This window comes from Streptomyces sp. NBC_00388 (genome assembly GCF_036061255.1).
GTDB lineage: Bacteria > Actinomycetota > Actinomycetes > Streptomycetales > Streptomycetaceae > Streptomyces.
In genome coordinates this window covers 5,610,178-5,715,000 of record NZ_CP107948.1, presented here as the reverse complement: position 1 = coordinate 5,715,000, position 104,823 = coordinate 5,610,178, and the positions used below count along the sequence as shown (strand labels likewise).

Here is a 104,823-nt window from a genome sequence, read left to right as displayed (position 1 = left end):
ATCGGGGGCCCCGCTCCGGTTCCGTGCGTACGACTGTCAGACCTCGACGACGACGGGAAGGATCATCGGGCGCCTGCGATAGCCGTCCGAGACCCACTTGCCCACCGTGCGACGGATCAGCTGCTGGAGCTGGTGCGGCTCCAGCACGCCGTCCTGCGCCGACTTGTTCAGGGCGTCCTCGATCTTCGGCACGACGGCACTGAACGCACCGTCGTCGATGCCGGAGCCCCTGGCCTGGATGTGGGGACCGCCCACGATCTTGCCGCTGGAGCTGTCGACCACGATGAAGACCGAGATGATGCCCTCGTCACCGAGGATGCGGCGGTCCTTGAGGTGGGTCTCCGTGACATCGCCGACCGAGAGGCCGTCGACGTACACATAGCCCGCCTGGACCTTGCCGACGATTCTCGCCTTGCCGTCGACCAGGTCGACCACCACGCCGTCCTCGGCGATGACGATGTGATCCTTCGGAACACCCGTCTTCGCGCCGAGCTCCGCGTTGGCGCGCAGATGGCGCCATTCGCCGTGCACCGGCATCAGGTTCTTCGGGCGGCAGATGTTGTAGAAGTACAGCAACTCGCCGGCCGAGGCGTGGCCCGAGACGTGGACCTTCGCGTTGCCCTTGTGGACGACGTCGGCTCCCCAGCGGCTGAGCCCGTTGATGACCCGGTAGACCGCGTTCTCGTTGCCCGGGATGAGCGACGAGGCCAGGATCACGGTGTCGCCCTGGACGATGCGGATCTGGTGGTCGCGGTTGGCCATCCGGGAGAGGGCGGCCATCGGCTCGCCCTGGGACCCGGTGCAGACCAGCACGACCTCGTCGTCCGGAAGGTCGTCGAGCGTCTTGACGTCCACCACCAGGCCCGCGGGGACCTTGAGGTAGCCCAGGTCACGGGCGATACCCATGTTCCGGACCATCGACCGGCCGACGAACGCCACGCGGCGCCCGTACTCGTGCGCCGCGTCGAGGATCTGCTGGATGCGGTGCACATGGCTGGCGAAGCTCGCCACGATGATGCGCTTCTGGGCGTTCGCGAAGACCGTACGCAGGACGTTGGAGATGTCGCGCTCGGGCGGCACGAAGCCGGGGACCTCGGCGTTCGTGGAGTCCGAGAGGAGAAGGTCGATGCCCTCTTCGCTCAGCCGCGCGAAAGCGTGCAGGTCGGTGAGGCGGCCGTCCAGCGGCAGCTGGTCCATCTTGAAGTCGCCGGTGGCGACGGCCATGCCCGCGGGGGTGCGGATCGCGACCGCGAGGGCGTCGGGGATGGAGTGGTTGACCGCGATGAACTCACAGTCGAAGACGCCGATGCGCTCGCGCTGGCCCTCGGTCACTTCGAGGGTGTACGGGCGGATCCGGTGTTCCTGGAGCTTCGCCTCGATGAGCGCCAGGGTCAGCTTGGAACCGATCAGCGGGATGTCCGGCTTCAGCCGGAGCAGGTAGGGCACACCGCCGATGTGGTCCTCGTGGCCGTGCGTGAGCACGATGCCCTCGACCTCGTCGAGGCGGTCCTTGATGGTGGTGAAATCGGGCAGGATCAGGTCGATGCCCGGCTGCTCCTCCTCGGGGAAGAGCACGCCGCAGTCGACGATCAGCAGCCGGCCTCCGTATTCGAAGACCGTCATGTTCCGGCCGATCTCACCGAGACCGCCCAGCGGAGTGACGCGCAGGCCGTTCTTCGGAAGCTTCGGCGGTGCGCCGAGTTCAGGATGCGGATGACTCAAAAGACTCTCCTCACCACACGCGCCACGTACCTGAGGCACGTGGCGCGCATGATTCGTGCACTTGCAGTTGTCAGAGTGATCTTGCGTATTCAGTTGTGAAGTCCGTGTTTAAAGTTCTACCCCGCCGGCACCAAGATCGATCTTGAGCTGGGCCGTTTCCTCAGGGGCAAGTTCCACCAGCGGGAGCCGGAGCGGCCCGGCGGGCAGGCCCTGCAGGCTCAGAGCGGCCTTGGTCGTGATCACTCCCTGCGTCCGGAACATGCCCGTGAAGACCGGCAGCAGCCGCTGGTGGATCTCGGTCGCCTTCTGCACGTCGCCCGCCAGGTAAGCCTCCAGCAGGGCGCGCAGCTCAGGGGTGACGAGGTGGCCGACGACGGAGACGAATCCGCACGCGCCCACCGAGAAGAGCGGCAGGTTCAGCATGTCGTCGCCCGAGTACCAGGCCAGGCCGCTGCGCGCGATGGCCCAGCTGGCGCGGCCGAGATCGCCCTTGGCGTCCTTGTTGGCCACGATGCGCGGGTGCTCGGCCAGCCGGACGATCGTCTCGGTGTTGATCGGCACACCGCTGCGGCCGGGGATGTCGTACAGCATGACGGGCAGCCCGGTGGAGTCCGCGATCGCGGTGAAGTGGCGGAGCAGGCCCTCCTGGGGCGGCTTGTTGTAGTACGGCGTCACCGCGAGCAGGCCGTGCGCGCCCGCGCTCTCGGCCGCGCGTGCCAGCTCCAGGCTGTGCCGGGTGTCGTTGGTGCCCACGCCCGCGATGACGTGAGCACGGTCTCCGACTGCCTCCCGTACCGCCCGCACGAGGTCGGTTTTCTCCGCGTCGCTGGTGGTCGGGGACTCGCCGGTGGTGCCGTTGACCACCAGGCCGTCGTTGCCTGCTTCCACCAGATGGGTGGCGAGCCGCTGCGCGCCGTCGATGTCGAGCGCGCCGTCCGCCGTGAAGGGCGTGACCATGGCGGTGAGGACCCGCCCGAAGGGGGTCTGCGGAGTGGAGATCGGAGCCATGGGTACCACGCTACTCGCTGCTCAGTACGCCCTGTCCCCTCGGGGGACGGGAGCTGCGGAGCCCGGCACTGCCTGCTCGGGGGTTCAAGCAGTGCCGGGTCCCTTTGATCAGCCTAGATGAACTTCACCAAAGGGTGCAATACGGACACCTCGGCCGGTCCGGTCGAACGTGTATGCCTTATGGGGCGACGCGGCCGTTGGCATTGAAGGCCGCGTGGGTCAGCGGCATCAGGTTCTTCCAGTGCTCTTCCATCTGCTCGCCGACCATCTCGATCTCCCGCTGCGGGAAGGACGGCGTCCTCGCCAGCTCGTGCTGGGTGCGCAGACCGAGGAAGTGCATCAGCGACCGGGCGTTGCACGTCGCGTACATCGAGGAGAAGAGGCCGACGGGCAGCACAGCCCTGGCCACCTCGCGGGCCACACCTGCCGCCAGCATCTCCTGGTAGGCCTCGTAGGCCAGACGGTAGGAGTCCTCCATGACGCGGCCTGTGAGCTCCTGCTGGGCCGCGGTGCCGTCGACGAACTCGTACTTGCCCGGCCTGCCCTGCTGCACCAGCTTGCGGGACTCGCCCGGCACGTAGAAGACCGGCTCCAGCTCCCTGTAGCGGCCGGATTCCTCGTTGTACGACCAGCCGACGCGGTGCCGCATGAACTCACGGAAGACGAAGATCGGGGCGCTGATGAAGAACGTCATCGAGTTGTGCTCGAAGGGACTGCCGTGCCGGTCCCGCATCAGGTAATTGATGAGCCCCTTGGAGCGCTCCGGGTCCTTCCGGAGCTCTTCGAGGGACTGCTCACCCGCCGTGGAGACTCGGGCCGCCCACAGCACGTCGGAGTCGCTCGCGCTGTGCTTCACCAGCTCGACGGTGACGTCGCTGCGGAAGCTCGGCTTCAGGTCTGAGGTGGGAGTGTCACTCACCGGCGGGTCCTTCCAGTTGCATCGCTCGGGCGGCGCCCACTCTACGGCGCGACACAGGTGACCCGGACCGGACGGACCGTCAGCAGAAAAGTTCTGCGGATTCCGGGAAACCGGGCACCGATCGGCAGCTTTGAACGTCTGAATGTGTGGAACCAGAGTGGAACCGGAAGAAATCGTGATCCAAGGAGAAGTGCCCCTATGTTCCGCCGGCGAGAGGCCGTCCCGTTCGCATTCGTCGCTGACGCAGACAGCTTCCGTAGCAACATCGAACCACCGCCCCGCCAACGCCCCACCGCGTCCCAGCTCGCCGGACGTGCTCTGGTCGGTCTCACCGTCGTAGCCGGCCTCGCAGGCTCGCTGCTGTTCGGGCTGCCGGCTCTGGCCGCCGATCAGACCCCCGCACAGACCCATCAGTCGGAAGCGGCGCACGACCACTGACTCGTCCGGACCCCTGGGGTGGTCGGGCGATGATCTCATCGGTAGCCTCACCGGGCACAGCCAATCGAGCGTGCTTGTGAGTGAGGATCAGTCGTGCCCCTGCCTTTCCTGACGGCCGACCGCGCGTTCGACGCAGCCGCCGAGAATGCCGACGACGTCGCGCTGCCGTTCGACGACCACGATCAGTGGCGCCGCCCCTACCGCCCGGGACCCTGGCGGGTCGGGGCGGCAGCTCTGCTTCTGCTGCTCGCGTCATTCATCCTGCTGGCGGCGATGATCATCGCTTTCGCCGGTGAGGTGTCGGGTGCCGGCGTCACCCTCGCCCTCGGCCTCGTGGCCGTGGTCTGCGCGGTGCGGCTGCTGAGGATGGGCGCCTGGGTGAGCAGGCACGGCATCCGGCGCGTGGGCTTCTTCACGACGGCCACCGTGCCCTGGAGCCGGACCGCGGCCGTACGCACGGTGCAGCAGCCGGTCCGCTGGCTCGGTCTGCCCCGCACCGTGCAGGGCGAGGCGCTCCTGCTCGTCCAGCAGGGCGGCCGGCAGCTCCCTCCGCTGCTCACCGACCACAGTGCCGACTTCCTGGCGCGCCACGAGGCGTTCGACCGCGCTGCGGACACGATCGAGGCGTGGGGCGCGGAGTACCGGCTCGGCTGAGGGAGAACGCTTCAGGGCCGGGCACAGCCCCCGGCGACCCGCAGGCCCGTCAGATACTGACGGGCCTGCCCGCGTGCAGGGCGATGGCCCGCTGCATCGCCTTGCGGGCGCGCGGGGTGTCCCTGGCGTCCTGGTAGGCGACCGCCAGGCGGAACCAGCAGCGCCAGTCGTCCGGGCTGTCCTCGGTCTCCTCCTTGCGGCGGACGAAGACGGCGTCGGCGGAGTCGCGGTCGATACGGCCGCCGGGGGTACGGACCAACTCGTCGACGGGCAGGCCGCCTTCGGCGTCCAGCTCGGCGGCAAGCCGGTTGGCCCGCTGGACGAACTGGGTGTTCTTCCAGAGGAACCAGATGCCGATCAGCGGCAGGATCAGCACGGCCACGCCGAAGGTGACGGTGAGCAGCGTGCCGTTCTGGATGAGCAGCACGCCCCGGCTGCCGACCAGGACGAAGTAGAAGACCAGGACGGCGGCCGTGACGAGGTAGGTGATCTTTGCGCGCATCGGGTCAGCTCAGATCGAGGAAGTGTTCCAGGCCGAAGGTGAGGCCGGGGGTGGTCACCACGCGGCGCGTACCGAGCAGGATGCCCGGCATGAAGCTGCTGTGGTGCAGGGAGTCGTGGCGGATGGTGAGGGTCTCGCCCTCGCCGCCGAGCAGCACTTCCTGGTGGGCCAGGAGGCCGCGCAGCCGTACGGAGTGGACCGGGACGCCGTCGACGTCGGCGCCGCGGGCACCGTCCAGTGCCGTGCTCGTGGCGTCCGGCTGCGGTGCGCGGCCTGCCTTCTCGCGGGCCGCCGCGATCAGCTGGGCGGTCCGCTGGGCGGTGCCGGAGGGGGCGTCGGCCTTGTTCGGGTGGTGCAGCTCGATGACCTCGACGGACTCGAAGAAGCGCGCTGCCGCCTGGGCGAACGTCATGGTGAGCACGGCCCCGATGGAGAAGTTCGGGGCGATGAGGACACCGGTCTGCGGGGACGCGGTGAGCCAGGAGCGGAGCTGCGCGACGCGGGCGTCGGTCCAGCCCGTGGTGCCGACGACGCCGTGGATGCCGTGGCGTACGCAGAACTCCAGATTGTCCATCACCGAGTCGGGGTGCGTCAGGTCCACTGCGACCTGGGCGCCCGACGCGGTGAGTACGTCGAGCGCGTCGCCGCGGCCGAGTGCGGCGACCAGTTCCATGTCGTCGGCGGCGTCGACGGCCCGGACGGCTTCGGAGCCGATACGGCCCCGGGCGCCGAGGACCGCGACACGCAGCTTGCTGCTCATGCTTGCTCTTCCTTCATCGCTCACGACTGACACTTCATGGCTGACGCGTCCCACGGCCGGTACGGCAGCCGGGCCGGGCGGCCCGGCTGCCGTACCGGCTCAGGACACCGCTTCGTGGAGGCGGTCGGCCTGCTTGTCCTTCAGCGGTCCGATCACCGAAAGCGAGGGCCGCTGTCCCAATATGTCGCGGGCCACCGCGCGGACCTCGTCCGGGGTGACCGCGGTGATCCGCTCCAGCATCTCGTCGACGGACATCTGGCTGCCCCAGCACAGCTCGCTCTTGCCGATGCGGTTCATCAGGGCCCCGGTGTCCTCCATGCCGAGCACCGTGGAACCGGCGAGCTGGCCGATCGCGCGGCGGATCTCCTCGTCGGTCACCCCCGCGCCCGCGGCCCGGTCGAGTTCGTCCCGGCAGATCTTCAGGACGTCGTGGACCTGGCTGGGGCGGCAGCCCGCGTAGACGCCGAAGAGCCCGCAGTCGGCGAAGCCCGAGGTGTACGAGTACACGCTGTAGGCGAGGCCGCGCTTCTCCCGTACCTCCTGGAAGAGCCGGGAGCTCATCCCGCCGCCGAGCGCCGCGTTGAGAACGCCGAGCGCCCAGCGCCGGTCGTCGGTCCTGGCCAGGCCCGGCATGCCGAGGACGATGTGCGCCTGCTCGGTCTTGCGGTTGAGCAGGTCGACGCCGCCCGCGGTACGCAGGGTGCGGGAGCCGGTGCGCGGATCCACCGGCACGGCGTCGGTGCGGGACAGGGCGCCCGCGCGCTCGAACGCCTTGCTGACCTGGCGTACCACCGTGTCGTGGTCGATGTTGCCCGCGGCGGCGACGACGAGGTGCGTCGGGTCGTAGTGCTTCTTGTAGAAGCGGGCGATCTGGCTGCGGCTGAGCCCGTTGACCGTGTCGACGGTGCCGAGCACGGGGCGGCCGAGGGGCGTGTCGCCGAACATCGTCTGGGCGAAGAGGTCGTGCACGACGTCACCGGGGTCGTCCTCGGTCATCGCGATCTCTTCGAGGATGACGCCGCGCTCGGCCTCGACGTCGTCCTCGGCGATCAGCGAGCCGGTCAGCATGTCGCAGACGACGTCTATGGCCAGCGGCAGATCGCTGTCCAGGACCCGTGCGTAGTAGCAGGTGTACTCCTTCGCCGTGAAGGCGTTCATCTCTCCGCCGACCGCGTCGATCGCGGCGGAGATGTCGAGGGCGCTGCGCTCGGCCGTGCCCTTGAAGAGGAGGTGTTCCAGGTAGTGGGTGGCACCGTTGAGGGACGGCGTCTCGTCCCGGGACCCCACGTTCGCCCAGATCCCGAAGGTCGCCGAGCGTACCGAGGGGACGGTCTCGGTGACGATGCGCAGACCGCCCGGGAGAATGGTCCTGCGGACCGCGTCGCTGGACTGTGCTCCGGCGTTGCTCACGTTTCCGTCCTTATGCACTGCTGTCGTTCTCGTCCGTGAGGTGGCTCTGGGTACGGGCGACGGCCCGCGCCTCCGGGGAGGTGCGGGCCGTCGTCACGGAACTGCGGGACGTCACTTGTCGGTGTCGTCCGTCTTCTCGTCCTCTTCGCCCTCGATGACGGGGACGAGGGAGAGCTTGCCGCGGGAGTCGATCTCACCGATCTCGACCTGGACCTTGGAGCCGACCGCGAGCACGTCCTCGACGTTCTCCACGCGCTTGCCACCGGCGAGCTTGCGGATCTGCGAGATGTGCAGCAGGCCGTCCTTGCCCGGCATGAGCGAGACGAACGCGCCGAAGGTGGTGGTCTTGACGACCGTACCCAGGTAGCGCTCGCCGACCTCCGGCATGGTCGGGTTGGCGATCGAGTTGATCGTGGCGCGCGCGGCCTCGGCCTGCGAGCCCTGCTGGGCACCGATGTAGATGGTGCCGTCGTCCTCGATCGTGATGTCGGCGCCGGTGTCCTCCTGGATCTGGTTGATCATCTTGCCCTTGGGGCCGATGACCTCACCGATCTTGTCCACCGGGATCTTGACGGTGATGATCCGCGGGGCGTTCGGGGACATCTCGTCCGGGACGTCGATGGCCTCGTTCATCACGTCGAGGATGTGGAGGCGTGCGTCACGGGCCTGCTTCAGCGCGGCGGCCAGGACCGAGGCGGGGATGCCGTCGAGCTTGGTGTCGAGCTGGAGCGCGGTCACGAACTGCTTCGTGCCGGCGACCTTGAAGTCCATGTCGCCGTACGCGTCCTCCGCACCGAGGATGTCGGTGAGGGCGACGTAGTGCGTCTTGCCGTCGATCTCCTGGGAGATGAGGCCCATGGCGATACCGGCGACGGCGGCCTTGAGGGGCACACCGGCGTTCAGCAGGGACATGGTGGAGGCGCAGACCGAGCCCATGGACGTCGAGCCGTTGGAGCCCAGCGCCTCGGAGACCTGGCGGATCGCGTAGGGGAACTCCTCGCGCGTCGGCAGCACCGGCACGATGGCACGCTCGGCGAGCGCTCCGTGGCCGATCTCGCGGCGCTTGGGCGAGCCCACGCGGCCGGTCTCACCGACGGAGTACGGCGGGAAGTTGTAGTTGTGCATGTAGCGCTTGCGGGTCACCGGGGAGAGGGTGTCCAGCTGCTGCTCCATGCGGAGCATGTTGAGGGTGGTGACGCCCAGGATCTGGGTCTCGCCACGCTCGAAGAGCGCCGAGCCGTGCACGCGCGGGATGGCCTCGACCTCGGCGGCGAGCGTACGGATGTCCGTGACGCCACGGCCGTCGATGCGGACCTTGTCCTTGATGACGCGCTCGCGCACGACGGACTTGGTCAGCGCGCGGTACGCGCCGGAGATCTCCTTCTCGCGGCCCTCGAACTTCGGGAGCAGCTTCTCGACGGCGATCTCCTTGACGCGGTCCAGCTCGGCCTCGCGCTCCTGCTTGCCGGCGATGGTGAGCGCCTTGGCGAGCTCGGGCCTGACCGCGGCGGTGAGCGCCTCCAGGACGTCGTCCTGGTAGTCGAGGAAGACCGGGAACTCGCCGGTGGGCTTGGCGGCCTTCGACGCCAGGTCCGACTGAGCCTTGCAGAGCGCCTTGATGAAGGGCTTCGCGGCTTCGAGACCGGCGGCGACGACCTCTTCGGTCGGGGCCTCCGCGCCGTCCTTGACGAGCTGGATGGTCTTCTCGGTGGCCTCGGCCTCGACCATCATGATCGCGACGTCACCGTCTTCGAGCACACGGCCCGCGACGACCATGTCGAAGACGGCGTCCTCGAGCTCGGTGTGCGTCGGGAAGGCGACCCACTGGCCCTTGATCAGGGCGACGCGGGTGGCGCCGATCGGGCCGGAGAAGGGCAGGCCCGCCAGGATCGTGGAAGCCGATGCGGCGTTGATCGCGACCACGTCGTACAGGTGGTCGGGGTTGAGCGCCATGATCGTCTCGACGATCTGGATCTCGTTGCGCAGGCCCTTCTTGAAGGAGGGGCGCAGCGGCCGGTCGATCAGGCGGCAGGTGAGGATCGCGTCCTCGGAGGGGCGGCCCTCGCGGCGGAAGAAGGAGCCGGGGATCTTGCCGGCCGCGTACTGCCGCTCCTCGACGTCCACCGTGAGGGGGAAGAAGTCGAGCTGGTCCTTGGGCTTCTTGGAAGCGGTGGTGGCCGACAGCACCATGGTGTCGTCGTCCAGGTACGCCACGGCGGAGCCGGCGGCCTGCTTGGCGAGGCGGCCCGTCTCGAAGCGGATGGTGCGGGTGCCGAAGGTTCCGTTGTCGATAACGGCCTCGGCGTAGTGGGTCTCGTTCTCCACTAGCGTTTTCTCCATACTCGTCGTCTTTCGTCCCCCAGCCCGTGTGGCGGGGAACGGGGCGGAGAAGCGCTCCATGGTTGCGGGGCCGGTCTTCGATCGAAGCACCCGGGACATGTTCCCGGGGGCCACTACCGAGGACCGGCGGCGGCTGGAGGGCGCTTCCCCTCGTTCGGTACTGCAGCGTTCGGTACTGCCGTGCACACCCAGATTACTGAGCGCGGTGCGGGTTCCGCACGTACAGCCGCCGTACGTGCGGCAGCCGCGCGTACGGCAAAGGGAGCGGTCCCCAGGAAATGGGGCCCGCTCCCTCGCGCAACGTTCTTACTTGGCGCCGCCGGCCGCACCGCGGCGGATGCCGAGGCGGTCGACCAGCGCACGGAAGCGCTGGATGTCCTTCTTGGCCAGGTACTGGAGAAGGCGGCGACGCTGGCCGACCAGGATCAGCAGACCCCGGCGGGAGTGGTGGTCGTGCTTGTGCATCTTGAGGTGCTCAGTCAGGTCCGAGATGCGGCGCGAGAGCATGGCGACCTGAACCTCGGGGGAACCGGTGTCGCCTTCCTTCTGGCCGAACTCGGACATGATCTGCTTCTTCGTAGCGGCGTCGAGCGACACGCATACTCCTCGTGAGTCTTCAGGCCACCGAGTGCCCCAGGTCGAATACGCTGGGGAGCTTCCGTAACTCGGGAGGCAGGATCCGCTGGGCGCAGCCTCCGGTCATCCGGAGACGCGTACACAGACGGTCGTCACACAGCGTATCAGCCTTTCCGAGCCCGGCGGCCCGTGCCCCGGGCCCCCGCCTGTGGACCCGAACGGCTCAAGCGGCGCGCCACGCCACACCGCATCGGATCACTCCGGCGTGAGCTGCGCCATGCTCCTGTGCTGTCCAGCCCGTCGGGGCGCGACCACAGCAGCAGGAGCACCGCAGTGACGACGAGGGCCACCGAGGATTCACCCACGTCCGATGACGAGTACGACAGCGAGGTACCGCCACGCCCCAGGCGTCCGGGAAGCGTCATCGTCAGCTGGGCGACCACGACCGATCACAAGACGATCGGCACGATGTACCTGGTCACATCGTTCGCCTTCTTCTGCATCGGCGGCGTCATGGCGCTGCTGATGCGCGCGGAGCTGGCGCGGCCGGGTACGCAGATCGTTTCGAACGAGCAGTACAACCAGGCGTTCACGATGCACGGCACGATCATGCTGCTGATGTTCGCGACGCCGCTGTTCATCGGCTTCACCAACTGGATCATGCCGTTGCAGATCGGGGCGCCCGATGTGGCCTTCCCCCGGCTCAACCTCTTCGCCTACTGGCTGTACCTGCTCGGCGCACTGATCGTGATGGGCGCCTTCCTCACGCCGGACGGGGCCGCCGACTTCGGCTGGTTCGCCTACTCACCGCTGACCAGCACGGTCCGCTCCCCCGGGCTCGGCGCGGACCTGTGGATCATGGGTCTGGCCTTCCAGGGCTTCGGCACGATCCTCGGGTCGGTCAACTTCATCACCACGATCATCTGCATGCGCGCCCCCGGCATGACGATGTTCCGGATGCCGATCTTCGTGTGGAACGCACTGCTGACCGCCGTACTCGTGCTGCTCGCCTTCCCCGTGCTGGCCGCCGCGCTGCTCGTGCTGGAGGCGGACCGGAAGTTCGGCGCCCATGTCTTCGACGCGGCCAACGGCGGAGCCCTGCTGTGGCAGCACCTGTTCTGGTTCTTCGGGCATCCGGAGGTGTACATCATCGCGCTGCCGTTCTTCGGGATCGTCACCGAGGTGATTCCGGTGTTCTCCCGCAAGCCGGTCTTCGGCTACATCGGCCTGGTGGGCGCCACGATCTCCATCGCGGGGCTCTCGGTGACGGTGTGGGCGCACCACATGTACGTCACCGGCGGTGTGCTCCTGCCGTTCTTCTCCTTCATGACCTTCCTGATCGCGGTGCCGACCGGTGTGAAGTTCTTCAACTGGATCGGCACGATGTGGCACGGCTCGCTGTCGTTCGAGACGCCGATGCTGTGGGCCGTCGGCTTCCTCGTCACGTTCCTCTTCGGTGGTCTGACCGGCGTCATCCTGGCCTCGCCCCCGATGGACTTCCACGTCTCCGACTCGTACTTCGTCGTCGCGCACTTCCACTACGTGGTGTTCGGGACCGTGGTCTTCGCGATGTTCGCCGGGTTCTACTACTGGTGGCCGAAGTTCACGGGCAAGATGCTGGACGAGCGACTCGGCAAGATCAACTTCTGGACGCTGTTCGTGGGCTTCCACGGGACGTTCCTGGTGCAGCACTGGCTGGGCGCGGAGGGCATGCCGCGGCGGTACGCGGACTACCTCGCCGTTGACGGCTTCACCGCGCTGAACACCATTTCGAGCATCAGCTCCTTCCTGCTGGGGCTGTCGCTGCTGCCGTTCTTCTACAACGTCTGGAAGACCGCCAAGTACGGCAAGAAGGTCGAGGTCGACGACCCGTGGGGCTACGGCCGCTCGCTCGAATGGGCGACGTCCTGCCCGCCGCCCCGGCACAACTTCACCACCCTCCCGAGGATCCGCTCCGAGAGCCCGGCCTTCGACCTCCACTACCCCGCGATCAACGCCCTCGACGCAGCGGGGCACGCGGCGGCGGCCTCCTCCTCCGACGGCGGCCCTGGTGCCGGCACCGGGGGCAAGTAGCACCCCGGCGGCCGTCCGGTCCGGCGGGAAGACAGCAGAGCAGCAGCGCAGCAGAAGACACCGCGAGGAGAAGGCGTGGCAACCGACGAGGACACCGCGCGCGGGCTCGTGCGGATCGAGGGGTATCTGCTGTGGAGCGCGGAGGTGGAGGAGGCCCGGCGGCAGGCGTCCCGCTTCGCCGCTCAGCTGCCCTGGCTGACTTCGGCACAGCGGGACGATGTGGAGCGCGTCTACACGGCCGACCGGGTCGCCGTCTCCCGGGCGGTGCTCGTACGGATCTCCGACCGGGCCGCCGGACTGCGCGGCGAGTACACGGCGCGCTACGAGCAGTTGAAGAGGCGCTGTGTATCGGTGACGGTGATGGCGGTCGGTGCGGTGAGCGGCACCTGTACGGCGATCACGCTCCTCAGCCGGTGACCGCGGCGGCGCGCCGTCCCCCCGGATCGCCGCCGGGTCCACGTCGTCCGGAACCCGTGAGCGGGACCGGGCCTTCCAAGTAGGGTGAGCGGGCAGCTCGTTCGTACGTGGTGAAGGGACCGGGCAGTCATGGCTGAGGCAGTCGACAAGGACCGCAAGGAACGCGAGAAGGAAGAGCTCTACGCACTCGATATCTCCGGTGTCGAGTGGCAGGGCGCACCGGGCACCTCGGAGCACGAGGAGCGGGTCGAGATCGCGCACCTGCCCGACGGAGCCGTGGCCATGCGGTCGTCCATCGACCACGGGACGGTGCTGCGGTACACGGAAGCGGAGTGGCGCGCCTTCGTACTGGGCGCGCGCGACGGGGAATTCGACCTGGAGCCGGCGCCGCACAACGGCGGGGTCACGAGCGCGGCGGAGCAGACCGGGTAACGGAGCAGGGGCGTCACGGAGCAGGGGGCCGATTTTGGGAGGCTTTTGACGTCTTCCATCCGTTATGGCTGATGCGATGTGGCGTAACTGAGCCCCCTTCGGGCATCCCTTGACGTAAAGGTCACTTCCGACGGTGCACTCCGTCATGCCGTCCCGGTACGAATGGTGATTAGGCTGGGACGGGACGCGCACCAGAACCCGCAGGCGGGCTGTTCGCGTCCTCACGGGGAGAGCCAGGCGGATCGGACGACAACGGTCGCCCCCCATCCACTACGGCACGAGGGTGCACGAGCACACCAGCGGGAGGCATTGTGAACAGCGATCGGGACGAGATTCGCGGGGGACCGAACACACCCGTCGACGATCAGTCCGACGCGGGTCCCGCCGAGACGGGTGAGTTCACCATCGACTACACCCCTCCCGCCTGGTACACGCAGAACGCGTCGGACGCCCAGGCACCGGAGACGGCAGCGCCCGCTCCGCGGCCCGCGCCCACTCCGCCGCCGGCCACGCCACCTGCGCCGCCCGCACCTCAGGCGCCTCAGGGGCAGCCGGCTGCCCCTGTCGGCGGGCCCGCCGCCGTGCCGGGTCTGCCGCTGACCGGAGGGTTCCAGCCGAATTGGAGCCCGTCGGTGCCGCCTGCCGCGGAGAAGGACGAGCCGGAGGCCGGGACGGGACACTCGTCGGTGCCGGACGCCGGTGCGGGGTCCGGGCGGGGTGCGTCGTCAGCCCACGAGTCCGCCCGCGAATCAGCCCGCGAAGAGGCACCGGAGGGGCAGGAATCCGCACCGGAGCCCGTGGCGGCGGCGGAATCCTGGTCGGCATCGTGGCTGGCGTCGCGGTCCGAAGCGATGGCTGCCGCGTCCGCCTCCGCGGCCGACCCCGGGGACGAGGAAGGGGCGGATGCGGCATCCGGCCCTGAGCCCGCCGGTGAGTCCGCGACCGGAGGCGACGAGCCCGGCCCCACGGCAGCGTCCACTTCCACTTCCACTTCCACTTCCACTTCCACTGCTGAGCCTGCCGCACCTGCCCTTCACGAGCCGGAGCCGGAGCGTGCGCAGGAGCCGGCGCGCGAGCCGGAACCGGCTGCGGAGCAGGAGCCGGCGCACGAGTCCGGGAAGGCTGCCGAGGCTTTCGGCGGGGGCGACGTGGAGAGCGGGGCGACCATGAAGTTCTCCCCCGCCGCGCTCAAGCGTGAGTTCGAGAAGCTCGAAGCCGCGGCGAAGGCCGCACGGGAGCGGACCGAGGCCCCCAGGACCGCCGCACAGGACAACGCGGCGCCCGCTCCGGACCGGCCCGCGTACGGCCCGTCGTCCGGACCGGTGACCGGGCCCGCCGGTGAGCCCTTCGACGCCGTGCCCCTGCCCGCCGACGCGGTCGCTGACGCGGTACCGCCGCAGGTCCCGGAGCCACAGGACGCGCCTCCCGCCCAACAGCCGTGGGCGCCCGCACCCCAGGCGCCGCCGCAGAGTGAACTGCCGCCGCTGCCGCCCTCGTTCCAGCCCGCCGCGCCGCCGGCGGCCCCGCAGTGGCCGGCGCGCACCCCGACCCCCGATCAGTCGCAGCCGTACCCGGGACCGCCCCAGCCTGCTCCGCAGCCTGCTCCGGCCGCGGAGAACCCGGCGGCGCCCACCGCTCAGCCCTCCTGGCCCGCGCAGTCCGGCCGGCCCGGCGGCGAGCAGGACGGTTACGGCTTCCCGCGGCCCGCCGGGCCCGCTGTCCCGCAGCCTCCGCAGCAGCAGACGCCCGGCACACCTTTCCCCGCCCAGGCTCCGCAGGGACAGGACGGTTACGGCTTCCCGCAGCCCGCCGCGCCGCAGCAGCCGCCGGCCGGTTACGGGTTCCCTCAGCAGCCGGGGCCGCCGCCGGAGGGAGCGCAGCAGCCGCTGCCGCCCCAGGCACCCCCCGGTGGTTATGGCTTCCCGCAGCAGGCGTCCCAGGGACCCGCGGGTTACGGATTCCCGCAGCCGGCCCCTCATCTGCCCGCGCAGCAGCAGCCCCAGCAGCCGCAGACCCCCCAGCCTCCGCCACAGGCCCAGCAGCAGGGCCCCCAGCCGCCCCGGCACGGAGCCGGTTACGGCTTCCCGCAGCCCGGCGCCCCGGGCACCGACCTGCCCGCACCACGGGCCCCGCAGGCTCAGGACCCCCAGCAGGCACAGCCCCAGCAGCCCCAGCCGCCGTCCCCGCCGGTCGACCCCCGGACCGGGGCCGCGTGGCCGCAGCCCGTCGCCCACGATCAGCGGGAGCGTTCCGTTCCCGGTGCGCCCCTCGGGTACACGGCCGCCGTCGAGCTGTCGTCCGACCGGCTGATCCGCAACAAGCAGAAGACGAAGAGCAGCCGCAGCGGCCCGGCCGGCGCCTCGCGCTTCAAGATCGGCGGCAAGAAGGAGGAGGCCGAGCGGCAGCGCAAGCTCGACCTCATCCGGACGCCGGTCCTCTCCTGCTACCGGATCGCCGTCATCAGCCTCAAGGGCGGCGTCGGCAAGACCACCACGACGACGGCCCTGGGCGCCACGCTCGCGACCGAACGGCAGGACAAGATCCTGGCGATCGACGCCAACCCCGACGCGGGGACGCTCGGCAGGCGGGTCCGCCGCGAGACCGGTGCCACCATCCGTGACCTGGTCCAGGCGATCCCGCACCTGAACTCGTACATGGACATCCGCCGGTTCACCTCGCAGGCGCCCTCCGGACTGGAGATCATCGCCAACGACGTGGACCCCGCGGTCTCCACCACATTCAACGACGAGGACTACCGCAGGGCGATCGACGTCCTGGGCAAGCAGTACCCGGTCATCCTGACCGACTCCGGCACGGGGCTGCTCTACAGCGCGATGCGAGGGGTGCTCGACCTCGCCGACCAGCTGATCATCGTCTCCACCCCGTCCGTCGACGGTGCGTCCAGCGCGAGCACCACGCTCGACTGGCTGTCGGCACACGGCTATTCGGAGCTGGTCGCGCGGTCCCTCACCGTGATCTCCGGGGTCCGCGAGACCGGCAAGATGATCAAGGTCGACGACATCGTGCAGCACTTCGAGACCCGCTGCCGCGGGGTCGTCGTGGTGCCGTTCGACGAGCACCTGTCGGCGGGCGCCGAGGTCGACCTGGACATGATGCGGCCGAAGACCCGTGAGGCGTACTTCAACCTCTCAGCCCTGGTCGCCGAGGACTTCCAACGCGCCCAGCAGGCACAGGGGTTGTGGACCGGCAGCGGCCAGGCCGCGCCTCCCCGCGTCGCGCCGCCGATGCCCGGCCACCAGCTGCCGTACCCGCCTCAGGGGCCGCAGGCGCCCCAGGGAGCCCAGCCGCCGCAGCAGCCTTACGGCGGCCAACAGCCCCCGCAGCAGCCCCCGTACCCGCAGCAGCCCTACCCGCCGCAGCAACAGGGCTGGCAGCAGCAGCCGGTTCAGCCCGGACAACCGGTTCAGCCCGGACAACCGGTTCAGCCGGGGCAGCCGGTTCAGCCCGTCCCGCAGGGGCAGTACTGGCAGCAGCAGGAACAGCCCGCGCAGCCGGGGCAGCCACAGCCGCAGCAGGAGGGGCACCCCGGTCGGCCCCACCAGCCCGGTCACCCCGGTCAGCCCGAGTCGCCCGGCCCCGTTCCGCCCGCCGGCTGGCCGCAGCAGCAGCCCCCGCAGGCGCCGCCGGCCCCTCAGCAGTAAGGCAATACAGGTATAGACCACTGAAGGCCCGCACCGTGCGAACGGTGCGGGCCTTCAGACATTTGTGCAGACCAGGCACGGTCTTGACGACCGTTGACATGTCTAAACCACCGCTGATAAACCTTCGCTTCACCAGCTGGCGACTCCATGATTCACCCTGACGCGAGGTCAACGCCCATGGACAGAAGAGTTCCGACCGGCCCAATCCGCCACCGATCACGTTCCCGTCTGCTCCTGGCCACCGGCGCGACCGCCTTCGCCCTGATGGCCGCGGCCGCGACCCCGCTGAACCCGGCCCCCCAGCAGGCTCACGCCGCCGAGGCCAAGACCACGCCGGGCTCCGGCGGCAAGAAGGTCCTCACTGTCGCCATCAACCAGAGCGTCGACTCGATGAGTCCGTTCCTCGCCCAGCGCCTGGTCTCCACCACAGCACTGCGGTTGATGTATGACTATCTGACGAACTATGACGTCAAGGACGGCCACACGATCCCCGGTCTCGCCACCGCGTGGAAGCCGTCGGCCGACAAACTGACGTGGACGTTCACCATCCGGAAGAACTCCACGTGGTCGGACGGGCAGCAGGCCACCGCCGACGACGCGGCCTGGACGTTCAACAAGATGATGACGGACCCTGCCGCGGCCACCTCCAACGGCAGCTTCACCGCGAACTTCAAGAAAGTGACCGCGCCCGACCCGCAGACCCTCGTCGTGCAGCTGAAGAAGCCTCAGGCGACGATGACGGCGCTCGACGTGCCCATCGTGCCCAAGCATGTCTGGGAGAGCGTCAAGGACTTCTCGAAGTTCAACAACGACAAGACCTTCCCGGTCGTGGGGAACGGGCCGTTCATCCTCACCGACTACAAGGTCGACCAGTATCTGAAGTTCAAGCCGAACAAGACGTTCTGGCGGGGCGCTCCCAAGTTCGACGAGCTGGACCTCAAGTACTACAAGGACAATGACGCGGCCGTCGCGGCACTGGAGAAGGGTGAGGTGTCCTTCGTCCAGGGCCTCACCCCGGCCCAGGCGGCAGCCCTGAAGTCCGAGAAGAACATCAAGGTCAACGACGCACCCGGCCGGCGCTTCTACTCACTCGCCGTCAATCCGGGCGCCCAGGCGAAGAACGGGAAGAAGTTCGGCGACGGCAATCCGGCGCTCCAGGACAAGCGGGTACGCCAGGCGCTGTTCGCCGCCACCGACACCACGACCATCGTCGACAAGGTCTTCCAGGGACATGCCGTCCAGGGCGCCGGGTACATCCCACCGCGCTTCACGGACTACACCTGGCAGCCCTCGGCGAGCCAGAAGGTCTCCTACGACCCGGCCAGGGCCGCGAAGCTCCTCGACGAAGCGGGCTACAAGAAGAACGGCGCCGGCAAGCGGGTCGGCAAGAACGGCAAGCCGCTGAACCTCCGTCTCCTCTGCCACGCCACCGCCCCGGAGGACAAGGCCGTCGGCCAGTACATGAAGGAGTGGTACGGGAAGCTGGGCATCGGTCTCACGATGTCGTGCGTCGACAACGTCACCGACCCCGAGCTCGCCGGCCAGTACGACCTCGCCTTCGACGGCTACTCGGTCAACCCGGACCCGGACTACGTGCTGTCCATCCACACCTGCGCCGCGCGGCCCAGCACCCCGAAGGACACCGGTTCCACCGACACCTTCATCTGCGACAAGAAGTACGACGCGCTGTACTCCCAGCAGGCCCAGGAGTACAACGCCGCCAAGCGCGCCGATCTGGTGAAGCAGATGGAGTCGCGGCTGTACGACACGGGGTACATGAATGTCATGGCGTATCCGAACGCCGTCGAGGCGTACCGTACCGACCAGATCAAGTCCATCGAGACGATGCCCCAGGCGGCGGGCAACATCTGGGGCCAGGACGGCTACTGGAGCTGGTGGTCGGCAGTCCCGGCCGGCCACAGCGCCTCGAAGTCGTCGGGTTCCCCGACGGGGCTCGTCATCGGCATCGTCGCAGCTGTCATCGTGATCGGGCTCGGAGGCTTTGTCGCCCTGCGCCGCCGTTCCACAGCGGAAGACCGTGAATAACTCATGAGCGCTGCTAGCACCACTCCGCTCGCGGAGGGTGCGGCGGACGGCCCGGTCGAGGTCAAGACCGGGCCGTCCGGCCCTCGCACCCGCAACGCGACCGCGTATCTGCTGTATGTGGCGGGCAAGCTGGGCGGCGCGGCCGTCTCACTGCTCGCCGTTCTGGTCACCAGTTTCTTCCTCTTCCGGATCATTCCGGGCGACCCGGTCCGCACGATGACGCACGGACGCGCGGTCAGCCACGCCCAGCTGCTCGAACTCCGCAAGCAGCTGGGGCTCGACCTGCCGACGTGGCAGCAGTTCACCCAGTACTGCTCCAAGGCGCTCACGGGGGACCTGGGCACCTCCTACCAGTTCCACGCGCCCGTCACCGATCTGATCGCCCAGAAGCTTCCCGCGACGCTGCTGCTCACCGGCGTCGCGGTGGTCATCCACTGCGCGCTCGGCCTCTGGCTGGGCACACGCTCCGCCTGGCGGCACGGCCGCCTCGGCGACAAGGTCTCGACCGGCATCGCGCTGACTCTCTGGTCGGTGCCGTCCTTCTGGCTCGGGCTGCTGCTGATCATCGTCTTCTCGGTCGGCATCGGGCCGATCCCGGGAATGTTCCCGACCGGCGGCATGGAGTCGGGCGGCCTGTCCGGCTTCGCGTACATCACCGACGTCGCGCACCACATGGTCCTGCCCGTCATCACCCTCGTCGCGGTCGGCTACGCGCAGACGCTGCTGGTCATGCGCTCCTCGCTGCTGGACGAGATGGGCAGTGACTATCTGACGACGGCGCGTGCCAAGGGGCTGCGCGACGATCTCGTCCGCCGCCGTCACGCGGTGCCCAACGCGCTGCTGCCCACCGTCACCATGATCTTCATCAACTTCGGTCAGGTGGCCGCCGGTTCGATCCTGGTCGAGACGGTCTTCTCCTGGCCCGGGGTCGGCGGGCTCTTCTACTCGGCACTGAGCGTCCCCGATCTCCCGCTGGTACAGGGCCTGTTCGTCGTCTTCGCGGGCGCGATGATCGTGATGAACGTCCTCGCCGATCTGCTCTATCCGCTGCTCGATCCCAGGGTGGGCCGATGACAACCGCGACCGCAGAACAGACAGCGGGTTCACTCGCACGTGCCAGGCGGCGCGAGTCCGTGGCCCGGTTCTGGAAGCAGTACCGCACCCAGCGGTCGGGGGTCTACGGCCTCGCCGGTCTGCTCCTCATCGCGGTGATCGCGCTGGCGGCGCCCCTGCTCGTCGGCGGTGACGTGCAGAGCGTGACGAAGGCGCCCGGCACGGCCCTGGAGGATCCGAGCGGGAGGTTCCCCCTCGGCACCGACCAGTTCGGGCGGTCCGTGCTCGCCCTGCTGATCTGGGGCGCGCGGATCTCGCTCACCGTCGGGCTGCTGGCCGCAGCGCTCTCGGTGGCCATCGGCACCCTGGTCGGGATCATCGCCGGACACTTCGGCGGCTGGTTCGCGACCGTGCTGATGCGGGTCACCGACTGGTTCCTGGTGATGCCGACCCTGGTGCTGGCCATCGTGCTGGCGACGGTGCTCGACCACTCGGTCTGGACGGTGATCCTGGCGATCGGTGTGACCGCCTGGCCGACCACGGCGCGGCTGGTGCGGGCGCAGACCATCGCCGTGGAGTCCCGCCCGTACATCGAACGCGCCAGGGCACTCGGCGGCGGTCACGGCCATGTGATGACCCGGCACGTGCTGCCCAACGTGGTGCCCCTGGTGCTCGCCCAGACGACGCTGGGCATCTCCAACGCCATCCTCACCGAGGCGACCCTGGCCTTCCTCGGCCTCGGTGACCCCACGGTGATCTCCTGGGGCGGCATGCTCCAGGACGCGCGGGAGGCGGGTGCGGTCTCCTCGGGGCACTTCTGGTACCTGGCACCGCCCGGTATCGCCATCGCGCTCGTCGCGCTCTCCTTCACCCTCTGCGGGCGTGCCGTGGAGGCCGTGCTCAACCCGAAGCTGGGGGTGGGACGTTGAGCCTCCTCGAAATCAAGGACCTGCACGTGACCTACGGGTCGGGGGCGTCCGCGGTCCCCGCCGTACGCGGGGTGGACCTGACCGTCCGGCCCGGGCAGAAGCTCGGGATCGCCGGTGAGTCGGGGTGCGGGAAGTCGACGCTGGCTCTTGCGCTGCTGCGGCTGCTGCCCGCTTCGGCCAAGCTGAGCGGGGAGATCCTGCTCGACGGCGAGGACGTCCTCACCATGAAGTGGGGGCGGCTGCGCGCGGTCCGCTGGGCAGGCGCCTCGATCGTCTTCCAGGGGGCGATGCACTCCCTGAACGCGGTGCACCGGATCGGCGACCAGATCGCTGAGCCGCTGCTCGTGCACCACCAGGCGACCCCGGCCGCGGCGCGCGGGCGGGCCCGCGAGCTGCTGGAGCAGGTCGGTCTGCCCGCGGCACGGGCGGACGCCTATCCGCACGAGCTCTCCGGGGGGCAGCGGCAGCGCGTGATGATCGCGATGGCGCTGGCCTGCGGCCCGCAGGTGATCGTCGCCGACGAGCCGACCACCGCGCTCGACGTGATGATCCAGGCCCAGATCCTCCGGCTGATCGAGCAGCTGGTCGCGGACCAGGGCATCAGCCTGCTGATGATCAGCCATGACCTGGCGGTGCTCGCCGACACCTGCGACCGGCTGGCCGTGATGTACGCGGGGCGGGTGGTCGAGGAGGGCCCCGCGCAGCAGGTCTTCGACGCGGCGGTGCACCCGTACAGCAGCGCGCTGTCCGGGGCCTTCCCCCGCATCGGCGACCCCGCGTCCCGGCGCGCCCCGCGCGGGCTGCCCGGCGACCCGCCGGACCCGTCCGCCCTGCCGTCGGGCTGTACGTTCCATCCGCGCTGTCCGGTGGCCCTGGACGAGTGCGCGACCACCGGCCAGGAGCTGCGGGACGCGGGGCCGGGGCAGCGGGCGGCCTGTCTGCTCGTGCGGCCCGGTGCGTCCGGGACCGCGGAGCAGGGCGCCGGCGCGATCGCCGAACCCGGCGCCGAGGAAGCAAGGAGCACCTCATGACCACCCCTCCCCTGCTCAGCACCACCGCCCTGGAGGTCACCTTCCCCGGCCGGCGCGGAGCGTCCCCGGCGCGCGCCGTGGACGGAGTCGACCTCGACATCGGACCCGGCGAGATCGTCGCCCTGGTCGGCGAGTCGGGGTGCGGCAAGACGACCCTCGCCCGGTCGCTGCTCGGTCTCGTACGGCCGACGTCCGGCGCGGTCACCTTCGGGGGCGAGCCGCTGGACCTCTCCGCCCGCGCGCTCAAGGCATACCGCAAGCGTGTCCAGCTGGTGCTCCAGGACCCGAGCGGTTCGCTCAACCCCCGGCACACCGTGTACGAGGCGGTGGCCGAGGGCCTGCGGATCCACGGCTTCACCGGCGACGAGCGGGCCACGGTGTCGCTGGCGCTCTCCCGGGCGGGGCTGCGGCCCCCCGAGCGGTTCTTCCAGCGGTATCCGCACGAGCTGTCGGGCGGCCAGCGCCAGCGGGTGGTGATCGCGGGAGCCCTGGTACTCGATCCCGAACTGATCGTGGCGGACGAACCGGTGGCGTCGCTGGACGCCTCGGTGCGCGGTGAGATCCTCGCCCTGCTGCTGCGGCTGCGGGACGAGCTGGGGCTCTCGGCCCTGGTCGTCACCCACGATCTGGGCCTCGCGTGGAACATCGCCGACCGGGTCGCCGTGATGTATCTCGGCAGGATCGTGGAGACCGGCGACGTGGACCGGATCCTGACGGCGCCCCAGCACCCGTACACCCAGGCGCTGCTGTCGGTGACGCCGGACGCCACGACCGACCCGGTGGTACTCGCCGGTGAGCCGCCGGACCCGTCCCGGATCCCGCCCGGCTGCCGTTTCCACGCCCGCTGCCACATCCTCGCGTCGGGCGAGGCGGAGCGCGCGGGGGTAGCCGACGCCTGTCGTACGAAGGATCTGCCGGTGCTGTCCGGCAGCGGGGAGGACGCGGTGGCCTGCCACTGGGCCACGGCATCGAAGACCGCGGGCACGGTCCCGGCCTCCTGAGACCGGCCTCCCGGAACCGGCATTCCTGGTGCGGGGTGCCGGTGAGGTGCGGGGTGCCGGTGGTCACCGGGCTGCTGCCTCGGGACCCGGGGTGGGCCCGGGGCGGGCACCGCCGGTCGTGCGTGGCGCGGCCCGCCGGCGGAGGCCCGCGCGGGCACGGTCAGGGTGGTGTGCGCGCCCGTGCGGGACGGGGGCGGTTCGCAGCCCCCGCTGGAGGGACGGTGCCGGCGCCGAGCGCCCCGGATCGCCGGACGGTCCCCGCGTCAGTGCGACTCGTACGCCTCGGTCAGCGTCCGGCAGCGCTTGACGTCGTCCGCCATCGCCACCAGCAGTGCGTCGATCGATTCGAACTTCTCCATACCGCGTACATAGGCGAGGAAGTCGACGGCGACGTGCATGCCGTACAGGTCGAGGCCCACCCGGTCGATGGCGTACGCCTCGACGGTGCGCTCGCGGCCGTCGAACTGGGGGTTGCTGCCCACCGAGATGGCCGCGGGCATCAGCTCGCCGTCCGCCGTCAGCCACCCCGCGTACACCCCGTCCACCGGGATCGCGGTGTGCGGCAGCGTCTCGACGTTCGCCGTGGGGAAGCCCAGCTCACGGCCGCGCTGCGCGCCCCGGACCACCACGCCCTCGACGCGGTGCGGGCGGCCCAGGATCTCGGCCGCGCCCGTCATGTCGCCCTCGGCCACGAGCCGGCGGGTCAGGGTGGAGGAGAACGGTTCGCCGCCGCCCGCCTCCCCGCTCACCGAGAGGTCGACGATGTCGACCTCGTAGTCGTACGTCGGGCCCAGCTCGGCGAGGAAGCCGACGTTCCCGGCCGCCTTGTGGCCGAAGCGGAAGTTGGGGCCCTCGATGACCGCCCGGGCGTGCAACTTGTCGACCAGGACCTTCACGATGAAGTCGGCGGGCGACAGCTTCGAGAACTCACTCGTGAAGGGAAGGATCAGCTGCGCGTCCACGCCCAGCTCCGCCATCAGCTCGGCGCGCCTGTGGTGCGGCGCGAGCAGCGGCGGGTGGCTGCCCGGACGCACGACCTCGCTGGGGTGCGGGTCGAAGGTGACGACGACCGAGGGAAGACCCAGCTCACGCGCGCGCCGCACGGCCCTGCCGATGATCAGCTGATGGCCGCGGTGCACCCCGTCGTAGGAGCCGATGGTGACGACGCTGCGTCCCCAGTCCTGGGGAATGTCCTCCAAGCCACGCCAGCGCTGCACTGAGACCGCTCCTCGCCCGAACCGTGTACATGATCAATGCCCTGCAGTTATGCAGGCCTAAGACTGCCATGTCCGGCGCTCGCGGCGTGCATCGGCATCGGCGCTCCCAGCTTCTCGACCGTCAGCCGGGCGTCCGGGCCGACGACGGCACCCCACTCCTGCGGTGCTCCGGCCAGCCAGCCGGCGAGCTGTCCCGCGAAGAGGGGCGACTCCGTGGCCAGTTCGACCAGCAGCCGGTCGAGCGAGGCCGCGCCTTCGGGCGTACGGGCCAGCAGCAGCCCGGCCCGGTGGACGAGATCGCGGGTACGGGGCTCGGCGCGGCGGGCGGCGCCGAGCGCGGCGGCCCGCACCAGGACCGCCGGCACGGCCAGGCCGTCCCTGGCCTCGTACCGCTCGTACTCCAGGAGGACGTCGAGCAGCTCCGCCCGCATGGCGCGCGAGCCCGGACCGCCGGGCGCGGCGAGTACCGGTGCGAGCGCCTCCCGCACCGGGCTCGGGCGCCCCCGCAGCAGACTGCTGACCAGCGGGAAGAGGATGGCACGGGCGGCAGGGCCGTCCTCCAGACGGCGGTCGACGAACGCGGCGGCGTGCCGGGCGCCCGCCGGGTGGCGGTCGATGTACTCGTGGACGAGGGCAGCGGCCCGGCGGGCCGGTGCGGGCGTGGTGATCCCGGCCAGCGCGTCCAGGACCGGCCCCGCGGTGTCAGGACGCGCGCGCAGGGCGGCGTCGAAGGCAGCGAACACCGGCTCCGGGTGCGTGGACAGGGCGACGGTGAGCGCGGCGGGCGGCAGCTGCGAACCGCCGGACGCGAACAGGGCCAGCGCGCGCGGCAGATGCCGGGCGCGGGAGTGCGGGTCGCCGACGAGCAGCGCCAGCGCGGGGCCGTGCAGCCCGCTGTCGCCCGGCCGGGCGAGCAGGGCCAGCGCGGCGTACCGCAGCAGCTCACGGTCGGGGCAGGTCCTGGCGTGCAGGGCGGCCCGCGTGGCCTGTCGGGCGGCGGACTCCCGGCGCTCGGGTCTGTCGTCGTGCGCCCAGCGGTCCACGGCGCGGCAGACCGCGGACGTCTCGTCCTCGGCGAGCGCGGCGAGCAGCTCGTCCGCGCGGGGGTGGTCGGTGGCGACGAGCGCGTCGGCGAGGTCGTCCACGGCGAGCCCCCGCCGGCTGTAGAGCAACGCCTGCGCGGCTCCCGCGACGGTGGGCCGCAGCGCGGCCCGGGCGTCGGACGGCAGCAGCCGCTCATCCCCGAACCAGCGGCAGAGCAGCGGCTGCACGGTCCGCGGATCGGCCGCGAGCCGCCGGGCGGTGGCGTCCAGGTAGCGGTCGGCGGTCCGCGCGGCCGGTGCGCCGTCGGCGGGCACCAGCCTGCGCAGCAGATCCAGCCGGTGGCTCTCGCCGAGCCGCAGCAGCTCCCAGAACGCGCTGTCGAAGACCCGGAACCCGCCGAGCCCGCGCGGGCCGCCGGCGCGGACCGACAGGAGGGTGATCCGGTCGGCGAGGAGCCTCAGGACACCGATGTACGGGCGGGCGTCGGGGACGCGCAGCAGCACATCGGCGAGCAGTCGCGCGGCCCACCACTCGGCGTCGGCGAGCGGCGCGGGCTCCGCCCCGGTACCCGGCTCCCGGCTCGGCCGCGGCACCCTCGGCTCCGCGGGCAGCCCCTGCATCCGGTCCAGGGCCTCGATCAACTCGCGCAGTCTGCGGCCGAGTTCGTGGTGGCCGTGGCGGCGGCCGAGCAGGAGGAGCGCCTGGACCACCGGCCCCGCCCGGTGCCGGGGGACGGCGGGCGGGGGCCCGGGGGCGCCGTCCGCCCGCTCCGGAGGCGGGCCGGCGCCCGCCCCGGCCGGATCCGCGGCGTGCCGGTGCACCAGCGCGTACAGCGCGCCGTCCACATCGAGGTGCTCACCCTGCACCCAGTCGGCCAGCTCACCGTGGGCGAAGCGGTATCCGGCGCCCGCCGGGATCAGCAGCCCCTCGGTCAGCACGGCCGACGCCCAGCCGGTACGCCACGGGAAGAGCTCCTCGAACGAGGCACGGTCCAGCTCCCCCTGGCCCGGCCCCAGACACCGCCGCGCGGCCTCGTGCACCCGGCCCGAGACCCCGGCGGCGAGACGCCGCACCACCGCGCCCCGTGGTGCCGGACGTCCTGCGGCCGCGATCCGTACGGCGGTCCGCAGGCAGAGCAGGTCCAGGTACGCGGTGAACACGTCCTCGCGGGACGGGCGGCCCTCCACCCCTTCGGGGATCGCGGCCCGCACCTCGGCGAGCATCCGCAGGGCGAGCGGGTGGCCCGCGTCCCCGGGGGCCAGCGTCCCCTCAGGAATGCCGTAGCGCTGCCGGGCCCGCTCGGCCTCGTGCGGCGGCAGGTCCCCGATCCGCACGCACTCCGCGCCCCTGGGGCCGAAGAGCCCCGCGGCCTGCTCCCAGTACTCGGGACGGCAGCCGACCACCATCCGTACGCCGTGCTCGCGCAGCCAGCGCGCGGTGGCCCCGGCCCACTCCGGCAGCGCGCCGGCCGGCAGCGGGGCCATCTCCTCCGGGCTGTCCAGCAGGACGAGCAGGGGCTGGCCCGCCGCGGCGGCCAGGTCGGCGATCCGCTCCGGAGTGGCACGTTCCAGACCGTCCGCGCCCACGATCCGGCCGGCCTGCCGGACGGTGCGTGCCACCGCGTCGGCGACCGAGATGTCCGCGGTACGCAGATCGGCGCCGCGCAGCCAGAGGGTCGGGGCGGGCTGCGCGCCGCGGGCGCGGCGGGCTGCGAAGGCGGTGAGCTCCGTCGTCCGGCCGGTACCGGGGCCGCCGACCAGCCCGAGCACGGGTTCGCTGCCCGCGGCGAAGGCGTCCAGCGCCGCGGCCGTACCGGGGCGCTCGACCGGGTCGCGCCAGAGCCCGGCGCCGCCGGACGCGCCGACCGAGGTGGCGGTCAGCTCAAGGACGCCCGCGAGGTTGAGGTCGCGGCCGTACCCCGGGACCGTCGCCGCGTTCCGCCGGAGCAGCGGGGCGAGCGCGGCGCCGCGCAGCGGGACGGCGAGACCGGCCACCGGGTGGTCGCCCCGGAGAGCGGTGCCGAGCACCGCGAGGACCGTGCCGGTCGACGCGTCCACGACGGGCCCGCCGGCCGCCGCACTGCCCGGCCTGAGGGCGTCACTGCCCTGGGTGCCGAGCGCCAGCTCCAGGGCGGTGAGCCGGTGGCGGTGGCCGGATGCGTCGTACGACACGGCGGTCTCGCCCAGAATCCGGGCGGCGCGCCACCCCAGCGCGGCGACCCGGACGTAGGTGCCGGTCTCCACGGTGTCGCGGACGGCGAGGGGCAGCGGCGGCAGGCCGAGGCCGTCGCTGCGGAGCAGGGCGAGGCCCAGTGCGGGCAGGGCGGTGATCGCGTCGGCGCCCGCGGCGCAGGTGCGGCCGCCGGCCGCGTGCAGCACGGCTCCGGTGAGGCCGGCGACCACCTCATGGCCGGTCACCACCGTGCCCTGGTCATCGGCGACGAAGCCGGTGCCTCTCGGGCGCCCCGCCGGATCGCAGATGCTGACCAGCGTCTCCAGGTCCCCGCTTCCCATGGTCCGACCGTAGCCACACGGTGATCGCCCGGAGAAGGACAACGGCCGAAAGCGCCCCTTGCGCCCCCGGCATTCACTCCGGGCGCCTGACCGAACGAGTGAATCCCGGAGGCGGGACGGAGAGGCCGGGCAGCCCCCGAGGGGATCATGGGGCGGGCGGCAGCCCGCCCCATGGCGGGTCAGCCGAAGACGGCCAGGCTCTTCGCCTTGCCGTTCTCCTCCTCGACCAGGGCGAGGAGACGTTCACCGGGGCCGAAAGCGGCCACGGCCCCGGCGGGGTACCCGGGCATGTCGAGCCGGACGCCGTTGAGCAGCAGCCTGGCGCGCCTCTCGTCCACGTCCCAGCGGGGGAACGCGGCAGCTGCGGCGTCCGCGGCCGGCATCACCGTCAGCTCTTCCTGGAGCTGGTCCAGCGTCCTGGCCGTGTCGAGCCCGTACGGCCCGACGCGGGTACGGCGCAGCGCCGTCAGATGGCCGCCGACCCCGGTGGCGGCGCCGAGGTCGCGGGCGATGGCGCGGATGTACGTGCCGGAGGAGCAGACCACGGAGACAACCAGGTCGACGACGGGGGTCCCGTCCTCCGCGACGGCCGGCCGTACGTCGTACACCCGGAACGACGAGACGGTCACCGGCCGGGCCGGGATCTCGAACTCCTCGCCCCCGCGCACCCGTGCGTACGAACGCTTGCCGTCGATCTTGATGGCACTGACCTTGGACGGCACCTGCATGATGGCGCCGGTCTGCTGGGCCACTCCGGCGTCGATGGCCTCACGCGTCACTGCCGACGCGTCGGCGGACGAGGTGATCTCACCCTCGGCGTCGTCGGTGACGGTGTTCTGGCCGAGCCGGATCGTGCCGAGGTACTCCTTCTCGGTCAGCGCGAGATGGCCGAGCATCTTGGTGGCCTTCTCGACCCCGAGGACGAGCACGCCCGTGGCCATCGGGTCGAGGGTGCCCGCGTGGCCGACCCGGCGGGTCTTCGCGATCCCGCGCATCTTGGCCACGACGTCGTGCGAAGTGAAGCCGGACGGCTTGTCGACGATGACAAGGCCGTCCGGCACGGTGTTCTGCTGAGTCATGCGGAGGTGGTGTCCCCGTCGTCGTCGCCGGACGCCGCGGCCTCGTCGGCCTCGTCCTCCGGCTTGCGGTACGGGTCGGCGCCACCGGCGTACGTGGCGCCGGACGACGCCTCGCGCACCTTGGCGTCCGACGCCCTGGCCCGGTCGAGGAGCTCCTCGATCGCCTTGGCGTTCTCCGGCAGGGCGTCCGCCACGAAGGCGAGGGTCGGGGTGAACTTCGTCCCCGCCGCAGCGCCGACCGCCGAGCGCAGGATGCCCCTGGCACTCTCCAGACCGGCTGCCGCGCTCGCGCGGTCCTCGTCGTCGCCGTAGACCGTGTAGAAGACCGTGGCCTCCCGCAGGTCACCGGTGACGCGGGTGTCCGTGATGGTCACATGCGTGCCCAGACGGGGGTCCTTGATGCCGCGCTGCAGTTTCTCGGCGACCACCTCCTGGATGAGGTCCGCCAGCTTTTTCGCCCGCGCGTTGTCGGCCACTGGTCCTTCTCCTTCTTCGAGCCTTGCTCAATCGTCTTCGTCGCCGTGCAGCCGCCGTCGTACGGACAGCAGCTCCACCTCGGGCCGGGCGGCGACAAGCCGCTCGCACCGGTCGAGTACCTCAGTGACGTGCTCCGTCCCGCCGGACACCACCGCGATGCCGATCCTGGCCCTGCGGTGCAGATCCTGATCGCCGACCTCGGCCGCGCACACCGCGAACCTGCGCTGGAGTTCGGCCACGATGGGCCGGACGACGGAGCGTTTCTCCTTCAGCGACCGTACGTCGCCGAGAAGGAGATCGAAGGACAGTGTCCCTACATACATGCATGTCCGGATGTCCCGCCGGTTCGGGGTCGTGCCCCGCCAACCGCTTGGCAGGGACACCCGAACCGTACACGCAACGGCCGGGGCCGCTCGACGGAAATAACTCCCGCCGAGCGGCCCCGACCACTGCACCGTCCAGGGGCTGTGCCCCCGGATACGGATCGTCCGCGATTCGGATCAGCCGCGGGGCTTCTCGCGCATCTCGTACGTCGCGATGACGTCGTCGATCTTGATGTCGTTGAAGTTGCCGAGGTTGATACCGCCCTCGAACCCTTCGCGGATCTCGGTGACGTCGTCCTTGAAGCGGCGCAGACCGGAGATGTTGAGGCTCTCCGCGACGACCTTGCCGTCACGCAGCAGGCGCGCCTTGGTGTTGCGCTTGACCTCGCCGGAGCGGACCAGCACACCGGCGATGTTGCCCAGCTTGGACGAGCGGAAGATCTCGCGGATCTCCGCCGTGCCGAGCTCGACCTCTTCGTACTCCGGCTTGAGCATGCCCTTGAGGGCCGCTTCGATCTCTTCGATCGCCTGGTAGATGACCGAGTAGTACCGGACGTCCACACCTTCGCGCTCGGCCATCTGCTCGGCACGCCCCGCGGCGCGCACGTTGAAGCCGATGACGATGGCGTCGGAGCCGGTCGCCAGGTTGATGTCCGACTCGGTGACCGCACCCACACCGCGGTGCAGGATCCGGATGTCGACCTCTTCGCCGACGTCGAGCTGGAGCAGCGAGGACTCGAGAGCCTCCACCGAACCGGACGCGTCGCCCTTGATGATGAGGTTGAGCTCCTGGACCAGACCGGCCTTGAGCGCCTCGTCCAGGTTCTCCAGGGAGAACCGGACACCCTTGCGGGCGAAGTTGGCGTTGCGCTCACGGGCGGCACGCTTCTCGGCGATCTGACGGGCCGTACGGTCCTCGTCGACCACCAGGAAGTTGTCGCCTGCACCCGGGACGTTGGTGAGTCCCAGGACCAGGACGGGGGTCGAGGGACCCGCTTCCTGGACGTTGTTGCCGTTGTCGTCGAGCATCGCCCGGACCCGGCCGTACGCGTCGCCGACGACCATCGTGTCGCCGATGCGCAGCGTGCCGCGCTGGACCAGGACGGTCGAGACAGCACCGCGGCCCTTGTCCAGGTGGGACTCGATCGCAATACCCTGCGCGTCCTGCTCCGGGTTGGCCCGCAGGTCGAGCGAGGCGTCGGCGGTGAGGACGACGGCCTCCAGGAGGGACTCGATGTTGAGGCCCTGCTTGGCGGAGATGTCGACGAACATCGTGTCGCCGCCGTACTCCTCGGCCACCAGACCGAACTCGGTGAGCTGACCGCGCACCTTGGTCGGGTCCGCGCCCTCGACGTCGATCTTGTTGACCGCGACCACGATCGGCACGTCGGCCGCCTTGGCGTGGTTCAGCGCCTCGATCGTCTGCGGCATCACACCGTCGTTGGCCGCCACCACGAGGATCGCGATGTCGGTCGACTTGGCACCACGGGCACGCATGGCGGTGAACGCCTCGTGACCCGGGGTGTCGATGAAGGTGATCCTGCGCTCTTCACCGTTGACCTCGGAGGAGACCTGGTACGCACCGATGTGCTGGGTGATACCGCCGGCCTCGCCCGCAACGACGTTCGTCTTGCGGATCGCGTCGAGCAGCCGGGTCTTACCGTGGTCGACGTGACCCATGACGGTCACGACCGGCGGACGCGCGACGAGAGCTTCCTCGCCACCCTCGTCCTCGCCGAACTCGATGTCGAAGGACCCGAGCAGCTCGCGGTCCTCCTCCTCGGGGCTGACGATCTCCAGGACGAAGTTCATCTCGTCCGCGAGGAGCTTCAGCGTCTCGTCGGGGACGGACTGCGTCGCAGTGACCATCTCGCCGAGGTTCAGCATCACGCCGACGAGCGACGCCGGGTTGGCGTTGATCTTCTCGGCGAAGTCGGTGAGCGAAGCACCGCGCGACAGCCGGACAGCCTGTCCGTTGCCACGGGGCAGCATGACGCCGCCCACCGACGGAGCCTGCATCGACTCGTACTCCTGGCGCCTCTGCCGCTTCGACTTGCGACCACGGCGGGCGGGCCCGCCGGGACGGCCGAAGGCGCCCTGTGTGCCACCGCGGCCACCGGGGCCGCCGGGACGGCCCGCGAAACCGGGACGACCGCCGAAGCCACCGCCGGGAGCGCCGCCACCGGGACGACCGCCGAAGCCGCCGCCACCACCGGGACGACCGCCGCCACCGGGACCTGCCGGACGACCGGCGAAGCCGCCGCCGCCCGGACGGGCACCGCCGCCGCCACCGGGACGGCCTGCGCCGCCGCCGGGACCACGACCGCCACCGCCGGGACCGCCACCGGGGCGGGGGCTGGCTGCGGGACGCTGCGGCATCATGCCGGGGTTCGGGCGGTTACCACCGGGGGCGCCGCCGGGACCGCCGGCGGGACGTGCGCCGCCCTGCGGACGGGGCATGCCACCGGGGCTGGGGCGGGCGCCGCCCTGACCCTGGCCCTGGGGACGCGGAGCGCCACCGGGACCACCCTGCGGGCGCGGGCCGCCGGGGCGGTCCTGGCCGCCGCCGGGACGCGGGGCGCCACCGGGACGGGGTGCCTGCGGGCGGGCCATACCGGTGGAACCACCGGAGGTGAACGGGTTGTTGCCCGGACGGGGACCGGACGGGCGGTTGCCGCCGGGGCGCGGGGCGCCCTGGCCGGCCGGCCGTGCCGGACGCTCGCCGCCGCGGCCACCGTCACGCTGACCGCCGGCCGGGGCCGGACGGGCGTTGGCGGGACGCGGGCCGGGTGTGGCACCCGGGGAACGCGGGGCCTGCGGCTCCGCGGGCTGGGCCGGTGCGGGCGCCGAGAACTCGGCGGCGGGCACCGGAGCTGCCGGGGCGGGCTTGGCCGCGGGCTTCGGACCCGGACGCGGGCCCGAGGCTGCCGGGGACGGCGCCGACGGCGTGGTGGGGGCGCTGCTCTGCGGGGCCTCGGCGGCGGCCGGCTTGGGGGCCGGGACACCGGGCTTGGGGGCAGCGGGACGGGCCGCGGCGGCCGGAGACGGCGCCGACGGTGTGGAAGAACCCGCACGGGGTGCGGGCGAGGGCGCGGCCTTGCGGGGCGCGCCGGGCTTGGCAGCGGACTTGCCGGCGTTGCCGCCGGGCCCCTGCAAAGCGTCAGTCAACTTGCGTACAACCGGCGCCTCGATCGTCGAGGACGCCGAACGTACGAATTCACCGAGTTCCTGGAGCTTGGCCATGACGACCTTGCTCTCAACTCCGAACTCCTTGGCGAGTTCGTATACCCGGACCTTAGCCACTTCGCTCCTTTTAGGTCCGGGTTACCGCCGGACCGTCGCTACTTCATGGGCGTACTCATCGCGTACTCATCGAGTGCTCATCGCAATCTCGACCTACTTCCAACTCGCGAGGTACCTGACCGCACGGGGACCCGTGCCGTTCACTTGTTACGGTGCTGCCTGCCCGACGTACTGGTTCAGCTCCGCGCTGTCGAGCGCTCCCCTGACCTTGAAGGCCCTGGAGAACGCCCGGCGGCGGACCGCCAGGTCGAGGCAGACCGAGGCGGGGTGCAGATACGCACCCCGGCCGGGCAGCGTACCGCGCGGATCAGGGGCGCATTTGCCCCCGTCCACGACGATGCGCAGCAGTTCGCTCTTGGCCGTCCGCTCCCGGCATCCCACGCAGGTTCGCTCAGGGCGTGCTCGGTCGACTGTCCGGCCAGACACGTTTAAGTCTACCTCCCCGTAACGACCCCACCCGATTGGGGCAGGAATCGAACGGATGTTGTCTCGAAGTTTTCTGCAATCGTGCAGATGTGATCCCGGCCACCCGGCCGGGACGCGGGGGCTCAGTCCTGGTCACCCCGGCCGTCGGACGGCTCGGTGTCCGGGCGGATGTCGATGCGCCAGCCGGTCAGCCGGGCGGCGAGACGGGCGTTCTGCCCCTCCTTGCCGATGGCCAGCGAGAGCTGGTAGTCGGGCACCGTGACCCGCGCCGAACGCGCGGCCAGATCGACGATCTCGACCTTGCTGACCCGGGCCGGCGAGAGCGCGCTGGCCACCATCTCGGCCGGGTCGTCCGACCAGTCCACGATGTCGATCTTCTCGCCGAGCAGCTCGGCCATGACATTGCGGACCCGGCTGCCCATCGGGCCGATGCAGGCACCCTTCGGGTTGAGCCCGGACCTCGTCGACCGCACGGCGATCTTGCTGCGGTGACCGGCCTCGCGCGCGATGGCCTCGATGACGACCGAGCCGTCCGCGATCTCCGGGACCTCCAGCGCGAAGAGCTTCTTCACCAGGTTGGGGTGGGTGCGGGAGAGCGTCACGGACGGGCCGCGCACCCCCTTGGCCACCCGGACCACGTACGTCCGCAGCCGGAGCCCGTGGCTGTAGGTCTCGCCGGGCACCTGCTCCTGCACCGGCAGGATCGCTTCCAGCTTGCCGATGTCGACCAGCACGTTCCGCGGGTCCTTGCCCTGCTGCACGACCCCGGCGACCACATCGCCCTCGCGCCCGGCGTACTCGCCGAAGGTCAGGTCGTCCTCCGCGTCCCGCAGCCGCTGCAGGATGACCTGCTTGGCCGTGGTCGCGGCGATCCGGCCGAAGTCGGACGGGGTGTCGTCGAACTCCCGGGACTCCTGGCCCTCTTCGAGGTCGGCCGGGTCCTCCTTCGCCCAGACCGTCACATGACCGTTGTCGTGGTCGAGGCGCACGCGGGCGAGGCGGCGGCTTCCCTCGGTGCGGTGGTAGGCGATGAGGAGGGCCGACTCGATCGCCTCGACCAGCAGGTCGAAGGAAATCTCCTTCTCCTTCGCCAAGCCCTTCAGAAGCTTTACGTCGATGTCCATGGCTACGCCTCCTCTTCCTTCTTGTCCTTGCGGTTGAATTCGAGCTCCACACGCGCCTTGTCGATCTCCGTGAAGGCGATCCGGCGGGCGGTCGGCTTGCGCCCCTTCACGCCCGGTACCTCCAGGTCGAGCCCTTCGGCGTCCACCGCGAGGATGCGCGCGATCACTTCGTCGCCCCCGGCCAGCGTCAGCTTGGCCAGGCGGCCGGTGGCCCGCACATAGTGGCGGTGCTCCGACAGCGGGCGGTCGGCTCCCGGCGAGCTGACTTCGAGCACGTACTCGCCGTCGCCCATCACGTCGCTCTCGTCGAGCTTCTCGGAGATGGCCCGGCTCAGCTCGGCGCAGGTGTCCAGCTCCACGCCCTCGTCGGAGTCCACGGTGATCCTCAGTACGCCACGCCGGCCGGCCCGGGAGACTTCGATCTCTTCCAGATCCAGGTCCTTGGCGGCGACGAGCGGTTCCAGCAGCCCGCGCAGCCTCTCGCTCTGGGTGGTGCTCATCCGGGTGACTCCTCGGCCGCGTGTGCTGTTGTGGGATCGGCGTGTTTTCTCGATCGCCGCGTGTCTGATCGTCGCGTGTCAGATCAAAGGGTATCCGGTCGCCAGGGGTGTTGCCGTCCTCGCTGTGTTGACCCGCAGGTACGCTCGCCTGCGGTGATCACTTCGGGCCGAGGGAGAGACACGTGCTGGGCACGGGGACCACACGCAGGAGTGTGCTGGGCGCGACGGCGGCTGCCGGTGCCGCGCTCCTGACCGGCTGTTCGGAGCGGTCCGCCGCCCACCGTACACAGGGTTCGGCCGCCGCCGGAGCCGCGGACGCGCTCCGCCGGCGTTCCGCGCGGACCAGCGGCGCCCTGCTCGCGCTGTACGACGCGGTGCTCGCCAGGCACGGGGACCCGGCCACGGAGAAGCTGGCAGGCCCACTGCGCGCCGCCGTGGCCCTGCACGTCGAGGCGTTGACGCCGCCCGCGCAGGACCCGGGTTCCGGGGCGCCCGGCGGCCCGCCGGGCGCGAAGCGATCCCCGGCGCCCGCACCTCCCGGGGTGCCCGCGGACCGGAAGGCCGCTCTCAGGGCACTCGCGGCGGCCGAGCGGCGCACCGCCGACGCCCACACCGCCGCGCTCGCCGGCGCTCCGCCCGAACTGGCGCGGCTGCTGGCGTCGGTCGCTGCCGCTTCCGCCGTCCACGCGTATCTGCTGACCCCGGGGGACCACTGATGAGCGCACTCGCAGCGGCACAGGCCGCCCTGGCCGCCGAGCACGCCGCCGTGTACGGATACGGCGTCGTGGGCGGCCGGATCGCCCCGGAGCGCAGGGACGAGGCACACCAGGCGTACGACGCCCACCGCGCCCGGCGTGATGCGCTGGCGCGCACCGTGCGCGACCTGGGCGGCAGGCCCGTCGCGGCGTCGGCCGCCTACGCGCTGCCCTTCGACGTGGCGGGGAAGGACGACGCGGTCCGGCTCGCGGCGCTTCTTGAGGACCGGGTCGCCGACGTCTGCTCCGACCTGGTGCGGGCCGCCCGGGGGCCGCTGCGGCACGAGGCGGCGCTGGCCCTTCGGGAGGCCGCAGTGCGGGCTGCACGGTGGCGCGGCGACGGCAGCGTAGCCTTTCCGGGGCTCGCCGAGCGGGCCTCCGCAAGCGCCGGAAAGGGAACCACGCACGCATGACTTTCGAACCGCCGCAGCGGCTTGTCCGGGCGCTCGGCGAGACGTACGGGGACGCCGCCGCCGCCGACTGGCTGAGCCGGATTCAGACTGATATGCAAGGGGCCCTCGCCGTACGGGAGTTGACCGCTGAGCGGGTACAGGCACCCGGGGGTCGCAGCGCTCTGATCGTGCTGGTGCGCGGCACCGCGGGGACGCACGCGGTACTGAAGCTGGCCCCGCCCTTCGCCCGGCCGGACCTGGAGCGGGCCGCACTGGCGCACTGGAACGGCTGGGGCGCGGCCGAGCTGCTCGACGACGGCTCCCCCGGCGACTCCGCGCTCCTGCTGGAGCGTCTGCACCCCGAGGTCTCGCTGCACTCGCTCCCGGAGGCCAAGGCCCTCCTGGAGGCCGCGGGCACGGTGCGCAAGCTCTGGGTGGCCCCGCCGGACGGGCACGGTTTCGAGACGGTGGCCGAGCGCACCGCGCGGCAGGCGGTGGCGATGCGCGCGACGGCCGAGCCACTGGTGGCCCCCCTGGTCGACGCGGCGCTCGCGGCGCGCGACGAGCTGCTCGCTTCGCCTTCCGAGAGCGTGCTGCTGCACGGCAACTTCCGCCAGAGCAAGGTGCTCGCGGGCGAACGCACCCCGTGGCTGGCGGTGGGCCCGGACCCGGTGGTGGGCGAGCGCGCCTACGACCTGGCCCGGCTGGTGCGCGACCGGGTGGACGACCTGGTCGCAGCCGCTGTCGGCCCCTCCACGGTGCGGCGCCGGGTGAACCGGCTGGCGGACTCGCTGGAGGTCGAGCACGCGCGGCTGCACGGCTGGACGCTGTTCCGCGCGGTGGAGTCCGGGGTGCGGGCGGTCGCGGCGGGGCGGCGCCAGGACGGCGAGCTGCTGCTGGAGTTCGCGGGCTGGCTCTGACTTCGCTGCGCGGCTCCGGCACAGGGCGGGCCGGGGTCCGCCCCCGGCCCGCCCGTGCATGTGCGGCTGCGCTCAGCCGGCCAGCCTGGCGAGCGCCTCGGCGACCGTGAGCTCCTCGCGCTCGCCCGTGCGGCGGTCCTTGAGTTCGAGGATGCCGTCCGCCGCCCTGCGGCCTGCGACCAGGATCTGCGGGACACCGATCAGCTCGGAGTCGGTGAACTTCACGCCGGGAGAGACCCCGGCACGGTCGTCGACCAGCACCCGCACACCGGCCGCGCCCAGTTGCCCGGCGACGTCCAGGGCCAGTTCGGTCTGGAGCGCCTTCCCGGCGGCGACGACGTGCACGTCGGCCGGGGCGACCTCCTTGGACCAGCAGAGACCCTTGTCGTCGGCGGACTGCTCGGCCAGCGCCGCCACGGCGCGGGAGACGCCGATGCCGTACGAGCCCATGGTGACCCGGACGGGCTTGCCCTGCTGTCCCAGCACGTCGAGCTGGAAGGTGTCCGCGTACTTGCGGCCCAGCTGGAAGATGTGACCGATCTCGATCGCACGGTCCAGGTTGAGGCCGGTGCCGCAGGCGGGGCAGGGGTCGCCGGCCTCGACGACCACCACGTCGAGGTAGTCGTCGACCGTGAAGTCGCGTCCGGCGACGACGTTGCGCGCGTGCTTGCCGGGCTTGTTGGCACCGGTGATCCAGGCGGTGCCGGCCGCGATCCGCGGGTCGGCGATGAAGCGCACCTTTTCGAGCCCCTGCGGGCCGACGTAGCCGCGGACCAGGTCGGGGCGGTCCTCGAAGTCCTCGGCGGTGACGAGCTCGACCACGGCCGGTGCCAGGTGCTCGCCCAGTTTGCCGAGGTCCACCTCGCGGTGGCCGGGCACGCCGACCGCGACGATCTCACCGTCGACCTTCACGAGCAGGTTCTTCAGAGTGGCGGACGCGGGGACGCCCAGGTGCGCCGCCAGCGTCTCGATCGTCGGGGTGTCCGGGGTGTCCAGCTCCTCGACGGCGCCGTGCTCCGCGCTCCCGGCGGCCGGGGCGGTGAAGGTGACCGCCTCGGTGTTGGCCGCGTAGTCGCACTGCGGGCAGTCGGCGAAGGTGTCCTCGCCCGCGGCGGCCGGGGCCAGGAACTCCTCGGAGGCCGAGCCGCCCATGGCGCCGGAGACGGCGGAGACGATGCGGTGGTCGAGACCGAGGCGCTGGAAGATCCTGATGTACGCCTCGCGGTGCAGCCGGTAGGACTCGGCCAGGCCCTCGTCCGTGGTGTCGAAGGAGTACGAGTCCTTCATCTGGAACTCTCGGCCGCGCAGCACGCCGGAGCGCGGACGCGCCTCGTCGCGGTACTTCGTCTGGATCTGGTAGAGCATCACCGGCAGGTCCTTGTAGGACGTGCACTGGTCCTTGACGGTCTGGGTGAAGATCTCCTCGTGCGTCGGGCCGAGGAGATAGTCGGCGCCCTTGCGGTCCTTGAGGCGGAAGAGCAGGTCGCCGTACTCGTCCCAGCGGCCGGACGCCTCGTAGGCCTCCTTGGGCAGCAGCGCGGGCAGCAGGACCTCCTGCGCGCCGATGCCGTCCATCTCCTCGCGCACGACGCGCGAGACGTTGTCCAGGACCTTCTTGCCCAGCGGCAGCCAGGTCCAGATCCCGGCGGCGTTGCGGCGTACGTATCCGGCGCGGACCAGGAGCTTGTGGCTGAGCGTCTCCGCGTCCGCCGGGTAGTCGCGCAAGGTCTTGACCATCAACCGGGACATGCGCTGGACCTGGGCCATGGTGACTCTCCTGCTTGGCTGTGTTTTCCGGGGGACGTCCCCCGGACCCCCGTCGGTGATGTCAGGAGGTTAACCGGGCCCGGCGGGCGGGCGGAAATCGGTTACGCGGGCGGAGCGGGCCTGAGCAGCGGGAGCGGGGCGCCCATCACCGCGTACGGCGTTCCTGCGCTGGGGAAGTGGACCTGCCGCGCGAGGTCCGTGTACCCCAGGGAACGGTAGAGGCCGCGGGCCGGGGACTCCCGATCGATCGCGGAGAGGATGGAGCGCGGTTCGGCCGCGCCGTCGGTGATCGCGGTGATCAGCGCGCGGCCGGTGCCCTGGCCCTGGAAGCCGGGGTGGACGTGCAGTTCGGTGATGACGAAGGAGTCGTCGAGCCAGAAGTCGGTACGGGTGGCGCGCAGATACGGTTCGACGACCGTGGACCACCAGTGGCCACGGCTGTTGGGCATCCCGTACACGAAGCCGACCAGGCGGCCGTCGGGCGCCGTCGCACCGAGGGCGCGGGCGCCGGGGTTCTGCAGGTGGCGCAGCACGATGTGGCGGCGTACGGCGACCTCTGCCTCGCCGAGGCCGAACGCGACGGCCTGCACGGCCAGCGCCTCGTCCACTCGTCCGGCGAGATCGACCGGTCCGACCACTGCGTCATCCATGGTCGGCACCCTAACCGCAGAACTCCGGCGTCAGAACAGGACGCTCATGAAGGCTCCGACCTCGCGGAAGCCGACCCGGCGGTAGGAGGCGCGCGCCGCGGAGTTGAAGTCGTTGACGTAGAGGCTCACCACGGGGGCGACATCGGCGAGCGCGTAGCGCAGGACGGCCGCCATGCCCGTCTCGGAGAGCCCGCGGCCGCGGTGCTCGGGGGCGACCCAGACGCCCTGGATCTGGCAGGCCAGGGTGGTGGCGGCGCCGATCTCGGCCTTGAAGACGACCCGGCCGTTCTCCGTCCGGGCGAAGGAGCGTCCCGCGCCGACCAGTTCGGCGACGCGTGCCTGGTAGAGCAGTCCGCCGTCCCCGGCCATCGGGGAGACGCCGACCTCCTCGGTGAACATGGCCACGCAGGCGGGCATCACCACGTCCAGCTCGTCCTTGCGGACGCGGCGGACGAGCGGGTCGGGCTCGATGTCCCGTGAGGGCTCCTCGGTGATCATCAGCGGCTGGTGGGGGCGGACGTCTCGGGCGGGGCCCCAGCTGGGTTCCAGGAGCTTCCACAGCAGCGCGGTGGCCTCGGCGGGGCCCACGATGGAGGAGCAGCGCCGGCCGGCCCTGCGGGCGCGTTCGGCGAAGGCGCGTACGGCGTCGGGGCCGGCGCAGATCGGGACGAGGTTGGCGCCGGAGTAGCAGAGCGAGCGGAGCCGTCCCCCGGTGTACCAGCCCCACATCTCACCGCCGAGCCGCCACGGGTCGAGCCCCGCGACCTGGACACGGGAGGTCACGAAGGCGTTGACGACGGGGTCGCTGTGCAGGATCGCGAGCGCCGCGTCGAGTTCGCCGGGGTCCAGGACCCGGGTGGTGGTCTGCGTCAACACAAGGGTCGCTCCAACGCTCCTTCGGGGCAGTGTCACGGCAGCGCGCCCATTGCCGGCGTTGCGGCGCGCATGTCCGGCGTCGGTCACGGCTTGGCCGACGCGTCACCGCGAGAAGCCCCTCGGGGCGGAGTCACACGGTCTGCTGGTCTCCGAACTGTACCCGGAGATGTGTCACAGCACCGCTCGCGCGGGAGAGGCCCTGCCGTGAGGGAGGGTCCTGTCCCGCGCCCCGCAGGAGCGGGTCAGCTGACGGAGACGGCGGGCTCACCGGAGGCGATGCCGTCGCGCTCCATCTGCTCGGCGATCTTCATGGCCTCTTCGATGAGAGTCTCGACGATCTTCGACTCGGGGACGGTCTTGATGACCTCGCCCTTCACGAAGATCTGTCCCTTGCCGTTGCCCGACGCCACGCCGAGGTCGGCTTCGCGCGCCTCGCCGGGACCGTTGACGACGCAGCCCATCACGGCGACGCGCAGCGGGACCTCCATGCCTTCGAGTCCGGCGGACACCTGGTCGGCCAGCTTGTAGACATCGACCTGGGCACGGCCGCAGGAGGGGCAGGAGACGATCTCCAGACGACGCTGCCTGAGGTTGAGCGACTCCAGGATCTGGATGCCGACCTTGACCTCCTCGGCGGGCGGGGCGGAGAGCGAGACCCGGATCGTGTCGCCGATGCCCTCGCTGAGCAGCGCGCCGAAGGCGACAGCGGACTTGATCGTTCCCTGGAAGGCGGGGCCGGCCTCGGTCACCCCCAGGTGCAGCGGGTAGTCGGACTGCGCGGCCAGCTGCCGGTAGGCGTTGACCATGACGACCGGGTCGTTGTGCTTCACCGAGATCTTGATGTCGCGGAAGCCGTGCTCCTCGAAGAGCGAGGCCTCCCACAGCGCCGACTCGACGAGCGCCTCCGGGGTCGCCTTGCCGTACTTCTTCAGCAGCCGTGCGTCCAGCGAGCCGGCGTTCACGCCGATCCGGATCGGCGTCCCGGCGGCGGAGGCCGCGAGCGCGATCTCCTTCACCTTGTCGTCGAACTGCTTGATGTTGCCCGGGTTGACCCGCACCGCCGCGCATCCGGCGTCGATCGCCGCGAAGACGTACTTCGGCTGGAAGTGGATGTCTGCGATGACAGGAATCTGCGACTTCTTCGCGATCGTCGCCAGCGCGTCCGCGTCGTCCTGCGTCGGGCAGGCCACCCGTACGATCTGGCAGCCCGAGGCCGTCAGCTCGGCGATCTGCTGGAGCGTGGCCCCGATGTCCGAGGTCCGCGTCGTGGTCATCGACTGCACGGAGACGGGTGCGTCGCCTCCGACGGCCACCGAACCGACCTGGATCTTGCGGCTGATCCTCCGGTCGGCGAGCTTGGTCGGAACGTCCGGCATTCCGAGAGAAATCGCAGTCATGCGCAGTGCATCCCCAAGGGTGTGGATCGAGGTCCCGGAATCAACGGGCTTCGGCCACCGAGATTACGTCACGCGGGGCCGCACACGAACATCCGCGCCCGTAAACCACCCAAAGGTGAGCGGCCGCACACCAAGGGTGCGCGGCCGCCGTTTTCCGGTTGATCTCAGGTGATTTTGACGGGGTTGACGATGTCGGCGACCAGGACGAGCAGGGTGAAGCAGACGAAGACCCCGGCGACGACGTAGGCGACGGGCATCAGCTTCGCGACGTCGAACGGGCCCGGGTCGGGCCGCTTGAAGACCTTGGCCAGATTGCGCCGCAGCGCCTCCCACAGGGCTCCCGCGATATGCCCGCCGTCCAGGGGCAGCAGCGGCAGCATGTTGAAGAGGAAGAGCGAGAGGTTGAACCCGGCCAGCAGGAACAGCATCATCGCCAGCTGGTTCTGCGCCGGCACGTGCAGTGTCATCACCTCGCCGCCGATCCGGGCGGCGCCGACCACACCGACCGGCGAGTCGGCCTTGCGCTGTCCGCCGTCGAAGGCGGCGTTCCAGAGGTCCGGGATCTTGGACGGCATCGCGATGATCGAGTCGACGCCGTTCCCCACCATGTCGCCCATCCGGCCCACCGAGGCACCGAAGGAGAGCGGTTTGATCTCCGTCTGCGCGGCGAACCCGAGGTAGCCGGCCGGGACGTACTTGTCGGGGACGACGTCCCCATTGGAGTCCTTGCGGGCCACCATGTTCCTGGCGAGCTTGGCATGCAGGGTCTGCTGCTTGCCGTCGCGCACGACGGTGAGGGTGGCCGGGCCGATGGTGTCGCGGATGTGGTTGGACAGGTCGGACCAGGTGGAGACCTTCGCGCCGTTGAAGGCGACGATCTTGTCGCCCTCCTTCAGGCCCGCGGCCCTGGCAGGCGAGACCGGGTCGCCCTTCTCACAGCTCTGGCGCTTCTCGCTCTGCGAGATCACGCACTTCTGCACACCCGCGACCTGGGTCGTCTGCGTCTCGAAACCGAAGGACATCGCGACCCCGACGAAGATCACCACGGCGAGGACCAGGTTCATGAAGGGGCCCGCGAACATCACGATCATGCGTTTCCACGGCTTGCGGGTGTAGAAGAGCCGCTCCTCGTCCCCCTCCTCCAGCTCCTCGAAGGCCGCGGACCGCGCGTCCTCGACCATGGAGCGCCAGGGCGAGGTGGACCGGGACTCGATCCTGCCGTCCGCGCCGGGCGGGAACATGCCGATCATGCGGATGTACCCGCCGGCCGGGATCGCCTTGAATCCGTACTCCGTGTCGCCCTTCTTCCGCGACCACAGGGTCGGGCCGAACCCGACCATGTACTGCGGGACGCGGATGCCGAAGAGCTTCGCCGTCGAGAGGTGGCCCAGCTCGTGCCAGGCGATCGAGAAGAGCAGCCCGAAGACAAAGATGACGATGCCGATGACCGTCAACACGATCGTGGTCATGCGCGAGCCTCCGCTGTGGCCTTCTGGGCGAGTTCACGGGCCCGGGCACGTGCCCAGGTCTCCGCTTGCAGGACGTCCGCGACCGTCAGGGAAGTTCCCGTACGGGGCTCACCGTGTTCGGCCACGACTGCGGTGACCGTATCCATGATTCCGTTGAAGGGCAGCTTTCCGGCCAGAAAGGCGTCGACACACTCCTCGTTCGCCGCGTTGAAGACGGCGGGGGCCGTGCCGCCCAGGGCTCCGACGTGCCGGGCCAGGCCGACGGACGGGAAGGCGTCGGTGTCCAGCGGGAAGAATTCCCAGCTGGACGCCTTCGTCCAGTCGAAGGCGGGGGCGGCGTCCGGGATCCGCTGCGGCCAGCCGAGCCCCACGGCGATCGGCCCGCTCATGTCGGGCGGCGTGGCCTGCGCGATCGTCGAGCCGTCGGTGAACTCGACCATGGAGTGGACGTACGACTGGGGGTGCACGACGACCTCGATGCGGTCGAACGGGACGTCGTAGAGCAGATGCGCCTCGATGACCTCCAGCCCCTTGTTGACCAGGGTCGCCGAGTTGACCGTGATGACCGGGCCCATCGCCCACGTCGGGTGCGCCAGCGCGGCGTCGGGGGTGACGTCCGCCAGCTCGGCCCTGGTCCGCCCGCGGAACGGCCCTCCGGACGCGGTGACGATGAGCTTGCGCACATCGGCGCGGGTGCCGGACGCCAGTGCCTGGAAGAGGGCGGCGTGCTCGGAGTCGACCGGGATGATCTGGCCGGGCCTCGCCAGCGCCTTCACCAGCGGGCCGCCGACGATCAGCGACTCCTTGTTGGCGAGGGCGAGCGTACGGCCGGCGGAGAGCGCCGCCAGGGTGGGGGCGAGGCCGATCGAGCCGGTGATGCCGTTGAGCACGGTGTGGCAGTCGGAGGCGGCGAGTTCGGTCGCGGCCTCCGGCCCCGCCAGGATCTCCGGGAGCGGCTCGGATCCGTACTGCGCTGCCAGCGCCTCGCGCAGCGCGGGCACGGTGTCCTCGCGGGCGACGGCGACGGTACGGACACCGAGCCGGCGCGCCTGCTCGGCGAGCAGGGAGACCCGCCCGCCGGCGGCGGAGAGCGCCGTCACCCGGAAGCGGTCGGGGTTGCGCAGCACCAGGTCGATGGCCTGGGTGCCGATGGACCCGGTCGAGCCGAGGACGACGATGTCCCGGCGTCCTTCGACAGGGTCGAAGACGATGTGCGGGTCGGCGAGGATGGCAGGGCTGTCGCTCATGCCCCCCATTGTTGCCGCATCGGCCGGCCGCCAGGACAGTGAGGCCCGGTTCCGGTGTGCGCGGCGGGTCACGGCGGGGTGCACCGGTCAGGCCGTACGGGTCGCGGCCAGGAACTTCTTCCACTGCCCGTCGATCACCCCGGGCGGCACCGCGCCGACGTCCTGCGGCGAGCTGATCCCGGACCGGAAGGAGAGGGTGGTGGATCCCGACCGTACGACGGTCAGGTACTCGCGGTGGCACGCCTTCCCCCTGAGGTCGCGGACGGTGAGCCTGAAGGCCTTCGCCTCGTCACCGATCCGCGGCGGCCGGAGGGTCTCGGTCTTCAGGTACCGGGCCCTGACGACGGACCGGTCCTCGGTGAAACCGTCTCCGCACAGGGCGCCCGCGCGGGTGAGCGCCGTCATGACCCGGGCGGCGCCGCCGTCCGCGTACGAGCGCAGCTGGACCGCGGTGTTCTCGCCCAGCAGACTGTCGGGGCGGTAGACCTCGCGGTTGACCTCGGCGCGCGGTGCGCCGTACCGGGTCCCGCCCGTCCTGAGGCTCACGAGGGGCAGGCAGGCGGCGGGGTCGGCGGTGTACTCGTCGGAGAAGGGGGCACCCAGGCCGTACTCGCTCGCGGTGAACTCCCCCACCGCCTCACCCTGGGTGAAGGACGCCGCGGTGAGCCGGGCCGCGCTGAGCGGTCGCGGCTCACGCGCCCCGGCGGCGGGCCGGGCGGGCTTGTCGTCCCGGCCCTGGCCGCCGCAGGCGACCGCCGCCGCGCAGACGACGGTGATCAGTGCCGCCCCCGCCGCACGGCACCACTGCCGTGTCTCCGTCTGGTACATCGCCACTCCCGGCCCGCCGCCCCTCGGTGTTGATCAAGGCTGTCGGTCAACGGCCGATTGTCCGCCATCCCGAGGCTCCCGGTCCGGCCGATCGCGGAATCGCCACCCGTTCGCCGCAGCCCGGTCGCCTCACCACGCGCGCTGTAGCTCCGCGAAGGCCTGGTGGAAGCCGGGGAAGGTCTTCCGCACACAGCCCGGGTCGTCGAAGGTGATGCCCGGTGTACGCAGGCCGGTGACCGCGAAGGACATCACGATGCGGTGGTCGCCGTGCGTGCGGATCAGGGCGGGGCCGGGGGTGCCCGGCGTGATCTCGATCCAGTCGGGGCCTGTGCTGACGGCGATGCCGAGCGCGCGGAGGTTCTGCGCACAGGCCTCCAGCCGGTCGCATTCCTTCACCCGGGTGTTGCCGACGTCCTCGATCCGGACCGCCCCCGACGCGTAGGGGGCGATGGCGGCCAGGGTCGGCATGGTGTCGGAGATGTCCCGCATGTTGACCGTGAGCCCGCCGAGTGACCGCGGGCCGGTGACGGTGGTGCCGTCCGCGGTCGTCCGCACCTCGGCGCCCATCCTGGCGAGCACCTCGACGAAACGCAGATCGCCCTGGAGCGCGCCCGCTCCGAGGCCGGGCACGGTGACGGTGCGTCCGGTGAGGGCGGCCGCGGCGAAGAAGTAGCTCGCCGTGGACGCGTCGGGCTCGATGGCGTAATCGGTGGCGCGGTAGCCGCCGGGCGGCACCGTGAACACGTTGCCCTCGCGGGTCGCCCCGACGCCGAAACTGCGCATCATCGCGAGGGTGATCTCGATGTACGGGGCGGAGACCAGGTCCGTGACGGTGATGCGCAGCCCGGTGCGGGTGAGCGGGCCGAGCATCAGCAGCGCGGTGAGGTACTGCGACGACTGGCCCGCGTCGAGGGTCAGTTCACCGCCCTCGATGCCGCGCGCCACGATCCGCAGCGGGTGGTGGCCCTCGGTTCCCTCGTGGCGGAGGTCGACGCCGAGCTCCTGGAGCGCGCGGGTGAGCGGGGCCAGCGGGCGGCGGCGCATCTGGGCCGAGGCGTCGAACCGGTAGGTGCCTCCCCCGGTGCCCGCGGGGCCTGCGAGGTGGCCACCGCCCGCGGCGGCGAGTGCGGGCAGGAAGCGGGCCGTGGTGGCGCCGTCCCGGCAGTAGACGTCGGCCTCGGCCACGCCGGGCCCGGCCGGCCGTCCCTCGACGCGCCAGGCGTCCGGGCCGCGCTCCACCGCGTAGCCGAGCCGGGTCAGGCCCTCGGCGAACCCCTCGGTGTCGTCGGAGACGAGGGGGCGCTGGAGCGTGGTGGTGCCGTCGGCCGCCGCGGCCAGGAAGAGGGCGCGGGCGGTCACGGACTTGGAGCCGGGGATTTCGGTCACGGTCACGGGCCGACATTCTGCCGGGTGCGCGTGACCGGGGCCGGGGCGGGTGCACGGTGAGGGCCGTGGACCCGCCCCGGCGCCGGGATCAGCGGATGCGCCGGTGGACGTTGTCCGCAGTGGAGGGCCCCGGGGTGGCGTCGGCGATCCAGGGGCCTTCGCCCGAGGCATCGACGATGCCCTCTTCCAGCCAGCTGTACGTGCCGGAGAGAACGCCGGACACGACCTTGCCGTCCAGTTCGTCGGTGTTCGCCCAGAGCCGGCCGAAGAGCTCGTCGACGCGGAGCCTGGACTGCCGGCAGAAGGCGTCGGCCAGCTGGTACGCCTCCCGGCCGTGATCTCCCGACGCGCGCAGCAGTTCGGCCCGTACGCACGCCGCGCTCATCGCGAAGAGCTCGGCGCCGATGTCGACGATGCGGCCCAGGAAGCCCTGCTTCGTCTCCATCTTTCCCTGCCAGCGCGACATGGCGTAGAAGGTCGAGCGGGCCAGCTTGCGCGCGGAGCGCTCGATGTGGCGCAGATGGACCGAGAGGTCCGGGTGCCCTTCGGGGTGGAAGGACGCGTAGCTGCCGGGCAGCTGGCCGGGCCCCGCGACGAGCTTCGGCAGCCAGCGGGCGTAGAACGCGGTGGCCTGCGCCCCTGCCTTGGCCTTGTCCTGCAGGGAGGCATCGGGGTCGATCAGGCCGCCCGCGACGGAGAGATGGGCGTCGACGGCCTCCCGGGCGATCAGCAGGTGCATGATCTCGGTCGAGCCCTCGAAGATGCGGTTGATGCGCATGTCCCTGAGCATCTGCTCGGCGGGCACCGGCCGTTCACCGCGCGCCGCGAGCGAATCGGCTGTCTCGAAGCCGCGGCCGCCGCGGATCTGGACCAGTTCGTCGGCGATCAGCCAGCCCATCTCGGACCCGTAGAGCTTGGCGAGCGCCGCCTCGATCCGGATGTCGTTGCGGTCCTCGTCGGCCATCTGGGAGGAGAGGTCCACGACCGCTTCGAGGGCGAAGGTGGTGGCCGCGATGAAGGAGATCTTGGCCCCGACGGCTTCGTGGCGCCCGACGGGCCTGCCCCACTGCTCCCGCTCGACCGACCACTCACGGGCGATTTTCAGACACCATTTGCCCGCGCCTACGCACATCGCGGGCAGCGAGAGCCGGCCCGTGTTGAGCGTGGTGAGCGCGATCTTGAGTCCGGCGCCCTCGGGTCCGATGCGGTTCGCCGCCGGGACCCGGACCTGGTGGAAGCGGGTGACGCCGTTCTCCAGTCCGCGCAGCCCCATGAAGGCGTTGCGGTTCTCCACGGTGATACCGGGCGAGCCGGCCTCGACGATGAAGGCGGTGATACCGCCCTTGCTGTCCTCGGTCCGCGGCACGCGGGCCATGACGACGAGCAGGTCGGCGACGACGCCGTTGGTCGTCCAGAGCTTCACCCCGTCGAGGACGTAGTCGTCGCCGTCCCGCACCGCCGAGGTGGCCAGCCGGGCCGGGTCGGAGCCGACGTCCGGCTCGGTGAGCAGGAAGGCCGAGATGTCGGTGGTGGCCAGCCGGGGCAGGAAGGTGTCCTTCTGCTCCTGGGTGCCGAACTGCTTCAGCGGCTGCGGCACCCCGATCGACTGGTGCGCGGAGAGCAGCGCACCGACCGCCGGGCTGGCCGAACCGGCCAGCGAGAGAGCCCTGTTGTAGTAGACCTGCGTGAGGCCGAGGCCGCCGTACTTGGTGTCGATCTTCATGCCGAGCGCGCCGAGCTCCTTGAGCCCGTTGACCGTCTCGTCGGGGATCCGGGCCTCGCGCTCGATCAGCGCGCCGTCGATCCTGCTCTCGCAGAAGGCACGCAGCTTCGCCAGGAAGGCCTCGCCGCGGCGCACGGCCTCGGCGTCGGGCAGGGGATGGGGATGGATCAGGTCGAGCCGGAAGCGGCCGAGGAACAGCTCCTTGGCGAAGCTCGGTTTCCGCCAGTCCTGTTCACGGGCGGCCTCCGCCACCTCGCGCGCCTCGCGCTCGGTGACCCTGGGCTTGTCGAGTGGTGCGGTCATGAGGGGCACTCCTCACCGCGGATGTCGGGTGGACACACCTGCCCGCGGCCAGGTGGTGCTACGCGTCGCTACTCGTCCGTATCTACCCCATACCCAGCACAGCGGCCACCCCTCGCGTGCAGGAGGGGTGGCCGGGCGGGGGCGGTGCGTCCGATCGGGTGCGCAACCGGCCCCGCGGGTGCGGATCAGTCCGTTCGGTTCAGAGGGCGAGGCCCGTGAGGACCATGACCCGCTCGTAGGTGTAGTCCTCCATCGCGAAGCGCACGCCCTCACGGCCGACGCCGGACTGCTTGGCACCGCCGTACGGCATCTGGTCCGCGCGGTACGAGGGGACGTCGCCGACGATCACGCCGCCGACCTCCAGGGCGCTGTGGGCCCGGAACGCCGTCTGCACGTCGTGCGTGAACACGCCCGCCTGCAGGCCGTACTTGGAGTCGTTGACGGCGGCGAACGCCGCCGCCTCGCCCTCGACCCTGGTGAGCGTCAGGACCGGGCCGAAGATCTCCTCACAGGCGACCGTGGTGTCCGCGGGGACGTCGGCGAGCACCGTCGGCGCGTAGCTGGCACCGTCGCGCGAACCGCCCGCGAGTACCTTGGCACCCGCCTTGACCGCCTCGTCGACCCAGGACTCGACGCGCTTGGCCGCGTCCTCGCTGACCAGCGGGCCGACGTCGGTGGCCGCGTCGGCGGGGTCGCCGGTGGTCTGCTGCGCCACCGCGTCGACGATCTTCGGCACGAGCCGGTCGTAGACCGAGGCGTCCGCGATCACGCGCTGCACCGAGATGCAGGACTGGCCCGCCTGGTAGTTCGAGAAGGTCGCGATGCGGCCCGCGGCCCAGTCGAGGTCCTTCTCGGACGCGTAGTCGGCGAGGACGACGGCGGCGCCGTTCCCGCCGAGCTCCAGGGTGATGTGCTTGCGCGGAACCGAGTCCATGATCGCGAAGCCGACCTTGTCGGAGCCGGTGAAGGAGATGACCGGGAGGCGTTCGTCCTGGACGAGGGCGGGCATCCGGTCGTTGCCGACCGGCAGGACCGACCAGGAGCCCTCGGGCAGCTCGGTCTCGGCGAGCAGCTCGCCCAGGACAAGACCCGAGAGCGGGGTCGCAGGCGCGGGCTTGAGGATGATCGGCGCGCCGACGGCGATGGCCGGGGCGATCTTGTGGGCGCAGAGGTTGAGCGGGAAGTTGAACGGGGCGACGCCCAGGACGGTGCCCCGCGGGAACCGGCGCGTCAGCGCGAGGCGGCCGGCGCCGCCCGCGTCGGTGTCGAGGCGCTGCGCGTCGCCGCCGTTGTAGCGGCGGGCCTCCTCGGCGGCGAACCGGAACACCGACACGGCGCGGCCGACCTCGCCGCGGGCCCACTTGATGGGCTTGCCGTTCTCGGCGGTGATCAGCTGGGCGATCTCCTCCGTGCGCTCGGTCAGACGCCGCGAGACGTGGTCCAGGGCTGCGGCGCGGACGTGCGCGGGCGTCGCGGCGAACTCGTCCCGGACTGCGTGCGCGGCGGCGACTGCCTCCTCGACCTGTGCGTCGGTCGGGACGGCGACCGTACCGACGAGCCGGCCGTCCCAGGGGGAGGTGACATCGAAGGTGTCATCGCCGGTGGCCTGGCGGCCGGCGAGCCAGAAGGCGTGGGTGGAGGTCATGTGTTCCGGCCCTTCCGTGGTGGTGGTTGGTGTTCCCACGGTAGGGGGGCGGGGGCGGAGCTGTGTTTGTCCGGCATGGAGTGGTGCGGGCCGCCGGGGCGCCGGAATGTCGTGGGCCGGGCCTGTCGCGTCCCCGGGCGCGGAGCGGTCCGCGCCTCACGGCACGCTCGTGGGCGCCGGACGCTGTCCGGTGCGGACGTCACGGCATGCTCGACCTCACGGCATGCTCGTGGCCTTCAGCGCCAGCCAGAGCTCCATCCGTACGTCCGGGTCGTCCAGGGACCGGCCCAGGATCTCCTCGACCCGCCGCATCCGGTACCGCAGGGTGTGCCGGTGCACGCCCAGGTCGGCGGCGGCCGCGTCCCACTGCCCGTGGTGCGCGAGCCAGGCCCGCAGGGAGGCCACCAGGTCGCCGCGGCCCGTCGCGTCGTGCTCGTGCAGGGGCCGCAGCATGCCGTCGGCGAAGGCCCGTACGGCGTCGTCGGCGAGCAGCGGTACCACGGAACCGGCTGCGAGTTCCTCGTGTTCGACCAGGATCCGGCCGCGCCGGCGGGCCACCGAAAGCGCCTGTTCGGCCTGGCGGTACGCGGAGGCGGCGGCGATCGTGCCGGCCGGCGCGGACTGGCCGATGACGACCTGTTCCTCCTCCCCCGCCGCTGCGGGGGCCCGGGTGTCCGCGGGTGAGTCGCGGCGGGCCTCGATCTCCCCCGCGTACGCGGTGCAGGCCGTCACCGCCGCGCCTCCGTCGGTGGCGAGCACGACGAGCCGCTCGCCCTCAGGGACGACGAGCACCATCTCACCGGCCCGGGAGGCCCCGGCCTCCAGCGACTCGGCCAGCTCCTGGAGTGCGGCGGACGTGCCCTCGGCGATGAGCAGCCGGTACGGGGCGTCCAGCAGGCCGTTGTACAGGTCCCCGGCGACCGCGCGCGCGTGGTCCGGCTCGCCGGCCAGCAGCATCCGCAGCACAGCGGCCCCCAGCCGGTCCTCGGCGGCCCGCAGGGCGCGGGAGCGTTCGGTGGTCAGGGTGAGCAGGGCGATGGCCGAGTGCACCGCGTACCGCTCGGCGGTGCCCAGCGGGGCGCCCGTGCCGACGGCCAGCGCGCCGTGCGGCCGGCGGCCGGTGCCGAGGGACTGGAGCTCGACGCGGTCGTCGGAGCCGCCGACCACGGCGCTGGCGGGCGCTGGGCGCTCGCCGAGCCGGGCCACGTCGGGGGTGAGCCGTGCGGCCCTGCGCGCGGCCCACTCGGGGGCGGCGGCGACGACGGTGCCTGCCGCGTCGTACAGCGCGGCCCAGCCGTTGACATGGACAGCGAGCCGCGCCAGCAGGTCGCCGGGTCCGTCTCCGCCGAGCGCGGCCCGGGTCAGCTCGCGCTGGGCCTCGAACCCTGCGGTGACCGAGCGGTACTGGTCGGCGGCGATCGCCGCCGAGACGGCCTTGCTGATGGCCAGGAAGGGCGTACGCCGGGGCACCTCCAGGAGCGGCAGCCCCTCTTCCTCCGCCGCGGCGACGAGCGCGGGCGGGATGTCGTCGTAGTGCACGCCGACGGCGAACCCGAGCCCGACGACTCCGGCCTTGGCGAGCCGCCGTACGTACCTGCGCATCGACTCCTGGTCGTCGGTGTCCAGCGTCATCGCGGTGATGAGGAGGAGCTCGCCGCCCTCCATGTACGGGACCGGGTCGGCCAGCTCACTGACATGGGCCCAGCGCACCGGCGTGTCAAGACGTCCCTCCCCCGCACGCACGGTCAGCTTGAGCGTGGAGTGGTGGACGAGCGAGGCAAGGGTGGGCGGCATGGGGGGACCGTAAAACCTTCGGCTGAAGAATGAGTGAGAAGTACGCCGCCCCGTATGAACGGCTCCACCAATTCTGCCAGGGCGTACGAGTCCCCGCTCCGGATCAGCCGCGCAGATCCACCAGAAGGGGCGGTGCGTGCTCCCCGCGCACCGTCGTCAGCGAGAGCACCGCATGGCCCGCGGGCACCGAATGGGCCAGGTCGGAGGCCGACCAGCGCGCACGTTCGACCCTGCGCACGGTGACCGCGTCCGTCGTCACCGCCTTGCCCGTGACGAGTTTGCGGAAGGAGTGGATCGCCCGGGTGAGCGGCTGGTCGGCGAAGACCGTGCGCTGCGTGACGTCCCTGGTCTCCACCCACTCGGTGCCCCACGCCTCGGTGAAGGGCCTGCTCTCCCAGGTGGTCACCCCGGAGAAGGCCATCCGGCAGCCGACCGCCCCCAGCAGTGCGGTGTGCAGCTCATCCGGTACGTCGCTGAGGCTGCGCAGGGTGAGGACGGCTCCGGCGTGCGCCGAGCGCAGCCGCTGGACGGAGCGGACCGAGTCCGCCGTGATGGCGCGGGTGGCGTCGTCGAGGACGAGGCAGGCGAAGAGCGAACGGTCGGCGCGGGCCGACGCGCTCGCGGTGAACTGGGCGAGGACGAGCCGCGTGAGGACGCGCGACGCCTCCGCGTGACCCCGTTCCGGGAGGTCGATCCTGACCCGTACGGGGTGTTCGAGCGAGCGCAGCGAGAAGGGCCTGGAGGTGCCCGATGTGTCGAAGAACCCGGCGAACGCGGGCCGGTCGAGGGAGGCGATGCGGTCGGCGAGCGCCGGTCCGGGGTCGCCCGGCGCCCCGGACTGCCGGGCGCGGGCGTCGAGTTCGCGCTGCAGACCGAAGTGGCCGCCCGCGTCCAGCGCCTCGCGCAGGGTGGCGAGTGCGGCCGGGACACCGTCGAGGAGCTCCCGCAGGTCGGGCACCGAGGGGAAGCGGCCGTATGCCGCGCGGTACGGACCCAGCAGCTGCGCCAGCGCAGTGGCGGCGCGCCGGCTGTCCACATCGGGGAGGTCGCCGGTGAACGCCTCGGCGAGGACGGCGGCGGCCTCGTCGGGGTCGGTCGTGCCGCCGTAGAGGTCGAAGTCGTGGACGGACGAGGGGTCGCCCGGCCTGACCACCACGTCGTACGCGTCGTCGGGTCCGAGCTGGGTGCCGGCCGCCGCCACCACGATGACGGCGGCCTGGCCCGCCAGTGCCTGAAGGGCGAGGGACTCCACCACGGGCCGCACCAGGGCCCGGGTCTTGCCCGCGCCGGGCGGGCCGACGGCCAGCAGAGAGGTGCCGAGCAGTCCGGGATCGAGGGCGAGACCGCTGCCGCGCCTGCCGTACGGATTGCGCTCGCCGGGGTCGACCGTGCCGAGCCTGACCTGGCTCACGAGCAGGTCGTGCCGGGCCGCGCGCACCGGCAGGTCGCGGGCGCCCGACGGGTGCACGCACGCGGCGGCGCCGGACCTGCGCACCGCTTCGGTGAAGGAGCTCAGCCGGGCGGGGTCGGCCTGGACGGAGCGCCAGGCGCGCCGCACCCGGGTGTAGTCCACGTCGTTCATCCGCCCGGAGCGCACTTCGTCGTGGAGCCGGTCGGCCAGCTCGGTCAGCCCCTGCGCGCGCAGTTCGGGCCAGTCGGCCGGGCCGTGGGCGGCGGGACCGGGGGCCGGGCCCGCCGGGCCCGTCCGCTCCTGCGGCGCCCGCTGCTCGGGCAGCTGTCCCGGGCGCAGCAGCGTGCGCCAGCGGCCGAGCCGGGCGAACGGCCAGACCACGGCGAGCGTGATCAGCCCGTACAGCGTGTACGCCACGGTCGCCGCCATCACCCGGTCGCCGCCACCGGTCAGCCAGGAGCGCGGGATCAGCATGAAGGCCATGTCGAGCCCGGGCAGGGTGTCCGTCCAGACGAAGAGCCAGACGACGAGGGCGAGGGCGGCGGCAGCCGTCGCCCGGGCGCGGGGGCCGCGCCCCTCGACGGCGTGCTCGAAGGCGCCGCGCCAGTTCCCGAGCCTGCCGAAGCCGTAGAGCAGCGCGCAGGCGATCAGGAACCGGTAGATCTCCAGCGCGTTCTCCGCGCCGCGGGGCGCCGGTTCACCCATCCGCTGACGGCTCCACCAGTCCCCCGGGGTGAAGAGTTCGAGCGGGACGCGCCAGTACGGGATGTAGCCGTTGCGCCAGAGCGACCAGACCAGGACACAGGCCAGCAGGGAGATGACGGCCCCGCTGAACAGGGTGCGGCCCGGCACGTCCTCGGACTCCGGTGGGCGCTCCTCGTGGCCGTACGCCCATACGCCGGGCCCGGCCCGGTGGCGTGGGGTCGCCAGCCAGTCGGTGAGCGCCGGCCCTGTCGCGGGTGCGTAGCCGGGCGGGGGCGGGACGGCCGGCGGCCCGGCGGGGCGCGGCACGGGTCCGGCCCCCCGGGTGCCGCGTGCGTCGTACGTGCCTTCGGTGTCCATGACCCCTGCCCCCTGACCAGCCAGGTCCGTCCTGTGCGGTGCGCATCGATCTCGCGCATCAATCTAGTGCCCCGTGCCCGCTGCCGGGGGTCATCACGCTGCTATGTCCGTGGCGGACAACGACACACCCGGATCACTACCGAACGGAGCATGCCGCGCTTCTGGGCGCACCCCTAGCCTGCTGTGAGAGGAAGCGTCCGATTTCGTCCCACAGGAGTCCCCCATGACCGCTGTTCCGCAGGAGCGCCGCGTCGTCACCGCCATCCCCGGCCCGAAGTCGCAGGAGCTCCAGGCCCGTCGCAACGCCACGGTCGCCTCGGGCGTCGGCTCCGTGCTGCCGGTCTTCACGACCCGCGCGGGCGGCGGCATCATCGAGGACGTCGACGGCAACCGCCTCATCGACTTCGGCTCGGGCATCGCCGTGACCTCCGTGGGCGCGTCGGCCGAGGCCGTCGTACGCCGCGCGTCCGCGCAGCTCGCCGAGTTCACCCACAGCTGTTTCATGGTGACCCCGTACGAGGGGTACGTCGAGGTGTGCGAGCAGCTCGCCGAGCTGACCCCGGGCGACCACGCCAAGAAGTCGGCGCTCTTCAACTCCGGCGCCGAGGCCGTCGAGAACGCCGTGAAGATCGCCCGTGCCTACACCAAGCGCCAGGCCGTCGTCGTCTTCGACCACGGTTACCACGGACGCACCAACCTCACGATGGCGCTGACGGCGAAGAACATGCCGTACAAGAACGGCTTCGGCCCGTTCGCGCCCGAGGTCTACCGGGTGCCCGTGGCGTACGGCTACCGCTGGCCGAGCGGCCCGGAGAACGCGGGTGCCGAGGCGTCCGCCCAGGCCATCGACATGATCAACAAGCAGATCGGCGCGGAGAACGTCGCCGCGATCATCATCGAGCCGGTCCTCGGCGAGGGCGGCTTCATCGAGCCCGCCAAGGGCTTCCTGCCCGCCGTCGCGCAGTTCGCGGAGGACAACGGCATCGTCTTCGTCGCGGACGAGATCCAGTCGGGCTTCTGCCGCACCGGCCAGTGGTTCGCGTGCGAGGACGAGGGCATCGTCCCCGACCTGATCACCACCGCCAAGGGCATCGCGGGCGGCCTGCCGCTCTCCGCGGTGACGGGCCGCGCCGAGATCATGGACGCGGCGCACTCCGGCGGCCTCGGCGGTACGTACGGCGGCAACCCGGTGGCCTGCGCCGGCGCCCTCGGCTCCATCGAGACGATGAAGGAGCTGGACCTCAACGCGAAGGCCCGGCGTATCGAGGAGGTCATGAAGGCACGCCTGACGGCCATCCAGGAGAAGTACGACATCGTCGGCGACGTCCGGGGGCGCGGCGCGATGATCGCGGTCGAGCTGGTCAAGTCGGGCAGCAAGGACCCCAATCCGGAGGCGACCGCAGCTCTGGCCAAGGCCTGTCACGCGGTGGGTCTGCTGGTCCTGACCTGTGGCACGTACGGCAACGTGCTGCGCTTCCTGCCCCCGCTGGTCATCGGCGAGGACCTGCTGAACGAGGGTCTGGATCTGCTGGAGCAGGCCTTCGCGGGTCTGTGACCGCAAGTAACGGTCGGGGCGTGTGAAGAACGTGTGGGGGGGCGATGGCGGGATGCGATTCCAGCTGTCGGCCCCCTCCGCTCTGCCGTACGGTTCTGACAGATGAGAGAAACACCTCGCTCGCGGGAGACCGCGGGCGATTCCAGGCAAGGGCCTCCCCAGCTCGCGCCTGGTCGTGCCTTCGCGCACACCACCGGAGCTTCGGGCTCCGGATCTCCTCACCGATCGGATGGCCGCTCGCCCCATACCCCCCGGGGCGCGCGGCACACCGGTCCAGGCGGCCGCCCCGGAACTACCCCCCCTGTTCCCGGGCGGCCGGCTTCTCTCCCCCAGCTGAGGCGCGTGCTGCTTCCCGTGCTCGGCTGCCTTCTCCTCTTCGCACTGATCACCTGGCAGGTCATGGTCCACGGACCGCTGCTGCGGCTGGACGTGCGCGCCGACGGTCTCGTCGTCGGCTCCGGTCCCGGGTGGCTGAGCGCAGGCCTCTCCGACCTGGGCAATACGGAGGTCGCCCTGCCGGTCCTGGTGGTGGCGATGGCGTACGCGCTCCGGCGCGGCAGCCGCAGGGACGTCCTGGCCGCCGCGCTGGCGATGGCCGTGGTTCCCGCTCTGGTGGTGCCGCTGAAGCTCTGGACGGCGCGGCCCGGACCGCTCGACCCGTCCACCGGGTACTTCCCTTCGGGCCACTCATCCACCGCGATGGTGGCGTACGGCGGGGCCGCGCTGCTCCTGATGCCGTACGCCCGGCGGAACTGGCCGGTGCCCGTCGCCGTAATCCTGACGGTGGCGACGGGCGCCGGTCTTCTCCTGCACGGCTACCACTGGCCCCTCGACGTGCTGGCGGCCTGGCTGCTGTGCGGGGCCCTGATGCTGGTCACTGCCAGCTGTATGCGTCGAAGTTCTTCGCGAACTCCTGGTTCCCGAACAGATCCCAGTTGACCGACCAGGCCATCAGCCCGCGCAGGGCGGGCCAGCTCCCGTGGGTCGCGTAGGAGCCGCAGCCGGTCTTCCTGGTCAGGCAGTCCAGCGCCTGGTCCACATCGGCGGTCGAGGTGAAGCCGTTGCCCGCGTTGACCGAGGCCGGCAGGCCGATGGCCACCTGGTCGGGGCGGAGCGGGGCGAACATCTTCGTCGTGTCGCCCGCGACCGGGAAGCCGGTGAGCAGCATGTCGGTCATGGCGATATGGAAGTCGGCGCCGCCCATGGAGTGGTACTGGTTGTCGAGACCCATGATCGGGCCCGAGTTGTAGTCCTGGACGTGCAGCAGCGTCAGATCGTCGCGCAGGGCGTCGATCACCGGGAGGTAGGCACCAGCGCGCGGGTCCTGGCCGCCGAACGGTCCTGAGCCGTAGAACTGGTGCCCCAGCTGCACGAAGAAGGTCTCCGGCGCCATCGTCAGCACGAACGGGTCGCCGTACTTCGCCTTGAGCGTCTTCAGCGCGGAGATCAGATTGACGACGACCGGCGTGGTCGGGTGACGGAAGTCCGTGTCACCGGTGTCGAGGGAGAGCGAGTGTCCCTCGAAATCGATGTCCAGGCCGTCGAGCCCGTACTCGTCGATGATCTTCGAGACCGAGGAGACGAAGGTGTCGCGGGCGGCGGTGGTGGTGAGCTGCACCTGGCCGTTCTGGCCGCCGATCGAGATCAGAACCTTCTTGCCCGCCGCCTGTTTGGCCTTGATCTCCGCCTTGAACGCGTCGGCCGACTCGACACCGGGGCACTCGGTGGCCGGGCAGAGGTTGAAGCGGATGTCGCCCGAGGTGGGGGAGGTCGGTTCACCGAAGGCCAGGTCGATCACGTCCCAGGAGTCGGGGACGTCCGCCAGCTTCGTGTAGCCGGAGCCGTTGGCGAAGCTGGAGTGCAGATAGCCGACCAGGGCGTGGGCGGGCAGGGCCGCGCCCGCCGCGGGGGCGGCGGCCTGGGAGGTCTGCGCGGTGGCGAGGAGCGCACTCGCCGCGAGTGCGGCCGTGGCGAGCATGGCCAGGAGTCTTGGGCGTTTCACAACTGCCTCCGGACATGGGGGGATCGAGGTGGCGCCCAACATGGTCCAGACCAATTGGACTGTCAAGACCTCACACATTCCCCGGCGGTGGTTCAGGCCGGTCCGTCACCAATGTCGCCCGCCCTGAGCGCGGCGGCCTCGTGCATCGCCAGCTCCAGCAGCGCCGGGTCGGTGAGCGTCCCCGCGCCGTCCGGCGGTACGAGCCAGCGCACCCTGCCGCCCGTGCGGCCGGGCCGCGGCACCACGATCCACGTGCCGCGCCCCGCACCCCGGACCCCTGTGCCGATCCAGCGCGCGGCCGTGCCCGGCGGCACGAAGAAGCCCATCCTGGACTCGCCGAAGTCCGCCAGCACCGGCCCCGGCCTGTCGATGAGCCGGGACAGCACATCGAGGGACGGATAGCCCAGCTCCCCCGGAACGATGAGCACGTCCCAGCGCACACCGGCGGGCAGGAGCGTCACCCCGAGGGGGTCACGCTCCCACGCCCGCCGGCACGCGCCGGGGTCCGGCGCCACCGAAGCGAGCCACTCCACTGCGGTCATTGCCCCCGAGCCAGCCATCGCCCGGCCTCCATTCGTGTACGCGACATTCCTGCGTGCACGGGGAGAGAGCGGGGTGACGGGGATTCATGACGCGGGTTCGGGCACCCGATGGCAGTGATCTGGGTCACAGGGCGGCGGCACCATGGGACGGCCGGGTCAGGAGTCGAAGCCGAGTCCCAGCCGGTCCATCGACTTCAGCCAGAGGTTCCGCCGGCCGCCATTCTCGTCCGCCCGCGCCAGCGACCACTTGGTCAGGCCGATACCGGCCCAGGCGAACGGCTCCGGCGGGAACGGCAACGGCTTGCTCCGCACCATCTCCAGCCGGGTGCGCTCCGTCTCGGCGCCCGAGAGGAGGTCGAGCATCACATCGCCGCCGAAGCGGGTGGCGCCGACGCCGAGGCCGGTGAAGCCCGCCGCGTAGGCGACCCGGCCGCCGTGCGCCGTACCGAAGAAGGCCGAGAAGCGGGAGCAGGTGTCGATCGCCCCGCCCCACGCGTGGCTGAAGCGGACCCCTTCGAGCTGCGGGAAGCAGGTGAAGAAGTGCTCGGCGAGAGTCAGATAGGTGTCCGGCCGCTGGTCGAGTTCGGCACTCAGCCTGCCGCCGTACGGATAGATCGCGTCGTAGCCGCCCCACAGGATGCGGTGGTCGGCGGTCAGCCGGAAGTAGTGGAACTGGTTGGCGCTGTCACCGAGCCCCTGCCGGCCCCGCCAGCCGATCGACGCGAGCTGCTCACCGGTGAGCGGCTCCGTCATCAGCGCGTAGTCGTAGACCGGAACGGTGTACGGGCGTACCCGCTTGACCAGCGAGGGGAAGATGTTGGTCCCCAGTGCCACCTGCCGGGCGAAGACCCTGCCGTACGGGGTGCGGACGGCCATCCCGGCGCCGGAGCGCGCGAGGCCCAGCCCGCGGGTGCGCTCGTGGATCCGTACGCCGAGGCCGAGACAGGCCTGCTTGAGCCCCCAGGCCAGCCTGGCCGGGTGCAGCATCGCGACGCCCCGCCGGTCCCAGAGCCCGGCGAGGAAGGTCGGGGAGTCCACCTCCGCCCGCAGGGCGTCCTGGTCGAGGAACTCCAGACCGTCGAAGCCGAGGTCCGCGGTCTCCCGGTGCCAGTCGCGCAGCTCCTCGGCCTGGTGCGGCCGGGTGGCGACGTCGATCTCGCCGGTGCGCTCGAAGTCGCAGTCGATCCCGTACCGCGCGACGGCCTCCTCGATGGCGTCGAGGTTGCGCGCGCCCAGCTCCTCCAGCTGCCTGATCTCCCCGGGCCAGCGTTCGAGTCCGTTGGCGAGCCCGTGGGTCAGGGACGCGGCGCAGAAGCCGCCGTTGCGGCCGGAGGCCGCCCAGCCCACCTCGTGGCCCTCGATGAGGACGACATCCAGGCCCGGGTCGCGCTCCTTGGCGAGCAGCGCGGTCCACAGTCCGCTGTAGCCCCCGCCGACGACGAGGAGATCACAGCTGGTGTCCCCGGTGAGGGCGGGCAGGACCGCGGGCTTGCCGGGATCCTCCAGCCAGAAGGACACCGGTTCGGCGTCGGCGAGCGATGCGGCAAGGGCACGGGTCATGGCAGCTGGGGCCATGGGTTCCACTCCTTCGGGTCCTGCTCAGTGCGGTGTGCTGTTCTTCCGGCGGTTGCTGATGAGCTGGCCGCCGAGTACCACCAGCACCGCGATGACGAACATCGCCGTGCCGATGACGTTGATCTGTACAGGGGTACCGCGCTGCGCCGATCCCCAGACGTACATGGGGAAGGTCACGGTCGACCCCGCATTGAAGTTGGTGATGATGAAGTCGTCGAAGGAGAGCGCGAAGGCGAGCAGCGCGCCGGCCGCGATCCCGGGTGAGGCGATGGGCAGCGTGACCCGCAGGAAGGTCTGCACCGGGCTCGCGTAGAGGTCGCGCGCCGCTTCTTCGAGCCGCGGGTCCATGGACATCACCCGGGCCTTGACCGCCGTGACGACGAAGCTCAGACAGAACATGATGTGCGCGATGAGGATGGTCCAGAAGCCCAGCTGCGCGCCCATGTTGAGGAACAGGGTGAGCAGCGAGGCGGCCATCACGACCTCGGGCATCGCCATCGGCAGGAAGATCAGCGAGTTGATCGCGCCGCGCGCCCGGAACCGGTACCGGACCAGGGCGAAGGCGATCATCGTGCCGAGCACGGTGGAGCCGATCGTCGCCCAGACCGCGATCTCCAGCGAGAGGTTCAGCGAGCCGCACATGTCGGCGACCCCGCAGGGGTCCTTCCAGGCGTCCAGCGAGAACCGCTGCCAGGTGATGTTGAAGCGTCCGTTGGGCTTGTTGAAGGAGAAGACCATCACGACGACGTTGGGCAGGATCAGATAGGCGAGTGTGATCAGCCCGGCGATGGTGACGAGATTGCGGCGCAGCCAGCGCGTGGAGTTCCTCAGCATCAGACCAGGTCCTCCGTGCCGGCTCGGCGGATGTAGACGGTGACCATGATCAGCACGATCGCCATGAGGATGAAGGAGAGCGCGGCCGCCGTCGGATAGTCGAGCACCCGCAGGAACTGCGACTGGATGACGCTGCCGACCATCTTGGTGTCGGTCGAGCCGAGCAGCTCGGAGTTGACGTAGTCACCGGCGGCCGGGATGAAGGTGAGCAGGGTGCCGGAGACGACGCCCGGCATGGAGAGCGGGAAGGTCACCTTGCGGAAGGTGGTGGCCGGGGTCGCGTAGAGGTCGCCCGCGGCTTCGTGCAGCCGTCCGTCGATCCGCTCAAGGGAGGTGTAGAGCGGCAGGATCATGAACGGCAGGAAGTTGTAGGTGAGTCCGCAGACCACCGCCATGGGTGTGGCCAGTACCCGGCTCCCGTCGGTCCAGCCGAGCCAGCTGGTCACGTCGAGGATGTGCAGGGTGTTCAGGGCGCCCACGACCGGGCCGCCGTCGGCGAGGATCGTCTTCCAGGCGAGCGTGCGGATCAGGAAGCTGGTGAAGAACGGTGCGATCACCAGGATCAGCACCAGATTGCGCCAGCGGCCCGCCTTGAAGGCGATGAGGTACGAGAGCGGGTAGCCCAGCAGCAGACAGAGCACCGTCGCCGTGCCCGCGTAGAGGAGGGAGCGGATGAACTGCGGGTAGTACTCGTGCAGGGCGTCCCAGTACGTCTGGAAGTGCCAGGTGACCCGGAAGCCGTCCTCCAGCGAACCCGTCTGCACGGAGGTCGAGGCCTGGTAGATCATCGGCAGGGCGAAGAAGACCAGCAGCCAGATGATGCCGGGCAGCAGCAGCCAGTACGGTACGAGCCGCTTGCGGACCGGGGGTTTGCGCAGGGCGCCGGCCTCCGCCGCGGGGGCCCCGGCGCGCGGGGCCTCGGTGACGCTCACGCGGCCTCCTCGGTCCCGGCGCCCGACTTGCCCGCGTCGACGGCCTGGCCGGCGTCGAGGCCGAACGAGTGGGACGGGTTCCAGTGCAGGACGACATCCGCGCCCGGCGAGAGCCGCGCGTCGCGCTCGACGTTCTGCACGTAGACCTCAAGACCGGGGCAGACCGGGCTGTCGATGACGTACTGCGTGGAGACCCCGATGAAGCTGGAGTCGGCTATGCGGCCGGTGATGCGGTTGCGTCCCCCGTCGATCCGCGCGGCGTCGTCCGCGTGTGCCAGGGCTATCTTCTCGGGCCGCACCCCGATGAGCAGCCTGCCGCCGCTGGTGGTGGGGGCCGCGCACCGGTCGGCGGGCAGCCGGAGCCTGGCCCCCGAGGCCAGGACGGTGATGTCGGAGGCAGCGTCGACGACTTCGGCCTCGATGAGGTTCGAGGTGCCGAGGAAGTTGGCGACGAACGTGGTCTGCGGATTCTCGTAGAGGTCGGCGGGCGCGCCCAGCTGCTCGACCCGGCCGCCGTTCATCACCGCGACGGTGTCGGCCATGGTCATGGCCTCCTCCTGGTCGTGGGTGACATGGACGAAGGTGATGCCGACCTCGGTCTGGATGCGCTTGAGCTCCAGCTGCATCTGACGGCGGAGTTTGAGGTCGAGGGCGCCGAGCGGCTCGTCGAGCAGCAGCACCTGCGGGTGGTTGATGAGCGCGCGGGCGACGGCGACCCGCTGCTGCTGGCCACCGGAGAGCTGGTGCGGCTTGCGGTGCGCGAAGTCCCCGAGCTGGACGAGGTCGAGCATGTCGCCGACCTGCTTCTTGACGGACTTGATGCCGCGCCTGCGCAGCCCGAAGGCGATGTTCTCCGTCACGTCGAGGTGAGGGAAGAGCGCGTAGGACTGGAAGACCGTGTTGACCGGGCGCTTGTACGGGGGCAGGTCGGTGACGTCCCGGTCGCCGAGCCGGACCGTCCCGGTGGTGGGGTCCTCCAGGCCGGCGATCATCCGCAGGGTGGTGGTCTTCCCGCAGCCGGAGGCGCCGAGGAGCGCGAAGAAGGAGCCCTGCGGGACGGTCAGGTCCAGCGGGTGCACCGCGGTGAAGGACCCGTAGGTCTTGCTGATCCCGGCGAGACGGACGTCGCCGCCTTCATTCGTCTGTGTCATGGGTACGGTCCCGGGGGGTTCGTGGGAACGGATGGGAGCAGAGGGGGGAGCGAGGGACGGGCAGGGAGGAGCGGGGAACAGGGGGATGGGGCCCGGTGCTCCGGAGTCAGGCCCCGATGAGCCGGGAGAACTTCTCCTCGTACGCCGTCTCTTCCTTGCTGGAGAGCGAGCGGAAGGAGTGCGAGCGGGCGGCCATCGCCTTGTCGGGAAGGATCAGCCTGCTGGCCGCGAGCTTGGGGTCGATCTTCGCGAGTTCCGTGCGCACACCGTCCACCGGGGAGAGGTAGTTGGTGTACGCGGTGAGCTGTGCGGCGACGGCCGGCTCGTAGTAGTAGTCCATCAGCCGCTCGGCGTTGGAGGTGTGGCGGGCCCCGGCCGGGATCATCATGTTGTCGCTGGACGTCATGTAACCGGCCGCGGGGATCGCGTACTCGACGTGCGGGTTGTCGCTCTGGAGCTGGGTGATGTCGCCGCCCCAGGCGATACAGGCGGCGATGTCGCCCTTGTCGAGGTCGCTGATGTAGTCGTTGCCGGTGAAGCGCCGTATCTGCTTGTTGTCGACCCCCTTCTGAAGGCGGCCGATCGCGGCGTCGTAGTCGGCCGCGGTGACCTTCGCGGGGTCCTTGCCCATGTCGAGCAGGGTCATCCCGATGGAGTCCCGCATCTCGGAGAGGAACCCCACCCGCCCCTTGAGCCGGGGGTCGTCGAGGAGCTGGGTGACGGAGTCGACCTTGCGGCCCCCGGTCGCCTTGGTGTTGTAGGCGATCACGGTGGGGATACCGGCCCACGGGTACGAGTAGGCGCGGCCGGGGTCCCAGTCGGGGGTGCGGAACTGCTCCGAGAGGTTGGCGTACGCGTGCGGGAGCAGCGCGGAATCGAGCCGCTCCACCCAGCCGAACCGGATCAGCCGGGCGGCCAGCCAGTCGGTCAGGATGATGATGTCGCGTCCGGTGTCCTGGCCGGCCGCGAGCTGCGGCTTGATCTTGCCGAAGAACTCGACGTTGTCGTTGATGTCCTCGGTGTACTTGACCTTGATCCCGGTGCGCCTGGTGAACGCCTCCAGGGTGGGCCGGTGCTTGCCGTCGTCGCTGACGTCCATGTACTCGGTCCAGTTGGAGAAGTTGACCACCTTCTCCGCGGCCGAGTGGTCGCTGGAGGCCGGGGCCCCGCCCTCACGCTTGGCCGCGGGGATACCGCAGCCGGTGAGGGCGGCGAGGCCGCCGAGCGTGAGAGCGCCCGCGCCGGAGGCGCGCAGCAGCGACCGCCGGGTGACGGCCCCCCTGCCACGGGTCAGAGTGCGGTGCGCGGCGGCCAGCTGGGCCGGGGAGAGAGGGTCTGGCTCGAACTGCTCCATGGGCTCGGTGCCCTTTCTTTATCGGTCCCCGAAGATCGTGCGGTGCCAGTCCTTGCGGGCCACCGCGGTGTTGTCGAACATGACGTGCTTGACCTGTGTGTACTCCTCGAACGAGTACGCGGACATGTCCTTGCCGAAGCCGCTCGCCTTGTAACCGCCGTGCGGCATCTCGCTGATGATCGGAATGTGGTCGTTGACCCACACGCACCCGGCCTGGATCTCGCGGGTCGCCCGGTTCGCCCGGAAGACGTCCCGGGTCCAGGCCGACGAGGCCAGCCCGTAGGGGGTGTCGTTGGCGAGGGCGATGCCCTCGTCGTCGGAGTCGAAGGGCAGCACGACCAGGACCGGACCGAAGATCTCGGCCTGCACGATCTCGCTGTCCTGGGCGGCGTCGGCGATCAGGGTGGGGAGGTAGTAGGCGCCGTCGTTCTCGGGCGCCTCACCTCCGGTGACCACACGGGCGGTCTCCCTGGCCCGGTCCACGAAGGCCGCGACCCGGTCGCGCTGGGCGTGGCTGATCAGCGGACCGATGTCGGTCGACTCGTCGAAGGGGTCACCGATGCGGAGGGTGCCCATCAGGTCGGCGACACCCTGGACGAAGGCGTCGTACAGCGGGCGCTGCACATAGGCGCGCGTGGCGGCCGTGCAGTCCTGGCCGGTGTTGATGAGCGAGCCCGCGACCGCGCCGTGCACGGCGGCTTCGAGGTCGGCGTCGTCGAAGACGAGGAAGGGGGCCTTGCCGCCGAGTTCGAGGTGGATCCGCTTGACGGTCGCGGTGGCGACCTCGGCGACGCGTTTGCCGACCGGAGTCGACCCGGTGAACGAGGTCATGACCACGTCCGGGTGGCCGACCAGGTGTTCGCCGGCCACCGCCCCGAGTCCGCTGACGATGTTGACGACCCCGTCGGGGATGCCCGCTTCGGTCGCGGCCTGCGCGAACATCAGCGAGGTGAGCGGGGTGATCTCGGCGGGCTTCAGCACGATGGTGTTGCCCGCGGCGATGGCAGGGAGGACCTTCCACGCGGCCATCTGCAGCGGGTAGTTCCAGGGAGCGATGGAGCCGACCACGCCGATCGCCTCGCGGCGGACGTACGAGGTGTGGTCCCCGCTGTACTCACCTGCGGACTGGCCCTGGAGGTGGCGGGCGGCGCCCGCGAAGAAGGAGGCGTTGTCGACGGTGCCCGGCACGTCGAACTCGCGGCTCAGCTTGATCGGCTTGCCGCACTGGAGGGACTCCGCGTACGCGAACTCCCCGGCGCGCTCGGCCAGCACGGCCGCGAACCGGAGCAGCGCGTCCGAGCGCTCCCCCGGGGTGGCCCCGGCCCAGCCGGGGAAGGCCGCGCGGGCCGCCGCGACCGCGGCGTCGACGTCCGCGGTGCCTGCCAGCGCGTAGCTGAGGACCACCTCGCCGGTGGCCGGGTTCACGACGTCCTGGGTCCGCCCTGATGTACCGGGGCGCAGCTGCCCGCCGATGTACTGTGCGCCGGCCGCGAAGCGGTCCCGCACCTGGAAGCTGTTGGCCATCGTGCTCTCTCCGTAGCTCAAGCTCGAATTGAGTGCCGATCCTGGCAGAGCGATAGTTCATCAACAAGTGATTCCGTTGTTTCCTTTTGGTTACGCAACGGAATCGGTCGACCATGTGTCGCGTGGGCCGGGAAATCCACGACGGAGTGTCCGTGGCGGCTGCCAGACTCCCGTGCATGGAGCGAATCAATGCGCTGACCAGGCGGGCCGGCACCGGGGAGCGGATCAAGTTCCTGCACTTCTGGGGCCACACCGCCAGGCCGGACGGCAGCATCGGGACGAGCTGTCTGAGTCAGTGGTGGCCGTCACCCTTCGTGGTGGACGGCGAGCGGTACGCCACGGCGGAACACTGGATGATGGCCGCCAAGGCGCGGCTCTTCGGTGACGCCGAAGCGGAGCGGGCCGCGCTGGAGGCCGCGAATCCCGCGCTCGCCAAGAAGGCCGGGCGCCTGGTGCGCGGCTTCGACGAGGCGATATGGCAGCGCGAGCGGTACGGGATCGTGGTCGCGGGCAGCCTGCACAAGTTCGGCTCCGACCCGGCGCTGCGGAAGTACCTGCTGACCACCGGGGAGCGGGTGCTGGTCGAGGCCAGCCCGCTGGACCGGGTGTGGGGGATCGGCCTCGCGGCGGACGACGAGCGGGCCGGGCGTCCGGAGGCCTGGCGCGGACTCAACCTGCTGGGCTTCGCTCTGATGGACGCCAGGGAGCGGCTGCGGACGCCCGTCGCCCCGGGCTGAGGGGCCGCGGCCGGGCCGTTGCCACGGGGCTGCGCCGGGACCGGATCACGGGGCCGCTGCTTGGTGAGGTGCTCCGGCCGGGGCGCCGCCCGACGGCGCTGCCCGGGCGAGCGGGGCCGCCCGGGACAGTGCTCAGTGGCCGTGCGTCAGCAACCGTGGATCAGTGGCCGTGGATCAGTGGCCGGCGCCGGCGGTCAGCGAGCTCGGGTAGGTGTCGCCGCCGCTGCCGTAGTCGGGGGTGGAGTCATGGGCGTGCGAGATACCCCAGACCATCACACCGAGAAACGCGAGGCTGACCACGATGCCGATGGGGCCCAGGATGATCCCTGCGAGGGCCATCCCCCCGTTGTTCGCCTCACCGCGGTTGGCGCGCTTGCGGCCGAGGATGCCGAAGATCAGGGCGAGCGTTCCCAGGACGACGCCGAGGCCCCAGGCGCAGAAGATGACCACGCTCAGGATGCCGAGCACCAGAGCGGCCACTCCGAAGCCGTTCGCGGGGCCCTGCTGCGGGGCGGCCCAGCCGCCGTACCCCGGGTATCCGGGATACCCGTAGGCGGCGGGGCCCTGCGGCCCGGGAGCTGCGCCCGGATACCCGGGGTACCCGTACGTGTTGGGGGCGGCCTGCCCGGGGCCGTTCGGCCCGACCGGCGGGGGCGGCACGAATCCGGGGGCCTGGTATCCCGGCGGCGCGAAGCCCGGGGGCACGGATCCGTGCTGCCCGGGGCCGGGCTGCCCGGCAAGCGGCTGCCCGGGGCCCTGCTGCTGCCCCGGGATCTGCGGGCCCTGCGGCTGCTGTCCCGCGGCGGGCTGCCCGGCACCCGCGACGGCGTCGGCCGGCATGGCCGTGACCGTCTGCTGGTCGTGCACCGGGGCGTGCGGCGTCCGCGGCTCGTCCGCCCGGCTGTCCCCCTGCTTGTCGAGCGGCACCTTCCGCGCGGGCGGAGCCCACGGGTCTCTCGGCGGCTCGGGGTCCCCCGAAGGGCGTGATGCGTCGTCTGACATGGGCCTCCCCCATCCTCGGCTCGTCATGCTAAAGCCTGTGGGCGAGGCCCAGGTCCCCGCCTACGATGTTCTCCGACCAGCAGAACTCGCCGTACCCCGGAGGACCCCGATGACCGACCTGCACCCGTTCATTGCGGGACTGCCCAAGGCGGAACTGCATGTGCACCATGTCGGGTCCGCGTCGCCGCGTATCGTCGCCGAACTCGCCGCGCACCACCCCGACTCCATGGTCCCGACGGACCCCGAAGCGCTCGCCGACTACTTCACCTTCACCGACTTCGGGCACTTCATCCAGGTGTACCTCTCCGTGGTGGACCTGATCCGCACCCCCGAGGACGTACGGCTGCTGACCTTCGAGGTCGCACGCGACATGGCCCGCCAGAACATCCGCTACGCGGAGCTCACCATCACCCCGTACTCCTCCACCCGCCGGGGCATTCCCGAGCAGGCCTTCATGGAGGCGATCGAGGACGCCCGGAAGGCCGCCGAGGCCGAGCTGGGCACCGTGCTGCGCTGGTGCTTCGACATCCCCGGCGAGGCCGGACTCGAAGCGGCCGCCGAGACGACCCGGCTCGCTCTGGACCTGCGCCCCGACGGCCTGGTCTCGTTCGGTCTCGGCGGTCCCGAAGTGGGCGTGGCCCGTCCGCAGTTCAAGCCCTACTTCGACCGGGCCCGCGCGGCCGGACTGCACTCCGTGCCGCACGCGGGCGAGACGACGGGACCTGAGACGGTCTGGGACGCGCTCCACCACCTGGGCGCCGAGCGCATCGGCCACGGCACCAGCTCGGCCCAGGACCCGAAGCTCCTCGCCCATCTCGCGGAACAGGGCATCGCGCTGGAGGTCTGCCCGACCTCGAACATCGCGACCCGGGCCGTGCGCACCCTGGAGGAGCACCCGCTGAGGGACATGGTCGACGCCGGAGTGCTGGTGACCGTCAACAGCGACGACCCGCCGATGTTCGGCACCGATCTCAACAACGAGTACCTGGTGGCCGCCCGCCTGCTGGGGCTGGACGAGCGGGGCGTCGCCGACCTGGCGAAGAACGCCGTCGGGGCGTCGTTCCTCGACGCTCCGGGCAAGGCGGAGCTGGCAGCAGAGATCGACACGTACACCACCCAGTGGCTCGCCGGGTAGCCGCCCGCGGCGGCGTTCGGCGAGGATGTCCCCATGCGTACCGTCACTGCCGTGGGTCATCGCGGCGATCCCTACCTCTTCCGTGAGAACACCCTGCCCTCCGTCCGCTCGGCGCTGGAACGGGGCGCCGACGCGGTGGAGGTCGACGTCAGGCTGACCCGGGACGGTGTGCCGGTGCTGCTGCACGACGCGACCCTGGAGCGGCTGTGGGAGCACGAGCGCCCGCTGGACCGGGTCACGGCGGACGAGCTGCGCGGGCTGACGGGCGGCGGGGTGCCCACCCTCCAGGAGGCGCTGATGACGGCCGGCGGGCACCGCCTCATGCTCGATCTGCCGGGCGCCACGGCGGAAGCGGTCCGCGCGGTCGTCGGCGTCGTCCACGAGTGCGGGGCGTCCGACCGTACGTACTATTGCGCGGGACCCTCCACCATGCTCGCCGTGCGGGAGGCCGATCCCGCCGCCGAGATCGCCATGACCTGGACGACACTCGCACCGCCGCGCCCCGCCCTGCTCGACGCGGTGCGGCCCCGCTGGCTCAACTACCGCTTCGGACTGCTGAGTCCGGAGCTCTGCGACCGCGTGCACAGGGACGGGCTGCTGGTCTCCGCGTGGACCCCCGACACCAAGCGGTCGATGCGCGGACTGATCGGCATCGGCGTCGACTCGATCACGACCAACCGCGTCGACGCCCTCCGCGCGGTCCGCCGCAGGACGCGCACCGGCGTCTGATCCGTACGGGCCGGGCGCCGGGACCCAGGCGCGACTCGGCGACCGGCCTAGAGCCCCACGAGCCGGTTCCAGCGCTTCGCGTATCCGACCCGCTCCGCCGACGTGATGTCCCGTGCGATGGAGAGGCGCTTGCGCATCGAGTCGCCGGGGAAGACCAGCGGGTCCTCGGCGAGGTGCGCCAGCTCCTTGTCCTTCGACGAGGCCAGCACCTCGCGCGCGGCAGGGACCGGACACACGTAGTTGACCCAGGCCGCCAGCTTCGCCGCGACCTCGGGCTCGTAGTAGTAGTCGATCAGCTTCTCGGCGTTGGCCTTGTGGCGGGCGAGGTTGGGGATCATCAGGGACTCCGCCCACAGCTCACCGCCCTCCTCGGGGACCACGAACTCGATGTCGGGGCTGTCAGCCTGGAGCTGGATCACGTCGCCGGAGTACGCCTGGCAGGCGAGCACGTCCCCGGTGGACAGGTCCTTGATGTAGTCGTTGCCGGTGAAGCGCCGGATCTGGTTCGTGTGTACGAGCTTCTCGACCTGGTCGCACATGGTGTCGAAGTCCTTGGCGGTCCAGCGGGTGATATCGGCGCCGTTGCCCAGCATGAGCAGCGCGAACGCCTCGTCGAGCCCGGAGAACAGGGTGACCTTGCCACGCAGGTCAGGGGCCCAGAGATCACTCATGTGCTTGATCTCGCGCCCGAGCTTGCGCCGGTTGTAGGCGATACCGGTGATCCCGGACTGCCAGGGCACGCTCTGCTTGCGCCCCTTGTCGAAGGCGGGCGACAGGAGCTGCGGGTCGAGGTACCTGGCGACGTTCGGCTGCCTGGCCCGGTCCATCTCCTCGACCCAGCCGAGCCGCACGAACCGGGCGGCCATCCAGTCGCTGATGACGATCAGGTCGCGCCCGGTCTCCTGGTGGTTCATCAGCGCCGGGCTGATCTTCCCGAAGAACTCGTCGTTGTCGTTGATCTCCTCCGTGTACCTGACCCGGATCCCGGACTGCTTCTGGAAGGCGTCCAGCGTGGGCCGCCTGGAGGAGTCGTGGTCGTCGGTGTCGATGTAGAGCGGCCAGTTGGCGAAGGCCAGGCTCTTGTCCTGTGCCGATCTGTCGCGCCCCGCCCGCTCCCCGGGCTTCACGTACGCGGCGGGGACCCCGCACCCGGTGAGCGCGGCCAGCGCACCCACCGCGCCGGAACCACGGAGGAGGGAACGCCGGGAAACACCAAGATCTGCCATGGGCCCACCCTTGCCCCGGACAGCCGCGGCGGGCAATGGACGCTGCGTACGGAGCACCCGCCCCGGCCGCGACACCTTGTCGGGGCACGGCACACGGGGGGACGCGCCGACGCACGCCGCCCCCGTACGGCGGACCGTACGGGGGCGGCGTGACAGGCCGGCGGGTGCTCAGCCGTCCAGCGACGTCATCACGTGCTTGATGCGCGTGTAGTCCTCGAAGCCGTAGGCGGAGAGGTCCTTGCCGTAACCGGACTTCTTGAATCCGCCGTGCGGCATCTCCGCGACGAGCGGGATGTGGGTGTTGATCCACACACAGCCGAAGTCGAGGTTCTTGGACATGCGCATGGCACGGCCGTGGTCCTTGGTCCACACCGACGAGGCCAGCGCGTACTCCACGCCGTTGGCGTGCGCGAGGGCCTGCGCCTCGTCCTCGAACGACTGGACGGTGATGACCGGGCCGAAGACCTCGTGCTGGATGATCTCGTCGTCCTGCTGCAGACCGGATACGACGGTCGGTGCGTAGAAGTAACCCCGGTCGCCGACCCGGTGGCCGCCCGCCTCGACCTTGGCGTGCGCGGGCAGCCGCTCGATGAAACCGCTGACCTGGGCGAGCTGGTTGGCGTTGTTGAGCGGCCCGAACAGCACGTCCTCGTCGTCCGGCAGGCCGGTCTTCGTGTCGGCGGCCGCCTTGGCGAGCGCCGTGACGAACTCGTCGTGCACCGACGCGTGGACCAGTACGCGGGTGGCCGCCGTGCAGTCCTGCCCGGCGTTGAAGAATCCGGCGACCGAGATGTCCTCGACTGCCTTGGCGAGGTCCGCGTCCTCGAAGACGACGACGGGTGCCTTGCCGCCCAGCTCCAGGTGGACCCGCTTGACGTCCTTGGCCGCGGACTCGGCGACCTGCATCCCGGCCCGTACCGATCCCGTGATGGACGCCATCGCGGGCACCTTGTGCTCGACCATCGTGCGGCCGGTGTCACGGTCGCCGCAGACGACGTTGAAGACGCCCTTGGGGGCGATGGCGCCGATGATCTCGGCCATCAGGACGGTGGAGGCCGGTGTCGTGTCGGAGGGCTTGATGACGACGGTGTTGCCTGCCGCCAGCGCCGGGGCGAACTTCCACACGGCCATCATCATCGGGTAGTTCCACGGCGCGACCTGGGCGCAGACGCCGACCGGCTCCCGCCGGACGATGGAGGTCAGGCCCTCCATGTACTCACCGGCCGAGCGGCCCTCCAGGAGCCGTGCCGCCCCCGCGAAGAAGCGGATCTGGTCCACCATCGGCGGGATTTCCTCGGTGCGGGTCAGCCCGAGCGGCTTTCCGGTGTTCTCGCTCTCGGCGGCGATCAGATCCTCGGCCCGCTCCTCGAAGGCGTCGGCGATCTTCAGCAGGACGCGCTGGCGCTCGGACGGAGTGGCGTCGCGCCAGGCGGGGAATGCCGCAGCGGCGGCCTCCATGGCGGCGTCGACATCGGCCTGCCCGGAGAGCGGGGAGGTCGCGTAGGCCTCGCCCGTCGCCGGGTTGACCACATCGATGGTCCGGCCGTCAGCGGCGTCCTTGAACTCCCCGTTGATGTAGTTACGCAGCCGGCGCAGCTCGGTGGTCACAGTCGCTCTCCCTCTCCGGTACCCGATGGACGGTGCCCGGTGGATGTCCCGATGGGTGAGACACCACCCTAAGCGCAAAGGTGACGCTTTCGACATACCCAGCCACCCAGAACTTCGGATTCAGTTCCCAAAATGGCTTTCGGCAACGAATTACATCGCTCTGGGCTTGCATGACGGGCGAGACCTCATGCACAGTGTGGGCGTGGCCAGTCGCAGCGCAGATTCCAGAAACGGGAACGGCACCCCCCCGATCGACGCCGTCTCCCTGGCGATCATCGAACAGCTCCAGCAGGACGGCCGGCGGCCCTACGCCGCGATCGGGAAGGCCGTCGGCCTCTCCGAGGCGGCCGTCCGCCAGCGGGTGCAGAAACTCCAGGACCAGGGCGTCATGCAGATCGTCGCCGTCACCGACCCGCTCACGGTGGGTTTCCGGCGGCAGGCGATGGTCGGCATCACCGTCGAGGGCGACCTCGACCCGGTGGCGGACGCGCTGGCCACCATGAACGAGGTCGACTACGTGGTCATGACCGCGGGCTCGTTCGACCTCATGGTGGAGGTCGTCTGCGAGGACGACAACCACCTGCTCGAACTGATCAACAAGCGGATCCGCGCGCTCCCTGGCGTGCGGGCGACCGAGAGCTTCGTCTACCTCAAGCTGAAAAAACAGACCTACCAGTGGGGCACCCGATAGTCATGAGCAAGGACCTGAGCCAGACCGCGTACGACCACCTGTGGATGCACTTCACGGACATGTCGTCGTACGAGAACGCGCCCGTTCCCACCATCGTGCGTGGCGAGGGCACCTACATCTACGACGACAAGGGCAAGCGCTACCTCGACGGCCTCTCGGGCCTGTTCGTGGTCAACGCCGGCCACGGCCGCCACGAGCTGGCCGAGACCGCGTACAAGCAGGCCCAGGAGCTGGCCTTCTTCCCGATCTGGTCGTACGCCCACCCGAAGGCCGTCGAGCTGGCGGAGCGCCTCGCGAACTACGCGCCCGGCGACCTCAACAAGGTCTTCTTCACCACGGGCGGCGGCGAGGCGGTCGAGACCGCATGGAAGCTGGCGAAGCAGTACCACAAGCTCACCGGCAACCACCAGAAGTACAAGGTCATCTCCCGCGCGGTCGCCTACCACGGCACCCCGGCCGGCGCCCTGTCCATCACGGGCCTGCCCGCGCTGAAGGCCCCCTTCGAGCCGCTGGTCCCCGGCGCGCACAAGGTCCCCAACACCAACATCTACCGCGCCCCGATCCACGGCGACGACCCGGTGGCGTACGGCCGCTGGGCCGCCGACCAGATCGAGCAGGAGATCCTCTTCGAGGGCCCCGAGACGGTCGCCGCCGTCTTCCTGGAGCCGGTGCAGAACGCCGGAGGCTGCTTCCCGCCGCCGCCCGGCTACTTCCAGCGCGTGCGCGAGATCTGCGACAAGTACAACGTGCTGCTCGTCTCCGACGAGGTCATCTGCGCCTTCGGCCGCCTCGGCACCATGTTCGCGTGCGACAAGTTCGACTACGTGCCGGACATGATCACCTGCGCCAAGGGCATGACGTCGGGCTACTCGCCGATAGGAGCCTGCATCATCTCCGACCGGCTGGCCGAGCCGTTCTACCGTGACGGCAACACCTTCCTGCACGGCTACACCTTCGGCGGCCACCCGGTCTCCGCGGCCGTCGGCATCGCCAACCTCGACATCTTCGAGCGCGAGGGCCTCAACCAGCACGTCCTCGACAACGAGGGTGCCTTCTACTCGACGCTGCAGAAGCTGCACGACCTGCCGATCGTCGGCGACGTCCGCGGCAACGGCTTCTTCTACGGGATCGAACTGGTCAAGGACAAGGCGACCAAGGAGACCTTCAACGAGGACGAGACCGAGCGCATCCTGTACAACGCCGTCTCGAAGGGTCTCTTCGAGAACGGTCTGTACTGCCGGGCCGACGACCGCGGCGACCCGGTCGTCCAGCTCGCCCCGCCGCTGATCTCCGACCAGTCGACCTTCGACGAGATCGAGTCGATCCTGCGCGGCGTCCTCACCGAGGCCTGGGCCAAGATCTGACCCGGCCACCGCCGATGTGACACCCCGGCCCGGCCGCACCCGTACGAGTGGATACGGGTGCGGCCGGGCCGCGTGCTGTCCGCACACCGCGGCCCGGAGTCCCTACGGTGCGCAGTGACCGGCCGGCTCCTTCCCGCCCTCCCGTGCGGGGGCGGCCGGACACCAGAACTGAACCGAGGTGTGCTCGCCATGGTGGCCCCACCGGACAACGACGTGCTCTGGGCTCGCTCCGTCCACTACTCCCACAACGGCTCGCCCGCGCTCACCGGGGTCTCGCTTGGCGTGCGCGTGGCGGAGACCCTCGCCGTACTCGGCCCGCGCGGCGGCGGCAAGACCACACTCCTTCGCTGTCTCTCGGGCCAGCTCGTCCCGCAGCAGGGCGAGGTGTGGTTCAACAGCAGCCCCGTCCACACCCTGGGCCGGGTGGCGCGTGAACGGCTGCGGGTCACCCGCTTCGGCTGGATCGACCCCGAGCCGGAGCTCGTACCGGAGCTGACGGCCTGGGAGAACACGGCCCTGCCGCTGCTGCTGAACGGCGCCTCGCACCGCGCCGCGAAGCACACGGCCCTGCAGTGGCTGGACCGCCTCGACCTGGGAGAGGAGTCCGGCACCCGTCCTCACAAGCTGCTCCAGGCCCAGCGCCAGCGGGTGGCCTTCGCCCGCGCCCTGGCGGCGGGGCCCGCGGTGATCTTCGCCGACGAGCCCACGGCCGTCCTGCACGGCGCGGAGGGGACCCAGCTGCTGCGCACGCTCCTCGCGGCGACCCGTTCGCACGGGATCACGATGGTGCTCGCCACCCACGACCCGGGGGTCGCCGCCTGCGCCGACCGGACGGTCCTGCTCCGGGACGGGCGCAGGGCCGCGTCACTCGGCGAGGTCCCCGCGCCCGGCGACAAGGAGCGCACCGCGTGCTCGCTCTCCGTCTAGCCCGCGGCTCCGGGCCTCTCATCCTGCTGCGGAGGCTGCTGGTAGCGGCGGCCTCGGCCGGTGTCGGGCTGCTGCTGCTCTGCGCGCTCGACTACGCGGTGGGGCACCCGGCACGGCCGTCCGCCACCGGACCGCGTCTGCTCTGGTGCCTGGTCCCGCTGGCGGCCACGGTGCGCCTCGCCGCGGCGGTGGCCCGTACCGACCCGGCCGTCCGCCCGAGCCGCGGGGCGACGGCCGCCGGACTGGGCCCCGCCGGGCGCGCCGCGCTGTCGGCGGTGTCGGCGGCCCTCACCTGTGTGCTGGGCAGCACGGTGGCCCTGCTCCTCTTCGTCCAGTTGCGGCACGGCGTGGTGCCGTTCGCCGGGGCCACGGCCCGGGGAGCGGGGGCGGGCAACCCGCTGCCGCTGCCCGCCACACTGCTCCTGCTGGTCGCGGCGCCCGCCGCAGCCGCCGCGGGCAGCGCCTGGGCGGTGCGGCCGCGCCGTCCGGTGCACGAGGGCGCCGCCCCGAAGGGGTTCCTCTGGGGAGCGGCCCTGGTGGCGGCCGGGTTCGCGGCCGAGGTGTACGCGAGCGGCCGGCCGGAGAGTGCCGCGCTGCCGCTGCCCGGCCGTTTCGGCAGCGGCCCGGCGGGCGTACTGGCCGGCTGGTCCCTGACGGCATGGGGGCTCGCGGTGGCGGGCCCCGCCCTGACCCATCTGTGCGGACGGCTCCTGCAGTCGGTCGGGCCGGGGGCGGTACGTCTCGTCGCGGGCCGGGTGCTGCAGTCCGAGGCCCGGCGGATCGGCCGCCCGCTCGGCGTGTGCTGCGCGGTGGCCTCGGGGACCGTCGCCGCTCTCACTCTGCACGGAGCGGAGCCGCGGCTCGCCGGCCCACTGACCGTGCTGGGCGCCGCGCTCGTGGTGGCCTGTCCGGCGGCCACTCTGCTCGCCGCGGCCGTCGAGGCCCGTCAGGACCGGGCGGCCACGACGGCCGCCCTGCTGCGCGGCTGCGCCCCGGCCGCCCTGGTGCGCAGGGCCGCGACGCTGCGTGCCGCCGCCCTGCTGGCGCTGGCCACTCCGGTGACCTGGGCGGTCGCGGCGCTCGCGGCGGCACCCCTGTCCGGGTGAACGGGCCACCCCCCTACGATGTCCGGATGCCCACCACACCTGAGCGTGACCGCGAGATCGAGACCCTGGACGCCTTCGACCGGGCCACCGCACGGGGTCCGCTCGGCGGGTACCGCGTCCAGGCCGTCGATCTGACGGGCCGTACGGAGACGCTGCTCACGGCGGACACCTCGGGTGCGGTCTTCCTGGGCTGCCCGATGACGCCGGAGGCCGAGTCCGCCGTGGGAGCTGCGGGTGCGCTCGTCTTCCCGCCGGTCCCGGGCCTGCCCTTCGCTCCCTACCGCGGTCTGCTGTACTCCGCGGACGAGCTGTTCGCGGGGCTGAGGGACGGCGGATACGCCGCGACCCCCGACGCGCGCGCGTACGCCTGGTTCCAGAAGACCGGGAACGACGGCGACATATTCGCGTCGATGCTGCGCTCCGTCCACGACGACGCGATGTCGGACGCACTCGACGAACACCTCGACAGCGCGCGGGTGGTGGGCATCATGGGCGGCCACGCCATGGCCCGCGGTACGACGGAGTACGCGGGAGCGGCGCGGCTCGGCCGTACGCTCGCCCGGACCGGTCTGACCGTCGCGACCGGCGGCGGCCCCGGCGCCATGGAGGCCGCCAACCTGGGGGCGTACGCGGCGCCGTTCCGCGACGGGATGCTGGACGAGGCGCTCGAACTCCTGGGCAAGGCACCGTCGTTCAGCCCTTCGGTCTCCGACTGGGCGAGCGCCGCCTTCGATGTGCGGGACCGCTGGCCGCGGGGCGGGGACTCGGTGGGCATCCCCACCTGGTTCTACGGCCACGAGCCGCCGAACGCCTTCGCCGGGCACATCGCCAAGTACTTCGCCAACGCCACCCGTGAGGACGGTCTGCTCGCCCGCTCGACCGCGGGTGTCGTCTTCCTGCCCGGTGCGGCCGGGACCGTCCAGGAGATCTTCGACAACGCCACCCCGAACTACTACGGCTCGCGCGGCGAACCGTCCCCGATGGTCCTGGTGGACCGGGCCCACTGGACCAAGGAGCTGCCCGCCTGGCCGCTGCTCAGGGCGCTGGCGAAGGGCCGGCCGATGGAGTCCCGTATCGCCCTGGTCGACACGGTGGACGAGGCGCCCGACGCGCTGGCCCGGATGGTCTTCTGACGCCGGGCTACTCGCCCCCGGTGAACATGGCGATCAGGCCGTGTGGCGCGTCGTCGCCGAAGAGAAGGCCGTGGAGCTCGTCGCCGTCCGCCGCCGCCGCGGCACTGCGGGGGAACATGTCCTGCTCGTACCGGGCGAGCGCGGCCTCGATGCCGCCGGGGCCGGCGGCGATGGCCTTGCCGAGTTCGGCGCCGTCGTACATGGCCAGGTTGGCGCCTTCGCCGTTCGGGGCCGCGAGGTGGGCGGCGTCGCCGAGCAGGGTCACTCCCGGCACCCGCTCCCACCGGTGCCCGGGCGGCAGGGCGCTGAGGGTGCGCAGGACCGGGGCGGTATCACCGTCGGTGATCAGCGCGGTGAGCTCCGGCGCCCAGCCGTCGAACTCCCCGGCGACGCGCGCGGTGACCGCGGCCGCGTCGGTGAAGTCGATGCCGGCGAACCACTCCTGCGGCTTGGAGAGCGCCACGTAGGTGTGCAGGGTGGCGCCGTTCTCCCGGTGGGCCTGGATCCCCTTCCCCGGCGCGAGGGCGAGGAGCGAGCCGCCGCCGACCGCCTTCGCGCTGGCCGGGTGGCGGGTGTCCCCCTCGAACAGGTAGGTCTCGACGAACGACCTGCCGATGTACTCGGGCACCGCGTCGGAGAGCAGGGGACGGACCCGCGACCATGCGCCGTCCGCACCGACGAGCAGGCTCGTGACGACGGTGGCGCCGTCGGCGAAGGCCACCTCGTGGCGCCCGTCGCCGAGCGCACGGACGCCGCTGACCTTGTGGCCCCACCGGACGGTGCCGGCCGGGAGCGAGTCCAGCAGGAGCGTCCGCAGCTCGCCGCGCAGCACCTCGGGACGGCCGCGTTCGCTGTCGTCGTCGAAGAGCACGGTCCCGTCCGGAGCCAGGACGCGGGTGGCCTCGCGGCCTTCCAGGACGAGGCCCCGGAACTCCTCCATGAGGCCGGCGGCCCGGAGAGCCGCCTGGCCGTTCTCCTCGTGGATGTCGAGCATCCCGCCCTGGGCGCGGGCCTCCGGGGACGCCTCCGCCTCGTAGACCGTGGACGGGATGCCGTGTACGTGCAGGACGCGGGCGAGCGTGAGGCCGCCGAGGCCGGCGCCGATGATCGTGACGTGGGTGTTCATGGTGACTCCTCCGGGGTCGAGGCCGTGGGCGCAGGCCCGGCCGGCCTTCTGTGGAATGCCGTTCCATCCACCATGTTGGAACAACGCTCCAGACATGTCAAAATGTCGGCATGGCACCACGGACACGCAGGACGGAACGGCGTACCGACGCGCTCACCCGCGAGCGCATCACCGGCGCCGCCGTCGAGCTGCTCGACACGGCAGGTGAGGGCGGGCTGACCTTCCGGGCACTGACCGAGCGTCTTTCCACCGGGCCCGGGGCGATCTACTGGCATGTGGCGAACAAGGGTGAGCTGCTCGACGCCGCGACCGACGCCGTCGTCACCGCTGCCCTGGCCGGGGAGCCCGCAGGGCCCGCAGGTTCACCGCAGGAGGAGATCCGCGCGGTCGCGCTCGGGCTGTTCGTCGCGATCGAGGAGCACCCGTGGCTCGGCACTCAGCTCGCCACGCAGTTCGCCCGCGGCCCCTGGCAGTCGGTGACGCCGCGGATCTTCGAAAGCATCGGGCGGCAGGTCCGCGCGCTGGGTGTGCCGCAGGACAGCTGGTTCACGACGACTTCGGTGCTGGTGCACTACATCCTCGGAGCCGCGGGCCAGAACGCCGCGAACACCGCGGGTGCCCGCGCACTCGGGCCCGGCGCGAACCGCAGCGAGTACCTCGACGCCGTGTCGAGCGCCTGGGAGGAGCTCGACCCCGGCGACTACCCGTTCACGCGGCTCGTCGCGGACCAGATGCGCGACCATGACGACCAGGCGGAGTTCCTCGCAGGGATCGGTCTCATCCTCACCGGTATCACCGCGGGGCACCCGCCCACTGGGTGAGCGCCCCGGCGGTGCGCCGCGCGAGGCCCCGGCGGGATACGCGGCTCACTCCCCCGCGGCCAGCAGGACCACATCGCCCGCCTCGAAGACCGCCCCCACCGTCTCCCCCACCCCGGGCGCGGCGGGCAGCGGGCACTCGGCCTCCAGCTGCGGTCCGTGCTCGGGGCTCAGGAGCACCGCCACATGGCTGCCCCGGAACGTGCGCGCCTGCACTGTGCAGCGCAGCCCGTCCCGCGGCGCCGACAGCCGCACACCTGCGGGCCGCACCAGGAGCCGGCCCTCGCCCTGCGGGGAGCCGGCCGGCACCGGAATTTTGCCCCAGGGGGTCTCGGCCGCCCGGCCGGTCACCGTCGCGGCCACCACGTTGTCGAAGCCGAGGAACCGCGCGACGAACTCCGAAGCAGGGCGCTGCCAGACCTCAAGCGGGGTGCCCGCCTGGGCGATCCGGCCGTTCTCCATCACCACCACCCGGTCGGCCAGCGCGAAGGCCTCACCCTGGTCGTGGGTGACGGCCAGCACGGTCGTCCCCAACCGGCCGAAGAGATCGCGCAGTTCCACGACGAGGCGCTCACGCAGGCTGCGGTCCAGCTGGCCGAGCGGCTCGTCGAGCATCAGCAGCTTGGGGCGCGGAGCCAGCGCGCGGGCGAGTGCCACACGCTGCTGCTCGCCCCCGGAGAGCGCGGCCACCGCACGCCGCCCGGCCCCGGGCAGACCGACCAGATCCAGCAACTCCGCTACCCGGGAGGCCTGTTCATCCCGGGGCACGGAGCGCATCCGCAGCCCGAAGCCCACGTTGCCCGCGACGTCACGCTGCGGAAAGAGCTGGTGATCCTGGAACATCAGGCCCACACCGCGCCGGTGCACGGGCACCCCGCTCTGCTCGGCACCGTCCAGCAGCACCCGCCCCGCGGACGCCTGCTGCAGCCCCGCCACCACCCGCAGCAGCGTCGACTTGCCGCTCCCGCTGGGCCCAAGGACACAGACCGTCTCGTGCTCCGCGACCGTCAGATCCACCGCGTCCAGCGCCACCCGCTGCCCGAAGCGGACCGTCACACCGTCCAGTTGCAGCATCAGAACTCTCCCGAGCGGTCGGTACGAATGCGTTCGAGCACCAGCAGCGACACGGCGCACACCAGCATCAGAATGGTGGACAGCGCCATCGCCTGCCCGTAGTTGAGCTCACCGGCCCGCCCCAGCAGCCGCGCCACCGCCACCGGCAGTGTCGGGTTGTCGGGCCTCGCGATGAAGACCGTCGCCCCGAACTCCCCCAGCGACACGGCGAACGCGAACCCGGCGGCGACCAGCAGCGCCCGGCGCACCATCGGCAGATCCACCTCGCGCCAGGCCCGGAGGGGCGAGGCGCCGAGGACCGCCGCGGCCTCCCGCAGCCGGCCGTCCACCGCCCGCAGCACCGGCAGCATCGTCCGTACGACGAACGGCACGCCCACCAGCGCCTGCGCGAGCGGCACCAGGATCCAGGACGACCGCAGATCGAGCGGCGGCTTGTCGAGGGTGATGAGGAAACCGAAGCCGACGGTGACCGCGGAGACCCCGAGCGGGAGCATCAGCAGCGCGTCGAATCCGCGGACCAGCCGCCCGGCCCGACGGGTGAGCGCGGCCGCCGCGAGCCCGCCGACAGCCAGAGCGATCCCCGTCGCGACCAGGGCGTACCGCACGGAGTTCCAGACCGCCTCGACCGGCGGGACCAGGAACGTACCGCCGCTCGCGTCCGGTGAACGGAGCGCCCGGTAGAACGCGAAGCCGTACCCTCCGGGGCCGTCGAGCGAGCGCGCGACCAGCACCCCCAGGGGCAGCAGGATCAGAACGACGATCACCGCCAGCACCCCGCCGAGGAGCCACCACTGGCCGGCCCCCCGCGGGCGGCGCGAGGTCCGGGCCGGGTCGACCAGGCTCAGTGCGCTCTCCCGGCGCCGCACCGTCCACGCGTGCAGCGCGAGGATCGCACCGACGGCGGCGAACTGCACCAGCGTGAGCACAGCGGCCGTCGGCAGGTCGAGCAGTTCGGCGGTCTCCCGGTAGATCTCCACCTCGAGCGTGGAGAAAGTCGGCCCGCCGAGGATCTGCACCACACCGAAGGACGTGAAGGTGAAGAGGAAGACCATCAGCGCGGCGGCGGCCACCGCCGGGGTCAGCGCGGGCAGCGTCACCCGCCGCCAGGCCGCGAACCGGGACGCCCCCAGCACCCGGGCGGCCTCCTCCTGACGCGGGTCGAGCTGCGCCCAGAGGCCGCCCACGGTCCGTACGACCACCGCGTAGTTGAAGAAGACATGCGCGAGCAGGATCGCCCAGACGGTGGTGTCCAGGCGTACGCCCCACAGCTGGTCGAGCAGCCCGCCGCGGCCGAGGAGGGCCAGGAAGGCCGTCCCGACGACGACGGTGGGCAGCACGAAGGGCACCGTCGCGACCGCCCGCAGCAGCTGTTTGCCGGGGAAGTCGAAGCGGGCGAACACATACGCGCCGGGGAGCGCGATCAGCAGGGTCAGCCCCGTCGACGCGCACGCCTGCCAGGTGGTGAACCACAGGACGTGCAGGATGTCCGGCCGGCTCAGTACGTCACCGATCCGCCCGAACTGCCACGCGCCGCCCGCCCGGAGACCGCGGCCGACGATGGCCGCCACCGGGTAGGCGAAGAAGACCGCGAAGAAAACGGCCGGCGCCGCCATGAGAGTCAGGCGTACGGCGGTCCGGCGCCGGGCCGGCCCGTCCGCCCGCGCCGGCCCGCTCTCCCCGGGCGGCGCTACCTCAGGACGAGTGAGGACCACGACTTGACCCACTGATCACGGTTCTTGGCGATCGTGCCGGGCGCGACGGTCTCGGGGTGGGTGATCTTCGCACCGAACTCGGTGAACACCGCGGGCTCCTTCGCGCCCTTCACCACCGGGTCCACGAACATGCTGAGCGGCATGTCCTCCTGGAACTTCTTGCTGATCAGGAAGTCGATCAGGGCCTTGCCGCCCTCCTTGTTCCCCGCGCCGTCCAGCAGCCCGGCGAACTCGATCTGCCGGAAGCAGGTGGCGGTGGCGACGCCGGTCGGCGCGGTCTTCGGCTGCGGCTTGGCGTACAGCACCTCGGCGGGCGGGCTCGACGCGTACGAGACGACGAGCGGCCGGTCCCCCTTGGCCTTCTTGCCGCCGGCCGAGCCGGAGAAGTCGTTGTTGTACGCCTGCTCCCAGCCGTCGTCGACCTTGACTCCGTTGGCCTTGAGCTTCTTCCAGTACGCCTGCCACCCGTCGTGCCCGTACCGGGCGACCGTGCCGAGCAGGAAGCCGAGACCGGGCGAGGAGGTGGCGACGTTCTCGGTGACCAGCAGGTTCTTGTACTCCGGCTTGATCAGATCGTCGAAGCTGCGGGGCGGGGCGATCTTGTGGTCCGCGAAGTACTTCTTGTCGTAGTTGACGCAGAGGTCGCCGCTGTCGACCGGCGTGACCCGGTGCTTCGCCGCGTCGAGCTGCACCGCGGTGGAGACCTGGTCCAGGCCCTTCGCCCGGTACGGCGTGAAGAGGCCGTTGTCGAGCGCCCGCGACAGCAGGGTGTTGTCGACACCGAAGAAGACATCGCCGCGCGGGGAGCCCTTGGTGAGGATCTCCTGGTTGAGCGCCGCGCCCGCGTCCCCGCTCTTGAGTACGTGGACGGTGTAGCCGGTCTCCTTCGTGAACTCCTTCAGCACGGCGGGAGAGGCGGCGAACGAGTCATGGCTGACGAGCGTCACGACCTTGGAGTCCTTGGCGCCCGAACCGGAGCCGCCGGAACTGCCGCAGCCGGCGAGCGCCGAGACGCCCAGCGCCGCGGCCAGCGCGGTGGCGGTCAGCTTCGTGGTGCTGAGCGTTCTGCCGGGCGTACGCGCTCGCTTTGTGGTGCTCACTGATTCCTCCTGGGATGAGACATCCAGGAAGAGACGCGGCCCTGCCCGCGGGAGACGGGCAGGGCTGAACAGCTTGAGTGGTGACCGAACTTCCTACCCGGAATGACCCGGGCAAGGTTCAGAGGGTCTGCGGCATGGCCGCACTCTCAGCGCTGTGGCGCTCCCCTGTCGGAATATGAAAATGTGCGGCCCACGTTACACGGGCCCTACCGCTCCGCGGCGGCCAGCTGCCCGCACGCTCCGTCGATCTCCTGGCCACGGGTGTCCCGTACGGTCACGGGCACACCATGGGCGGCGATGGCGGCGACGAACGCCTTCTCGTCCTCCGGCCGTGACGCGGTCCACTTGGAGCCGGGTGTCGGGTTGAGCGGGATCAGATTGACGTGGACGGGCTTGCCCTTGAGCAGCCGTCCGAGCCGGTCCCCCCGCCACGCCTGGTCGTTGATGTCGCGGATCAGCGCGTACTCGATGGAGACCCGGCGGCCGGACTTCTCGGCGTACTCCCACGCCGCGTCCAGCACCTCGCGGACCTTCCACCGGGTGTTGGCCGGGACGAGCGTGTCACGCAGTTCGTCGTCGGGCGCGTGCAGCGACACCGCGAGCCGGCACTTGAAGCCCTCGTCGGCGAAGCGCAGCATCGCGGGCACCAGGCCGACCGTGGAGACGGTGATCCCGCGCTGCGAGAGCCCGAGGCCGTCGGGTTCGGGGTCGGTCAGCCTGCGGATGGCGCCGACCACGCGCTTGTAGTTGGCAAGGGGCTCGCCCATGCCCATGAAGACGATGTTGGAGAGCCGGGCCGGCCCGCCGGGCACTTCGCCGTCACGCAGCGCTCGCATGCCGTCGACGATCTGGTGGACGATCTCGGCCGTCGAGAGATTGCGGTCGAGACCCGCCTGGCCGGTGGCGCAGAAGGGGCAGTTCATGCCGCAGCCGGCCTGCGAGGAGATGCACATCGTCACCCGGTCCGGGTAGCGCATCAGCACGGACTCGACGAGCGTGCCGTCGTGCAGCTTCCAGAGTGTCTTACGGGTGGTGTCGTCGTCGCAGCTGATGTGGCGTACCACGCTCATCAGGTCGGGAAGCAGCGCCTCCCGCAGCTTCTCGCGCGAGGCGGCAGGGATGTCGGTCCACTCGGCGGGGTCGTGTGTGTACCGCGCGAAGTAGTGCTGCGACAGCTGCTTGGCGCGGAACGGCTTCTCGCCGGTCCCGGCCACGGCGTCCTTGCGCTCGGCGGGCGTGAGGTCGGCCAGGTGGAGCGGGGGCTTCTTGGCTCCGCGGGGCGCGACGAAAGTGAGTTCTCCGGGCTTAGGCATGGTTCCTCCAGTGTCGCAGACCCGCCGGGGTACTCACGGTCGCCGCCGGAGCGCAGCGGGAGAGCCGGCCCGGTACCGGTCACCGGGGGTCGCCTCAGTCGCTCCTGGCCGCCCCCCGGAGGCCCGCAGACGGCCCGGCCGGCGCCCCGGTCAAGGCGCTGAGCTGCGGCTCACTCCGTGATCAGGTCCAGGATCGCCTCGTGCGACCAGTGGCCGGCGGCGCCCCGGGCGGAAGCCACGTAGGCCGCCACGGTGTCCGCGTCCCACGCCCCGGCCTCAAGCAGGCCGGCGGCGAGGAAACGCACGTACGCACGGGAGGGAGGCACCGGAGTCACCTCACCGGCGCCCCAGGGGGCGGTGAAGGTGAGGACGGGCAGCCCGTCCATCCGCCCGCCGCACACCAGGGTCTCGTACCGTCCGCTCCCCAGTACGGCGACGCCTGTCGTGAGAACCGCACTGAGATCGAGGTCTTCGCCGGGGGTCCTGTACATCTCCTGCGCCGCGATGTCCGCGAACTGGGCGGCCGTCACGAGGTGGGCCCGGGCGTAGACCCGCCCTTCCGCATCCGGGTCGTAGAACGCCCGCCCACCGCCCCAGACCGGCGACTCGGTGGCGAAGTAGAGGGCGCCGCTCAGTTCCACGGGCACGGACCGGACGGGCATGCGCTGGTCCCGGCACCCGGGGCAGACCGTGGCGGCGCCGGCCGGCTGACCGCCCTTGACGTAGTACGCGAGCCGGCCGAGGTACATGTTGGAGCCGTACGAGGTGTACCAGACCCACTCAGGCGCAGGTCCCCCCGCGGGGCCCGGCTCGACCGGGTGCGTACCGGCCATGTGACGGCTCCGTTCCTGCTCTTCCACCGGCAGCCCGCGGACGGCAGTGGATCCAGTTCACCGGATGAGGCGTGCCCCCAGTATCGGCAGGAGCCGGTCCGTCAACAGGCGGCGGGCGGGATCGGACGACTTCCACAGGAGCTTGTGCCGTGTGCCGTCCCGCATGTCCACCGTGAGGCTTGAGGTGGTGATCCCGCCCCGCAGCCTGGCCCGGGCGATGTCCGGGAACGGGATGAGCTTGTTGGTGCGGTGCCCGGTCAGGACGCGGTCGGGGTCGTAGCCGACCGTACGGCCCTGATCCCGGGCGGGCAGGCCGGATCCGAAGGAGTTCACCACCGAGTCCATGAGGCCACTGCGTACCCGGAGCAGACAGGTCGGCGTCAGCCACAGCTCACCGTGGATCCAGTCCAGCCAGCCCGTGGTGCAGGTACGGGCCATCAGCTGGGCCTGTTGCAGCCGGATACGGGAAGCCCGCTCCACCGCCTGGTTCAGCACCGCGTCCCACTCCCCGGGCGAACGGACCCGGCGGCGCTCCCGTACCGCCCCCGCCTTCCCGTAGTAGCCCGGATACGCCCACCCTTCGCGGCTCAGCTCGACGACAAGCACGGCGTCCCAGGTGTCACCGGCGATCTGCACCACAAGACCGAGAGGGTCGCTCAGTGGGTCACGGCCGGGGAGCAGATGGCCGTTCGCGTCGTGCCGCCATCCGAGCGGGGCCACCCGGAGGCCGCGGGCGAGCCACCCGTCCGCGTGTCGGTCCACGGCCAGGGCTGCCAGATCCAGATCCAGTTGTCTTCGCACCCGCAGATCATGCGGGAGACCACCCCGCCGGCGACAGCCCCCGGTCCGGCTCCACCGGCGGCCCGGCTCCGCGCGGAGGCACGGCGCGCACGGTTGCCGTGCGGGCGGCGGGCACGTCGACGGCGCACCCGGGCATGGCCGGCCCCGGGCCGCACACGCGGAGGGAGGGCCGCCGCCCTGTGGGGCGACGACCCTCCCTTCCGTGCGGACGCGGGTCGAAGGCCCGGCCATCCGGCCCCAGGGGGCAGGATGGCCGGTTTTGCCGGGTTTCAGGAACCGACGAAGAGAACCATCAGCAGCCAGACAACAGGAGCTGTGGGCAGCAGCGAGTCCAGCCGGTCCATGATCCCGCCGTGGCCCGGCAGCAGCGTTCCCATGTCCTTGATCCCGAGGTCCCTCTTGATCATGGACTCGCCCAGGTCGCCCAGCGTGGCGCTGGCCGCGACGGCGAGGCCGAGCAGCAGACCCTGCCACCACTGCCCGTCGTCGATCAGGAACTGCATGCACAGGGCGCCCGCCACCATCGCGAAACCGACCGCCCCCAGCAGACCCTCCCTGGTCTTTCCGGGGCTGATGCGCGGGGCGAGCTTGCGCTTGCCGAAGCGCCAGCCGATCGCGTACGCACCCGTGTCGCTGACCACGGTCAGCACCAGGAACGTGAGCACCCGCCAGGAACCGTCCTCGGCGGTCAGCAGCAGCGCCACGAACGTCGCGAGGAAGGGCACGTAGAACGCGGCGAACACACCCGCCGTGACGTCCCTGAGGTACCCGTCGGGCGGCTCGGTCATCCGCCAGACCAGGACCGCCAGCGCCGTGAGGGCCATGGCGATCCAGGCGCCCTCGGTCCCGCGCGCGTACCCGGCGACGACCATGGCGGCGCCACCCACCGCGAGCGGCACCAGCGGCGCCTTGATGCCCTTGCGTTCGCCGAGCCGGGAGGTGAGCTCCCAGAGACCGACGACCACCGCGGCCGCGATGACGATGACGAAGGCGGCCTTCCAGATGAAGAGGGAGGCGGCCACCACCACGCCGAGACCGAGGCCGACCCCTATCGCCGACCGGAGATCCCGGCCGGCCTTCTTCTTCTCGGGAGGCGGCGGGGCTGGCATGGGCTCCTGCGGCATCTCGTCACGGACCGGGGGGCCGCTCGGGTGAGCGGCCCCCCGGTCGTGGTCGGCGCGGCCGTGGTGGCCACGGCCGCCGTCTTCGGCGTCTCTGCCTGCGTCGGGCACGATGGGCATGGGCCGAGTCTGCTCAACTTCATGCTCGCCGTATGCGGGACCCGCCGGGACAGCGCCCTGGTCGGGGGCAGGTCGCCATTCCCCGACGGGATGGCCACTCTGCGGGGCACCCCAGGAAGAGTCGTTCATCAGACCTCGAGCAGCTCGGCTTCCTTGTGCTTGAGCAGCTCGTCCACCTGCGCGACGTACTTCGCGGTGGTGTCGTCGAGCTCCTTCTCGGCGCGGCGGCCCTCGTCCTCGCCGACCTCGCCGTCCTTGATCATCTTGTCGATCGCTTCCTTGGCCTTGCGGCGGATGGAACGGATCGAGATCTTGGAGTCCTCGGCCTTGGTCCTGGCGACCTTGGTGTACTCCTTGCGGCGCTCACCGGTCAGCTCGGGGAAGGTCACCCGGATGATGTTGCCGTCGTTGCTCGGGTTGACGCCGAGGTCGGAGTCCCGGATCGCCTGCTCGATGTTGCGCAGCGAAGTCTTGTCGAACGGGGTCACCACGGCCATCCGGGCCTCCGGCACGGAGAACGAGGCGAGCTGGTTGATCGGGGTCAGCGAGCCGTAGTACTCCGCCACGATCTTGTTGAACATCGCCGGGTGCGCACGGCCGGTGCGGATCGCGGCGAAGTCCTCCTTGGCGACCACGACGGCCTTCTCCATCTTCTCCTCGGCCTCGAGGAGGGTCTCTTCGATCACCACTTGCTCCTGCATGTCTTGAGTGGGCCCGCGTTCTCGGGCCCTGGAGTAAACCCGCGTCTTGCCCTGCACGGTGTCCGACCGGCAGGTTCTTGTCCACCCTGTCGGCCACTCGGCCCCGTGGCCTCGCGGCCCCGTGGCTCTCCCGAGCGGCCGTCCCCCGGTTTCAGGCCCGGGTGCCCTGGTCGTTCACAAGAGTCCCGATCTTCTCACCCTTGACCGCCCGGGCGATATTGCCCGAAGCCAGCAGCTCGAAGACCAGGATCGGCAGGCTGTTGTCACGGCAGAGGGTGATGGCCGTCGCGTCGGCGACCTTCAGGTTGCGGTTCAGTACCTCGCTGTACTCCAGCGCGTCGTACTTCACCGCGTCGGGGTTCTTCTTCGGGTCGGAGTCGTAGACGCCGTCCACCCCGTTCTTGCCCATGAGCAGCGCCTCGGCGTCGATCTCCAGGGCGCGCTGCGCGGCGGTGGTGTCGGTGGAGAAGTACGGCATGCCCATGCCCGCGCCGAAGATGACGACGCGCCCCTTCTCCAGGTGGCGGACGGCACGCAGCGGGATGTACGGCTCCGCGACCTGCCCCATGGTGATGGCGGTCTGGACGCGGGAGTCGATGCCCTCCTTCTCCAGGAAGTCCTGGAGGGCGAGGCAGTTCATGACCGTTCCGAGCATGCCCATGTAGTCGGAGCGTGCGCGGTCCATGCCGCGCTGCTGCAGCTCGGCGCCGCGGAAGAAGTTGCCGCCGCCGATGACGACCGCGATCTCGGCGCCGTCCCGGACGACTGCGGCGATCTCGCGGGCGATGGCGTGCACCACGTCGGGGTCGACACCGAGGCCGCCGCCGCCGGCGAACGCCTCACCCGACAGCTTCAGCATGAAGCGGCCGTGCCTCTTGACGTCGCCGGTACTGACGTCGTCGGTCCTGTCGGCGCTTTTGTCGGGCTGTTCCATGGAGATCTCCTCGTGCGCATACGAAGAAGGCCATTGCCGGGGGTCCTTGCGGTTCCCTGTGCGGCAATGGCCTCCTCGTCAGATCTGCGGCCGTCCGGCGCGGACCCGGGCGGCTGCGTCAGACCCTATCGGGGTCTTCGGTGGATCGCGTACAGACTCAGATGCCGACCTTGATGCGCGAGAAGCGCTTCAGGGTGGCGCCGGCCTCGTCCAGAACCTTCTGGACGGACTTCTTGTTGTCCAGGGCGTACGGCTGGCCAAGGAGCGTGGCGTCCTTGAAGAAGCCGTTGACCCGGCCCTCGACGATCTTCGGGAGGGCGGCCTCGGGCTTGCCCTCGGCGCGCGTGGTCTCCTCGGCGACGCGGCGCTCGGCCTCCACGACCTCGGCCGGGACGTCGTCGCGGTCCAGGTACTTCGGCGCGAAGGCGGCGATGTGCTGGGCGATGCCGCGGGCCAGCTCGGCGTCGGCCTTGTCCAGCTCGACCAGAACACCGATCTGCGGGGGCAGGTCGGGCATGGTGCGGTGCATGTACGAGGTCACGTAGACGCCCGAGAACTGCGCGAAGCGGTCCAGGACGATCTTCTCGCCGAGGTTGGCGTTGGCCTCGTCCACGAACGCCTGGACGGTCTTGCCGGACTCGATCTCGGACGCCAGGAGCGACGCGATGTCGGCCGGGGAGGTCGCGGCGACGTGGGCGGCGAGCGCGCCGGCGACAGCCTGGAACTTGTCACCCTTGGCGACGAAGTCCGTCTCGCACTTCAGCTCGACCAGGACACCGGAGGTGTTGTCGTCGGCGATGAGGGAGACGACGGCGCCGTTCTCGGCGGAGCGGCCCTCGCGCTTGGCGACACCCTTCTGGCCCTTGATGCGGAGCGCCTCGACGGCCTTGTCGACGCTGCCGTCGGACTCGTCGAGGGCCTTCTTGCAGTCCATCATGCCGGCGCCGGTGAGCTCGCGGAGCTTCTTGACGTCAGCGGCGGTGTAGTTCGCCATGATCGTGAAATTCTCTCTCGAAGTCTGAAAGATCTTACGGGTGAACGGCGGAGGCCCGGAGGCCTCCGCCGTCAACAACCGAACCGGTGAGGGTCAGGCCTGCTCGGCGTCCGCGGCGGCGGGCGCCTCGGCGGCGGGGGCCTCGTCAGCAGCCGGGGCCTCGGCGACCGGGGTCTCGGCAGCAGCCTCGGCGTCCGCGACCTTCTCGGTCTCGGCGGAGGTCTGGACGACCTCGGCGCCGTCCTTCTTCTCACCGTCGAGGAGGTCACGCTCCCACTCGGCGAGCGGCTCGGAGGCAGCCTTCTCGCCCGGCTTCTGGTCGCCGGTCGCAGCGCCGGAGCGGGCGATGAGGCCCTCGGCGACGGCGTCGGCGATCACGCGGGTGAGCAGGGTGACGGAGCGGATCGCGTCGTCGTTGCCCGGGATCTTGTAGTCGACCTCGTCGGGGTCGCAGTTGGTGTCGAGGATCGCGACGACCGGGATGTGGAGCTTGCGCGCCTCACCGACGGCGATGTGCTCCTTCTTGGTGTCGACGATCCAGACGGCGCTGGGCACCTTCTGCATCTCGCGGATACCACCAAGGGTCTTCTCCAGCTTGGCCTTCTCGCGCGAGAGGACCAGGAGCTCCTTCTTGGTGAGGCCGGAGGCGGCCACGTCCTCGAAGTCGATCTGCTCAAGCTCCTTCAGACGCTGAAGGCGCTTGTAGACGGTGGAGAAGTTGGTCAGCATGCCGCCGAGCCAACGCTGGTTGACGTACGGCATGCCCACGCGCGTCGCCTGCTCGGCGATGGCTTCCTGAGCCTGCTTCTTGGTACCCACGAACATGATGGAGCCGCCGTGGGCGACGGTCTCCTTGACGAACTCGTAGGCGCGGTCGATGTACGACAGCGACTGGAGCAGGTCGATGATGTAGATGCCGTTGCGCTCCGTGAAGATGAAACGCTTCATCTTCGGGTTCCAGCGGCGGGTCTGGTGACCGAAGTGGACGCCGCTTTCCAGCAGCTCCCGCATCGTGACGACGGCCATGGCCGTACTCCTTGATGTACTCGGTTGTCGCGACGGCAGGTTTGCTGTCGCGCCTGACGCCCACACGCGCCGTGCCACAAGGGACCGAGAGGCGCGTCCATCGACCGCTGATGGGGTGATGGGGGGCGTGCGAAGTCGACCCGGTGACCCGGATCGCCACCCGAAGTGTACGGGACCCGGTGGGTGCCGGGTGACGGCGATGTCCACAACCGCCCCGCTGTCCACAGATACCGGCCAAGATCCCCGCCGGCCCGTGTTCCGGGGGACGGTTTCCCCATGCTCCTGAACGAGACTGCCCCGGATCACCACGCCCGCGGGGCCGGCACAGCGGCGCGGGCCGCACGGTCCGCGCGGCTGCTCCTGGCCGCGGTGTGCGCCGCATTCGCCCTGGTGGCTGCCGTGGCTGCGGTACCGGCCGCCGGCACCGCGACCGTGATGACGGCCGGGCTCGCCGCCGGGCCCACCCCCAGCGGGGCTCGCGCGCTGTCCGGGAGAGCGGCGAAGCCGACCGGATCCGTGCCGGCCGCCGGCCGCAGCTGGCCGGTGACCGGGCGGCCCCGGATCGTCAACGGCTGGGACCCTCCCGCCACTCCGTACGGGCCGGGGCACCGCGGGGTGGACCTCGCCGCCGCACCCGGTACACCCGTGCTGGCGCCCGCCTCCGGCCGGGTCACGTTCGCGGGCCGGGTGGCCGGGCACGGGGTGCTCACCATCGCGGTGTCGGGCACCCCGCTGCGCACCACGTACGAACCGGTCCTGGCGACCGTCACGGCAGGGGACGAGGTCACCGCCGGACACCCTGTCGCCGTACGGGAGAGCGGACCGTCCCACTGCCCGTCGGGCTGTCTGCACTGGGGGCTGCTGCGCGGTGACGTCTATCTGGACCCGCTGTCGCTGCTCCCTCCCGGACTGCTGCACCTGGGACCGTCCAGGCTTCTGCCGGTATTCGGGATCCCAGAGATCCCAGGCCCGGTACGGGCGACAGCGCACGCACGGACGGCGCACGCACGGGCGACGGCGCACGCACGGACGGCGCACGCACGGGCGACGGCGCACGCACGGGCGGAGCACGGAGGCGCCGAGCCGCGGATCGCGAACGGACGGGAGACGGAGACGGACGACGGACGGCGGCCTGGGGGCACGGGCCCCGCGGACCGGTGTCAGCCGCGGACGCCGCCCAGGGCCATCGCGACGGCCGCGTCGGCCACCATGGCGGGGTCCTCGGCCGACCCGGATTCGATACGCCGCACCGCCGCGTCCACCACCCCCTGGAGCAGCATCGCCGCCAGCCGCGGCTGGTCGTGGTGCAGGGCTTCGAGTGCCTCGACGATCATCGCGATGAGGCCGCCGTGCGCAGCGCGGATCTTCTCCCGGGCGCCCGCGTCCAGCTCCCCGGCGGAGATGGCCACCACGGCCCGGTGGCGCTGGTCGCCGACCAGGGCCAGCTGCTGGCGCACGTAGGCCTCGACCTTGCCCGCCGGATCGGGGGCGCTCTCCATCGCGGACTCGATCTCCGCGGCCCAGACCGGGAAGTCGGCAGCGCAGAGCTCCTCCACCACAGCGGCGCGCGAGCGGAAGTACTCGTACACGGAGGAGCGCGCGAGACCGGTGCGCTCGGCGAGAGCGGGGAAGGTCAGCGCCTCCGTGCCGCCTTCGGAGAGGAGGGTGCGGGCGGCGTCCAGCAGGGCGCCGCGCTGCATGGTTCGGTGTTCGGCCACGGAGGCCGCTCGAATCCTGGGCACGGGCCCACTTTACGGAAGCTCCTCCGGCAGGGACGATTCGCCTGCGGAATCAGCGCCCTACGTCCGAGAGCTTGGCGCGGAGCTGCAGGACCGACTTGGTGTGGATCTGGCTGACCCGGCTCTCCGTGACCCCGAGGACATTCCCGATCTCGGCCAGCGTGAGTCCCTCGTAGTAGTAGAGGGTCACCACGGTCTTCTCCCGGTCGGGGAGGGTGTTGATGGCACGGGCCAGCAGCCTGCGCAGCTCGCGGCCCTCGGCCAGCTCGACCGGGTTGTCCGCTGCGGTGTCCTCCAGGGTGTCCATCAGGCTCAGCCGGTCGCCGCCCTCACCGCCGACGTGCAGCAGCTCGTCCAGGGCGACCACGTTCGCCAGCGACAACTGGCTGAAGACGGCGTGCAGTTCCTCGACCGCGATCCCCATCTCCGCCGCGACCTCGGCCTCGGAAGGGGTGCGGCGCAGCTGGGCCTCCAGGGTGGCGTAGGCACGCTCGACGGCGCGCGCCTTCTGCCGGACCGAGCGGGGGATCCAGTCGAGCGCGCGGAGTTCGTCGATCATCGCGCCGCGGATCCGGGTGATCGCGTAGGTCTCGAACTTGATGGACCGCTCGATGTCGAACTTCTCGATGGCGTCGATCAGCCCGAAGACACCGGACGACACGAAGTCGGCCTGCTCGACATTGGGCGGCAGCCCCACGCTGACCCGTCCCGCCACGTACTTCACCAGGGGCGAATAGTGCAGGATCAGCTGTTCGCGCAGCCGTTTGTCGCCCGTCGACTTGTACGACCGCCACAGCTCATCGAGCGACGACGGCGCGGGGGGCCGAATATGGCCACGTGCAGCCGGTGGCGCTGCCGCGCGGTCGGACCCGGACGTGTGCTGGGGCATTCGTTGCCTTGAGCCGTTCTGCTGGGACCTGCGTGGGACTTGTTTTGAGCCGAATTCCTTGTGAGCGTAGCGTGACTGGGGCATCGCAGGGCGCAATGAGTGCGCCTGAGCGGCCGTGTGACATCGCCGCACGGACCGCCTCCGGGAGGTGATGCCGGGAGGCCCCTGCCGAGGCTGCGACATCACCTTTTCACCCGATTGCCCCAGGTCAAGCATCGCCTCGCCGCGCGTCGGCGATCTGTGGCGCCCCCGGCGCCAACTGCCATCCTTCGGTACGCCGTTCAACGAACCCCAACGAGTGGAGTTCGTACAGCCTGGCGAGCGCTTCGTCCGCCGTCGTGCCGGCCTCACGGGCGACATCGCGCCCCTCCATCGCCCCACGGCCCGGGAGAGCCTCCAGCACCCGGGCCGCCACCGGCCCGAGGAGATCCCGCGGCAGGACCGGACCGCGCCTCTCGGGCGCTAGGTCGCCGATGTCCCCGACCAGCTCGGCGACTTCGGCCGCATCGGTGACCAGGACACCGCCGCCGCGCAGCAGTTCGTGCACACCGGCGGAGAGCCCGCTGGTGACCGGTCCCGGGACCCCCATCGTGTACCGGCCCAGCCGTTGCGCGCTGCGCGCGGTCGCCAGCGAGCCGCTGCGGTACTCCGCCTCGACGACCACCGTCCCGCGGGTGAGCGCGGCGATCACGCGGTTGCGGAGGATGAAGCGGCTGGGGGTGGGGTGATCACCCGGCGCCAACTCGCTGATGAGCAGGCCCTGTTCGGCGATCCTCCCGATCATCTCGGCATGGCCGCGCGGATAGACCGTGTCGACGCCGCAGGCCAGCACCGCGACGGTGGCTCCGCCTGCGGCGAGCGCCCCGCGGTGCGCGGCGCCGTCGACACCGAAGGCGGCCCCCGATACGACGACCCAGCCCAGCTCGGCGAGGCCGGAGCCCAGCGTGGCCGCCATATGCGCACCGTAGGCCGTACAGGCACGGGCGCCGACCACCGCGACGGAGCGCAGTGCCCATATCCGCAGATGGGGGCGGCCCCGCACCCAGAGTCCGATCGGCCGGGCGTCCGCCAGATCGTCGAGCTGCGCCGGCCACTCCTGGTCGCCCGGGCAGATGAACCGCCCGCCGCCCGCGTCCGCCGCCCGCAGGTCCCGCTCGGGCCGCGCCGCCGCCGCGCGCAGCCGGTAGCCCCCCAGCCGCCTGGCACTCACGCCGGGGAGCGGCCGCGCCTCCCCGCCCCCGGCAGTGCGCAGCCGCCGCCACAGCTCGGCCGCGCCCAGCTCCCGCAGCCACCGGCCGCCCTGTTCGTCGCCCGGCTCCATGACCCGGGTCAGCGCGGCCCGGGCCAGCCGCTCCTCCCCGCAGACGTCCTGGCTCATCCGGCGTCCTTCCCTGCGGCCTGCAGCGCCCCACGGTCCACCCCGGTACGCAGCTGGAGAGCGAGCGCCACGTCCCGGGAGCCCGGCCGGTCACGGCCGGCCAGGTCGGCGACCGTCCAGGCCACTCTCAGCACCCGGTCGAGGCCGCGCGCCGTCAGCAGTCCTCGTTCCATGTCGCGCTCGGCCGCGGCGAGCGCTCCTGGCGCGGCCGTCCACCTCGTCCGCAGCTCGTGGCCCGGCACCTCGCTGTTGGCGTTCCACGGCGTGCCGGCCAGCCGCGCGGCGGCCCGCTCCCGGCCTTCCCGTACGCGCGCGGCCACCACCGCCGACGACTCGCCCGCCTCCCCGTGCCCCATGAGGTCCGAGCGGCGGACCGGCTCCACCTGGACCCGGAGGTCCACCCGGTCGAGGAGGGGGCCGGAGAGCCTGGCCTGGTAGCGCCGGACCACCGACGGCGGGCAGTCGCACCCCGAGCCGTTCAGGGTGTGCCGGCCGCAGGGGCAGGGGTTGGCGGCCAGCACCATCAGGAACCGGGCGGGCAGGCGCACCACTCCGGCGCTGCGTGCGATCACCACCTGGCCGGACTCCAGGGGCTGCCGGAGCGCGTCGAGCGCCCGAACAGAGAATTCAGGCGTTTCATCCAGAAAGAGGACACCCCGATGGGCCAGGGTCACGGCTCCCGGCCGCGGCAGTCCGTTGCCGCCGCCGACCAGCGACTGCATGGTCGCCGAATGGTGCGGCGCGCAGTACGGCGCGGTCCGGATCAGGGGCTCTCCCGGCGGGAGGATGCCGGCCACCGAGTGGACCGCGGTCACCTCCAGGGATTCCTGCCTGGTCAGGGGAGGCAGGATTGCCGGAAGCCGTTCGGCCAGCATGGTCTTGCCCGCGCCCGGGGGCCCGTGCAGCAGCAGGTGATGGGCGCCGGTGGCGGCGACCTCCAGCGCCTTTCTGGCCGCCGGCTGTCCTGCCACGTCCGCGAGATCAGCACCTGATCCCCGCCCCGCCCCCGGGGCCAGCCCGGTACCGGCCCCGGTGCCCGGCACCATCAGCCCGGCCAGCATCGAATCCGGACGCCCCTCCACCGGAGCCGCCTCTTCGGGCACCGGCTCACCGCTCAGCACGGCGATGAGCTGCCGCAGACTCCGCACCCCGAGCACCGAGACACCCGGCACGAGCGAGGCCTCCCCCGCTGTCTGCTCGGGGACCACGACCTGGCGGTACCCCGCCTCCGCCGCCGCCAGCACGGCGGGCAGGATGCCGCGCACCGGCCTGACCCGGCCGTCGAGTCCCAGCTCCCCGATGAGCACCAGATCGGCGATCTCCTTGGGGTCGATGCGCTCGGCGGCACCCAGGACGGCGCAGGCGACGGCCAGATCGAAGCCGCTGCCGCTCTTCGGGACCGACGCGGGGCTCAGCCCGACGGTGAGCTTCTTCTGTGGCCACTCGGCGCCGGAGTTCACCACGGCCGCCCTGACCCGGTCCCGGCTCTCGATCAGGCTCTTGTCCGGCAGCCCCACCAGCGTGAAGGCGGCGATGCCCGGTTCGAGATCCGCCTGGACCTCCACCACCACGCCGTCGACGCCGACCAGCGCGACCGAACACGCCCGCGCGAAGCCCATCAGGCCACCCCCCGCGCATGCTCGACGAGCGGGGCCCCGCGGCGGGGCAGCAGCACGCCGACCAGATCGATCCGCACCCCGCCGGGCGGCGCCCCGCCGTGCGCGGCGATCCAGCGCTCGGCGAGGCGTCTGAGCCGCTCGGCCTTGACCGGGGTGACCGCGGCCATCGGATGTTCGAAGGAGCCTTCCCTGCGGGTCTTCACCTCGCAGACGACCAGCGCGTCACCGTCGCGCGCCACGATGTCGATCTCGCCCGACCTGCACCGCCAGTTCCGCTCGACGACGGTCATTCCGGCTCCGGCCAGCGTCCTTGCCGCCAGCTCCTCGCCGTACCGCCCGAGTGCCCCCCGTGCGTCCATACCGGCACCACCTCCGGCACCGACCCTGCCGCCCGGGGAGCCGGCATGTGGATCTTGGTGGATTACTCGCCGGTTGTGGACAACCCGGCCACCCGGCAGCCGGGCACCCGGGAGTCAGCCACCCGGCAGTCAGCCACCGGGGAGTTCGAGGTCGCTCTTGTTGAGCTCCTCGATGTTCACGTCCTTGAAAGTCAGCACGCGTACCTGCTTGACGAACCTGGCCGGCCTGTACATGTCCCAGACCCAGGCGTCAGCCATCGACACCTCGAAGAAGACCTCACCCTGTACGGAGTGCACCTGCATCTCGTAGTCATTGGTGAGGTAGAAACGCCGCTCGGTCTCGATCACATATTTGAACAGGCCGACAACGTCGCGGTACTCCCGGTAGAGCTTCAGCTCCATCTCGGTCTCGTACTTTTCGAGGTCCTCGGCGCTCATGGCATGTTCCCCTTCAGCCGTGCGTCCCCCTATTGTGCGCCGCTCCCCTGCGCCCCTAGACGATTTCCGGGGCCAGGACCACCGGTGCAGCCGGGGGACCCTCGTCGAGCAGCGTGCGCAGCAGCCCGGCGAGCCTGGTCGGGTACACCGTCTCACGCGTCGCAGACAGTTCGGCGGAAGTCCACCACCTCAGCCCCGCGACACTGCGCTGCTCCAGCGGGGTCAGCCCGTCCATGGCGGTCGCCGTCCGAGTGGTTCGCCCGAGAAAATACCGCTCGTCCTGGTTCCACCGGCGGCCGTCGAACGGGAACGAGCACGTCCGGGTCCACAGCACAGGCCCGAGCTCCACCGCGTCGATGCCGGTCTCCTCGCGTACCTCCCGGAGCGCCGCCTGCTCGTGGGTCTCCCCCGCCTCGACACCTCCGCCGGGGGTGAACCACCAGGTACGGGCAGGTTCGTCCGGTTCGAAGCCGTGCATCAGCAGGATCCGGTCGGCCGGGTCGAGCAGGATCACGCGTGCGGCCTGGCGCAGCTCAGCCGACACCGGCCGCGACCTTCTTCCTGCGGCCCAGCCGCCGGGCGAGCGGGCCGTAGACCGAACCGCCGAGGATCAGCACGACACCGGCCAGTACGGCCGCGACCACCAGCTTCAGCGGCCCGGGGCGGGAGACCCCGCCGGGGAGCGCGGCGAAGCCCTTCGGCCGTTCGATCGCCCCGCCGCTCAGCGGCCAGGCGATGGCGTCCACCCGCGCCGACACCGTCGAGCGCGGCACCGAGCCGTGATCGGCGTCCTGGAGGTGGACACGGGAGTCCATCGAGTTGGTGCGCTCGTCACCGAGCAGGAAGAGCCGCCCCTCGGGGACCTTCACGGTGAAAGCCATCGCGGAGGCACGCCCCCTGGAGAGCGAATCGACCTTGAGGTAGGGCTCGTCGATCCCCTTGCCGTTCACAGTGAGCCGGCCCCGGGTGTCGCAGCACGCGACCTCGTCGCCGCCGACTCCGACGACCCGCTTCAGCATCGGCATGTCGCCCCAGTCGGGATCCTTGAAGATCACCACGTCCCCGCGGCGTACCGCACTGCTGTCTATTCGCTGTGCCAGCACCCGGTCCCCGACCTGAACGGTCGGGGTCATCGAATCGGTCGGCACGGTATACGGCTTGTACTCCACCGCACCCCAGGCGAACCCTCCGAGAAAGAGCACGCAGCCGACGGCCACGGCCAGACCCGACAGCGCACTGCCGAGCCGGCCGCCACCGCCACTCGTACGTACTGTTCCGCTCATCCCAGCGCTCCCCCACATCGGAGATCGACGATCTGGGAGGGCACCTTACCCGGCGGTACCCTCGCGGGTCAGCCTGCGCCTGCGGCGGATCACCAGCGGAACCGCCCCGGCGAGCCCCAGCGCCCCGGGAGCAAGCGATCCGGCGGCGTTGATGCCCTTCTGGTCGAACGTGCCCGGAACGCCCAGCCACGACCAGCGGTTGACCGGCCAGGCCACGACGAAGGCCCGCCCGACGACCTCCTTGTCGGAGACCGTGCCGCCACCGGGCAGTTGCTGGTGGTAGCGGGAGTCGAGCGAATCCTGGCGGTGGTCGCCCATCACCCAGATCCGGCCCTTGGGCACGTGGATGGGCCCGAACGGCTGGTCGTCGCACGGGGTGTTGCCCGGGTAGATGAACGACTTCTCGGAGAGCTCCTTGCCGTTGACGACGACCGGGCCGCCCTTCTTGCAGGAAACCGTGTCGCCGCCGACCGCGATGACCCGCTTGATCAGGTCCTTCTCCTCCGCGGACGGCATCAGACCGATGAAACTCAGGAACTTCTGCGCCACGTTCGGAGTCGGGGTCGGCTCGCCCTCCAGCCAGCCGCCCGGGTCGTGGAAGACCACGACGTCGCCCCGCTCCGGCTTCGAGCCGAACCACGGAGTCAGTTTGTCGACCAGTACCCGGTCGCCGCGCTGCAGCGTGTCCTGCATCGAGTCGGAGGGGATCGAGAACGCCTGGACCAGGAACGTCTTGATCAGCAGCGCCAGGATCAGCGCGATGCCGATGAGGAGCGGCAACTCCTTCCAGAAGGAGCGCTGTTTCTTCGGTCCCCTGTCCCCGCCGTCCTCGGCGTCCCCGGCGGGGCCGTCCGGCCCGCCGGGGCCGTTCTGCCGGCCGCCGGCCCTGTGCAGGCCGCCCGCCCTGTCGGAGCCGTCGGACCACCCGCCCTCAGAGGCTTCGGTCCCCGCGCCGCCAACGGGCGGCCCGGGCCGTTCCTCTGGCTCTTCGTGTCCGGATCGCGCGCCGACCGCCACGTCCCCCACATCCACTCCTCACTCCGTGCCGTCGCCTGCCTCCGAGGAGACGCAGGCCCACCACTCCCATAACGAGCGGAAGTTCCGCAGGAGTCGGGAGCGGGAAGTTTACGTGCCGTTCCTGGGAAGCGAGACCGTACGGCGCCGTACCGTGCGGATCCGCCGTACCCCCGGCCCCGTCCGGGCCCGCGGCCCCGGACGCCACCGACGCGAAGGTGGCGGGCTCCTTGAGGCGGCTCCAGTGGCCCAGCGGCCAGGCGATGACGACCGCACGCCCCACCACACCGCTCTCCGGCACCGTCCCCTGATAGGGCTCGTCCAGGTGGAACCGGGAATCCGCCGAGTTGGACCGGTGGTCCCCCATCACGAAGAGCCGTCCGCGCGGGACCTTCACGTCGAACTTCAGCTGTGAGGGCGGGTTCCCGGGATGGAGATACGGTTCGTTCAGCGGGAGGCCGTTGACGGTGACTCTGCCGTTGCCGTCGCAGCACTTCACGGTGTCGCCGCCGACCCCGATGACCCGCTTGATCAGGTCCTGTTCGTTGTCCGACGGCAGCAGTCCGATGAAGGTCAGACCGGCCTTGAGCTCCTTGACGAGGAACGGGCTGTTCTGTGCCTTCGTCTCCTCGGGAGGCAGCCAGTGGCCGGGGTCCTTGAAGACGACGACGTCGCCGCGCTGCGGCTTCGAGCCGAACCAGGGCGTGAGTTTGTCCACCAGCACCCGGTCACCGATCCGGATCGTCTCCTCCATCGAACCCGAGGGGATGACGAACGCCTGCACCAGGAACGTCTTGAGCACCAGCGCGATGACGACCGCCACGATGATGAGGACGGGGATCTCCCGCGCCGTGGACCTGCGGCGCCGCCGCTGGACCCTGCGCGCGAGCCTGCGCCGCTCGGCCCTGGTGGGCAGCGCGCGCCCGCCTCCGGGGCCGCCTGCCGCCGGGGCGCCACCGCTCTGCGCGCCGCTGCGGTCCCTGCCCCGGTTACCCATGGCTGCCGCCGGCCGCCGGCACTCCGTCGAAGGCTCCGGTCCTTCCCAGCGAGGACCAGCGGCCGAACGGCCAGCCGATCCAGCCGGCCCGCCCGATCACCTGCTCCACCGGCACCATCCCGCCCCCCGGATCACCGAGGTGGTCGCGGGAGTCGCTGGAACGGGAGCGGTGGTCGCCCATCACCCAGAGGGTTCCGGCGGGTACCACGATGTCGAAGGGCACCTGGGAGGGCGGGTTGCCCGGGTACAGATAGCCCTCGTCCACCGGCCGCCCGTTCACCTGGATCCGTCCGCGCCTGTCGCAGCAGACCACATGGTCGCCCCCCACCCCCACCACACGCTTGACGTAGTCGGCGCCGGCGGGCGCGACGAGCCCCAGCGCAGCAGCGGCGCCGCGCACCACCCGGGTCACGGGGTTCTGTGCGGGCGCCTCCTGCACGAAGGAGCCGGTGCCGTCGAAGACGACCACGTCGCCGCGGCGCGGCAGATCGCCGAAGCGGTACGCCAGTTTGTCCACCAGCACCCGGTCACCCACCTGGAGCGTGGGCTCCATGGACCCGCTCGGGATGAGGAACGGCTGCATCACCCAGGTACTCAGCAGCAGCACGAACACCAGGCAGGCGAGGGCCAGCAGCCCGGCCTTGCGCCAGGGCCCCCCGGCCGGCACCGCGAAACGCACAGAGCGCGACCGCTCCCCCTCGGACGTATCCGGGCCGGGTGAGCGGTCGCGCTCCTTGTGCTGTGCTTCGGTGTCCATCGGGGCCAGAGCTTAACCGGCCGCCCTGTGGACTCAGTGGTCGCGCTTCTCCTTGATCTTCGCGGCCTTGCCGCGCAGCTCACGGAGGTAGTACAGCTTCGCGCGGCGGACGTCACCGCGGGTGACGAGCTCGATCTTCTCGAAGATCGGGCTGTGCACCGGGAAGGTACGCTCGACGCCGACCGAGAAGGAGACCTTGCGGACCGTGAAGCTCTCGCTGACGCCGGCACCCTGGCGGCGGATGACGACACCCTTGAACTGCTGGATACGCGAGCGGTTGCCCTCGATGACACGGACGTGCACGTTGACCGTGTCACCGGCGCGGAACGCCGGGAGGTCGGACCGCAGCGAGGCGGCGTTGACGTCGTTGAGCAGGCTGGTCATGATCTTCTGCTTTCTTCGCCGATGCCACAGGTCATCGAGCGGAATCATCGTGATGAGTTCGGGAGCTGATCGCGTCGGACGGTCGTCGTTCCCCCTGTGGCAGGGGCGCACGCCGGACGTACAGCAGGGGCCTATTCTTCCACGGCTCCGGGCTCTCGCCCAAATCGTCCTGTGGGACCCTGCTTCCAGCCCAGGATCGAGAGCATCTCGCGGTCCTTCTTGCCGAAGGAAGCGGGGTCGCCGCGCTCCAGCAGGTCCGGCCTGTTGAGGTCCGTACGCCGGAACGCCTCGTCCCTGCGCCAGCGGGCGATCTTCCCGTGGTGACCGCTCAGCAGGACGTCCGGAATGGACCGGCCGCGCCACTCGGGCGGCTTCGTGTAGACGGGGCCTTCGAGGAGATCGGCCATCGCGCCGGCGGCGAAGGAGTCGTCACGGTGCGATTCGGCGTTGCCGAGCACACCGGGCAGCAGCCGGGCGACGGCTTCCGTGATCACCAGGACGGCGGCCTCGCCGCCGGCCAGGACGTAGTCCCCGATGGAGACCTCGTACACCGGCATCCGGGTCGCGTACTCGTCGATGACCCGGCGGTCGATGCCCTCGTACCTGGCGGGCGTGAAGACCAGCCAGGGACGCTCCGAGAGCTCGACGGCGACCTGCTGGGTGAAGGGCCGTCCGCTGGGCGTGGGCACGACCAGGACGGGGCCGGAGGCGCCGGCCTCGTAACCGGTGGCCAGGACCTCGTCCAGCGCTTCGCCCCAGGGCTCGGTCTTCATGACCATGCCGGGGCCACCGCCGTACGGGGTGTCGTCGACCGTGTTGTGCCGGTCGTACGTCCAGTCGCGCAGGTCGTGCACCTGTACGTCGAGGCGGCCGCGGGCCCGCGCCTTGCCGACCAGTGAGACGTTCAGCGGTTCCAGGTACTCGGGGAAGATCGTGACGACGTCGATCCGCATCAGTCGTCGTCCCGGGCGCCGGCGACCTCGGCCTGGGCGTCGTCGATCAGACCGGGCGGCGGGTCGATGACGGCCCGCTGCTCCTCCAGGTCGATCTCGGTGACGATCTCCTCGACGAAGGGGATCATGACCTCGCTGCCGTCGGGCCGCTCCACGATGAAGAGGTCCTGCGAGGGCAGGTGGGTGATCTCGGTGATCCGGCCCACCTCGGTGCCGTCGGCCAGGACCACGTCGAGATCCATCAGCTGGTGGTCGTAGAACTCCTCGGGGTCCTCCGGCGTCTGCTGCGGATCGACATCGGCGATCAGCAGGGTGTTCCGGAGCGCCTCGGCGCCCGTCCGGTCCGTGACCCCCGCGAAGCGCAGCAGCAGCCTGCCGCTGTGCACCCGGCCGGTCTCGATCGTCAGCGGCCCGGTGGCCGCGGGCTCGGTGGCGAGCACCGCACCGGGTCCGAGCCGCAGCTCGGGCTCGTCCGTGCGCACCTCCACGGTGACTTCGCCCTTGATCCCGTGGGCGCGCCCGATCCGTGCGACTACCAGTTGCACGCTTCGCTCCTCTTTCCGCTGGTTCTCTGGTCGTTCCGGTCCTGCTGCTCCACGGCCGCCCCGCCTGCCGCGGACGACAAAGGCCGGGGACGGCTTCTCAGCCCTCCCCGGCCCGAGCCGGTGTTCAGCTACTTCTCAGTGGACCTGGTCCACGTCGACGAGGTCGACACGGATACCACGGCCACCGATGGCGCCCACAATGGTGCGCAGGGCGCGCGCGGTGCGGCCATTGCGGCCGATCACCTTACCGAGGTCATCGGGATGCACCCGGACCTCCAGCACCTGCCCGCGACGGAGGTTGCGCGAGGCGACCTGTACGTCGTCGGGGTTGTCGACGATGCCCTTCACGAGGTGCTCGAGAGCCTCCTCGAGCATGCTCAGGCCTCGGTCGGCTCAGCGGCGGACGCCGAGGGCTCCGTGGCCGGAGCCGCCTCGTCCGCCTTCTTGTCGGCCTTCTTCGCCTTCGGGGTGATGGCCTCACCCTTCGGCTCGTCGCCCTCGATGGACTTGGCGAACGCCTCGAACGCGGCGCGCTTGTCGACCTTCGGCTCCGGCTGCAGCAGCGGCGCGGGGGCCGGGAGGCCCTTGTGCGCCTGCCAGTCACCGGTGAGCTTCAGGATGGCCATGACCGGCTCGGTCGGCTGGGCACCGACGGACAGCCAGTACTGGGCACGCTCCGAGTTGACCTCGATGCGCGACGGGTTCTGCACCGGGTGGTACAGGCCGATCTCCTCGATGGCCCGGCCATCACGGCGGGTACGGGAGTCGGCGACGACGATGCGGTAGTGAGGCGAACGGATCTTGCCCAGACGCTTCAGCTTGATCTTGACTGCCACGGAAGTGGTGTCTCCTGGTCTTGACGTGGTTGGGCACAACGAGATGCCACGTGGGGTTGCGGTACTCGGGTGCCCGATGGACGCGTCAGCCGGAGGACGAGAGGGTTCCTGTGCGGCTGTCGAGTACAGCTAGCCATTGTGCCATACGTTGCGGTACCCCGGGTCAGCCGGCCGCAGCGACCACTTCCGGGATACGGAAAGCCTTTCCGCAGCCACCGCAGACGATGG

At 71.1% G+C, this 104,823-nt stretch carries 93 protein-coding genes and 2 pseudogenes (1 of these 95 only partly in view); 26 read left to right on the top strand and 69 right to left on the bottom strand.

Going from position 1 to position 104,823, the window contains the following annotated elements; translation table 11 throughout:
- Positions 1-36: 36 nt before the first annotated feature.
- The 3 genes from OG917_RS25650 to thyX all read right to left on the bottom strand — a co-directional run bounded on the left by OG917_RS25650 (position 37) and on the right by thyX (position 3,649).
- A complete protein-coding gene (locus OG917_RS25650; protein WP_328319964.1) occupies positions 37-1,722 on the bottom strand; it encodes a ribonuclease J in 1,686 nt (561 codons plus the stop codon).
- A 108-nt stretch (positions 1,723-1,830) separates the two neighbouring features.
- The gene (gene dapA / locus OG917_RS25645) at positions 1,831-2,730 is read right to left on the bottom strand and encodes a 4-hydroxy-tetrahydrodipicolinate synthase (RefSeq protein WP_328319963.1); all 900 of its coding nucleotides are present in this window, start codon (positions 2,728-2,730) and stop codon (positions 1,831-1,833) included.
- 178 nt (positions 2,731-2,908) lie between these two features.
- Positions 2,909-3,649, bottom strand: a complete 741-nt coding sequence (gene thyX / locus OG917_RS25640) for an FAD-dependent thymidylate synthase (RefSeq protein WP_328319962.1) — start codon at positions 3,647-3,649, stop codon at positions 2,909-2,911.
- A gap of 198 nt (positions 3,650-3,847) precedes the next feature.
- Between thyX and OG917_RS25635 the strand changes: the two genes are divergently transcribed.
- Positions 3,848-4,087, top strand: a complete 240-nt coding sequence (locus OG917_RS25635; RefSeq protein ID WP_328319961.1) for a hypothetical protein — start codon at positions 3,848-3,850, stop codon at positions 4,085-4,087.
- A gap of 93 nt (positions 4,088-4,180) precedes the next feature.
- Positions 4,181-4,741: a hypothetical protein gene (locus tag OG917_RS25630; protein WP_328319960.1), complete on the top strand. Its 561-nt coding sequence runs from the start codon at positions 4,181-4,183 to the stop codon at positions 4,739-4,741.
- A gap of 49 nt (positions 4,742-4,790) precedes the next feature.
- Here OG917_RS25630 and OG917_RS25625 read toward each other — a convergent pair whose 3' ends face one another.
- The 5 genes from OG917_RS25625 to rpsO all read right to left on the bottom strand — a co-directional run bounded on the left by OG917_RS25625 (position 4,791) and on the right by rpsO (position 10,350).
- The gene (locus OG917_RS25625; protein ID WP_328319959.1) at positions 4,791-5,243 is read right to left on the bottom strand and encodes a tetratricopeptide repeat protein; all 453 of its coding nucleotides are present in this window, start codon (positions 5,241-5,243) and stop codon (positions 4,791-4,793) included.
- A gap of 4 nt (positions 5,244-5,247) precedes the next feature.
- Positions 5,248-6,003, bottom strand: coding sequence for a 4-hydroxy-tetrahydrodipicolinate reductase (gene dapB / locus OG917_RS25620; protein ID WP_328319957.1), 756 nt, complete (start codon positions 6,001-6,003; stop codon positions 5,248-5,250).
- A 99-nt stretch (positions 6,004-6,102) separates the two neighbouring features.
- Positions 6,103-7,431 carry a M16 family metallopeptidase gene (locus OG917_RS25615; RefSeq protein WP_443059013.1) on the bottom strand — a complete coding sequence of 443 codons (1,329 nt, stop codon included), beginning with the start codon at positions 7,429-7,431 and terminating at the stop codon, positions 6,103-6,105.
- A gap of 93 nt (positions 7,432-7,524) precedes the next feature.
- Positions 7,525-9,738: a polyribonucleotide nucleotidyltransferase gene (locus OG917_RS25610; protein ID WP_328322178.1), complete on the bottom strand. Its 2,214-nt coding sequence runs from the start codon at positions 9,736-9,738 to the stop codon at positions 7,525-7,527.
- A 321-nt stretch (positions 9,739-10,059) separates the two neighbouring features.
- Positions 10,060-10,350, bottom strand: a complete 291-nt coding sequence (rpsO, locus tag OG917_RS25605; RefSeq protein ID WP_328319956.1) for a 30S ribosomal protein S15 — start codon at positions 10,348-10,350, stop codon at positions 10,060-10,062.
- 312 nt (positions 10,351-10,662) lie between these two features.
- Here rpsO and ctaD point away from each other — a divergent pair, with 312 nt between their 5' ends.
- The 9 genes from ctaD to OG917_RS25560 all read left to right on the top strand — a co-directional run bounded on the left by ctaD (position 10,663) and on the right by OG917_RS25560 (position 22,973).
- The gene (gene ctaD / locus OG917_RS25600) at positions 10,663-12,402 is read left to right on the top strand and encodes an aa3-type cytochrome oxidase subunit I (RefSeq protein WP_328319955.1); all 1,740 of its coding nucleotides are present in this window, start codon (positions 10,663-10,665) and stop codon (positions 12,400-12,402) included.
- Positions 12,403-12,477: 75 nt separating this feature from the next.
- Positions 12,478-12,819: a hypothetical protein gene (locus OG917_RS25595; protein ID WP_328319954.1), complete on the top strand. Its 342-nt coding sequence runs from the start codon at positions 12,478-12,480 to the stop codon at positions 12,817-12,819.
- A gap of 129 nt (positions 12,820-12,948) precedes the next feature.
- Positions 12,949-13,251: a DUF397 domain-containing protein gene (locus OG917_RS25590; RefSeq protein ID WP_328319953.1), complete on the top strand. Its 303-nt coding sequence runs from the start codon at positions 12,949-12,951 to the stop codon at positions 13,249-13,251.
- 311 nt (positions 13,252-13,562) lie between these two features.
- Positions 13,563-16,913 (top strand): SCO5717 family growth-regulating ATPase, encoded by a 3,351-nt coding sequence (locus OG917_RS25585; protein ID WP_328319951.1) that lies wholly within the window; start codon positions 13,563-13,565, stop codon positions 16,911-16,913.
- A gap of 177 nt (positions 16,914-17,090) precedes the next feature.
- Complete coding sequence (locus tag OG917_RS25580) at positions 17,091-18,959, top strand: ABC transporter substrate-binding protein (protein WP_328319950.1); 1,869 nt, start codon at positions 17,091-17,093, stop codon at positions 18,957-18,959.
- Positions 18,960-18,962: 3 nt separating this feature from the next.
- A complete protein-coding gene (locus OG917_RS25575) occupies positions 18,963-20,033 on the top strand; it encodes an ABC transporter permease (protein ID WP_328319949.1) in 1,071 nt (356 codons plus the stop codon).
- Entirely contained in the window at positions 20,030-20,941 is a 912-nt protein-coding gene (locus OG917_RS25570) for an ABC transporter permease (RefSeq protein ID WP_328319948.1), read from the top strand. Before OG917_RS25575 ends, OG917_RS25570 begins: the two co-directional genes overlap by 4 nt.
- A complete protein-coding gene (locus OG917_RS25565) occupies positions 20,938-21,972 on the top strand; it encodes an ABC transporter ATP-binding protein (RefSeq protein WP_328319947.1) in 1,035 nt (344 codons plus the stop codon). Before OG917_RS25570 ends, OG917_RS25565 begins: the two co-directional genes overlap by 4 nt.
- Positions 21,969-22,973 carry an ABC transporter ATP-binding protein gene (locus OG917_RS25560; RefSeq protein WP_328319945.1) on the top strand — a complete coding sequence of 335 codons (1,005 nt, stop codon included), beginning with the start codon at positions 21,969-21,971 and terminating at the stop codon, positions 22,971-22,973. Before OG917_RS25565 ends, OG917_RS25560 begins: the two co-directional genes overlap by 4 nt.
- 263 nt (positions 22,974-23,236) lie before the next feature.
- Here OG917_RS25560 and OG917_RS25555 read toward each other — a convergent pair whose 3' ends face one another.
- The 9 genes from OG917_RS25555 to rimP all read right to left on the bottom strand — a co-directional run bounded on the left by OG917_RS25555 (position 23,237) and on the right by rimP (position 34,979).
- Complete coding sequence (locus tag OG917_RS25555) at positions 23,237-24,190, bottom strand: bifunctional riboflavin kinase/FAD synthetase (protein ID WP_328319944.1); 954 nt, start codon at positions 24,188-24,190, stop codon at positions 23,237-23,239.
- Positions 24,191-24,237: 47 nt separating this feature from the next.
- Positions 24,238-27,747 (bottom strand): trypsin-like peptidase domain-containing protein, encoded by a 3,510-nt coding sequence (locus OG917_RS25550; protein WP_328319942.1) that lies wholly within the window; start codon positions 27,745-27,747, stop codon positions 24,238-24,240.
- Between the two features lie 179 nt (positions 27,748-27,926).
- Positions 27,927-28,826, bottom strand: coding sequence for a tRNA pseudouridine(55) synthase TruB (gene truB / locus OG917_RS25545; protein WP_328319940.1), 900 nt, complete (start codon positions 28,824-28,826; stop codon positions 27,927-27,929).
- Entirely contained in the window at positions 28,823-29,302 is a 480-nt protein-coding gene (gene rbfA / locus OG917_RS25540) for a 30S ribosome-binding factor RbfA (RefSeq protein ID WP_328319939.1), read from the bottom strand. Before rbfA ends, truB begins: the two co-directional genes overlap by 4 nt.
- Positions 29,303-29,329: 27 nt before the next feature.
- Complete coding sequence (locus tag OG917_RS25535; protein ID WP_328319938.1) at positions 29,330-29,626, bottom strand: DUF503 domain-containing protein; 297 nt, start codon at positions 29,624-29,626, stop codon at positions 29,330-29,332.
- A gap of 177 nt (positions 29,627-29,803) precedes the next feature.
- Positions 29,804-32,929 carry a translation initiation factor IF-2 gene (gene infB, locus OG917_RS25530; RefSeq protein WP_328319937.1) on the bottom strand — a complete coding sequence of 1,042 codons (3,126 nt, stop codon included), beginning with the start codon at positions 32,927-32,929 and terminating at the stop codon, positions 29,804-29,806.
- A 147-nt stretch (positions 32,930-33,076) separates the two neighbouring features.
- Positions 33,077-33,355 carry a YlxR family protein gene (locus tag OG917_RS25525; protein WP_328319936.1) on the bottom strand — a complete coding sequence of 93 codons (279 nt, stop codon included), beginning with the start codon at positions 33,353-33,355 and terminating at the stop codon, positions 33,077-33,079.
- 122 nt (positions 33,356-33,477) lie between these two features.
- Complete coding sequence (gene nusA / locus OG917_RS25520; protein ID WP_328319935.1) at positions 33,478-34,479, bottom strand: transcription termination factor NusA; 1,002 nt, start codon at positions 34,477-34,479, stop codon at positions 33,478-33,480.
- A 2-nt stretch (positions 34,480-34,481) separates the two neighbouring features.
- Positions 34,482-34,979: a ribosome maturation factor RimP gene (rimP, locus tag OG917_RS25515; RefSeq protein WP_328319934.1), complete on the bottom strand. Its 498-nt coding sequence runs from the start codon at positions 34,977-34,979 to the stop codon at positions 34,482-34,484.
- 182 nt (positions 34,980-35,161) lie between these two features.
- On the opposite strand from rimP, the gene OG917_RS25510 reads away from it, so the two are divergent.
- The 3 genes from OG917_RS25510 to OG917_RS25500 are packed head-to-tail and all read left to right on the top strand — an operon-like array spanning position 35,162 to position 37,046.
- Positions 35,162-35,695, top strand: a complete 534-nt coding sequence (locus OG917_RS25510; protein ID WP_328319933.1) for a twin-arginine translocation signal domain-containing protein — start codon at positions 35,162-35,164, stop codon at positions 35,693-35,695.
- Positions 35,695-36,147 carry a ferritin-like domain-containing protein gene (locus OG917_RS25505; RefSeq protein WP_328319932.1) on the top strand — a complete coding sequence of 151 codons (453 nt, stop codon included), beginning with the start codon at positions 35,695-35,697 and terminating at the stop codon, positions 36,145-36,147. The genes OG917_RS25510 and OG917_RS25505 overlap by 1 nt, the downstream gene beginning before the upstream one ends.
- The gene (locus OG917_RS25500) at positions 36,144-37,046 is read left to right on the top strand and encodes an aminoglycoside phosphotransferase family protein (protein ID WP_328319931.1); all 903 of its coding nucleotides are present in this window, start codon (positions 36,144-36,146) and stop codon (positions 37,044-37,046) included. Before OG917_RS25505 ends, OG917_RS25500 begins: the two co-directional genes overlap by 4 nt.
- 72 nt (positions 37,047-37,118) lie before the next feature.
- On the opposite strand, the gene OG917_RS25495 is transcribed toward OG917_RS25500, so the two are convergent.
- The 12 genes from OG917_RS25495 to OG917_RS25440 form a co-directional block, all read right to left on the bottom strand.
- Positions 37,119-38,813, bottom strand: coding sequence for a proline--tRNA ligase (locus OG917_RS25495; protein WP_328319930.1), 1,695 nt, complete (start codon positions 38,811-38,813; stop codon positions 37,119-37,121).
- 101 nt (positions 38,814-38,914) lie between these two features.
- Positions 38,915-39,463: a GNAT family N-acetyltransferase gene (locus tag OG917_RS25490; RefSeq protein WP_328319929.1), complete on the bottom strand. Its 549-nt coding sequence runs from the start codon at positions 39,461-39,463 to the stop codon at positions 38,915-38,917.
- Positions 39,464-39,493: 30 nt separating this feature from the next.
- Entirely contained in the window at positions 39,494-40,339 is an 846-nt protein-coding gene (locus tag OG917_RS25485) for a GNAT family N-acetyltransferase (protein ID WP_328319928.1), read from the bottom strand.
- Positions 40,340-40,581: 242 nt separating this feature from the next.
- The gene (gene ispG / locus OG917_RS25480) at positions 40,582-41,736 is read right to left on the bottom strand and encodes a flavodoxin-dependent (E)-4-hydroxy-3-methylbut-2-enyl-diphosphate synthase (RefSeq protein ID WP_328319927.1); all 1,155 of its coding nucleotides are present in this window, start codon (positions 41,734-41,736) and stop codon (positions 40,582-40,584) included.
- 164 nt (positions 41,737-41,900) lie between these two features.
- A complete protein-coding gene (locus OG917_RS25475) occupies positions 41,901-43,205 on the bottom strand; it encodes a M50 family metallopeptidase (protein WP_328319926.1) in 1,305 nt (434 codons plus the stop codon).
- Positions 43,202-44,461 (bottom strand): 1-deoxy-D-xylulose-5-phosphate reductoisomerase, encoded by a 1,260-nt coding sequence (dxr, locus tag OG917_RS25470; protein ID WP_328319925.1) that lies wholly within the window; start codon positions 44,459-44,461, stop codon positions 43,202-43,204. Before dxr ends, OG917_RS25475 begins: the two co-directional genes overlap by 4 nt.
- A gap of 78 nt (positions 44,462-44,539) precedes the next feature.
- A complete protein-coding gene (locus OG917_RS25465) occupies positions 44,540-45,280 on the bottom strand; it encodes a hypothetical protein (RefSeq protein WP_328319924.1) in 741 nt (246 codons plus the stop codon).
- 129 nt (positions 45,281-45,409) lie between these two features.
- The gene (aroA, locus tag OG917_RS25460; protein ID WP_328319923.1) at positions 45,410-46,672 is read right to left on the bottom strand and encodes a 3-phosphoshikimate 1-carboxyvinyltransferase; all 1,263 of its coding nucleotides are present in this window, start codon (positions 46,670-46,672) and stop codon (positions 45,410-45,412) included.
- Positions 46,673-46,754: 82 nt separating this feature from the next.
- Positions 46,755-48,692: an acyl-CoA dehydrogenase family protein gene (locus tag OG917_RS25455; RefSeq protein ID WP_328319922.1), complete on the bottom strand. Its 1,938-nt coding sequence runs from the start codon at positions 48,690-48,692 to the stop codon at positions 46,755-46,757.
- A 199-nt stretch (positions 48,693-48,891) separates the two neighbouring features.
- The gene (locus tag OG917_RS25450; RefSeq protein WP_328319921.1) at positions 48,892-50,337 is read right to left on the bottom strand and encodes an aldehyde dehydrogenase family protein; all 1,446 of its coding nucleotides are present in this window, start codon (positions 50,335-50,337) and stop codon (positions 48,892-48,894) included.
- Between the two features lie 216 nt (positions 50,338-50,553).
- Entirely contained in the window at positions 50,554-52,131 is a 1,578-nt protein-coding gene (locus OG917_RS25445; protein ID WP_328319920.1) for a PucR family transcriptional regulator, read from the bottom strand.
- Positions 52,132-52,234: 103 nt separating this feature from the next.
- Positions 52,235-54,604 (bottom strand): ATP/GTP-binding protein, encoded by a 2,370-nt coding sequence (locus tag OG917_RS25440; protein WP_328319919.1) that lies wholly within the window; start codon positions 54,602-54,604, stop codon positions 52,235-52,237.
- Between the two features lie 223 nt (positions 54,605-54,827).
- On the opposite strand from OG917_RS25440, the gene gabT reads away from it, so the two are divergent.
- Positions 54,828-56,159: a 4-aminobutyrate--2-oxoglutarate transaminase gene (gene gabT, locus OG917_RS25435; protein ID WP_328319918.1), complete on the top strand. Its 1,332-nt coding sequence runs from the start codon at positions 54,828-54,830 to the stop codon at positions 56,157-56,159.
- A gap of 342 nt (positions 56,160-56,501) precedes the next feature.
- Positions 56,502-57,098, top strand: coding sequence for a phosphatase PAP2 family protein (locus OG917_RS25430; RefSeq protein WP_328319917.1), 597 nt, complete (start codon positions 56,502-56,504; stop codon positions 57,096-57,098).
- On the opposite strand, the pseudogene OG917_RS25425 reads toward OG917_RS25430, so the two are convergent.
- The 8 genes and pseudogenes from OG917_RS25425 to OG917_RS25390 form a co-directional block, all read right to left on the bottom strand.
- Positions 57,034-58,053 (bottom strand): annotated as a pseudogene (locus OG917_RS25425) (chitinase); the annotation flags it as partial. The gene OG917_RS25430 and the pseudogene OG917_RS25425 sit on opposite strands and share 65 nt — an antisense overlap.
- Positions 58,054-58,253: 200 nt before the next feature.
- Positions 58,254-58,721 (bottom strand): hypothetical protein, encoded by a 468-nt coding sequence (locus OG917_RS25420; protein ID WP_328319916.1) that lies wholly within the window; start codon positions 58,719-58,721, stop codon positions 58,254-58,256.
- 138 nt (positions 58,722-58,859) lie between these two features.
- Complete coding sequence (locus OG917_RS25415) at positions 58,860-60,278, bottom strand: NAD(P)/FAD-dependent oxidoreductase (protein ID WP_328319915.1); 1,419 nt, start codon at positions 60,276-60,278, stop codon at positions 58,860-58,862.
- A gap of 24 nt (positions 60,279-60,302) precedes the next feature.
- On the bottom strand, positions 60,303-61,112 hold the full coding sequence (locus OG917_RS25410; protein ID WP_328319914.1) for an ABC transporter permease: 810 nt from the start codon (positions 61,110-61,112) through the stop codon (positions 60,303-60,305).
- Positions 61,112-62,044 (bottom strand): ABC transporter permease, encoded by a 933-nt coding sequence (locus OG917_RS25405; RefSeq protein WP_328319913.1) that lies wholly within the window; start codon positions 62,042-62,044, stop codon positions 61,112-61,114. The genes OG917_RS25410 and OG917_RS25405 overlap by 1 nt, the downstream gene beginning before the upstream one ends.
- Complete coding sequence (locus OG917_RS25400) at positions 62,041-63,195, bottom strand: ABC transporter ATP-binding protein (RefSeq protein ID WP_328319912.1); 1,155 nt, start codon at positions 63,193-63,195, stop codon at positions 62,041-62,043. The genes OG917_RS25405 and OG917_RS25400 overlap by 4 nt, the downstream gene beginning before the upstream one ends.
- A gap of 106 nt (positions 63,196-63,301) precedes the next feature.
- A complete protein-coding gene (locus tag OG917_RS25395; protein ID WP_328319911.1) occupies positions 63,302-64,549 on the bottom strand; it encodes an ABC transporter substrate-binding protein in 1,248 nt (415 codons plus the stop codon).
- An 18-nt stretch (positions 64,550-64,567) separates the two neighbouring features.
- On the bottom strand, positions 64,568-66,073 hold the full coding sequence (locus OG917_RS25390) for a gamma-aminobutyraldehyde dehydrogenase (RefSeq protein WP_328322176.1): 1,506 nt from the start codon (positions 66,071-66,073) through the stop codon (positions 64,568-64,570).
- A 176-nt stretch (positions 66,074-66,249) separates the two neighbouring features.
- Here OG917_RS25390 and OG917_RS25385 point away from each other — a divergent pair, with 176 nt between their 5' ends.
- Positions 66,250-66,810, top strand: coding sequence for an NADAR family protein (locus OG917_RS25385; protein WP_328319910.1), 561 nt, complete (start codon positions 66,250-66,252; stop codon positions 66,808-66,810).
- A gap of 174 nt (positions 66,811-66,984) precedes the next feature.
- Here the strand turns inward: OG917_RS25385 and OG917_RS25380 are convergent, their stop codons facing one another.
- Positions 66,985-67,812: a DUF4190 domain-containing protein gene (locus OG917_RS25380; protein ID WP_328319909.1), complete on the bottom strand. Its 828-nt coding sequence runs from the start codon at positions 67,810-67,812 to the stop codon at positions 66,985-66,987.
- Between the two features lie 109 nt (positions 67,813-67,921).
- Here OG917_RS25380 and OG917_RS25375 point away from each other — a divergent pair, with 109 nt between their 5' ends.
- Complete coding sequence (locus OG917_RS25375) at positions 67,922-68,947, top strand: adenosine deaminase (protein WP_328319908.1); 1,026 nt, start codon at positions 67,922-67,924, stop codon at positions 68,945-68,947.
- 33 nt (positions 68,948-68,980) lie between these two features.
- A complete protein-coding gene (locus OG917_RS25370; protein ID WP_328319907.1) occupies positions 68,981-69,676 on the top strand; it encodes a glycerophosphodiester phosphodiesterase in 696 nt (231 codons plus the stop codon).
- Positions 69,677-69,723: 47 nt separating this feature from the next.
- On the opposite strand, the gene OG917_RS25365 is transcribed toward OG917_RS25370, so the two are convergent.
- Together OG917_RS25365 and OG917_RS25360 are read right to left on the bottom strand one after the other, a co-directional pair.
- The gene (locus OG917_RS25365) at positions 69,724-70,902 is read right to left on the bottom strand and encodes an extracellular solute-binding protein (RefSeq protein ID WP_328319906.1); all 1,179 of its coding nucleotides are present in this window, start codon (positions 70,900-70,902) and stop codon (positions 69,724-69,726) included.
- 168 nt (positions 70,903-71,070) lie between these two features.
- Positions 71,071-72,510, bottom strand: coding sequence for a gamma-aminobutyraldehyde dehydrogenase (locus OG917_RS25360; protein WP_328319905.1), 1,440 nt, complete (start codon positions 72,508-72,510; stop codon positions 71,071-71,073).
- 187 nt (positions 72,511-72,697) lie between these two features.
- Between OG917_RS25360 and OG917_RS25355 the strand changes: the two genes are divergently transcribed.
- The 5 genes from OG917_RS25355 (at position 72,698) to OG917_RS25335 (ending at position 77,731) form a co-directional block, all read left to right on the top strand.
- Positions 72,698-73,201, top strand: a complete 504-nt coding sequence (locus OG917_RS25355; RefSeq protein WP_266852481.1) for an Lrp/AsnC family transcriptional regulator — start codon at positions 72,698-72,700, stop codon at positions 73,199-73,201.
- A gap of 2 nt (positions 73,202-73,203) precedes the next feature.
- Positions 73,204-74,565, top strand: coding sequence for an aspartate aminotransferase family protein (locus OG917_RS25350; RefSeq protein WP_328319904.1), 1,362 nt, complete (start codon positions 73,204-73,206; stop codon positions 74,563-74,565).
- Between the two features lie 189 nt (positions 74,566-74,754).
- Complete coding sequence (locus tag OG917_RS25345) at positions 74,755-75,492, top strand: ABC transporter ATP-binding protein (RefSeq protein ID WP_328319903.1); 738 nt, start codon at positions 74,755-74,757, stop codon at positions 75,490-75,492.
- Positions 75,474-76,598 (top strand): hypothetical protein, encoded by a 1,125-nt coding sequence (locus OG917_RS25340; RefSeq protein ID WP_328319902.1) that lies wholly within the window; start codon positions 75,474-75,476, stop codon positions 76,596-76,598. Before OG917_RS25345 ends, OG917_RS25340 begins: the two co-directional genes overlap by 19 nt.
- Before the next feature lie 26 nt (positions 76,599-76,624).
- Positions 76,625-77,731 carry a Rossmann fold nucleotide-binding protein gene (locus tag OG917_RS25335; protein WP_328319901.1) on the top strand — a complete coding sequence of 369 codons (1,107 nt, stop codon included), beginning with the start codon at positions 76,625-76,627 and terminating at the stop codon, positions 77,729-77,731.
- 7 nt (positions 77,732-77,738) lie between these two features.
- Here OG917_RS25335 and OG917_RS25330 read toward each other — a convergent pair whose 3' ends face one another.
- Positions 77,739-78,857: an FAD-dependent oxidoreductase gene (locus OG917_RS25330; protein WP_328319900.1), complete on the bottom strand. Its 1,119-nt coding sequence runs from the start codon at positions 78,855-78,857 to the stop codon at positions 77,739-77,741.
- Between the two features lie 110 nt (positions 78,858-78,967).
- On the opposite strand from OG917_RS25330, the gene OG917_RS25325 reads away from it, so the two are divergent.
- A complete protein-coding gene (locus OG917_RS25325) occupies positions 78,968-79,678 on the top strand; it encodes a TetR/AcrR family transcriptional regulator (RefSeq protein ID WP_328319899.1) in 711 nt (236 codons plus the stop codon).
- Between the two features lie 45 nt (positions 79,679-79,723).
- Here the strand turns inward: OG917_RS25325 and OG917_RS25320 are convergent, their stop codons facing one another.
- From OG917_RS25320 to rpsB, 11 genes are all read right to left on the bottom strand, one after another.
- Entirely contained in the window at positions 79,724-80,749 is a 1,026-nt protein-coding gene (locus tag OG917_RS25320; protein ID WP_328319898.1) for an ABC transporter ATP-binding protein, read from the bottom strand.
- A complete protein-coding gene (locus OG917_RS25315) occupies positions 80,749-82,362 on the bottom strand; it encodes an ABC transporter permease (RefSeq protein ID WP_328319897.1) in 1,614 nt (537 codons plus the stop codon). Before OG917_RS25315 ends, OG917_RS25320 begins: the two co-directional genes overlap by 1 nt.
- Positions 82,363-82,436: 74 nt before the next feature.
- Positions 82,437-83,561: a thiamine ABC transporter substrate-binding protein gene (locus OG917_RS25310; RefSeq protein WP_328319896.1), complete on the bottom strand. Its 1,125-nt coding sequence runs from the start codon at positions 83,559-83,561 to the stop codon at positions 82,437-82,439.
- 206 nt (positions 83,562-83,767) lie between these two features.
- Positions 83,768-84,874, bottom strand: a complete 1,107-nt coding sequence (gene rlmN, locus OG917_RS25305; RefSeq protein WP_328319895.1) for a 23S rRNA (adenine(2503)-C(2))-methyltransferase RlmN — start codon at positions 84,872-84,874, stop codon at positions 83,768-83,770.
- Positions 84,875-85,044: 170 nt separating this feature from the next.
- A complete protein-coding gene (locus OG917_RS25300; protein ID WP_328319894.1) occupies positions 85,045-85,707 on the bottom strand; it encodes a histone deacetylase in 663 nt (220 codons plus the stop codon).
- Positions 85,708-85,764: 57 nt separating this feature from the next.
- Positions 85,765-86,508 carry a hypothetical protein gene (locus tag OG917_RS25295; RefSeq protein WP_328319893.1) on the bottom strand — a complete coding sequence of 248 codons (744 nt, stop codon included), beginning with the start codon at positions 86,506-86,508 and terminating at the stop codon, positions 85,765-85,767.
- Positions 86,509-86,777: 269 nt separating this feature from the next.
- Positions 86,778-87,878, bottom strand: a complete 1,101-nt coding sequence (locus OG917_RS25290) for a phosphatidate cytidylyltransferase (protein WP_328319892.1) — start codon at positions 87,876-87,878, stop codon at positions 86,778-86,780.
- Positions 87,878-88,435, bottom strand: a complete 558-nt coding sequence (gene frr / locus OG917_RS25285; RefSeq protein WP_328322174.1) for a ribosome recycling factor — start codon at positions 88,433-88,435, stop codon at positions 87,878-87,880. The genes OG917_RS25290 and frr overlap by 1 nt, the downstream gene beginning before the upstream one ends.
- Positions 88,436-88,601: 166 nt before the next feature.
- Entirely contained in the window at positions 88,602-89,384 is a 783-nt protein-coding gene (pyrH, locus tag OG917_RS25280) for a UMP kinase (RefSeq protein WP_328319891.1), read from the bottom strand.
- A gap of 157 nt (positions 89,385-89,541) precedes the next feature.
- On the bottom strand, positions 89,542-90,378 hold the full coding sequence (tsf, locus tag OG917_RS25275; protein WP_328319890.1) for a translation elongation factor Ts: 837 nt from the start codon (positions 90,376-90,378) through the stop codon (positions 89,542-89,544).
- A 93-nt stretch (positions 90,379-90,471) separates the two neighbouring features.
- The gene (gene rpsB / locus OG917_RS25270; RefSeq protein WP_328319889.1) at positions 90,472-91,404 is read right to left on the bottom strand and encodes a 30S ribosomal protein S2; all 933 of its coding nucleotides are present in this window, start codon (positions 91,402-91,404) and stop codon (positions 90,472-90,474) included.
- A gap of 276 nt (positions 91,405-91,680) precedes the next feature.
- On the opposite strand from rpsB, the pseudogene OG917_RS25265 reads away from it, so the two are divergent.
- Positions 91,681-92,232 (top strand): annotated as a pseudogene (locus OG917_RS25265) (peptidoglycan DD-metalloendopeptidase family protein); the annotation flags it as partial.
- Between the two features lie 332 nt (positions 92,233-92,564).
- Here the strand turns inward: OG917_RS25265 and OG917_RS25260 are convergent.
- The 17 genes from OG917_RS25260 to OG917_RS25180 all read right to left on the bottom strand — a co-directional run.
- Positions 92,565-93,104, bottom strand: a complete 540-nt coding sequence (locus OG917_RS25260) for a TetR/AcrR family transcriptional regulator (protein WP_328322172.1) — start codon at positions 93,102-93,104, stop codon at positions 92,565-92,567.
- A 91-nt stretch (positions 93,105-93,195) separates the two neighbouring features.
- Positions 93,196-94,032 carry an RNA polymerase sigma factor WhiG gene (gene whiG, locus OG917_RS25255; RefSeq protein ID WP_328319888.1) on the bottom strand — a complete coding sequence of 279 codons (837 nt, stop codon included), beginning with the start codon at positions 94,030-94,032 and terminating at the stop codon, positions 93,196-93,198.
- A 208-nt stretch (positions 94,033-94,240) separates the two neighbouring features.
- Entirely contained in the window at positions 94,241-95,410 is a 1,170-nt protein-coding gene (dprA, locus tag OG917_RS25250; protein ID WP_328319887.1) for a DNA-processing protein DprA, read from the bottom strand.
- Positions 95,407-97,029 carry a YifB family Mg chelatase-like AAA ATPase gene (locus OG917_RS25245; protein ID WP_328319886.1) on the bottom strand — a complete coding sequence of 541 codons (1,623 nt, stop codon included), beginning with the start codon at positions 97,027-97,029 and terminating at the stop codon, positions 95,407-95,409. The genes dprA and OG917_RS25245 overlap by 4 nt, the downstream gene beginning before the upstream one ends.
- Complete coding sequence (locus OG917_RS25240; protein ID WP_328319885.1) at positions 97,029-97,388, bottom strand: YraN family protein; 360 nt, start codon at positions 97,386-97,388, stop codon at positions 97,029-97,031. The genes OG917_RS25245 and OG917_RS25240 overlap by 1 nt, the downstream gene beginning before the upstream one ends.
- A 129-nt stretch (positions 97,389-97,517) precedes the next feature.
- On the bottom strand, positions 97,518-97,826 hold the full coding sequence (locus OG917_RS25235) for a DUF2469 domain-containing protein (protein ID WP_003965949.1): 309 nt from the start codon (positions 97,824-97,826) through the stop codon (positions 97,518-97,520).
- A gap of 55 nt (positions 97,827-97,881) precedes the next feature.
- Entirely contained in the window at positions 97,882-98,370 is a 489-nt protein-coding gene (locus OG917_RS25230) for an NUDIX hydrolase (protein WP_328319884.1), read from the bottom strand.
- A complete protein-coding gene (lepB, locus tag OG917_RS25225) occupies positions 98,360-99,109 on the bottom strand; it encodes a signal peptidase I (RefSeq protein WP_328319883.1) in 750 nt (249 codons plus the stop codon). Before lepB (OG917_RS25225) ends, OG917_RS25230 begins: the two co-directional genes overlap by 11 nt.
- A 45-nt stretch (positions 99,110-99,154) precedes the next feature.
- Positions 99,155-100,126: a signal peptidase I gene (gene lepB / locus OG917_RS25220; RefSeq protein WP_328322170.1), complete on the bottom strand. Its 972-nt coding sequence runs from the start codon at positions 100,124-100,126 to the stop codon at positions 99,155-99,157.
- Positions 100,041-101,120, bottom strand: a complete 1,080-nt coding sequence (lepB, locus tag OG917_RS25215) for a signal peptidase I (RefSeq protein ID WP_328319882.1) — start codon at positions 101,118-101,120, stop codon at positions 100,041-100,043. The genes lepB (OG917_RS25220) and lepB (OG917_RS25215) overlap by 86 nt, the downstream gene beginning before the upstream one ends.
- Positions 101,113-101,877: a signal peptidase I gene (gene lepB, locus OG917_RS25210; protein WP_328319881.1), complete on the bottom strand. Its 765-nt coding sequence runs from the start codon at positions 101,875-101,877 to the stop codon at positions 101,113-101,115. Before lepB (OG917_RS25210) ends, lepB (OG917_RS25215) begins: the two co-directional genes overlap by 8 nt.
- Before the next feature lie 33 nt (positions 101,878-101,910).
- Entirely contained in the window at positions 101,911-102,261 is a 351-nt protein-coding gene (rplS, locus tag OG917_RS25205; protein ID WP_328319880.1) for a 50S ribosomal protein L19, read from the bottom strand.
- A 131-nt stretch (positions 102,262-102,392) separates the two neighbouring features.
- Entirely contained in the window at positions 102,393-103,214 is an 822-nt protein-coding gene (gene trmD / locus OG917_RS25200; protein ID WP_328319879.1) for a tRNA (guanosine(37)-N1)-methyltransferase TrmD, read from the bottom strand.
- Positions 103,214-103,759 (bottom strand): ribosome maturation factor RimM, encoded by a 546-nt coding sequence (gene rimM / locus OG917_RS25195; protein ID WP_328319878.1) that lies wholly within the window; start codon positions 103,757-103,759, stop codon positions 103,214-103,216. The genes trmD and rimM overlap by 1 nt, the downstream gene beginning before the upstream one ends.
- Before the next feature lie 135 nt (positions 103,760-103,894).
- Positions 103,895-104,134: an RNA-binding protein gene (locus OG917_RS25190; RefSeq protein ID WP_328319877.1), complete on the bottom strand. Its 240-nt coding sequence runs from the start codon at positions 104,132-104,134 to the stop codon at positions 103,895-103,897.
- A 2-nt stretch (positions 104,135-104,136) separates the two neighbouring features.
- The gene (rpsP, locus tag OG917_RS25185) at positions 104,137-104,595 is read right to left on the bottom strand and encodes a 30S ribosomal protein S16 (RefSeq protein ID WP_328319876.1); all 459 of its coding nucleotides are present in this window, start codon (positions 104,593-104,595) and stop codon (positions 104,137-104,139) included.
- A 163-nt stretch (positions 104,596-104,758) separates the two neighbouring features.
- Positions 104,759-104,823 carry the final stretch of a hypothetical protein gene (locus tag OG917_RS25180; protein ID WP_328319875.1) on the bottom strand. 529 nt of this gene lie beyond the right edge of the window, so only the last 65 of its 594 coding nucleotides appear in the window; the start codon falls outside the window, past its right edge — the gene reads right to left on this strand; it ends in the stop codon at positions 104,759-104,761.

Coding starts and splice junctions, on each gene's coding strand:
- dapA (WP_328319963.1), bottom strand. CDS start 2,730: ATGGCTCCGATCTCCACTCCGCAGACCCCCTTCGGGCGGGTCCTCACC.
- OG917_RS25635 (WP_328319961.1), top strand. CDS start 3,848: ATGTTCCGCCGGCGAGAGGCCGTCCCGTTCGCATTCGTCGCTGACGCA.
- OG917_RS25625 (WP_328319959.1), bottom strand. CDS start 5,243: ATGCGCGCAAAGATCACCTACCTCGTCACGGCCGCCGTCCTGGTCTTC.
- dapB (WP_328319957.1), bottom strand. CDS start 6,003: ATGAGCAGCAAGCTGCGTGTCGCGGTCCTCGGCGCCCGGGGCCGTATC.
- OG917_RS25590 (WP_328319953.1), top strand. CDS start 12,949: ATGGCTGAGGCAGTCGACAAGGACCGCAAGGAACGCGAGAAGGAAGAG.
- OG917_RS25580 (WP_328319950.1), top strand. CDS start 17,091: ATGGACAGAAGAGTTCCGACCGGCCCAATCCGCCACCGATCACGTTCC.
- OG917_RS25575 (WP_328319949.1), top strand. CDS start 18,963: ATGAGCGCTGCTAGCACCACTCCGCTCGCGGAGGGTGCGGCGGACGGC.
- OG917_RS25570 (WP_328319948.1), top strand. CDS start 20,030: ATGACAACCGCGACCGCAGAACAGACAGCGGGTTCACTCGCACGTGCC.
- OG917_RS25560 (WP_328319945.1), top strand. CDS start 21,969: ATGACCACCCCTCCCCTGCTCAGCACCACCGCCCTGGAGGTCACCTTC.
- OG917_RS25550 (WP_328319942.1), bottom strand. CDS start 27,747: ATGGGAAGCGGGGACCTGGAGACGCTGGTCAGCATCTGCGATCCGGCG.
- truB (WP_328319940.1), bottom strand. CDS start 28,826: ATGACTCAGCAGAACACCGTGCCGGACGGCCTTGTCATCGTCGACAAG.
- OG917_RS25535 (WP_328319938.1), bottom strand. CDS start 29,626: ATGTATGTAGGGACACTGTCCTTCGATCTCCTTCTCGGCGACGTACGG.
- nusA (WP_328319935.1), bottom strand. CDS start 34,479: ATGGACATCGACGTAAAGCTTCTGAAGGGCTTGGCGAAGGAGAAGGAG.
- rimP (WP_328319934.1), bottom strand. CDS start 34,979: ATGAGCACCACCCAGAGCGAGAGGCTGCGCGGGCTGCTGGAACCGCTC.
- OG917_RS25505 (WP_328319932.1), top strand. CDS start 35,695: ATGAGCGCACTCGCAGCGGCACAGGCCGCCCTGGCCGCCGAGCACGCC.
- OG917_RS25500 (WP_328319931.1), top strand. CDS start 36,144: ATGACTTTCGAACCGCCGCAGCGGCTTGTCCGGGCGCTCGGCGAGACG.
- OG917_RS25495 (WP_328319930.1), bottom strand. CDS start 38,813: ATGGCCCAGGTCCAGCGCATGTCCCGGTTGATGGTCAAGACCTTGCGC.
- OG917_RS25490 (WP_328319929.1), bottom strand. CDS start 39,463: ATGGATGACGCAGTGGTCGGACCGGTCGATCTCGCCGGACGAGTGGAC.
- ispG (WP_328319927.1), bottom strand. CDS start 41,736: ATGACTGCGATTTCTCTCGGAATGCCGGACGTTCCGACCAAGCTCGCC.
- OG917_RS25475 (WP_328319926.1), bottom strand. CDS start 43,205: ATGACCACGATCGTGTTGACGGTCATCGGCATCGTCATCTTTGTCTTC.
- dxr (WP_328319925.1), bottom strand. CDS start 44,461: ATGGGGGGCATGAGCGACAGCCCTGCCATCCTCGCCGACCCGCACATC.
- OG917_RS25465 (WP_328319924.1), bottom strand. CDS start 45,280: ATGTACCAGACGGAGACACGGCAGTGGTGCCGTGCGGCGGGGGCGGCA.
- OG917_RS25455 (WP_328319922.1), bottom strand. CDS start 48,692: ATGACCGCACCACTCGACAAGCCCAGGGTCACCGAGCGCGAGGCGCGC.
- OG917_RS25450 (WP_328319921.1), bottom strand. CDS start 50,337: ATGACCTCCACCCACGCCTTCTGGCTCGCCGGCCGCCAGGCCACCGGC.
- OG917_RS25445 (WP_328319920.1), bottom strand. CDS start 52,131: ATGCCGCCCACCCTTGCCTCGCTCGTCCACCACTCCACGCTCAAGCTG.
- OG917_RS25440 (WP_328319919.1), bottom strand. CDS start 54,604: ATGGACACCGAAGGCACGTACGACGCACGCGGCACCCGGGGGGCCGGA.
- gabT (WP_328319918.1), top strand. CDS start 54,828: ATGACCGCTGTTCCGCAGGAGCGCCGCGTCGTCACCGCCATCCCCGGC.
- OG917_RS25420 (WP_328319916.1), bottom strand. CDS start 58,721: ATGGCTGGCTCGGGGGCAATGACCGCAGTGGAGTGGCTCGCTTCGGTG.
- OG917_RS25415 (WP_328319915.1), bottom strand. CDS start 60,278: ATGGCCCCAGCTGCCATGACCCGTGCCCTTGCCGCATCGCTCGCCGAC.
- OG917_RS25410 (WP_328319914.1), bottom strand. CDS start 61,112: ATGCTGAGGAACTCCACGCGCTGGCTGCGCCGCAATCTCGTCACCATC.
- OG917_RS25400 (WP_328319912.1), bottom strand. CDS start 63,195: ATGACACAGACGAATGAAGGCGGCGACGTCCGTCTCGCCGGGATCAGC.
- OG917_RS25395 (WP_328319911.1), bottom strand. CDS start 64,549: ATGGAGCAGTTCGAGCCAGACCCTCTCTCCCCGGCCCAGCTGGCCGCC.
- OG917_RS25390 (WP_328322176.1), bottom strand. CDS start 66,073: ATGGCCAACAGCTTCCAGGTGCGGGACCGCTTCGCGGCCGGCGCACAG.
- OG917_RS25385 (WP_328319910.1), top strand. CDS start 66,250: ATGGAGCGAATCAATGCGCTGACCAGGCGGGCCGGCACCGGGGAGCGG.
- OG917_RS25380 (WP_328319909.1), bottom strand. CDS start 67,812: ATGTCAGACGACGCATCACGCCCTTCGGGGGACCCCGAGCCGCCGAGA.
- OG917_RS25375 (WP_328319908.1), top strand. CDS start 67,922: ATGACCGACCTGCACCCGTTCATTGCGGGACTGCCCAAGGCGGAACTG.
- OG917_RS25370 (WP_328319907.1), top strand. CDS start 68,981: ATGCGTACCGTCACTGCCGTGGGTCATCGCGGCGATCCCTACCTCTTC.
- OG917_RS25365 (WP_328319906.1), bottom strand. CDS start 70,902: ATGGCAGATCTTGGTGTTTCCCGGCGTTCCCTCCTCCGTGGTTCCGGC.
- OG917_RS25355 (WP_266852481.1), top strand. CDS start 72,698: ATGCACAGTGTGGGCGTGGCCAGTCGCAGCGCAGATTCCAGAAACGGG.
- OG917_RS25350 (WP_328319904.1), top strand. CDS start 73,204: ATGAGCAAGGACCTGAGCCAGACCGCGTACGACCACCTGTGGATGCAC.
- OG917_RS25345 (WP_328319903.1), top strand. CDS start 74,755: ATGGTGGCCCCACCGGACAACGACGTGCTCTGGGCTCGCTCCGTCCAC.
- OG917_RS25335 (WP_328319901.1), top strand. CDS start 76,625: ATGCCCACCACACCTGAGCGTGACCGCGAGATCGAGACCCTGGACGCC.
- OG917_RS25330 (WP_328319900.1), bottom strand. CDS start 78,857: ATGAACACCCACGTCACGATCATCGGCGCCGGCCTCGGCGGCCTCACG.
- OG917_RS25325 (WP_328319899.1), top strand. CDS start 78,968: ATGGCACCACGGACACGCAGGACGGAACGGCGTACCGACGCGCTCACC.
- OG917_RS25320 (WP_328319898.1), bottom strand. CDS start 80,749: ATGCTGCAACTGGACGGTGTGACGGTCCGCTTCGGGCAGCGGGTGGCG.
- OG917_RS25315 (WP_328319897.1), bottom strand. CDS start 82,362: ATGGCGGCGCCGGCCGTTTTCTTCGCGGTCTTCTTCGCCTACCCGGTG.
- rlmN (WP_328319895.1), bottom strand. CDS start 84,874: ATGCCTAAGCCCGGAGAACTCACTTTCGTCGCGCCCCGCGGAGCCAAG.
- OG917_RS25300 (WP_328319894.1), bottom strand. CDS start 85,707: ATGGCCGGTACGCACCCGGTCGAGCCGGGCCCCGCGGGGGGACCTGCG.
- OG917_RS25290 (WP_328319892.1), bottom strand. CDS start 87,878: ATGAACGACTCTTCCTGGGGTGCCCCGCAGAGTGGCCATCCCGTCGGG.
- pyrH (WP_328319891.1), bottom strand. CDS start 89,384: ATGGAACAGCCCGACAAAAGCGCCGACAGGACCGACGACGTCAGTACC.
- tsf (WP_328319890.1), bottom strand. CDS start 90,378: ATGGCGAACTACACCGCCGCTGACGTCAAGAAGCTCCGCGAGCTCACC.
- rpsB (WP_328319889.1), bottom strand. CDS start 91,404: ATGGCCGTCGTCACGATGCGGGAGCTGCTGGAAAGCGGCGTCCACTTC.
- OG917_RS25260 (WP_328322172.1), bottom strand. CDS start 93,104: ATGCAGCGCGGCGCCCTGCTGGACGCCGCCCGCACCCTCCTCTCCGAA.
- whiG (WP_328319888.1), bottom strand. CDS start 94,032: ATGCCCCAGCACACGTCCGGGTCCGACCGCGCGGCAGCGCCACCGGCT.
- dprA (WP_328319887.1), bottom strand. CDS start 95,410: ATGAGCCAGGACGTCTGCGGGGAGGAGCGGCTGGCCCGGGCCGCGCTG.
- OG917_RS25245 (WP_328319886.1), bottom strand. CDS start 97,029: ATGGGCTTCGCGCGGGCGTGTTCGGTCGCGCTGGTCGGCGTCGACGGC.
- OG917_RS25240 (WP_328319885.1), bottom strand. CDS start 97,388: ATGGACGCACGGGGGGCACTCGGGCGGTACGGCGAGGAGCTGGCGGCA.
- OG917_RS25235 (WP_003965949.1), bottom strand. CDS start 97,826: ATGAGCGCCGAGGACCTCGAAAAGTACGAGACCGAGATGGAGCTGAAG.
- lepB (WP_328319883.1), bottom strand. CDS start 99,109: ATGAGCGGAACAGTACGTACGAGTGGCGGTGGCGGCCGGCTCGGCAGT.
- lepB (WP_328319882.1), bottom strand. CDS start 101,120: ATGGGTAACCGGGGCAGGGACCGCAGCGGCGCGCAGAGCGGTGGCGCC.
- lepB (WP_328319881.1), bottom strand. CDS start 101,877: ATGGACACCGAAGCACAGCACAAGGAGCGCGACCGCTCACCCGGCCCG.
- rplS (WP_328319880.1), bottom strand. CDS start 102,261: ATGACCAGCCTGCTCAACGACGTCAACGCCGCCTCGCTGCGGTCCGAC.
- trmD (WP_328319879.1), bottom strand. CDS start 103,214: ATGCGGATCGACGTCGTCACGATCTTCCCCGAGTACCTGGAACCGCTG.
- OG917_RS25190 (WP_328319877.1), bottom strand. CDS start 104,134: ATGCTCGAGGAGGCTCTCGAGCACCTCGTGAAGGGCATCGTCGACAAC.